Genomic DNA, 115,343 nt, shown 5'->3' with positions numbered 1-115,343 from the left:
TTGGTATGGCAAACTGCAAGAAGTGAAAGACGACTGCAACAACAGTAACAATACTTTGCTGTATGGGTCTAACTTTAGTATTGGCGTAAACCTGTTCTTTAAGCTCAATCAAACTTTGGCCAAACTGATGAACAATTATCCCGCTTATGAGGTACAGGTAGAAGAGATTCACCACACCCAGAAGTTAGATGCACCAAGTGGTACGGCAATTACGCTAGCCGAAGGCATTGTAGATAACCTGGAAAGAAAACAGGAGTGGTTAAACGAGGTAGTAGGAACAGATGTAGAATTGTTTCCGAAAGCTGAACAATTATTGATAGAATCGCACAGGATAGAAAATATTCCGGGCACGCATACGGTAATTTACAGCAGTGAAGTCGATGAAATCGAAATCAAGCACACGGCTCATAATAGAGCTGGTTTTGCATTAGGCGCAGTTGTGGCCGCAGAATGGTTGAAAGATAAAAAGGGATTTTTCAACATTACTGATATTTTTGAGTAGAAAAATAGTTTTTAGTTAACTGTTGGCAATTTGTAGTTGACCAGTTAATACAATTAAACGATTAACACGAAGAGCTACTTAAAAGGAAATAAATCTGTGAAATCACGCAATCTGTGAAATCACACCTAAGGAAATACAGATAACAGGTAACCGATTAAATTGATCGCAAACCAAAATTAAGATATATGAATTACAAATTCTGGCAGAAGAAAAAGGATGCCCCAAGAAAGAAAAAAACCAAAACCCGCGAATGGGTAGATGCGATTGTTTTTGCAGTAGTAGCCGCAACCATCATCCGTGTATTTTTTATAGAAGCGTATACCATTCCATCGGGTTCAATGGAGAGGTCTTTATTGATTGGAGATTTTCTTTTTGTAAGCAAGGTGAATTATGGTGCACGTATCCCGATGACACCAGTGGCCTTTCCTTTTGCCCACCATACTATGCCTTTAACTACATCAACCAAAGCGTATTGGGATGGTGTACAGTGGAAATATCACCGTTTGCCAGGTTTATCCAAAATTAAAAGAAATGATGTAGTGGTATTCAACTTCCCTGAAGGCGATACGGTTGCTGTTGAAAATCAGGCAGATAGTTATTACAATCTCGTTCGTACCATGGGCCGCGAACAGGTGAGAAGTACCTATACCATTATTGACAGACCAGTAGATAAGCGCGAAAACTTTATTAAACGCTGTATTGGTATTCCGGGTGATGTGATTTCGATGAGCAATGGCATTGCCAGCGTAAATGCTAAACCTGAGCCTTTAAAAAATACCGGTATGATGCCTTACCGTATCGTATTTAAGACCATGGATTTTAACTACGCCGCGCTTGATGAGTTTAACCTAAACCTGGGCAATACACCAGCGGAAGCTGCGAATACTTATGTAGTTGATGCCTCACCGGAAATCGCCGATAAGCTGAAAACTTTTGATTTTGTAAAATCGGTAACCCTAAGTCCTGATGCACCCGGTGCTGTTCAGGGAGGTGTTTTCCCTAACGATCCGAACCGTGTTTGGAACAGGGATAATTTTGGCCCGGTTAAAATCCCGTCGAAAGGATGGACGGTTAAAATCGATAGCAATACCATGCCGCTTTATTATAGGGCCATCAGAACTTACGAAGGAAACAAAGTAGAACAAAAAGCTGGTGTTTGGTACATTAACGATCAAGTAGCCACTACCTATACTTTTAAAATGGACTATTACTGGATGATGGGTGATAACCGCCACAATTCAGCCGATTCGCGGTACTGGGGTTTTGTACCGGAAGACCATATTGTAGGCAAAGCCTTATTTGTTTGGATGAGCTGGGACAGTACAGCATCTTTCTTGCATAAAATAAGATGGAGCAGATTGTTTATGGGGATTCACTAGTAAAGATATAATTCTTTTAAAAGGGCGGATAATCGAAGATTATTCGCCCTTTTTTGTCTGATCATGCCATCAATTTAAATGAATGTTTGCTGTAATGGTATTTTTATTTTATTATAAAGATTATATTTCTTTTTAAAATAATTAGAAACTTTAAATTTTATAGTTATATTTATTTATGCTTAAGTCTTGATTTTCTACTACTTATGAATCATGGCGAAAGATAACTAGTCAAATTTCTAACCAAAGTCTATCCATTATGAAAAACAAAATGTTAATGTTTTCAGCAATAACGTTATTGCTGGTTTCGTGCAAAAGGCATGAAAATGTAGAGAGCGAAAAGATATCGCTTTCTAAAAATGCAACTTTAGCGCTGGCCACTACGCCGGCCGCAGCACCTAATACTTTCAAGGTATTCGATCAAATTCTATTTTATGATGGTTACGCCGCAACTGTAACTACCCCTGTGCCGGCAGGAATAATAAGGGTTTCGAATGCCAAGTACGTCAAAAAGTTAACGGCTACCGATCTTTCCAAGCTTTCTAACAGTTTAGATATTAAAGTAAGTATTACACCTTATTGCGATAATTATGATCGGATCGGATTTGTAGGCTTAAGTTTTATTCCTAAAAATACGGCTTTTAGCGAGAGTATTGGGAAGCATATCGAAGTGGGGCGTTTTATTACGCCATTTATGGATAAGAACAAAACACCAAGTCTGGTACCCTATCTTTTTAGTACAGATAATGTTGCTAATCTTTTACGTGATGGAAATTGGCGCTCTACTTATGATATTTATGTGGTATTTAGTGTATTTGGTGTTCCCTACACTGCAAATACTGAAATAGCTGGCTGTAGTGGCCATAATGAAACAGCGTATGGTACAGTCGAATTTATCAACAAATCTGGTGGAACGGATCCTGCAACTGTAGTACAAATGGTACCCATAGCAAACAATAAACAATTGGATAATTATACAGCAAGCAATACCGATCAGATTGGTACTTCCAAAAAAACCTATACTGTTAATTTAACCTCGGCAATCACAGATGCCAAATTATACCTCATTACTTCTGCGCATGGAGCCAACAGCGGTGGGGAAGAATATAACCGGAGAGATCACAATATCTATTTTGATAATGTGCTAAAACTGACCTATAAACCGGGTGGAAAATCATGCGAACCATACCGACAATATAATACACAGGCTAATTTCATATATGGCGCTTTTCCTAGAAGTACTGCTGACTGGGCTGCATCAAGCAATTGGTGTCCGGGAGATGCCATTCCGACACGTGTTATTAATCTTGGTAACCTGGCCGCTGGTAACCATAGTTTTAGAATTGATGTTCCAACTGCAGTATTTAATCAGAAACAAGGTAATATTTTGCATTCGGTTTATGTACAGGGACGTTAATAAGTTTGTTTAGATAAAGTCTAAATTTTTATTGTAATATTCAGCGCGGGAACAAACCCCGCATATAAGTGCTTAATGTGGCAACTATGCACACATAATACGTCTAGAAGTCAATTAATATAATTAATAGTTTTTAAAAAAGGCTTGCTTAAAGCAAGCCTTTTTTATGCTAAAATCACCTTTTTAAAAAAATTAATAAGTTTTGTAATTTTTTAATTTTTTTTAGTAAGTTTGTTATGTCATCCATTAGTAAAAAACTTTCAAGAAATCATTTGGCTTTTTGTGTGCTAAAATTCGATCCTAACTAAATCGAATGTCACAAGAGATAAAGTTTTATGCGAGCTGGTAAGACAAATACCTGATTATTTATAACCATTTATCCAACTAACCAGTGCCAGTGCAAATTGTGAGAAAATCTACCACCTTTCTGAATATTTAATTTGATGTTCGAAGCTATTTTTTGCTTTCAACAAAAATCGAATATGTAAAGTAAACACAGTATCTAAACTGATATTGATGTTTGGAAGAAAGTGCGATTTGAATCGATACCCTTTTTATTAAGCCGAGCCTATTACCCATACTTCTTTTTTAATGAAAGAGGTAACAAAGTTATTCTTGTTGATACATTAAAGCCTCGTAAATGAGGGTTTTGTACTTTGCTATATGTCTGATTTTAACTAAATAATTGCCTATGATATAAAACAATTCATCAATAAACCACATGTAAAAAAACAAACAAACTAATCAAAAAAAGAATATGCAAAAAAAAATACTAACTAATTGGCTAATGCTAAGGCCTACGTGTACCTGGCGAATAGCTTTTTTATTATTTATAGCTTTAAACTATCTAAATTTAGATTTAGCCGCCTTTGAACTAAATAGTTTTCAAGTACCTATAAAAGGTGTTGTGTTAGATTCTAAAGGATTGCCAATCCCAGGGACAACAATTTCAGTAAAAGGTAAAAAACCAATTGCTTCAACTAATGCGCAAGGCGCATTTAACATAAATGTAGAAGAAAGTGAGGTTTTAATTTTTTCATCCATTGGTTTTAAAACTAAAGAAGTAAGAATTTCCGGACAACAATCATGGAGAATTATATTGGAGGAAGATTTCTCGCAATTAGAGGAGGTAGTATCTGTAGGGTATGGTACTCAAAGTAAACGGCTTAACGCAACTTCCACCTCATCTGTTAAAGTCGAACTATTACAAAACAGGCCTAGCGGTTCTATAGAGTCTTTATTGCAGGGAGTCGTTCCAGGTTTATTGGTTCAGAATAACAGTGGCACACCAGGTGGTCGAAGCAATATTCAGATTAGAGGAATTTCCAATTTTGCATTATCTGCCAATTCGAATGTAGTAAGCACGCCACTATTTATTATAGACGGTGTTCCTCAAGATCAGGATGCGTTTAACCCTTCAAACCCACGTCAGTCTATCACAAGTGTTTTAGCGGGTATAAATCCTTATGACTTAGAAAGTGTAGATGTTTTAAAAGATGCATCTGCAACAGCAATTTATGGTTCGAGGGGAGCAAATGGTGTAATTGTTATTACAACAAAAAGAGGCAAAATAGGTAAACCGATTGTGTCTTTAAATACGCAATTTGGAGGTTCTTATTATCCTGAATTGCGTAAAACGTTAGGTGGAAAGGCTGAACGCGACTTTAAGATTAGTTTATATAATTTATATAGAGGTTCCAAAGTTGGTGGTGGATACTCAGATATGCCTATTGAATTAAGCGATAGTTTAAATACCTACTATAATAATAATACCGATTGGCAAAAGCTTTATTTTAAAGATGCCACCTTAGGTAGTGTAAATTTAAGTGTTAGTGGTGCAAACGATAATAGTAGTTACAGAATAGGTGCCGGCTATTATAACGAGAGTGGAACAGTAATTGGTTCAGGGTTTAAAAGCTATTCTTTAACATATAATGGTATTTTTAATCCTACAACAGCACTAACTATTACTGGTCGGGTAAATTTATCGCAAACAGATGCAAGTTTAAAACGTGGTGAAACTTTTGGTTCGGCAGTAGTTGGAAACAATTTTTCGAGTTCTTTCAGGCCTGGTCCATCAAGCGAATATAATTATGCTTTTATAGAAGCTTACCGTAAGGGAGTAAATATTAATTTAACAAGAAAAGTAATTGCAACATTAGAAGGTAGTTATGATGTTACCAAGTTTTTAAATATTACTTCCCGGGGATCTGCTACTTATACATTTAATCGAAGTAGATCATTTAATCCATCGGTAACTAACACTGATGGGAAATCTTCAGCATCTTATTCTTCGGGAGAGGTATTAGACTTGCTAAATGAAAATTTTGTAAGGTTACACCACAAATTTGCTAATGCTCATACTTTTGATTTTGTTGTAGGAAATTCGATAAATGTAAACAAGAATGATGATATATATGGTTTTGGCTATGGTGGGCCAAGCGATGTTCAGCAGGTTATTCAAGGTTATCCACAGGCTAACATCACATTAGTTACCAACAGTATTACCTATGGCTTGCTTTCTTATTATGGTAGGCTATCCTATGATTACAAACAAAAATATATCTTCCAAGGGTCGCTAAGGGCAGATGCTTCATCGAAATTTGGAAAGGATAACCAATGGGGGAATTTTGGATCGCTTTCTGCTGCCTGGGTATTTACTGAGGAAGGATTTTTCAAAAAGAACATTGGCGATTGGTTTTCGTTTGGTAAGCTGAGGGCAAGTTATGGCAAGGCTGGAGAGCAATACCAAGATAATTATTTGGCACTAGGAGCTTACAATAGTGGGCCTATACGAAATAGTGATGGTAGCTATACTACAACAAATAACACTTATAATGGTGTGCCATTGTTAGCACCTAATTACGATGGGGGTAATGGACTACCTATTCCAAATTTGACATGGCAAGTAAGTACTGATTATGGTGCTGCATTAGAAACTCAATTTTTTAAAGGCCGTCTTAGTACTTTATTCGAATATTATCATAAAACAAAAAATGGATTTCTATTTGAAGATCCACTGGCATCAACAAGTGGATATTCAAAACGATTTATCAATAGCGGTGCCGTAAGGAATACAGGTATTGAAGCAACCATTACTGCCTATATTACCCGGCCAGAGAGTAAATTCCAGTATAATTTTACTTATATGGCCGCAACAAATAAAAATATATTAACTAAGTTGCCTGACTTTGGTAGAAGTATTACCCGAACAGGTTTTACAGCAGGGAATCCATATTTAGAGGTAGGAAAACCGTTAAATGGATTTTATCTGTTAAAATATCTAGGCGTTTTTGCTAGTGATGGCGATGTTCCTATTAACCCCTATACCGGTGCCAGATTGAAGCCATTTGGATTGGGCTTTGCTTCACAAGAACCTTATCGCGCTGGTGATATTTATTTGTACGATGCTAATGGTGATTACATCATTCAAACTAGAGGGGATGCCGACAAAGTTTATATGGGTGATCCCAACCCTAAATTTTACGGAAGTTTTTCACATACTTTTGGATATAAATTTAGAAACAATTCTAATATATCGTTATCCATGCAATTCAATTATTCGGTAGGTAATAAGGTGTATAATCAAGTGTTATTAGATCGTTTAAAATCAGTTAGTTGGACAGCAAGTAATAACTTGAATTATCCTGGTGGACAAAGTAATTTATTAGATGTATCTGATTTAGATTATTGGACCCCAACAAATACTGATGCTAAATACCCACTTTTAAATCCGTGGCGCTATTATGCAGAATCTAGCTATGATTTTGTTGGAAATTACGACAGTAATACCTCGTTGTTTTTAGAAAATGGAAATTTTTTAAGACTAAATAATATAACCGTTGGTTATGATTTTTCCCCAACCTTATTACAGAAATTAAAGATTAGAAGATTACGGGTTTATGCCGGGCTTGATAATGTATTTCTGTTAACAAATTATTCTGGTGTGGATCCGGAAAATGTAAATAGTTACGGATATGATCAGGGTAACGGCTATCCCATTGCTAAAAAATATAATTTGGGTTTTAATTTTGAATTTTAAAACATATGAAAAATATAATCTTTCTTAAAAGAAAATCAACGTTATTTATAATATTGTGCATTTGTATTACATTTTCTTGTAAAAAGGTACTAAATCCTGATGTAATACAATTACCAACTTCAGAAAATGCATTCTCAAGCGGTGCCGATATTGATAAAGGTATAGCTGCGGCATATGGTTTTTTACGCATAGCCGTGCCGGATAAAGTCTTTTTATTTAACGATGTTAGAGCAAATACATTTGCCAGTTATAGTGATAATGTAAATGTAGCTGTAGAAACACCTATACCACGTAATACCCAAACTTCTTTACTAGCAAATGGTGGAGGGGATTGGCGCTCTTTTTACAAAGTGATTTCACAATGTAATTTGATTTTAGAAAAAATACCAACGATTGCTAATTACGATGCTGAAACTAAAAAAAGGCATTTAGGCGAGGCAAGCTTTATAAGGGCTCTTTCTTATTTTTATTTAGTTCGTTTTTGGGGAGATGTGCCTATCAATTTAAAAAGCATCGATATTGATATAATAAAAAGAAATCCTCAAACAGAGGTATTACAGCTTATAAATAAGGATTTAGATATAGCCATAGCTAATTTAAAACCATTTTATAATGCTGGCGATAGGGCCGTAAGGGCTACAAAAGGGGCGGCATGGGCTATTAAGGCACATGTAAAAGCATGGCAACAAGATTACTCATCTTGCGAAAAACTTTGCGATAGCGTGATTACCAACGGACAATACACCATGGTAAAAGATACCACCAATTTGATAAGTATTTTTATAGGTAAAACAAGCGAAGGGATTTTTGAACTAAATAACGATGCTTCATTAAAAGAGGTACAAATGAATCGGATTTACTACAGAACTATGCACCTGCCATACTATAATAATGGTGGTATAGGTGCTCAGGTTTTACTGTTTCCACCTCCGGATATGCGTAGTCAAATGTTCCCGAAGGGCGTAAGAGATGCCAGGCTGAGAACTTGGTTTGTGGCAAATACTTTTGGTTATACGAGTACAAACTATCCTTATCTTGGTAAGTATAGAACGCTACAGGCCAGTGGAGATACCACTTCAAAAAATATTAATGAGTCTAACGTTATAATTACTCGTTTACCAGATATCATGTTATTAAGAGCAGAAGCCTTAGCGAGTAGCCAACTCAATAGAACTCCAGAGGCAATAACATTGCTCAACAAAGTAAGAGAAAGGGCCTATGCTCCGCTCTACTTAGGTGGGGGTAGTATTCAAGATACAATTTTATTAGAACGAAGAAAAGAACTATTAGGTGAGGGACAAATATTTTTTGATTTGGTGCGTACTCGAAAACTAGATAAATATAGTCGTATAACTGATGCAAATTGGTATGCGAGGGGAGCGTGGCTATTGCCTATAGATCAGAGTATTATTGCTAAAAGCAATTTTGTTATTACGCAGAACAGTTTTTGGCAGTAAACCTAATATTTTAAACTACTAAATAGCAGAAAATGAAAAATATAGCTTTTAAAATAAGTCTTAGTATTATTATTGTCAGTTTGATGATAACTGCATGTAAAAAGCATGATTATTTTGTGGATGGAGGACTTTCAGGTCAATCAGCAGCAGAGAAAAATATGACTGTTTATGATTTTTTGGCAAGTCGTCCAACACATGATTTTGATTCCCTTATAAAAATTATCAACCTCACCAATTCTAAAGCATTGGTTAATCAATCAAATATCACCTTTTATGCATGCCCGAATTCAGCTGTAATTAAATTTCAAAATAGATTTAACCCAGATGATCGGCAAAAAGTAAGGCCACTCAATAAAATAGGGATTGATACACTTCAAAAATTATTGAATAGGTTTATAGTAACCGGCAAAAGAATCTCATTAGAGGAAGCTGTATTTGATGGTAACAAATATTATAAGGATAATCAAGGGGATAGTCTTTTGATTAATGGGATAAGTGGGCTCGCAAGTCCTGGGAGTCAAGTCCGGATAGATGCTGACAGAATGGAATATCAGCATCGTAAAATTCCAAAAATTGATACTGCTAATTTTGTATCGAGGATACAAACACATAATTTGATCACGGTAAATGGTACTATTCATGTACTGGAGCCTGGTGCAAATTTTGCGGCAGGCTTTAAAACAAAATACATTAGATAGTTTGATAAATGGAAACTAATATGAAAAAAATATATTTAGTGCTCTTAACAGCAATTATTTTTTGCGCAAATAGTGCTTGTAAAAAAAGTGATGAGGACGGTGATAAAAGTGGCTATTTAAGCACGGCTATAAAATATCCTAATCCTGTGGTTTCGGTAGTAACGGGTAGGGGGCTATATATCTCGCCAGCTTTATCCACTGATGAATCTACAAAGCCGCTTGAATGTAGTATTGATGCTATACGCGATACATTAGGGAATGTACTTACAAATTTAATGAATTACAAAGTAGATACATATTTTTGGAAAGGAACGCCAACGGGTTTGGAAACAGAACTATCTCAAATAGATGCCATTAGAACTAAAGTAAATAGACCTGCAATAGATATGAATCCTGTGAATGGGCAATTACTCATTTATGGCGAAGCAACCAATGTTGCTGTATTTCCCAAAGGAACCTATATTATTGATGTCAAAATTAAGAACAGATCTGGGGAGCAGGTTTTTAAAAATGCATTAAGAGTTAATACTACTCCTGCTGGGCCATATTCTTATCAATTTGCAGGTGTTGATGGTATTGATGGCCTAGATGTAACGTTTACAAAAGTGCAGTCGGCCGGCAATAAATTAATTATTAGAACGCTAAGAAAAGATGGTACAGCAATAGACCCAAAAACGCTATTGGGATATGATTATGGCACCGCCGCAAACCCTAATTTAAAGGATTGGCATAATTTGGGCTTACAGAAAACTACAAAATATACCGAGTTTCCTGATAGATTAGAGATAGAGGTAGCTGGAATGCCAATTCCTGTTATTGGTGGTCTTCCAGCTGGACAGGGCATTCCTAGCTGGGGGCAGCGTATAGATATGTATAATAACAGTAGCGCTATTGGAAAATATTTTAACTATTGGTTTGATTTTGCAATATTCGAACCTGGTACATGGGAAATAGTGGTTAAGTTAAAATACCAATAATGTTCTTATGTTGGTATTTGTAAAGAAGGACGTCTCTATAGTCACTTTTTTATATTCGAATAAATCGAATGCTGACTGACATAGGTTTAGAGTGTAAAAACGGCAATTTTCAGATCGAAAATTGTCGTTTTTTTTAAATTGTAACTGCAGATTATTATTAAAATCAATCTGTAATCAAAAAAAATGCATTTAAAATCGACTGACTGATTACCACATATTATTTGAGTTTTTGGATTTCTTTTTAAAAATTTTAAAAAGATTGCATTTCTTTTATTTTTTTTATAAATTTATATAAACCAAATCCCAAATGTCAGCAACTATTAAGAAAGCACAGAGATTACGAGCCGACATCATTAAGCTGCTTTATTATAAAAAAAAGTCATCGCTCACTGATTTAAGCAAACGCACTAAAAAAAGCTTGCCGTTGATTACCTCAACTGTTAATGGATTAATCGAAGATGGCTTAATTATCGAGCAAGGGCTTGCCCCGTCTACCGGTGGCCGCCGGCCTTTAATTTTTTTATTAAACCCCAATTACAAAAGGTATATCGTAGCGGTAGCCATGGATCAGTTAACTACCCGGTTAACCATATACGACTTATCCAATCATCAGGTTTTACCAACCCAGGTGATCGATCTGGATATGGCCGAAAATAAAAGTGCCGATACTTTGATCGCATTCATCGAAGATTGTATTAAAAAATCAGACATCAATAAAACGCATTTATTGGGCATTGGCATTGGGATGCCTGGCTTTGTGAATGCGGAAAAGGGCATGAACTATTCTTTTTTGCAGGTTGAAGAAGAAATAAGTCTGCAAGATTATCTCTCTAAAAAGTTAAGTCTACCTGTTTATATCGATAACGATTCGAGTTTGATCGCCCTGGCTGAATTAAATTTTGGCGAAGCCAGAAATTTAAAGGATGTACTTGTAGTTAATATAGGCTGGGGTACAGGATTGGGGATGATTGTTAACGGAAAATTATACCGGGGCAGTAGCGGTTATGCTGGCGAATTTAGTCATATACCCTTATCTAATTCGAATGCCTTGTGCTCCTGCGGTAAGCGGGGCTGTCTGGAAGTAGAAACCTCTCTTTTGGTAATGGTGCAAAAAGCAGAAGCAGCGGTGAAAAATGGTGAAGAAACCAGTTTGAAAACCCTTTTTAAAGATAAAAGTAAAAGCCATGCTGATCATTTTTTAGATGCCGTCATCAAACAAGATCCCGTGTCTATTTCTATTTTAGCTGATGCTGCATTCCAGATTGGAAAAGGCCTTGCTACTTTGATTCACATCATGAATCCTGAACGGATCGTATTAAGTGGCCGTGGTGCTAAAGCGGGTAAAATGCTGCTTCCGCCAATACAACAGGCCATTAATGAATTTTGTATTCCCAGGATTGCTGAACAAACTGAAATCAAGTTTTCTACCCTAACGGATGAGGCTGAATTATTGGCTGCAGCAAGTTTGATGGTAGAAAACAGCTTATTCGAATAACGAAACTTAATAATAAATTATAAAATAAATTTTAACCAATACAAGCAATATATGAGGAAATAAAGAACAGCTATTGAACCACGTAATGAACCACCTTTAACTAATCTAAACCTAAACAATTATGAAAAAAATGTACTTAAAGTGCTTAAGTGTGTTTTTGTTGAGTTTTTTAACAATAACAGCTTTTGCACAAAAAACCATTACCGGTACGGTAGTGGAAGCATCTGGTCCTCTGCCAGGTGTAAGTGTCTCCATTAAAGGCACAACCAAAGCCACTCAAACGGATGGGAGTGGTAAATTCTCTATTTCAGCAGCCGATGGAGATATCCTTGTTTTTAAGTCTATTGGTTATACTTCGAAAGAAATCACTGTAGGATCATCTACAGTTGTAAATGTTAAATTAGAATCATCTGCCAACAGTTTGGAAGAAGTTCAGGTTACCACCGCATTCGGTATTAAGAAAGAAAAAAGAGCGCTAGGCTACTCTACACAAGAAGTGTCTGGAAAAGACTTAACGATAGGGCAGGCACCTACTATAGCGCAGGGCTTAATGGGCAAGGTAGCTGGTTTACAGATTTCACAATCAGGCGGCGGGGTAGAAGGAGGTTCATCAAGGATTGTAGTCCGTGGGAATACCTCATTAACCGGTGATAACAGGGCATTAATCATCGTAGATGGTGTTGCGATTAATAACGACCCAGCCAATGTGAACGGAAATAATACTTCATCTGTTGCAGGCAATACAGGCGCCGATGTTTCATCAAATAATGACTGGGGTACCGGTATGAACTTTATCAATCAGGATGATATTGAGAGTATTACCGTTTTAAAAGGCCCTGCTGCAGCAGCACTATACGGTGCAAGAGGAGGAAATGGCGTTATTTTAATTACAAGGAAGAAAGGCAGTAACCGTCCTGGGCTTGGCATTGATTACAATTACTCTTATCGACATACAGATCCTTACGAGCTACAAAATTTTCAAAATGAATATGGCCAGGGAGGAGTTGCCTCTATGTTAACGGCGGATAACAGCAAAATGTTCCCGGTTAATGGTGCTGGCCAACGTTATCAGATCGGAAATAATTACACTTCGGCGGGAGAATATTTAAGTAACTCTTTCGGTACGGTTCCTTATCCAAATGGTAAAGCAACTGATGCCTATTTCAGTTATCCCGGTAGTCAATCCTGGGGGCCGAGATTTGATAATTTACCAATATTGAACTATGACGGGGTTTTGAGACCTTATTCGGCTCAACCAGATAACTGGAAAGCATTTTTTCCTGATGGTTCTGTAGTAAGCCATAATGTTGCTGTTTCCGGAGGAAATGATAATGCTACGGGGCGTATCTCCTATACCCGAAATGACACTAAAGCCAACATTTTAAATAGCAATATCCAATCGAACGTTTTTAACTTAGGCTCTACACTTAAGGTTTCTAAAAAATTAAGTGCAGAGGTTACGGCAAGCTATGTGAACTTCACGCGTTTAAATGCCCCTGCTGTTGGTTCGGGCTACTTAGGTGGGGTAATTTATTCTATGCCAAGAGATTATAATCCTTATGTAGATTTTGATAATACTTATGGACCTAATAATTCGCGTAAGGATGTACTTACTCCAAGTAATTTCCCTGCAGGTTCACCTGCCTATCCTTACAGTGGAGGTTATTTAGGTAACCAATATTGGAATATTAACAACAATAACACGCTTTTTAATCGGAACGGGCTTACCGGCGGAATGAAGGTAATGGCTGATTTAACCGATTTTTTAAATGTAACGGCACAAGGTGGAGTAGATAACTCGAATGATGTAACGACTGTAAAAAACTATCCAACAGATGTTTTAGGGCAGGCAAATGGGGCTTATAAGTTGGCACAAGCCAAAAATTTATCAACTAACTTGCAGGCTTTTGCCCGTTTACACAAAGATAATCTTTTCGGCAAAGAGATTAATGCGAGCTTAACGGCTGGGGTAGAAAGCTATTATCGCAACGACTATGTTTCGAGTAACAGAACTGAGGGAAGCCTTGTAAAGCCATTTGTTTTTGCCTTAAATAATGGTTCAAACCCAGTTCCACAGCCAGAGGAAACAAAATATGCGAAAAAAATAAACTCAGCATATAGTTTTTTAAACCTTTCTTATAAGAATTATCTGTTTTTAGAGGCTACAGCGCGTAACGATTGGTCGAGTACATTGGCAAATGGTTCAAATTCCTATTTCTACCCAGCCACTAATTTAAGTTATGTATTTACCGATGGGATCAAAGGTTTACAAAGCAGTTTACCATGGCTGAGTTTTGGAAAGTTGAAACTCTCTTATGCAGAAACAGGATCAGATACTGATCCATACTCTATTTTTAATTTATTGGATGTAACCACAAACAATGGCCAGCAAGCACAAAGCTTACCTGGTACATTGAAATTCGAGGGTGTAAAGCCACAAAAAAGCAGATCGTTTGAAGCTGGTATCAATTTAGGTTTATTTAAAAACAGGTTAAATATAGATTTAACAGGTTATACCATGAAAAGCTTTAACCAGATTTTGGATAACCCATTAGCCTTATCATCAGGCTTTAATAATGTTAAAATTAATACGGGTTCGTTGGGTAATACTGGTTTTGAATTCATTATAAGCGGCTCGCCAATAAAAACGCAAGATTTTAGCTGGGATGTATCTATAAGCGGAGCGCATGCCAGAACAAAAGTACTAGCGCTACAGGATGGAATTGAAACCTTAACATTAGGTACTTTTTTTGGAGGTAACGGCATTTCACAGCGTGTTAAAGTTGGCGATTATTATGGTACCTTATACGGAAGGGATTTTACCTACTACAATGGAGAAAAGATAGTAATGCGTGCTGAAGGAACTGATGGACTGCCATTGCAATATACTGTTAATGGCAAAACCTATTATGCAGGTACGCAGTGGGTAAAAACAGCCAATGAGGTGCCAATTGGTAATTCCCAACCAATATTAACAGGTGGTATTACCAACACCTTTAAGTACAAGGCATTTTCATTATACATATTGGCTGATGCAAAAATTGGTGGAGATACATTTTTTGGCTCTTATGCCGCAGGTATGGGCAGCGGAAACTTAGTAGAAACCCTAAAGGAACGTGACGGTGGGGGTTTACCTTTGGTTTATCCTGACGGAACTACTTCGAATAGCGGGGTTAATTTCGGAGGTGTGTTTGTTACCCGAGATGCTCAAGGCAACGTTACAAGTGCTACTCCAAACAACGATGTCGTAAATTATCAATGGTACTACCAGGGTACTTTTTCTGCCTGGAACCACCTTGGGGCACCTCGCTCGGCATCTGTATTTAAAAACTCCTGGATGAAACTTAGGGAAGTGGCTTTAACCTACCAGGTTCCGGCTACATTACTCCAAAAAACAAAGTTTATTCAAAATCTGTCGCTTTCGTTGGTTGGACGAGATCTGTTTTACATCTTTACTACCATACCTAAAGGCTTAAATCCAGAAGGGGTAAATGGTATCGGTAACATGCAAGGTATAGAATATGGATCTCTGCCAAAAACAAGATCATTTGGTTTTACTATACGGTCTTCATTTTAATCACTTAAAGCATTTAATGATATGAAAATTCAACATAAAGTAATCCATACTATACTTGGCCTGTCGCTAATCTTTGGTGTGGTATCATGTAAAAAAGGTTTCGAAGAATTAAATAAACCCTATAAAGATGCAACCGTTTCTACGGCAACACCTGCAGGTTTCTTTAATAATCTGGCCAAGCGTGCAACAGACGAGGATTATACGATCTATGCCGGGTTGTTTATGCCGATTACCAATCAGCAAGGCGTTCAGAATAAAAACTTGCCGTACATTAATTATATTACTACTTTTTGGAGTAATTATTACCAAGACCTGGCAGATTATAAACAACTATTAAAGCTTGTAAGTGCATCTCCAAACCCAGGTATTTACAATGATGTAAAGTACATGGCTACTATTCTGATCAGCCAAAAAACTTTATCAATGTTAGATCGTTATGGTGATATACCCTACAGTCAGGCGGCTATTGCTACAGAAGGTTCGGCAAACTATCAACCGAAATATGATAAAGAAGAAAGTGTTTATAATAGTGTATTAGATGATCTAAAAGCTGCTGTTGAAGGTGTTGGTGGTCCAAACCAAAGCTCAATCGGTACGTATGAGTCTTTTTTAGCCAACGATTTTGTTGCCTGGAAAAAGTTTGGAAACGCCTTAAGGTTGCGTTATGCTGTTCGTTTAAGCAAAACCAATTTGCAAACAAAGGCTAAAGCTACCATTGCAGAGATTTTAGGAAACCCATCTATTTACCCTCTGCCTAATGATCAGGATCTTACCGCTTTATACAAAAGTAATTTTGGCAGTTTTCCTTTAGTAGTGATACCAAATTCTCCAGATTATGGCGATCGCTATTGGTATGCATTTCGGGAGCTCTCTGTTTCAAACATCAGGATGAGTTCGAATGTGTTTGCTAAAATGTCGTCTACCAATGCTGATAATGGTTCCGGCTTTTTTGACCCGCGTTACAAAGTATGGTTTATGCCAAACAACGCAGGTAAATGGGTACCTCAACCACAAAATGGATCTATACAAGATGGCGGTACACCTTACCCGAATGAATCTACCAATAGCCCAAAGGCTCCAGGTACCGATCCTGGTAATAAATTTGCTGTATTTAATTATTACCTCGTTCGTGATTTTCAGAGTTTCCCTTATGTTATTATTTCCGAAGCAGATGTACATTTCTTAAAGGCCGAAATTTATAATCAGGGTATAGGTGTTGGTGCGGATCAGGCATTGGCCGAAACAGAATACAATGCCGGAATGAAAGCTTCTGTTAACTTTTGGTACACTACTGTTAACAGTAATACGACCGCATTATGGCCCACGGCTGCAAAACCGGGTCCAATTACCCAGGCACAGATTGATGTTTTTACCAGTAATCCTGCTGTTAAATTTACAACTGGTGATGTGGCCGGGAATTATCGGAAAATCATTACTCAATCGTGGCTGGCAAGTATGTTTAATGCAGTAGAAACCTGGTGTACAGTGCGTCGTACCGGAGTAACACCTAAAGATGCCACTTATACTCCTGTTACCTATAATAGGCTACCTTATCCTGACGATGAGAAAACCAACAATCTTTCTAATTTGAATGCCATTGGTGGTAATGTAGATGCCAATGTTCAGATTGCCAAAAAGGTGTATTGGATGCCATAATTTATGATCAATCCCAGCATATGAATGCTGGGATTCTTAATTACTTAAAATGAATAAGAAGTACTTTACATCACTTTTTTTGTTTTTATGCTTTTCAGCTGTAGCCTTCGCCCAGCAAAACGACATCATGCCCCAATCGGAGATTTACGAATCGCCTAAAGATGATGCCGTTAAAAAGAAACTCGATACCTGGCAGGATAAAAAATTCGGCATGATCATCCATTGGGGGCTTTATGCTGTTCCCGGGATTATCGAATCCTGGTCGATCTGCTCGGAAGACTGGATCGAAAGAGACAGTACCGTCAAATACGAAGATTATAAAAAATGGTACTGGGGTTTTAGCGAAAAATTTAATCCTACAAAGTTCAATCCTGAGCAATGGGCAAAGGCAGGTAAGGATGCTGGGATGAAATACCTGGTGTTTACTACCAAACATCATGATGGTTTTGCCATGTTCGATACCAAACAATCTGATTTTAGCATTGCTAAAGGTCCTTTTTCTACCAATGCTAAAAAAGACGTTGCCAAATATGTTTTCGATGCTTTCCGTAAGGAAAACTTTATGATCGGTGCTTATTTTTCTAAACCCGACTGGCATTCGCAATACTATTGGTGGGACAAATATGCCACAGCGAACAGGAATAACAATTACGACATCAGAAAGAACCCATGGCGCTGGAATATGTTTAAAAGTTATACCCAGAACCAGATTGGTGAGCTGATGAACAATTATGGAAGCATCGATATTTTATGGTTAGATGGTGGCTGGGTCCGTCCACGGGCCAGTGTAAACCAGGAAGTGCTTTCGTGGGGAATGCCAATTCCAGAATGGAGTCAGGATATTGATATGCCTAAAATTGCCGCTGATGCCAGGAAAGCACAGCCGGGTTTAATTGTGGTGGATAGAACAGTGCATGGTCAGTTCGAAAACTACCAAACGCCTGAGCAGAAGATCCCCGAAAAACAATTGGATTACCCCTGGGAAAGCTGTATGACCTTAGGTGGAGCCTGGGGTTTTGTGGCCAACGACCGTTATAAATCTGCTGCTGAAGTGGTACATAAATTAGTAGAAATTGTGGCCAAAGGTGGAAGTTTGCTTTTGGGTGTTGGTCCTAAAGCAGATGGAACTTTACCTGATGAGGTAGTTGCTAAACTGGAAGATATTGGTAAATGGACGAGTAAAAATGGCACTGCTATCTATGAAACAAGAATTACCAAAAACTACCATGACGGGCAAAACTGGTTTACCCAGAGCAAGGATGGGAAGACGATTTACGGGATCACTTTACTCGGCGATGGCCCTGTTAAAGAAATTTCATGGGAAGGAAGTATCCCTAAAAAAGGAACATCAATTACCATTTTAAGTACAAACCAAAAGGTAAAATGGACCTTAAAAGAGGGTAAGGTACATTTCAATCTTCCTAAAACTGAAGAGAAAATAGCATTGACTTTTTCTTTTACACCTGAAAGCAATTAACAATGCTAAAACTGATTAAATACCTATACTTATTACCTGCACTATTTGTCTCTTGCGGTCTTTATGCGCAAGTTAAAAAAGGGCCGGTTTTACCTTATAAAAATTCAAAATTAAGCATCGGTTTAAGGGTAAAAGACCTGATTTCGAGAATGACACCAGAAGAAAAATTCTGGCAGTTGTTCATGATTCCCGGTGATGTTACCGAAGCAAATAAGAATCAATTTAAGCAGGGGATTTTTGGTTTACAGGTGAGTGCCGCCGCACAAGGCAGTGGCAATGCACAGCAGATGTTAAGCTACAATACTTCCGAAGACGGACTTTCACTGGCTAGAAAGATCAATAAAATTCAAAAATATTTCGTTGAAGAAACCCGTCTGGGGATTCCCATGATTGCCTTTGATGAAGCTTTACACGGCCTGGTTCGAGAAGGGGCTACCGCATTTCCACAATCCATCGGTTTGGCTGCAAGTTTCGATACCACTCTGGTGGCCAAAGTAGGTACAGCTATTGCTGCTGAGGCCCGCGCACGTGGCCTGCGGGACCTTTTGGCTCCAGTGATCAATATGGCTACCGATGTAAGGTGGGGCAGGGTAGAGGAAACCTATGGCGAAGATCCTTATTTAACAACCGTGATGGGCCATGCTTTTATGAATGCCATAGAAAGGCAAAACATCATTGTTACCCCAAAACATTTTGTGGCCAATGTAGGCGATGGCGGAAGGGATAGCTATCCAATCGAACTGGATAAACATTATTTGGAAGAAATCCACTTTCCAGCTTTTAAAGATGGGGTTAAAAATGTCGGTATACGCTCATTAATGACTTCCTATAATAGTGTTTTTGGCACACCAGCTACCTCAAACAAATGGTTGCTTACCACGAAGCTAAAAACAGAATGGGGATTTAAAGGGTTTACCATTTCTGATGCCGGTGCAGTGGGTGGCGCCAACGTATTACACTTTACGGCTAAAGACTACAAAGATGCCACCGCGCAATCTATTAATGCTGGTTTGGATGTGATTTTTCAGGTGGATTATAACCATTACAAACTTTTTCTGCCAGCATTTTTGGATGGCAGCATTCCAAAATCAAGAATTGATGATGCACTTGCGAGAGTGTTGCGGGCTAAATTTGAACTTGGCTTGTTTGAGCACCCTTATGTAGATGAAAGTGTTGCCGAAAAGATGTTAACTGATCAAACTAACCATCAACTGGCTAAAGAAGCTGCATTAAAGTCCTTTGTGCTGCTTAAAAATGATAATAATACGCTTCCATTAAAAAACACAAAACGGATTCTACTTCTCGGTGAAGATGCAATTGAAGGCCGGTTGGGTGGTTATAGTGGCACTGGAAACAATAAGATCAATATATTGGAAGGCTTAAAAAATGCGGTATCCAATGAAATGGAGATTAGTTATTTAAAAGGCAGCAGCAGGGAGCTTCATACCTACATTCCAATAGATAGTCAGTTTCTTTCTACAAATCAAAAATCAGGCTTAGCTGGAACATACTATAAAGGACTTAACTTCTCGGGCAAACCGATAAAGGAAGTAAATGATAAAACTGTCAATTTTAGCTGGACTTTGTACCCGCCAGATGAACAGCTCCAGTTGGATGACTATTCGCTAAGGTGGGAAGGAAATATTAAGGTGCCACAAAATGTTGATGTTAATATCGGATTGGAAGGTAATGATGGTTACCGATTATATCTGGATAATCAGTTGATTATTGATCATTGGGATAAAAGATCTTTCAGTACCAAAACAGTTCCATTTCATTTTGAAAAAAATAAAGATTATGCCATTAAGGTCGAATTCTTCGAATCTAAAGGCAATGGCAAAATCAAACTGATCTGGGATTATGCTACCAAGCCAACAACCGAAATAGCTGATGCCGTAAAAGCGGCTAAAAATAATGATGTGGTCGTGTTCGTTGCGGGCATAAAAGAAGGGGAGTTTTTAGACAGGGCAATGTTAAACTTACCCGGTAATCAAGAATTATTACTCGAAGAACTTTCAAAAATAGGCAAACCGGTTGTAGTGGTATTAACCGGAGGGAGCGCCATTAATATGCAGCCGTGGTTAAATAAAGTGAGTGCGGTTTTAAACGTGTGGTACCCGGGCGAAGCAGGCGGCAGTGCCATTGCAGATGTATTGCTCGGAAAGGTAAATCCATCAGGAAAACTTCCTATTACTTATCCTATTGATGAGTCACAACTACCCCTGGTTTACAACCATAAACCTACAGGTAGGGGCGATGATTATAATAATCTAAGTGGCGAACCGCTTTTCCCTTTTGGTTATGGATTAAGTTATACCAGTTTCTCTTATGAAAATTTAAAGTTTAGCCGCAAAAGCATCGCTAAAAATGAAACAGCTACAGTAAGCTTCACGCTTAAAAATGCTGGACATGATAATGGTGAGGAAGTGGTACAGTTGTACATGAGGCCATTATTGAGCAAGCTGGCACAGCCTGTTCTTGCCTTAAGGGCTTTCCAAAGAGTAAATCTAAAAGCAGGCGAAACTAAAGTAATTTCTTTCAAGGTAGATAAAGAGCTACTTCAAACACTCAATATCAATAATGTATGGGAAGTTGTTCCCGGAGAATATCGGATCATGATCGGCTCATCAAGTAAAGCACTTTATTTAAAAGATAACTTAACCGTTAAACCTTAAAAAGACACCCCCTATGGTTGGGTATAAACCATATCAAGTAATAGTTGCCGTAGATTCTGGTTAAATCTGCGGCTTTTTTATAAACTAGATTTTTTGCCACGCCCGCCTTGCCATTCGGGCAGGGCAACATAGAAAGCACGGAATTTCTATGGGTGTCATCCTAAGGGATAATTTTTTCATAAAAATCAACATGATTGACGTATAAATTATTTTTTTTTGTCCTGCTGCTCCGTCTTGCCTCGGCTCGCCGCCGCCGAAGGGCTCTTTCTTTTTGGCATCAAAAAGAAACAAAAAATGCCGGCTGAAAATTTTTCTTTGGAAGCCAGTAGAGTGGCTTGGTCTGTGGGGTCCGAAAAATTTGTTAGGCCGGGTCTTAGTTGAACGTGGATGAGGTGCTATGGCCTAGCTGGGAGGAAATGCAAATACCTTTAAGTTTCTCATTAATAAATAATTAAAAAATAACATCAATGGTAGCGTAGTCGAAGGATCTTTAAGATAAAAATAGAATTGCTGCACCCAACTCTGTGATCTTCGTGCCTATATCTCAATGCGCTCTGTGGTTATATAAATCGACAATAGTCTATCAACCATTGAACCATTAACTAAGACCGGCTATCTCTAACTTTACAGCCAGTTCATTCAGGTCCTTCACCACTACATCAATGATCGGAATCCCACTAATTTTTCTTTCCTGCTCAAATTTGTGCTCAGGTTCCCCTGGAATGATGACCTTTTTGTCAGGATCTATTGTTTTTGCACTTTTAAAGCGTTCTACCCAATTATCTAAATGGCTTTTGAAGTCTTCCGCCGGTCTGAAGCCATCTACGCGCATAGCGCCTAAAAAATGGCCTAATCCTTCGCCAACCGGATTTGCCGAGGGTTCTAAGAAGGCCACAAAAGGAGGTACCCAGGGGCCATAATTTGCGCCCGATAATACCGCTGATAAAATATCAACCGTTGCACTCAAACCATAACCTTTATGACTGCCGTGATCTTTATCGCTACCCAAAGGTAAAAGCGAGCCGCCATTTTTTAATTCGTTGGGATCAGTAGAGTTTTCCCCATTTTTATCCTGAACCCAGCCATCAGGAATACTTTTGTTGGCACGTTGGGCAATTTCTAATTTTCCGTTCGCTGCGGCTGCGGTGGCCATGTCTACAATTACAGGTGGATATTTTCCTGCCGGGAAAGCATAACACATCGGGTTGGTACCCAGTAAACGTTCGTTGGCATAGGTAGGGGCAACCAGCGGACTTGCATTCGTCATACTGATGCCGATCATATCTTTTTCTACCGCCATCAAGGCATGATAACCTGCAATACCGAAATGGTTGGAGTTTTTAACCGATACCCATCCGCTACCATATTTTTCTGCTTTTTCGATGGCCACTTTCATCGCAAAAGGGGCCACCACCAAACCTAAACCTGCATCACCGTCTACGGTTGCAGTAGTTGGTGTTTCGTGCACAATTTTAATATCAGGCGTTGCATTAATTCTTTTCTTTTCCCACAAGCGTACATAACCACTTAAACGGGCAACACCATGCGAATCAATACCACGTAAATCTGAACGGACCAATACATCGGTTGCCAAATCAGCATGCGCATCAGAACAGCCCATTTTTTTAAAAACGCTATAAGTAAAAGTACGAAGGTTGGTTTCGGTAAAGGTGATAAAGTTCATTTTATTGGTATCAGGTTGTAGGTGTTGAGTATTAAGTAGGGAGTATCAAGTAGCGAGTATCAAGTATTAAGTATGGAGTATCAAGTAGCAAGTAGCGAGATTGGGGGCTTGGGGTTATCGACTTCTGACTCCCGACTTCGGACTAACACTACGGTAATAAAACAGTAAAATCGCCGCCCAATGGTTCAAAATTTTCAATACAGGAAGAAAGAAAATCTTCGCCATAATTTACGTACATGGGCGCAATATTCAATATTCTTTCCTGCAGTGTGCCGTTAGGGAAAAGCCTTTTCTTAACATGCTCAATTTGCAGCAATGCCGTTTCGTGTTTGCGTTTTTCTGCGCGGAACAGTTTCTTTTCCAGATTGGCCAATAAATGATTGGTTCTTTGTTTAGCAGTGTCTGTAGAAACGGAAAGCGTTTTATCGATTTTATAGGCATTGAGCTTAATCTGATCGAAAATACTGTTAATCGCTCTTGTTTCGTCAGCCAAACTCAATTGTGCGGTTGTATTCCGCTTTACCCAGATGTTTTTTAATTCTTCAACAGGTAAGAAAATATCTTCTAAAGAAAAACCTAAATGGTATATGTTCTGGGCGCTGCGTTTATCGATCAATATAGCTGAGTTACGCAACAATAAAACCGGGAAATCAACCTTATAGAAATCGAAATTTGCTTTTAATTGCATCCAATAAGCCACTTCTGCACCACCACCTATATAAGCGATGTTGGGTAGAATAACTTCCTGGTACATGGGCCGCATCACTACATTCGGACTAAAACGCTCAGGATGTGATTCTATTTCAGCTTTTAATGTTTCCTCGGTAAAACTGATATCCGTGTGGTTCACGATATATTTTCCTTTTTCGAAGATCAAACGCTCGCGCAGATTATCGATCATATAGAAGAAGTTAATATCGCGTCCGTTTACCTGGGTTTTATAGCCTAAATCCTCGAGGTTTTTTGAACTGTTATCTATATTCTTCGCACTGTTATGCTGAATAATATCTTCGGTAATGATATTCGCGAATTGCTTTTTTAATCGGCTATCGTCTGCGTTTACAATGACCAAACCATACTTTTCGAATAAATTGTTTACCAAAAACCGGGTGGCGTCGGCTAGATTATCGTGTTGCAGATAGGCCTGTTCTACCAGTTTGGCAATCCGTTTTCCATTTTTTGAGATGCCTAAATAACCTTTATATGCGGTTACCGCTGCGGCAACGGTTTTAGTACTCAGTCTGCCGGTTGCCCCATTGGTTTGCTGTATCCAGCTGATGTTTTTTTCATCAACACTTACGTGGTTAATTTCATCAAAATCATGATCCTCCGTAGCCATCCAATAAACCGGAACAAAGTTTTGATCAGGATGGGCCATTTTTAGCTCAATGGCTAGATTAATGGTGGTTACAATTTTATAGATGAAATAAAGCGGACCGGTAAATAAATTCAATTGGTGACCTGTTGTTACAGTAAAGGTATTTGGCAGACCTAAAAGTTCTATGTTTTTGGTAACCGACTTATTGGGTTGTAAATGCTGGTATTGATCTTGTAAAACTTTAACTAGTGTTTCTCTATTCCCTAAGAAATTTCTGTTTTCAATTGCCCTGGCCAAACCCTCCATATCAGGACGGTAACTGTAAAAAGCTTTAAGCTGCTCTTCGTTATTAATATAATCCAAAACCAGTTTTGAAAAAGATCCGGTTTCCTGATACGAGATATATTTTGCCTGCATGATGTGCGAAAGTAATGCAATTTAAGGATAATCGTAAAGTTGTACCACTATTTTACAATTGTTAAATAATTTTTAGCCACGTGCGCCGTACCATCAATGTCATTAAGTTAAGGGTTTTTAACCACAGATGTACACACCTGCCCGACTCGTCAGGCGGGGATAAACACGGATCTTTATATCCCCGCCTGTAAAGGTAGGCATTCCGTGATGCTCCAGTCGAGACGCCCCTCTACTGGAGTCTGTCATTGATAGCTGGTCGAAGGATCTTTAGGCACAAAATAATTAGAGATTGCTTTCTATTGCGCCAACTTTTTCGCGGTATAAATCAATGGGCCCATCTAAAAGCACCGCAATTACGGTTAATTCAGGATCTAACTTATCTTTTGGAACCGGAATGTAAACAATACCTGGTATTTTACTCCAATACAGTTTATTATAGATTTCGTGCGGAAGCATAGTACCTTCGCCCACAATCCTGATTCTGCTGATGTTGTTTTTCAAACCCTTTATCGCAATGGGTCCGGTTGGACTTCCTTCAACAAATAAATAAAGCGTCTGCTTATCAGCTGATAGTGCGGTTTTGCCCTGGTAATGGCCTGCTGGAATTCCACCGGTTGTTTTGTATAAGGCTTCAGCGTTTTTAATCACCCAATTATTCACCGTTTGGTCAAGAGGTTTAATCTTGGCATTAAAATCCAATCCATCAGCCGCTAAATTGCTGTCGTTAAAAATATTGATTCCTTTATCTAAGCTATTGGCCAATTGCTTTAGCTTATCAGCAGCTGAATTTAATTTTTTATGCTCTGTTAAGAGGTCTTTTAACGAAGAGGTCCCGTTTGGACTTTCAATAAGATCAAGAGGTTCATCAAAACTTACCTTTACCACCGTTACATCCTGATCAAAATCAGTTGAAGGAATATTGAACGTATAATCCGAATCATTAACATTGGCAAATTTAACCTGCCCGCCACCCACCAGCTGAATGCTTTTTACTTTTGATTTTATACCTGTTAATGAAATACCTTTTTCAGTTTTGTAATCCAGATAGAGGAATAAGGTTTTTTTGTCTTTGGATAGCGCCGTTTTTCCATTGAAATGTTTTGGAGAGATACCGGTTTGCGTACCATAAATGGCCTCGCTATTTTTTTTGGTCCAACGGCCTAAATCTTTTAAAATCTGAACCTGTTCTGAAGCAATTGTTCCATCGGCTTTTGGTCCGATATCCAATAGCAAATTGCCACCCATACTGATGCAATCAACCAGGGTACGGATAATCATGTTAGATGATTTATAATGGTTGTCGTAAGGTTGATAACCCCACGAATCGTTCATCGTATAACAAAGTTCCCATTCTGGTGAGCCTGGTTTTATTACCGGAACACCTTGCTCGGGCGTATCGTAATCGCCATGGCCGTTTAAGCGTGAGTTGACAATGATATCTTTATTCGTTTTGCGTAAATTTTCTAATATGTTTTTGGCCTGCCACTCTTCTCCACTGTGCTCCCAATCGCCGTCAAACCACAAAAGATCCGGATTGTATTTTGTCGAAAGTTCGTTGAGCTGCCCCTGGAAATAATATTGAAACTTTTTAAAACGGGTAGGATCCTGTTTATAATCGTAGCGTTTCCTGTCGCGCGTAAAACCATCATAATCAGCATAGCTCCAATCGGGTAAAGAAAAATATAAGCCCGTTTTTAAGCCAGATTTTTTAAGTTCAGCAACAAATGGTGTAATCAAATCTTTTTTTGCAGCACTGTTATTTAATGTTGTGGTTGCATTGGGCATTTTGCTGTCCCAGAGCGATACACCATCATGGTGTTTGGTGGTGATTACTGCGTATTTAGCACCGCTTTCTTTAATGAGGTTTACCCATTCATTCGGATTATATTTTGCCGCGGTAAAACCATTAAGCTGTTTCATATAAGCATCATGGTTGATGTAATTGTTGAAAAAAGACCAGGATTCGGAAATACCATTCACCGAATAAATACCCCAATGGATAAAAATACCCAGTTTGGCATCAGCAAACCATTGCATTTTTTGATCTGAAACTTTTTGTTGAGCGTTAAGCCTGCTCACTATAAATAAAGGGAATAAAACAATAAAAAACTTTAAATAACGCATGATTTGTTTAGTATAGCTAAACGTTAAATATAGTATTTTCTAGCTGTTTTTTTAAAGAAAAATTGGATGTGGAGACAGATGTTACCATCTGACTGGAGATTTATTTCTTATGAAAATTTGTAAATAGGTATTACCATTTGGTTGAATGATCATTATAGAAGCAATAAATTAAGAACTTGATTTTCTGCCGGATGGTAACATCCGACAGCACAAAGAGCTGTTTTTTTAAAGAAAAATTGGATGTGGAGACAGATGTTACCATCTGACTGGAGATTTATTTCCTATGAAAATTTGTAAATAGGTATTATCATTTGGTTGAATGATCATTATAGAAGCAATAAATTAAGAACTTGATTTTCTGCCGGATGGTAACATCCAACAGCACAAAGAGCTGTTTTTTTTAAGAAAAATTGGATGTGGAGTCAGATGTTAGCATCTGACTGGAGATTGATTTCTTATGAAAATTTGTAAATAGGTATTATCATTTGGTTGAATGATCATTATAGAAGCAATAAATTAAGAACTTGATTTTCTGCCGGATGGTAACATCCGACAGCACAAAGAGCTGTTTTTTTAAAGAAAAATTGGATGTGGAGTCAGATGTTAGCATCTGACTGGAGATTTATTTCCTATGAAAATTTGTAAATAGGTATTATCATTTGGTTGAATGATCATTATAGAAGCAATAAATTAAGAACTCGATTTTCTGCCGGATGGTAACATCCGGCAGCACAAAGACATGTCAGATGGTAACATCTGACATCACAGGAATACCCTTCGACTATACTCTGGGTGACATCTTTTGGCAGACTTTCTCCCTAATATAATAATACCAATGGTATCTCACCGACGGATAAATTAGCGTGGTCGATGCCAAGAAAAAAAACTTATTGCAAAAAAAAGCCGTCCCGAAAAATCGGGACGGCTGTAATATATTTGGTTTAGTGATTTACCATTTTTTTCTGCGCTCACCACTTCCACCTTCACGGCTTCCGCCTTCTCTGCGTGGACCTCCGGTGTTACCACCTTTGTCGTCACGGCTACGTCCAGAGAAATCTCTGAAACCGCCACCGCCGCTTCCGCCTTCACGTCGTCCGCTACCACCGCCAGATTTTCTGTCGCCGCCGCCACGATAACCGCCGCCGCCACCGCCGCTTCTGCGTTCACCGCCGAAACCACCGCCACCGCTACGTCTTTCGCCGCCACCGCGTCTTTCACCTGCGCCTTCACCACGACCACCGTCTCCGCTTTTCTCGATACGTACCTGACGACCGTTAAACTCAACAGATTTAAAGCCTTCAAAAACTTTGTCAGCTACATCGTCTTCCACTTCAAAGAAAGAGAAAACACCTTTTAAATCGATTTTACCAACACTTTTGCCACCAATTTTACCGTTGTTACAGATAAATGACAACATATCGCCACGGGTAAACTCATCTACCGAACCTAAGTTGATGAACAAACGGGTGTAACCTTCGCTACCACGTCCACGTCCGGCACCTCTTTCGCCTCTGTCTGCACCGCGGTCGTCGCCAACTGCTGCATTTAAATCAGGAGCTTTGGAATAGTAATCCAAGAAACGGTTAAATTCTAACGAAGCAAAACGTTTAATTACATCTTCTTTGGTTAAATCAGCAAATTCGTCCATAATACGGGGAATGTACTGATCAATCTGTTCGTTGTTAACCTCTACATTGTGTACTTTATGTACCAAAGAGAATAATTGTTTTTCACAAACATCAAATCCTGTAGGAAGCTCAGCTTTGGTAAATTGTTTACCAATAATGCGCTCCAGCTGACGGATTTTTCCAACTTCTTTAGAGTTGATGATACAGATAGAGATACCGGTTTTACCAGCACGGCCAGTACGGCCCGAACGGTGGGTATAACTTTCAATTTCGTCAGGTAAAGAATAGTTGATTACGTGAGTTACATTGTTTACATCGATACCACGGGCAGCAACATCAGTAGCAATTAACAACTGCATGTTACGCTCACGGAAACGTTGCATTACTTTATCACGTTGTTGTTGCGATAAATCGCCGTGTAAAGCATCCGCATTATAACCATCTTTAATTAAATGCTCGGCAACATCTTGTGTATCCAATTTGGTTTTACAAAATACTACTGCAAAAATTTCAGGGTTAAAATCTACAATACGTTTTAAGGCTGCGTATTTATCACGTGCACGAACAATATAATATTCGTGTTCGATGTTTACGTTACCGGTATTTTTTGTGCCCATAGTTAATTCTACAGGGTTATCCATATAGTTTTTAGCTATACGGCGAACTTCTGCAGGCATGGTAGCCGAGAATAACCAGGTTTTTTTGTCATCAGGTGTAGTTGATAAAATGTCGTTAATGTCGTCCTGGAAACCCATGTTCAACATTTCGTCAGCTTCATCAAGCACAACATATTTAACTGAAGAAAAATCGATGGCTTTACGGCCAATGATATCCAACATACGGCCGGGCGTGGCCACTACGATCTGAACGCCTTGGCGTATTTCGCGTAGTTGTTGCATAATGTTCGCGCCACCGTAAACGGCAACAACGTGGGCATTAGCAACGTTTTTAGAAAAGTTTTTAAGGTCGTTAGCGATTTGTAAACATAACTCACGGGTAGGGCATAAAATCAATGCCTGTGGTTTGTTAATTTTAAAATCGATTAGTTCTAACAGCGGCAAACCAAATGCGGCTGTTTTTCCTGTTCCTGTTTGGGCCAAACCAACAAAATCATTAGTGCCTTCTAACAGTACAGGAATACTTTGCTCCTGAATAGGTGTTGGAGTTTCAAATCCAAGATCCTTTACGGCATTAACGACGTCATCACTTATCCCCAATAATTGAAATGGGTTTGTCATTCGTCTTTTTATTTTTAATTGAGCCGCAAAGGTAAGGTTAATAATCCGTATTTTACAGATAATCAAGTAAATAGTTTTTTAAGCTAAATATTTGAGAATAAGGTGATAATGGGGAATGTAAAATGGATGAGGGAAAATGTGGGATGGATCAAGTTAAATGGAGGCCGTGATTGCGTTAGAGAAGCGTGTTTTTTATTTGGAAAGCAGTTGCAGTGGTGCTTGGGTCGCATCAGTCCCGTTTTCCGTTTCAATCTTTTTAAACCTTTCAGGTTTTAAAAAGGATTTCCACTCCAACCGGGTTTAGGTGGCCAGAGCAATGCAGCTATTTACGTTTGTTTTTGAATAGCCATTTGGGAAGTTCATCCGTTAAAATTGCGGGTGCGAAAATATCGTTGTGGGCAAGATTATCGAATTCCCAGAACCTGGTTTTGTTTTTAGCGTTTACCTCTTCAAAAAACTGTTTGTCGCTATCAAAAGGATTCTCGGTATCTATATTGCCGTGGATTAACCATATAGGGATGTTCGCCAGTACGTTTACCTGGTCGAATTGCGGTATGCCCGAAATACTGATCCCTGCAGCAAATACATCTGGTTTTAACGCTAATGCATTGATCACCGAAGAAGCACCCATCGAAAAACCGATGAGGTAAATCCTTTTCTCATCAATGTTTAAATTGTTTTTCAAACTGTCGATCAGTTGTAAAGCAGTCGTTAAACAGGATTGCGGTACCGAAGTCAATACATTTCTGCTCCGGTCTAAAACATAATTCGACGAACGTGAAGGGAACTGCGGGGCTAAAACAAAAGCAGGATATTTCGCCTGTATTTCGTCGCTGGCAAATAGTTTTGCCAAAATACCAAGCTGACTGGTATTGTCGTTCCCAACCGCGTTTGATCCATGAAACACGATCACCAATGGAAGTTTCGTTTTGGTGTTATTGGGCTTTAACAATCGGTAAACAATTGCAGTATCGGCTGTGCCCTTGAATGATGCTTTGGTAAAAATATCGGTATTTAAACTTTTAATCTCCGCTATTCTCTGTTTGAGGTAAAGGGAATCTACGCTTTTCGCGACTTTGGTTTTGCCGGAAGTGTTGATGTGCTTGCTACAAGATAAGATCCCACAGAGCAAAACCAAAGCACAGGTATAATAAACAATATGACTTATTTTAACACGCATAGAGCGCAGTAATTTTTTGGTTAAAATTAAAGAATTAGCGCAACCTTTCAGCCGAACGGATCAACCTTTCGTCCTTATTGATGCCGAAAATGCCCAATACTACAAATAAAATGGCCAATGCGGGTAAATATGCCCCAACACCAAAACTTGCACCCTCAACACCCCCTGGTAATTTTTGGGCATATACACTGCACCAAAAGGCGAAACCAATAATTAATATGATCGAAACTATGGCAAAACGTTTCTGAAAGCTACGTTTTCTAAAGTTGAAGATATTTACAAAACAGATCATGGCAATCGCGATATTTGTAATGAGCAATGGAAAAAAAGGCTCTACACTTAAGCTTGATCCACTATTATCTTCAATTTTTTGATGTAAGCCATTCGTGTATATTTCCGATTTTGCACCTTTAATTTCTTTGCTTGCAATTGGCAAAAAGAACATTAGAACTAAAGTTAAAGCTGCTAATAAAAGCCAGATCGATTGTATTCTTTGTATCATGAATGTAAAATATATAGCAACAAATCTAGCCTTTTTTGAGAAAAGAAAGAAAGATTAAAGTTCCCGGATAGGAGTAGGAATGAGTAAGGAACATGAATTGCTATTTTTGATAGGTATTTCCGCCCGAACTCCAAACCCTAAACTCCAAACTCTCTACCCAGCGCTTTGCCCTTTGCGAGCTAAACTGTACTTTTGCATCGCTTTGAGTAAAAAAAGGTATTTCATACAAATCGCTTACGATGGCAGCTTATACCATGGCTGGCAAACCCAACCCAATGCAATAACCGTTCAGGAATTGTTGGATAAGGCGATGTCTGTATTTTTCCGCCAACCGATCGAAACTTTAGGCTGTGGCAGAACCGACGCGGGCGTACATGCTACTGATTTTTATGCCCATTTTGATGTGGAAAACGTGGAAGAGGCTAGGGTGTTAAATGCCATAACCGGTATCAATGCGATGCTACCGTACCAAATTGCAGCGAAACGTATTATACCTGTACATGATGATGCCCACGCCCGCTTTGATGCCACTGCCCGTGCGTACAAATATTACCTGCATTTCGAAAAAGATCCTTTTAAACTTAACCGGTCGTGGTTGGTTAAAGACCGACTCGATGTAGAAGCGATGAATGAGGCCGCAGCGATTTTATTAAATTATACCGATTTTTCGTGTTTTAGCAAGTCGAATACCCAAACTTTTACCAATAATTGTAAGATCACCAAAGCGGTTTTCGAACAGCAGGAAGGCGGATTGGTTTTTACCATTCAGGCCGATCGTTTTTTACGCAATATGGTGCGGGCGATTATGGGTACCCTGGTAGAAATCGGTAAAAAAGAAATAAATTTAGCAGCTTTTAAAGCAATTATAGAAAGTAAAAACCGCAGTAAAGCCGGACAATCGGTACCTGCCTGTGGTTTGTATTTAGTGAAGATAGCATACGATTATATAAAATGATTGAATGATTGAATGAGAGAATGATGAAATTATCCCTAACACTCACTCATTCAAAATTCCCTCATTCTAAATTAAAAACATGGCAGTTACAGGCGACGTATACAACACCGGATTACTGAAACGTATTTTTCAATACGTAAAGCCTTACCGTGCCGTTTTTGTGTGGTCGGTTGTTTTAACCATTCTACTTGCGGCCATTTCTCCCGTACGTCCGTTTTTAATTAAGTATACACTGGATCATTATATTTTAACCGGCAATTATTCTGGATTGGTGAATATGACCATGTTGATGGTTTTTATGTTGATCTTACAGACTTTGATCCAATATAACCACACCCTTTTAACCAATACGCTGGGGCAATCGGTTATCCGCGACCTGCGGATCAATGTTTTTAACCACATTACTAAACTTCGCCTTAAATTCTTCGATAAAACCCCAATCGGACAATTGATTACCAGAACGGTCTCTGACCTGGAAACCATTGCCGATATTTTTTCTGAAGGTTTAATTTCCATGATTGGTGATAGTTTGCAGGTGGTGGTAATTGTGTGTGTGATGTTATATACCGATTGGCAATTGAGTTTGGTGGTACTTTTGCCCATTCCGTTATTGATCATTGCAACAAGGAAATTCCAAAAAGCAATTAAGGTAGCTTTTCAGGAGATCAGAAATGAGGTTTCAAACCTGAATACCTTTTTACAGGAACACATTACGGGGGTATCAATCGTGCAGTATTTTGCCCGGGAGAAACAGGAGTACAGAAAATTTTACGCCATTAACAAGCGTTATCGCGATGCCAATATCCGTTCTAACTGGTATTATTCTATCTTTTTTCCTGTGGTAGAGTTGATCTCGGCCATGTCGTTGGGTTTATTGGTGTGGTATGGTGCCAAAAGCATCCTTTCTAAACCGCTTGATGTAACGCCAGGAACCATCACCCAGTTTATCATGTACCTGGGCATGGTGTTTACACCGATCCGCCAATTGGCCGATAAGTTTAACACCCTGCAGATGGGGATGGTAGGCGCCGAACGTGTATTTAAAGTGTTGGATACTGATGAGGCTACGCCGAATGAGGGTACACAAAAACCCGCCAAATTGGAAGGGAACATCAAATTCGATCAGGTTTGGTTTGCTTATAACGACGAAAACTATGTGCTGAAAGACCTCAGCTTTGAGGTGAAAGCTGGCGAAACCGTAGCATTAGTGGGCGCAACAGGCGCAGGTAAATCTTCTACCATCAATATCCTGAACCGTTTTTATGAAGTGAAAAGGGGAGATATTACCGTAGATGGCATCCATATCGAAGATTTTGATCTGGATTACCTGAGGAGCAATATTGCTACCGTACTTCAGGATGTTTTCCTGTTTTCAGACACTGTTTTAAATAACATCACACTCAACAATCCAGAAATTACCATCGAAGAAGTGGTGAATGCTTCAAAAAAGGTAGGTGCACACGATTTTATCGAGCGTTTGCCTGGTGGTTATCAATATAATGTGATGGAGCGAGGCGCTACACTTTCTGCAGGTCAGGCGCAATTGATTTCATTTATCCGTGCACTGGTACACAATCCGGCAATTCTGGTTTTAGATGAGGCTACCTCATCAGTAGATACCGAAACAGAATTGTTGATCCAAAAAGCTATTGATAATCTAATGGAAGGCCGTACCTCGATTGTAATTGCCCATCGTTTATCAACCATTCAAAAGGCCGATCAGATTATTGTGCTCGATAAAGGCGAGATCAAAGAAAAAGGAACGCACCAGCAACTGTTAAAATTAAACGGCTACTATAAAAAACTTTACGATCTGCAGTTCTCATCGAAGGGGATTGCTAAAGTTTAAAACCCATTTATTCTAAGGATTTTCTTAATTTAACACCTTTCTAAATCCAATAAGAAGATGAAATTATTAAGACTGTTTATCTTGTTTTTACTCTCGGCAATAACACTAAGCCTTTCTGCACAACAGAAAAAATATGTAATGGTGATCCATGGTGGCGCAGGTACGATCCTGAAGAAAAACATGACAGCAGAAAAAGAAGCCGCATATATTGCTGCCCTTACAAAGGCACTCAATGCAGGTTATGCCGAAATTAAAGCAGGTAAATCGAGTTTGGATGCCGTAGAAGCCACTATTCATGTGTTGGAAAATGATCCGCATTTTAATGCCGGTAAGGGAGCTGTTTTTACCCACGATGGCAGAAATGAACTCGATGCTGCGATTATGGATGGTAAAACTTTAATGGCAGGATCTGTTGCCGGGGTTACGACCATTAAAAATCCAATTTCTGCTGCAAGGGCCGTGATGGAAAAATCGGAACATGTAATGATGGTTGGTGCCGGGGCTGATCAGTTTGCTAAAGAGGCCGGATTGGAAATCGTTGATCCTAAATATTTCTGGACAAAAGAACGTTGGGATGGTTTACAAGATGCCATTAAAGAGGATTCTACGAAAGCGGTATTAGACCATGGAAGCAAGAAATCAGAATTGTTCGGTATCAAAAACCACGATTACAAATTTGGTACAGTAGGTTGTGTGGCTTTAGATAAAGCCGGTAACCTGGCAGCAGGTACTTCTACAGGTGGCATGACGAACAAAAAATATGGTAGGGTGGGCGATGCACCAATTATTGGCGCCGGAACCTATTGTAATAATGAAACCGCTGGCATTTCCTGTACCGGCTGGGGCGAATTTTACATCCGCAATGTCGTGGCCAAAACCATCTCCGATTTAATGGAATATAAAGGCTTATCCGTTGCCGAAGCTTCGAAAATTGTATTGGATAAAGTGGGCAAAATGGGTGGCGATGGTGGCCTGATTGCTTTAGATAAAAAAGGCAATGTAGCTTTACCATTCAATACCGAAGGCATGTACCGAGGTACCATTACAGCAGATGGAAAAATTGAAGTAAACATTTATAAATAATGAAGAAACTCCTTTTAAGCTGGCTATTGGTTGGTTTTTCTTAATTATAAGCGCACAAAACAAAGCAGCTAAAGGTAATCTGTTTATTATCGGCGGCGGCAACCGTTCTGATGCCTTGATGAAAGAAATGTTCAATATCGCTGCTTTAGATGCTAAATATGATATAATTATACTCCCAATGGCCAGCGAAATCCCTGATTCGGGTTTTAAAAGCATTGCTGCCCAATCGAAAAAGTTAGACAAAACTTATTCCAGTATAGGACATAGGTACCAAGTTAACCCCATGTTAACCCTTTGCTTACCTATTCTCTACCTATTGCTTACCTATTCGTTACCTATTGCTTACCTGGAAGGTAACCAAAAGGTAAAGCCAGGGTCTGTTTTGGGGCTTGCTTTAGTGAGCCAGAGCCAATGCTGCCCATAAGCAGTCATCCATAGCCATGCTGCTTGCGCTCGTTTGCGCAGCATAAAATTGCGATTCAATCGCTTGGCGTATGAGTATATCCAAAGAAATGATGCTATGTTATTGCCATCTTATTGTCCTATATTTTTATTCAGGAATTTAAACGAAAAGAAAAATTACGCTATCTTTCATTTTTAGACTCTTGCAAATTCATATTCTGCTTTTTTTACGCAATAATTAATGGATATTAATGAAAAATAAACCGCCTATGGTGGGCTGAGCGAGATTGTTATTCCCAACCCGAACTATCGGGTTGATTGAGGACCACTATTGCTTATAGAAGATAATCGTAATGCATTGGGCTTTAAGATTCCAGCCTGCGAGGGAATGACGATTGTATTAGTAAAATTTAATCATCATACATGAAAAAGATATTTTCCAATTTAACCTTCCAGGTTATTGTAGCCATCATCATAGGGATTAGTGTTGGTGCTTACTTTCCTGGTTTTGCACCAACCGCTAAATTAATCAGTCAGGGTTTTATCAACCTGATCAGCATGTTAATTGCCCCAATCATATTCTTTACCATTGTTTTAGGCATCGCACATATGGGCGATATGAAAAAGGTGGGCAGAGTAGGGGGTAAAGCACTCTTGTATTTCGAAATTGTAAGTACCGTAGCCATTGCAATCGGTTTATTGGTGGCCAACATTTTAAAACCAGGTGCCGGAATGGTTGCCAAAGCCGGTGATGCAACCAAGATTACGGGATACGCTGAGCAAGCCAAAGATATGAACTGGGCCGAATTCTTTCTTCACATCATTCCGCATAATGTGATTGCTGCTTTCGCAGAAGGTAATATTTTACAGATTCTACTCTTTGCCATTCTTTTTGGTTATGGCTTAAATAAACTGGGCGGAGAGGGAACTAGCGTTCTACATGCATTTGATAAAATATCCAAAGTGCTTTTCAAAATTATGAAGGTAATTATGCGCCTGGCGCCAATCGGGGCTTTTGGTGGAATGGCATTTAGCATCGGTACCCACGGATTGCAAAGTATAGTGGGCATGGCCAAACTCATGGGCTCGGTTTACCTCACCTGCATCCTGTTTATTTTTATTGTATTAAATGGGATTTGCAGGTACTATAAATTCAGTTTATGGCAATATTTGAAGTACATCCGTCAGGAAATTTTAATTGTATTGGGTACTTCTTCTTCAGAATCTGCACTGCCAAGTATGATGCAGAAAATGGAGGCTATTGGTTGTGATAAATCGGTTGTGGGTTTAGTGATCCCAACAGGTTATTCGTTTAATCTTGATGGAACAGCAATTTATCTGGCCATGTCGGTAATCTTTCTTTGTCAGGTTTTTCATGTCGATTTATCCCTGGGACAGCAGATTACGGTTTTAGGCGTGCTGATGGTTACCTCTAAAGGTGCTGCAGGGGTAACAGGAAGCGGTTTCATTGTTTTGGTTTCTACCTTAACCGCATTAAAAATTATGCCCATCGAACACATTTCGATATTAATCGGTGTAGACCGCTTTATGAGCGAAGCAAGGGCCATCACCAATGTAATCGGTAACGGAGTGGCCACCATCGTAATTGCGAAAAGTGAAAACCAGTTTGATGAAGAGAAATATCAAAATGCTATTCGAATAGAGAAAGTATAGAAAGTTTGGAGTTCTCAGTTTGGAGTTTTCAGTTTTGGGAGCAGAAAGCAAATCCTTAGTTTGGAGTTTAGTGCTCGGAGTTGATCGGGCTATAAACTAAAAACTCCGAACCCTTAACTAATTAATAGGTAAGGATGCCGGCCCATTGGGTAACTCCCAGCTAAAAACTCCGAACTCCCAACTAATTAATGGGTACGGATACCGGCCCACTAGGTGACTCCGAACTAAAAACTCCGAACTCCCAACTAATTAACTATCTTTGTAGCAGAAACATGCACACAGCTTGTTTAATTAACTCATAGCACATTGGCTCAAGAAGAACAAAATAACCGCAAAGAAAAAAGCGAGTTACATCCACGCAACAAACACCGTTCGCGTTACAATTTCAAACAACTTACTGCAACCTCAAAAGAATTGAAACGTTTCGTTTTTAAAAACGAGCATAACGACGATTCTATCGATTTTGCCGATCAAAATGCCGTTAAAGCACTTAACCGAGCATTATTGAAGTATTTTTATAACATTTCACAATGGGATATCCCTGCCGATTTTCTTTGTCCACCTATTCCGGGCAGGGCCGATTACATCCACTATGTTGCCGATCTTTTAGGGTCGAGCAACAAAGGTAAAAGCCCTAAAGGAGCCAACATCAATGTATTGGATATCGGTGTAGGTGCCAACTGTATTTACCCAATCATCGGTCATCAGGAATATGGCTGGAACTTCGTCGGAACAGAGATCGATCCACTTTCGGTAGATTCTGCCAAACGTATTATCGAAGCCAATAAACCTTTACAGGGTGCGGTAGAAATCCGTCAGCAATCTTCAAAAATGGGTATTTTTAGAGGTGTTGTTGGTGGTAAAGAACGTTTCGATGCCGTGGTTTGTAACCCACCGTTCCATGCTTCGTTAAAAGAGGCTGAACAGGGTACCCGTCAGAAATGGCGCAACCTGGGTGGAAATGAAAAAGAGGTAAAACACGTATTAAACTTTGGTGGAAACAAAGCCGAACTTTGGTGCCCGGGTGGCGAACGTGCTTTTGTAGAGCAGATGATTATCCAGAGCGAGCAGATCAAAAACCAGGTATTATGGTTTACCTCTTTGGTATCAAAAAGTGCCAACTTAAAAAGCATTTATAGCGCTTTGGTTAAAGCCAATGCTTTTGAGGTTACCACCGTTCAAATGAGCCAGGGACAAAAAATCAGTCGCTTTGTAGCCTGGACTTTCCATGATGAAGCTGCACAGGCCGAGTGGGCAAAAGGTTGGAAAACTGAACCGAAACCAAAAGTAGATAATCCTAAGGCAGAAGTCAAAAGTCTTTAGTCTAATCAATAATAGTAAAGCAAAGCCGGATTAACGATTAAAGTTAGTCTGGCTTTTTAGGTTAAAAGGGATTTGCAAATCCTTTCGATAAAATCAAAAACTGGGAATATAGAACTGAAAACTGCCAACCGTTAACTGCCAACTGCCAACTGTTAACTGATCTTCGTATCGAAGAGATAGCCAACCAAAGCGGTAATCACCATGGCTACTGTGCCCCAGAAACAAATTCTAATTACAGCTTTAGTCATATTCGAACCTCCAGCTTTTGCGGCAATTGCGCCCGATAATGCCAAAAAGACAATGGCAAAACCATATTGATAAAATACCATCGATTTGATAGGCGCAAGGAAAGCCACTAAAAAGGGCAGGATGCCGCCACTGATAAAAGAAGCACCAGATGCAAAAGCTGCTTGAAACGGTTTGGGTTGGGTAATTTCGTTGATGCCCAGTTCATCTCTTGCATGTGCCACCAAAGCGTCTTTTTCGGTGAGTTTTATGGCTACCTGCATGGCTAAATCCTCATCTAAACCTTGTGCTACATAAATCTTTGCCAGTTCTTTCAGCTCTATTTCAGGCATGGTTTCGAGTTCTATTTTCTCGCGTTCCAAATCTGCTTTTTCAATATCTGCCTGCGAGCTCACCGAAACATATTCGCCGGCTGCCATCGATAATGCACCTGCAACCAAACCCGCCAGTGCCGCCAATACAATCGGACTTCTGGTCTCGCTTGCTGCGGCAATACCGATCACCAAACTCGTAGTTGAAATGATGCCATCGTTGGCACCAAGCACAGCAGCCCTTAGCCAGCCTGTTCTATTGGTATAATGTTGTTCCAGTTCCATGGTTTGGTGTCTGATCTCTATTTTTTGTCAGTCTGAGCGGAGTCGAAGACCCTTATGGCTAATATCCTCATTTCTTTTCGTAAACAATCATAATTGTTAAATCGTTGTCCGCATTTGGCATGATACCATGCGAGCTACCCGGACGGGTTAAAATGGCATCGCCAGGTTTAACTGCAAAAGTTTTTCCATTCATTTGCATGGTTCCTTTTCCGCTCAGTACATAATAAATTTCATCTTCCTTTTGCAAATGATAACCGATGGAAGAGCCTGGTTTTAAAATTCTTTTACGAAAGGCTGTTTTCAGGTTTTTGGCATCAGCAAAAAAGTTAAAACCAATGGTTTTTCCGCCGCCATCATGTGTTCCTGATTCTTCTTTGGCCACTTCAACATCGTTTTGAAGAATGTATTTACTCGTATCGGTACTTTGTGCATTGGCATTTAGAGAAATAAAAGTTGCAGCAAAAACAGTTACGATAGAGATTAATTTCTTGATCATATGAGGTTTAATTATTTGGTTTATATTTTGAGTTTAGTCTTTAGCCTCTAAGGGTAAATTTAAGCGTTTTGCCCGGATGTTGCCTAAGGCTCCCGAACTTTGTTACTAAACCTGATCGCAGTGGTTCCGATTCTTCATCGGAAAGAACGGAGAGCAGGACTGAAGACTTCCAAAAGAACCAGACTGTTCATTTTCTAATCCTAAGCATTAATGTTTTTGATTTGAAAACGGGTGGCTTGTAGTTCCTAGGTCGGGTTCTGCCCTGCCATTCGCTTTATCCCGATGGAAATCGGGATGCTCGCTACTGTCAGGTTTATAACCGAAAAGTCTGCTCCTAATATGGAGCCAAAAATATTTATCTTCTAAACCTAATCCCCGTGCCAACATTAGGCAGTTAATGGAGGTGCAACACTTTTTAGTAGCAGCAACCCTGAATTTGCTGTCATGCTGAGGTACGAAGTATCTATTTCATCGGCTGCAGATGCTTCGTACCTCAGCATGACAGTAGTTATTAAAAAGATTTAATGCACAGCAGGCCTCCAGCTGCCATAAAGCATTTCCTTACATTTTCCTGAAAAAACGGACTAAATAATATGGTTTTAGATTTGAATTCCAGTTCAATAATATTAGCTTTGCACAAAAAAAATATTGATACATGAGCGTTTTAGTAAATAAAGATTCTAAGGTTATCGTTCAGGGTTTTACCGGAAACGAAGGAACTTACCACGCTGAGCAAATGCTGGCCTATGGTACAAACGTAGTTGGTGGTGTAACGCCTGGCAAAGGTGGGCAATTGCATTTAGAAAAGCCTGTTTTTAATACTGTTAAAGATGCCGTTGATGAAACGGGTGCAAATGTATCTATCATTTTTGTACCACCAGCCTTTGCTGCTGATGCAATTATGGAAGCTGCCGAAGGTGGTATTAAAGTTATTGTTTGTATTACTGAAGGTATCCCAACTAAGGATATGATTCAGGTTAAAGAATATATTTCAGACCGCGATGTTACGTTGATCGGTCCTAACTGCCCGGGTGTAATTACTGCTGATGAAGCTAAAATTGGTATCATGCCAGGTTTTATCTTCAAAAAAGGTCATGTAGGTGTGGTTTCTAAATCAGGAACTTTAACTTACGAAGCAGTAGATCAGGTAGTTAAAGCTGGTTTAGGTATTACAACAGCTATCGGTATCGGTGGTGACCCAATTATCGGAACACCAACTGTAGAAGCCGTTAAATTATTAATGAACGATCCTGAAACTCACGGTATCATCATGATCGGTGAAATAGGTGGTGGAATGGAAGCTGAAGCAGCCCGTTGGATCAAAGAACACGGTACTAAACCTGTTGTTGGTTTCATCGCTGGTCAAACTGCGCCTGCTGGACGTAGAATGGGCCACGCTGGCGCTATTGTTGGCGGTGCTGATGATACTGCAGCTGCTAAAATGAAAATCATGCGTGAGTGTGGTATCCGTGTAGTAGAAAGTCCTGCTGAAATCGGTGCTGCAATGGCAGAAGAATTAGCAAAATAAGATTTAAAAATCTCCTTATAGAAAAGCGCTTCGATTAAATTCGGGGCGCTTTTTGTGTTTAATTGTTGCCACGGAAACACGGAAGGCACAGAACCTCTCCCTATCAAAGTCAGTGTTGAGGCTAACTGGTGCTATCCCTCTCCTTGAAGAGAGGGATTTGGGGTTTGGGAATGTAACCTAGCGGGTTATTGATGTGTTGTATTCTTGCATCTGAATCTTTTTTCTTGCTTTCTACAATGATTTGCAATTCTTATTAACCCCAACTCAACTTTTGGGTTAAAAGCACCAACCCTCGTTTCCCTCTCCTCCAGGAGAAGGACTTGCAGAACAGCACATAGCCTCCAAACTTTGTCAGGGTGAGGTTCTGCACCCAAAACTGAAAACTCCCAATTGAAAACTCCCAACTCAACTTTTGGGTTAAAAGCACCTACCCATGTTTCCCTCTCCTCCAGGAGAGGGACTTGCAGAAAAGCACATAGCCTCCAAACTTTGTCAGGGTGAAGTTCTGCACCCAAAACTGAAAACTCCCAACTCAACTTTTGGGTTAAAAGCACCTACCCACGTTTCCCTCTCCTCCAGGAGAGGGACTTGCAGGAAAGCACATAGCCTCCAAACTTTGTCAGGGTGAGGTTCTGCACCCAAAACTGAAAACTCCCTACTGTCAACTCCAAACTCAAAAGGCACATTTATCATTATTCTGTAAATAGAATATGATTCCCCTAAACCAGCGAACCAAAACCTAATCTAAAGCGTATATTGATATATGAAAACGATGTTAAATAAACTATTTTTGATTTCTGCTGTTGTTTTAACCACAGGTCTTTCCGCTTGCGCCCAAAAGCAAGACAAGAAAGAAGTAAAACAACCGAAGGAAACAGAACAAATCATACCAAAGAAGAAAATGAACTGGAATCCATTAACACCCGAAGAAGAAAGAGTAATTGTAAATAAAGGTACAGAATACCCTGGTACAGGTAAATACGAACATACAACAGATAAAGGTACTTATACCTGTAAACGTTGTAATGCAGCCCTATACCGTTCCGAAACCAAGTTTGATGCACATTGCGGATGGCCTGCTTTCGACGACGAAATTAAAGGTGCTGTAAAACGTATTCCTGATGCAGATGGTTCGCGTACAGAAATAGTTTGTGCCAACTGTGGCGCGCATCTTGGTCACGTATTCGTAGGCGAAGGATTTACCAACAAAGACACCCGTCATTGTGTAAATTCGATCTCCATGAATTTTGTGCCAGATCAAAAATAAGGTGGATGTAGGAGGGTTAGGTAGAGGCGTACGGCGACAAGTTGTACGCCTTTTTTAATGCACAAAATCAGGCTGTTTTTCCACAAATTATTGATTATAAACTAAATGCTTATATTTGCAGGCTCGATAAAGAAAATTTAGCCTATGAAGTATCTGCTGTTATTAAGTTTTTGTTTCCTGTTTTTACAAGGTAAAGCACAAAATTCTGAGTCATCAAATGAACCGGATAGTATCAAAAAAACAGTTCTCGCCACTTATTACCACAGAAAATTTGAAGGCCGCCGAACCACCAGCGGCGCCAAATACCGGTCGAAAAAACTAACTGCCGCCCACCGTACCCTGCCATTCGGCACCTTGATTACAGTAACTAATCCCGATAATGGAAAATCAGTAGTGGTGAAGGTAAATGACCGTGGTCCTTTCTCTAAAAGATTGGCTATCGATTTATCCGAACGTGCTGCAAAACAGATCGGTATCTTCCATAAAGGCATAGCTAAGGTTAGCCTGAGTTATACTGTTGAGTAGTACTCTTTTTAGCTCTATTCAGGGCTTATTATACCCCTCAAATTTAAGTTATTAACACTTATTTTGGTTTGCTAAACCCTTGAAAAGAAACGATTAGCTTTTTTTTCGCTTGAAAATGATATTTGGCTGATCGTTTTTCCCCAGCAATCGGACAGGGTGTTAACAACTTTGATTCACAAAAAAGGGCCACCGTATATATATTTGTTATAACAAAGTTCTTTAACTTCTTGCGCTTGAAAACAAATATAAAAGCTTAGTTTTTAGTAATTTATACGTACATCATCCTGATTGCAATTTTAAATTTTCCTAACTAAAAACTCAGTTGTTTGTCAGGTTATAGGGTTAGCACTTTCACAACAGCGTTTTGATAAAAGACATTACAATCATCATATAAAATTGATGGATGCGTGCCTTTGTCGGCTCTGTTAAAAAAATAGAATTAAAAACATCAGCGTATGGAACAGGAATTATTACTACAAGAAAACAAAGACAGATTTGTGCTTTTGCCGATTAAGTATCCGGCAATCTGGGAAATGTATAAAAAGACCGAAGCTAGTTTTTGGACTGCAGAAGAGATTGATCTTTCTGACGACCAGAAACACTGGGACAATTTAAATGATGGCGAAAGGCATTTCATTTCTCACATCCTTGCTTTCTTTTCTGCTAGTGATGGTATCGTGAACGAAAATCTTGCTGTAAACTTCATGAGTGAGGTGCAATTGCCGGAAGCACGTTGTTTTTATGGTTTCCAGATTATGATGGAAAACATCCATGCCGAAACCTACGCCCTGTTAATCGATACCTATATTAAAGATCCTGAAGAAAAAGACCGTTTATTCCATGCCATCGATACTGTTCCTGCAGTAAAAAGAAAAGCAGAATGGGCTTTACGCTGGATCGATAACGGAACTTTTGCCGAACGTTTAGTTGCATTTGCTGCGGTTGAAGGCATTTTCTTCAGCGGAAGTTTCTGCTCTATCTTCTGGTTAAAGAAACGTGGCTTAATGCCAGGATTAACCTTTAGTAATGAGCTGATCTCGAGAGATGAAGGTTCACACTGCGAATTTGCTTGTTTGTTATACAGCATGTTGAGCAATAAATTAAGTGAAGAAGCGGTTCATGGCATCATCAGCGACGCAGTTGAAATTGAAAAAGAATTTATTACCGAAGCATTGCCAGTTGCCTTAATTGGTATGAATGCAAAGTTAATGAGTCAGTATATCGAATTTGTGGCCGATAGATGGTTACAGGAATTGGGGTACAAAAAAATCTACAATGCAACCAATCCATTCGATTTTATGGAAATGATTTCATTGCAAGGTAAAACCAATTTCTTCGAGAAACGTGTAGGCGATTATCAAAAAAGCGGTGTATTAACCTCTGCTGATAATAATAAACAAGCGTTTTCTTTAGACGAAGACTTCTAGGCAGAATTTTGAATTAGTGAATGATGGAATGAGTGAATGCTCTTTTATCAGTCGAAAAAATAAATAATTACAACGAATAGAGCTAGGGCGATGGGCGGATTAACATTCTCTCATTCAAAACTCACTCATTCGACCTTAATAAAACTTAAATCTCATAAAATATGTTCGTACTAAAAAGAGATGGCCGCAAAGAGGCGGTGCAATTTGACAAAATCACAGCCCGTATTCAAAAGCTGTGCTATAGTTTAAATTCAGACCTGGTAGATCCAATCGATGTAGCCAAAAAGGTGATCGAGGGTTTATATGATGGTGTAACTACGTCTGAGTTGGATAACCTTGCTGCAGAAACAGCCGCATCGTTAACTACAAAACACCCTGATTACGCTTTGCTGGCATCGCGTATTGCGGTTTCCAACTTGCACAAAAATACCATCAAGTCATTTTCAGGTACGATGAAGATGTTGCATGAGTATTTTGATCCCAAAGCACAAAAAGCAGCACCACTTATTGCTGATGATGTAATGGAAATCATCAATAAAAATTCTGATATTTTAGATAGTTCTATCATTTACGACCGCGATTTCGGTTTCGATTATTTCGGTTTCAAAACATTAGAAAAATCTTACCTTTTAAAAGTTGACGGCCAGATTGTAGAACGCCCGCAACACTTGTTTATGCGTGTTTCTGTTGGTATCCACAAAGAAGATATCGAGAGTGCAATCAAAACCTATAACTTAATGAGCGAGCGTTGGTTTACACATGCTACACCAACTTTGTTCAATGCGGCTACACCAAAACCTCAAATGTCATCATGTTTCTTGTTAACCATGCAGGATGACAGTATTGAAGGTATTTACGATACGTTAAAGCAAACTGCTAAAATTTCGCAAAGTGCCGGCGGTATTGGTTTAAGTATCCACAATATCCGTGCAACGGGTTCATATATCGGTGGTACAAACGGTACAAGTAACGGTATCATTCCAATGTTACGTGTATTTAACGATACAGCCCGTTATGTAGATCAGGGTGGGGGTAAACGTAAAGGTGCCTTTGCTATTTATTTAGAGCCTTGGCATGCTGATGTTTTCGAGTTCTTAGACCTACGTAAAAACCATGGTAAAGAAGAAATGCGTGCGCGTGATTTATTCTATGCCCTTTGGATCAACGATTTGTTTATGCAACGTGTTAAAGATAATGGCGAATGGACATTATTCTGCCCGCACGAAGCACCAGGTTTAGCAGATTGTTTTGGTGCCGAGTTCGAAGCGCTGTATACTAAATACGAAGCCGAAGGCCGTGGTCGTAAAACCATCAAAGCACAAGAACTTTGGTTTGCCATTTTAGATTCGCAAATTGAAACCGGTACACCATATATGTTGTTTAAAGATGCAGCGAACAGCAAATCTAATCAACAGAACTTAGGTACCATTAAGAGTTCTAACCTGTGTACCGAGATTATCGAGTATACTTCTAAAGATGAGGTTGCAGTTTGTAACTTAGCTTCATTGGCATTACCTCGTTTCGTTATCAACGGTGCTTTCGATCACCAGAAATTATATGATGTAACGTATCAGGCTACTTTAAACCTGAACAAAATCATCGATCATAACTTTTATCCGGTTCAAGAGGCCGAAAATTCAAACATGCGTCACCGTCCGGTTGGTTTAGGTGTACAAGGTTTGGCCGATGCCTTTATCTTAATGCGTTTACCTTTCGAAAGTGATGAGGCTAAACGTTTAAATAAAGATATTTTCGAAACGATCTATTTTGCTTCAATGACTGCTTCGCACGATTTGGCTGTGAAAAATGGTCCTTACCAAACCTTTAAAGGTTCACCGTTATCAAAAGGTAAATTCCAGTTCGATTTATGGAATGTTACACCAGATAGTGGCCGTTGGGACTGGAATGCATTGCGTAAAAAAGTAGTTAAAGATGGTGTGTACAACTCATTATTGGTTGCGCCAATGCCAACAGCATCTACTTCTCAAATTTTGGGCAACAACGAGTGTTTCGAGCCATATACTTCTAACATTTACACCCGTCGTGTATTGAGTGGAGAGTTTGTAGTGGTAAACAAACATTTATTGAAAGATTTAGTTGCATTAGGTTTGTGGAACAACGATATGAAAAACCAGATCATATTGGCTAATGGTTCTGTTCAGGCAATTGATTCGATCCCAGATTATATTAAAGAATTGTACAAAACAGTTTGGGAGATTAAAATGCGTAATATCATCGATATGGCTGCCGATCGTGGTGCCTATATCTGCCAATCGCAATCGCTAAACTTGTTCATCAATGCACCAAATACATCAAAATTAACTTCAATGCACTTCTATGCATGGGAGAAAGGTTTGAAAACCGGTATGTATTACTTACGTACTCAGGCAGCATCTCAAGCCGTTAAATTTACGGTAGAAAACCAGGGTGGTAAAGCCATTGAAGCGGTTATCCCTGCTGAAATGACACAAGATCAGGTTGCAGAAGAAATCGTTGACGGACCAGTTTGTTCAATGGAAGAAGGCTGTATCAGCTGTTCAGGATAAACCCCTAAATCCCCTAAAGGGGACTTTCAAAATCTAATCATATCGTAAGGTTTTGGGCAAACGCTCAAAACCTTATTTTTTGTTTATACTTTTGTATTAGTTCAATAGTTCATTAGTCACTGGTTCATTGGTTTGCCAAATGCCATAGAAATTTCACTAATGACTAATGAACCAATGACTAATGAAACTTTAAAATGCCGTCACAAATCCATAGCGCCAAACACGAAATCATTCCTTGCGAGCGATGTAATGGTGCTATTGAATGCAAGGCAAATTCTTACACCAAATGCCAATGCAGCGTGGTGCAACTCAGCATTAACGAAGTACAATACATCTCCGAACTATACGATGGCTGCCTTTGCGCCAAATGCCTGTTTGAGTTACAGCAGGAATACCGTGAAGAGATTGGCGTATAAAACTTTGTGATCTTCGTGCCTTTGTGGTTAAAATTACTTGGAAATCAATAGTGATAAACCAAAATCTATTAACGATAAGTTGTCCAGCCGATACCCAACAAACCCCTATGTTTTTCGATATAAAAATAGTTGCCTTTTCGAAAGCGATAATATACCTGCTCTGTAACCGTCAGTTTTGTTGATTTAAATTTTTCCTGCAGTAAAAAATCCTCGTTGTTCATATTGTTTGCAGGTGTGATGTAGAAATAATATTCATAACCTCCGGATTCCTCATTAGTTGAAGAAGGAAAATCATGTTTATATGCATTTGTAATCCAATATTTTTTTACGGCTGGCTTCGCAAAATCAAAAGTATAGTTAATTGCAAAGAGAAAGGGCAAAAGATAAAAACACATGGTAGATAAGAGACTGTTTTTGTAGTGTAAAACATCTGGCCAAAATTTAACCAGAGCAAAAAAGATGGCACAAGGAATTGAAAGTAGAATAGCTATAACCGGAAATGGATAATTATAAATGATTAATATATGTGTAAACAAAATCAGGTATAATATAGGCGTAATAACTGTAACTGCTAAACCAAAATTGTTTTTCATTAGCTTATTTGTTAATCTGTACCAAAAATATCTAGCTATGGGTAGGCAGAAAATAATGGTGATAGCGCATTTGAATGCTAGCGAAAATGGGCCGATAAACAAGAGGAAAAAACATAAACCCAAACGGGTATATATAGAAAATAAATAATCAGTAATGGGCGCTAAATAATCTTCTCTAATATTCATAAATAATTTTAAGATTATTTGTAAGTAATTCTATTGATACCTAAAAGGCCGCTCTGTATTTCTCTAAAAACATAATTTCCTGTTTTTAACCTGTTATACACTTTCGATTGTACCTTATAACGGTTGAATGCAATCTCATCTTGCAACAGAAAATAATACCTAAAGTGTGTTGAATCGATTCTTATCGTATCAATTACTTTTTTCTTGTCAAATATTTTATAAGTTTTCTTTTTCAGGGTTACAAATTTGTTGAGGTAAAAATAATTGCGATTATCTTCTACTTCTTGAGTAACATCTATCCACTTGGCAGGCGAAATATCTTTATCAGCATTTACTAAATGCAGGTAATAATCTATGTCTTTTCCTATTCCTCCTTCTTCTGTGGTATAAGTAGCATTTGTAATCTCCGACTTATCAATTACATAATATCTATCAACAATCGGTTTAGAAAAATCGAATGCGTAGTTAATAACAAGCAAAAATGGTAGGAGATAGAAACAAAGGGTAGTTAAAAAATGTATCCGGTTATCAGGGTAACGGTGCTCCGAAATAACGAAGACATAATAAACCATCAGGGGTAAAAATAATATGAATAATCCGAACAACAGGGGGAAATCATAAATATGCAATATGTGAAAAATCACGAAAACATATAATATTGGAAAAATGCACAGCGTAAACGTATTCGAACCATCTGGCATATCGGTTTTGGTAACCGAATGAAAAGTATACCTCAAAATTGGGATACAGAATATAATAACAGCCAGGTATTTAAATTCGACTGAAAGCGGGTTGCTAAAAGCCAGATAAATACATAAGGCAATACGCGTATAAATAGAGAAAATAACCAGTATGATCAGTTTTCCAAAAGGTTTTATAAAGTCGTACGTAAAATCTTCAACAAAGCCCATGTCTGATAATCCTTTTAATAAATGTAATAATATCTCTAATATATTGTATTGTTTTCATCCGCATAAAATATTTTAAGGCGATCCTCAGTCTCCCATTTGAGACCTTGGTATTAAAACCTATTAATTTGGTGTACTCCAATTCGGTCAATTGTATAGGTCTAAAAAAGGACACATTTTTCTTATTAATTGTAATTTATACAATTAAAATTTCTGCAGTTATCTGTTTAAACCTAAATGGTTAGTTTTTGTGCTTTATAAGCTTTCAGTTAGCTTATTCATCAAAATGTCATCTGCAGTTGGTATTCTGCAATTGATCGATCTCAGGTCATCTTTAGCGCCTTAAAATCAATAAAAAATAGTTTAAAAATAAGTGTTAAAAGTGGTAACAAAGCACATCATTTGATATCTATATCGTGCTTGATAAATGGTTTATCAGGTTAAAAAAATAGAAAAATATATAACATTATGGAAGCGCTCATTTCTAATTACTGGTGGGTTTTAGTGGCACTGTTGTGCATCATTTTATACAAATATATTTTACGTTTCTTATTCGGGATGGTGATCGTGCCCGAAGATAGAATCGGGTTGATTACCAAAAAATTCGTGCTCTTTGGTTCAGACAGAGAGTTGCCCGACGGGCGCATTATTGCTGTAAAAGGCGAAGCGGGTTTCCAGGGAAAAACATTGGCGCCGGGACTGTATTTCGGGATGTGGTTTTGGCAGTACAGTGTAACCATGGAACAGTTTACCATCATTCCGGAGGGTAAAATCGGACTGATTATGGCCAAAGATGGTTCGGAAATCCCAACGGGGAATATCCTCGGACAAAGGGTAGAATCCGATAATTTTCAGGATGCCGTGAAGTTTCTCGACAATGGCGGTCAGCGGGGACGGCAAACCTCTTATATTACATCAGGTTCCTATCGTATCAATACGATGTTGTTCCAGGTTTCGGTTACCGATATGATCCGGATTCAGGAAAGCATGGTGGGCATTGTGACCACCTTGGATGGTTTACCAATTGAAGCCAACCAGATCGCGGGTAAACTGGTAGAAGGTCACAATAATTTCCAGAATTTCGATGCCTTTATCAAACAAGGCGGTAACCGTGGTTTGCAGCCGCAGGTAATTTTGGCGGGTTCTTATAACCTTAATCCATGGGCCATTCAATTGGAAGAAATCCCAATGACCGAAATTGCAATCGGTTATGTAGGCGTGGTAATCTCCTTTATTGGAACAGAAGGAAATGACTTAACAGGTGCCGACTTTAAACACGGTAATATTGTTGGTAAAGGTTCGAAAGGTGTTTGGCTTGAACCGCTTGGCCCGGGTAAATATCCGATCAACAAGTATATCATGAAGGTGGAGCTGGTGCCAACCACCAACCTCGTGTTAAACTGGGCATCGGCACGGAGTGAAGCGCACAATCTGGACAAAAACCTATCTACGATTACGGTACGTTCTAAAGATGGTTTCCCATTTAATTTAGATGTGGCGCAGATTATCCACGTACCCACAACCGAGGCACCGAAAGTAATTGCGCGTTTCGGGAACATGGTGAACCTGGTTTCGCAGGTTTTAGAGCCTACCATCGGTAACTATTTCCGTAACTCGGCACAAGGTAGCGATGTGATTGCTTTCTTGAGTACCCGTAAGGAGCGTCAGGAATCAGCAAAAGAACATATCCGTAAAGTGCTTGATGAATATAACGTTAATGCGGTTGATACGCTGATTGGTGACATTGTTCCACCAGAATCGTTAATGAAAACCTTAACCGACCGTAAAATAGCGGAAGAACAAAAGGTAACTTACGAAACTCAAAAACAGGCGCAAGAAACGCGTCAGGGGATGGAGAAAGAAACCGCAATTGCCGATATGCAGAAAGATATTGTGAAAGCACAACAGAGTGTGGAGATTGCCGAACGTACTGCAAGTGCTACCGTAAAAAAATCGGAAGGTGATGCAGCTGGTGTGAAATTAGCAGTTGGTGCAGAGGCTGAGGCCACAAAAATGCGGGCACATGCTGAAGCAGAATCTACTAAAGCAAGGGCACAGGCCGATTCGGAAGCCATAAAATTAAGGGCATCGGCAGAAGCTGAGCAGATTTCGTTAACGGGTGCGGCTGAAGCAGGTAAGATTTTAGCAGTAGGTAAATCAACTGCCGAAGCTTACGAACTTGCTGTTAAGGCTTTGGGTGGCGAAAACTTTACCCGTTACAAAATTACCGAAGAGTTATCGAAAGGAAACGTGAAACTGATCCCTGACGTATTGATTGGTGGCAGTAGCGGCAATCATGGCGGTTCGGCCATGGACGGACTGTTGGGCTTGAAACTGATGGAACTGATGGATCCGCAGGCACGTAAAGAAGTAGTGGCCGTTGCCGAAATTGTAGAAACAAAACCAAAACCTAAAAAGGATAATATCAATCCTTAACCGGTTTTAAACCAGAATGGCTTCTTGATTTTTCAGGAAGCCATTTTTTTTAGAATCCCGGATCGATAGCAGTATTCTCTGTTGATACGATAATTTCATCTCCCTGTACTTCAGTTAACAGCTGCTCAATATTTGCGTAATCTTTAATTACTTTTACCGTAATTAATGCCAAGGGTAAACCGATAACATTTCCTATCATGCTGGCAATAGTGCCATTTGTTAATGAATCGATACTGTCACTATTCAGTGTTGTACGGAAAACGACTTGACCAATGATATTACTGGTAATCCAAAGGCCCCACCACCAGCCTAAATATGAAGTTGTAACCGCATTAGCCTGATTTGTTTCTTCAAATAAGATTTCATTGGTTTTGGTATACATTTCTTTCATTATCTGATACGGTTTATATAAACAGATAAAAGGTATAAACCAGCTTAATGCAACCCAATTGTCAGAACTCGAAAGATAGTCGGTTTTTAGATGGAGATTAAAGTATGCCCTTCTAAACCACCTGATAAAGGTAATGCAAGAGATTAGATATGCACCAAAGTATAATATCGCAATCAACCGCTCTCTAAGGTCATTGACGCTAATCTCGCTATTTGAAACAGCGCTTCCTGACGAAAAGCTTTTTAAAAGATCATATTGGAGATAACTTGAGAAAAATGAGACAATTTCTAATGCTAAAACTATCCAGATCATTAATATGGCAGTTTTAGCCCTTTTTTCGTTGGGTCTGATGAGATTCATATTGAGGTTAATTTTTTATAATAATACAAAATCCTTATCTACATTCCGCTTTTCTTAAAAAACAATTACATAATTATGCCGTTCTACTTTTAAACAAAATAGTAACTTTGCAGCCTAATTTTGAATGAATGAATTTTTGAATGAGTGAATGTCGTTTACATAGACAATAACATTCTCTCAGTTAATCATTCTCTCATTCTCTCATTTCAAAAAACATGAAGAAAGTAAAAGTTGGCTTAGTGCAAATGAGTTGTACTAAAGATAAACAGGAAAATTTAGATAAAGCGATTGCAAAAGTAAGAGAAGCGGCGGCAAAAGGCGCACAGATTGTGTGTTTGCAAGAGCTTTTTACTTCTTTGTATTTCTGTGATGTTGAGGATTACGACAATTTCGACTTAGCAGAAGCTATTCCAGGCCCGTCTACAGATGCTTTGCAAGTGGTAGCTAAAGAACTGGGTGTGGTCATCATCGCTTCTTTATTTGAAAAACGTGCGGAAGGTTTGTACCACAATACTACTGCTGTTTTAGATGCTGATGGTTCATATTTAGGTAAATACCGCAAAATGCATATTCCTGATGATCCTGCTTTTTACGAAAAATTTTACTTCACGCCTGGTGATTTAGGTTACAAAGTTTTCCAAACCAAGTTTGCTAAAATTGGTATCCTGATCTGTTGGGATCAATGGTATCCGGAAGCTTCGCGTATTACCGCATTAATGGGTGCCGATATCATGTTCTATCCAACCGCAATTGGTTGGGCTACCGATCAGGATGAAGAAACCAATCAGGATCAATACAATGCCTGGCAAACCATTCAACGTTCGCATGCAGTTGCAAACGGTGTTCCGGTAGTGAGTGTAAACCGTGTAGGTTTTGAGCAGGATGGCGCCATGAAATTTTGGGGTGGAAGTTTCGCCACAAACGGACAAGGCAAAATACTTTATTTGGGTTCTCACGATCAGGAAGAAACTGAAGTGGTTGAGCTGGATTTATCAGAATCTGATTTCTTCCGTAAACACTGGCCTTTTTTGAGAGATAGAAGAATTGATTCTTACCAGCCGATTACGAAAAGATATATTGACGGGGATTAGAAAAGTCGGGGGTCGGGAGACCGAAGACGGAGGCCAAAGAGCATACCGGGCAAGATGGCCAATCTCAAATTCATGAATAAGTCGGTAAACGTAGGTTATAGGTTTGATTGCATTATAATAAATTGTAATTTTTTAGTATATTTCTAATAAACTATAACTTTAGACCTCTGACTTTTGAACTTAATTATGGCATTCAAATTTGAAAAACTTAAGGTTTGGCAAAAAGCTTTAGACTTAGCTGATGAAATCGATAAAATGACAAGAACTTTTCCAAAAGAAGAGGTATATGTTTTAACATCTCAAGCGAAACGTGCTGCCGATTCGGTTTCAATGAATATTGCTGAAGGAAGTACGGGTCAAAGTAATCCTGAATTTAAGAAATTTTTGGGATATGCCTTGAGATCAGATATAGAGGTGGTGAATTGTTTGCATCTTGCTGTAAGAAGAGGATATATAACAGAAGAAATATTTCAGAAACATTATCAATCTTGTGAAGAGATTTTAGTTATGATTTCGGCTTTAATTAAATCGTTAAATTAAATAGGATGTCAGGAGACAAGAGTTCAAGATATTGAGTGATTTATTAAGAATACACTAAATCATCCGACTTCGGACGCCTGACTTTCTGACTTAAAATAATACACTAAATCATCCGACTTCGGACACCCGACTTCCGGACTTAAAAATTATGTCAAACTTTCCTCCAAGAAACGATTTAAATATTAATCAATTCGATTATTCGCCAAAGCAGCAAGGTTATGCTTTCCCTGCAGAATGGGCTAAACATGAGGCAACCTGGTTAAGCTGGCCACACAAAGAGGGGAGCTGGCCCGGAAAAATCGAAACCATTTACAAACCATACTGCCAGTTTATCAAAGCTGTTGCTGAAGGTGAGAAAGTACGCATCAATGTTAAAGATGAAGAAATGAAAGCTTTTGCTGTTTCTGAATTAACAAAGGTAGATGCTAATTTAACCCAGATCGAATTTTATTTTAATGAAACCAATGATGCATGGTGCCGCGACCATGGTCCTGCATTTTTGCTGAAAGGCAATGAAAAGGCAGTGGTAGATTGGGGATACAATGCATGGGGTGGTAAATATCCGCCATTTGACCTGGACGATGTAGTTCCGGCAAAAATTGCCAAGCATTTTGATCTCCCTTTATTTACACCAGATATTGTGATGGAAGGTGGTTCGGTAGAGTTTAATGGCGCTGGTACGGTTTTAACCACCACTGCTTGTTTGTTAAACGAGAACCGTAACCCACATTTAACTAAAGAACAGATCGAAAAATATTTATTGGAATATTATGGTCAGGAGCAGGTATTGTGGTTGGGCGATGGTATTGTTGGCGATGATACGGATGGCCATATTGATGATATTACCCGTTTTGTAAATGAAGACACAGTTTTAACGGTTGTAGAAAGTAATCCTCTGGATGAGAACTATGTACTGTTACAAGAAAATCTGGAAGCTTTAAAAGCAATGAAACTGAAAGATGGCAGGCCATTGAATATTGTGGAGTTGCCTATGCCTTCGCCGGTTATTCATGAAGATACCCGTTTACCGGCATCCTATGCCAACTTTTATATCGCTAATGCGGCGGTAATTGTGCCTATTTTTGGTGATGTAAACGATGAAAAAGCACTCGAAATTATTCAAGGCTGTTTCCCTGATCGGAAAGTGATCGGTATCAATTCAGTTGATATTATCTGGGGATTGGGAAGTTTCCATTGTTTGAGCCAGCAGGAACCCACCCCCTAGCCCCCTGAAGGGGGAACACCTATTGTGTTAAACAATTCACAATTAATATTAACTTTACCACAATTAAATTTTTTATACATTATATAAAAGTCCCCTTTAGGGGATTTAGGGGTTATGAAATTATTAGAAGGAAAAACAGCATTAATTACAGGTGCATCGAAAGGAATCGGCCGTAAAATAGCTGAAAAATTTGCTGAGCAAGGCGCTAATGTAGCTTTTACATATTTATCATCAGTAGAAAAAGGCGAAGCCTTAGAGCAGGAATTACAAAGCTTTGGAACAAAAGTTAAAGGTTACCGTTCGGATGCTTCTAAGTTTGCCGAAGCGGAACAATTGATCAACGATATCGTTGCCGAGTTCGGTACGATTGATATCGTGGTAAACAATGCTGGTATTACCAAAGATGGTTTGTTGATGCGAATGAGCGAAGAAAACTGGGATGATGTAATCAACATTAATTTAAAATCGATCTTCAACGTAACCAAAGCGGCTTCTAAAGTGATGATGAAAGCCCGTAAAGGTGTTTTTATCAATATGGGTTCCATTGTTGGTACAACAGGTAACGCCGGACAAGCAAATTATGCTGCGTCTAAAGCGGGCATCATCGGTTTTACCAAATCAATCGCCAAGGAATTAGGTTCGAGAAATATCCGTGCCAACGTTGTAGCGCCAGGTTTTATCCGCACCGAAATGACAGATATCCTTGATCCGAAAGTTGTTGAAGGCTGGGAAAAAGATATTCCATTAAAACGTGCCGGCGAAACAGAAGATATTGCCAATGTTTGCGTGTTCTTGGCATCAGATATGAGTGCTTACGTAACCGGACAAACTTTGTCTGTTTGCGGTGGAATGCTGTAAAAAAGATCAAGGGTTTAAAGGTTTAGGGTAGAAGGTTCTTTTCTAAAGCCATAGAAATATTAAGAAGTCAAGTTTTTTAAAACTTGACTTCTTTTGTTACTTCACAACATATTTTCCTTTTACCTCACCAACATTAGCAGGCATTTTAGTCTTCTCAAAAGTTAAATAACCTGTTTGTAAAGATTTCCAAAAGTTTGCCTGCGCTGGGAATTGAGTACTATATTTTTTCATATTTCCATCGGTCATTTTGAAAGGATAGAGGTTAACAGGAATCCTTTCCTGACCCGCATTTCTGGCCTCAACCCCTAAAACATACACTTCTTTAATTTTTTCATCTGTTAGAGGAATGCAACCTACGGTTACACAATTGCCATGGATATAAATGTCGCTTCCGGGTTTTCTATCCTTTCCCGTTCTGGCATAATCTACTGCATTTGGATAGTTTACGCCAAGTGACAAATGAAAATTGCTCATCGGGTTAAAAACGTTTATGTAATAAAAGCCCTCGGGCGTTTGCCCGTCACCTTCAAATACTTTAGGGCCAATAGTGCCGGAGTGTGCGCAGAAATCGTATGTTCTAAACAACGAATAGGTTTTTGCTGAATTGTTCTTTAACCAGATTTCGAGCTTTCCTTCGGTTTTATAAGCATTGATCACCATCGAAAACTGATCGCCATAACCACCGGCAAGCACGAACTTTTTCAATGTTTCCCATTTTTCGTTATAAGCCTTTTCTACTCTTTCAAATTTAATTTGCGTGGCTTTAAAATTATTTTGGGCATTCACCATAAGGCTTAAAGACAGTAGAAACGTTAAACAGATTAATTTCATAAAGATTGATTTGGTTAAAAATAACGAATTTATAGTTTTTACCGCAAAGATCGCTGAGATTTCCTTTATCAAAGCGCTAAGGTCGCTGAGTCTAAGTATTTAGATACTGGGTGACGTCTTTGCGGTGCTTTGCGTAAATTCTTTGTGTGCTTTGCGGTTAATAATCTTGAAAATTTCCCTAAAATTACCATCTTTATGAATTATGGCTGGTTTTTTTTCGGGTACTTCTATTTTGTTTTTTCTGGGTTGCTTGGCCTTGGGCGTTTTATATGCCTGGTTGCTGTATCGGGGCAACAAAAATTTAGATCAAAAACTTCAGTATGGCTTAACGGCATTACGGATTATCGTAATAACAACGATCGCCTGGTTAATATTTGCACCGCTCATTAAAACACTAAATTATACCTTAGATAAACCTGTAATTATTATTGGACAAGATAATTCTTTGTCTGTTGGTCAGGTTAAAGCTACTGGTTTCGACCAAAAATTATATGAACAGAATCTTAAAATCTTACAAGATAAACTATCAGATAAGTATGAGGTAAAAACACTCCATTTTGGCGATCGGGTTGCTGATGGTTTTGACTTTAAAAATCAGGGTAAATTAACAGATGCTTCAGCTTTTTTTCAGAAAGTGAAGGATGAATATACCAATAGAAATGTTGGTGCCATTATTTTAGCAACGGATGGTATTTTTAATCATGGTGGAAATCCGCTATACAGCGTAAATCAGATTAATGCACCAGTTTACACCATTGCCTTGGGCGATAGTATCCCCAAACGCGATGTATTGATTTCAAATGTGAACTACAATAACATTGTGTATCTGGATGATGATTTTACTATAGAAGTTCAGGTTCAGGCTTTTCAAAGTGATGGCGAGAATACTGTTTTAACGGTCAGCCAAAACGGTGCAAAGGTTGAGCAACAAAATATAGCCATTAGCGGAAATTCTTTTGTTAAAACTATTCCGGTTAAAATTCATGCAGGTAAAATCGGTGTCCAGAAATATACTGTTCAGCTCGGGGTTTTAAAAAATGAGATCACTACCCGAAATAACACACAGACTTTTTATGTGGAAGTGATTGATGGCAGGCAGAAAGTATTGTTGGCTGCAGTGGCACCACATCCCGATTTAGGGGTGTTAAAGGAGGCTATTTCGCTCAATAAACATTATGAAGCTAAACTTGTTCTTGCAGATGATTTGAATGCAACAGACCCCTCTAAATTCGATTTAATCATATTGTATCAATTACCAGATGTCCAAAATATCTCGGCTACCTTTTTAAAGAAGTTAACAGGTTTAAAAAAGCCAATCTGGTATATTTTAGGCGCTCAGAGTAATGTAAATGCTTTTAACCAGATTCAAAGTCAGGTTAATTTAGGTTCTGCAAATGGTTCCATTCAAGAAGTATATGCCGATTTTGCCAATGGTTTTACCAGTTTCAATCTTAGTGAAGAAAATAAAAAACAGTTTTCATCTTTCGATCCATTACTCAGTCCATTTGGTAGGTTAACCGTAAATGCAGGCGCAACACCTGTTTTTAATCAACGTATAGGTAAAATAAGTACACAACAGCCATTGTTGTTCTTTTCCAATACAAATGGCTTAAAGACGGGTTATTTGATGGGAGAGGGACTCTGGCGCTGGAAACTCTCAGAAGCTGAAAATGAAAGCAATCAATCCGTTTTAAATGATCTGATTTCTAAAACCGTGCAATACTTATCTGTTAAAGATGATAAGCGCCGGTTTAAAGTATTTACATCAAAATCTGCATACGACGAAAATGAATCGATCCAGTTTAATAGCACACTTTATAACGATAGTTATCAGCCCGTAAATGAATCTGAAGTTAATCTTCAGGTTAAAAATGAAGCTGGGAAAGTATTCAACTATATTTTCTCGAAAACCGAAAATTCTTATCAGTTAGACGCAGGAACCATGCCTGCAGGGAATTATTCTTATCTCGCCAACACCGAACTGGGCGGGAAGAAATTCACAGCCTCAGGCAGTTTTTATGTGAATGCACTAATTGCAGAATTCCAGCAAACAACAGCCAATCATCAACTTTTAAATACCATGTCTAAACAAAGTAATGGTAAATTGTTTATGCCTGAAAATCTGCTCAAAATAGCTGATGAGATTGCCAGGAACGAAAATATTAAAACGATCAGTTATGAAGACCGCAAGTACGACGAACTGATTAGTATGAAATGGCTCTTTGGTTTAATCTTGATTTTACTCGGTACAGAGTGGTTTTTAAGGAAAAGGAACGGGGAACTTTAAGTTTTTAGGTTTGATGTGTAGTCAGATGTTACCATCTGACTGTGAGAAAAATGTAAGATTTATTGTAAGAATGATGATCCGTTATTTAAGTAACTTTTTAATTGTCAGATGGTAACATCTGACACCACGAAAAAACTAACTTAATGCCATTCATCCCTGTAAACAAACTTTGGCATATGCCATTCAAAACGGATAGAAAGTAGTCTAAGCGCCAATCCAACTATCGCAGCGGTAATAGTAGCCAGCATCTCGCTTCCATGAAAATGCTCTATTCCGATATAAACAGCTCCCGTAACAATCGCTGCACTGGCATAAATCTCTTTTCTAAAAAGAAACGGAACTTCGTTACAGAGCACATCACGAAGTACACCGCCTGCACAACCGGTAATCATTCCGCTGAACAATACAATCAAATAAGGCAAATGGATTTCTTGCGCAACCTGACAGCCAATAATGGTGAAAACGACCAATCCAAGCGCATCGAGGTAGAGAAAGAGTTTTTTAAGTTTAGTCATTACTGAAGCTATAAATGCGGCCAATAAAGCTGCTACCGCAGTAATCACTAAATATTCAGGGTGTTCTACCCAGCTCATCGGGTAATGCCCGAATAATACATTTCTAACCGTGCCACCACCCAGGGCTGTAACCCAGGCAATAATGCAAACACCAACCCAATCCATATCACGTCTGCCTGCAGAAAGCGCCGCAGTCATGGCTTCAGCGGTAATGGCGATAATGTAGAGGATGTGGAGCATGGCGTAAGTTGAAACGTTACAGGTTGTAAAGTGGGAAGCTTAGTTCGATTACATAATCGGTTAACTGATTAAACAATTGTGTTATGGTTTTTATTGTTGAAATTGTTAGGACGACTCCGAACTCCTAACCCAAAACTCCCAACTAATCTTTCTTCTCTTCCTGAATAATTACAAAAACATCTTCATTGTCTTTTTTCATGAAGTATTTTTCGCGGGCGAATTTTTCAGCCGTATTTAGATTGGTATTCAGTTCGTTTAAATCTTTTTTAACCTGCGCGGTTTCCTTCTCGAAATATTCCTTTTCCTCCTGCAATTTATTCGCCTGACTGCGGTATTCGTATTGCGACATCATATCGTTTTTGTCGAAAAATAGCATCCACATCGCAAAAGCGACAGTAGCAAGGAAATATTTGTTGCGGAAAAGATCTATTAAACGTTTCATATATTGATATGAGATTTTAGATGTGAGATTTGAGAAAACCCAAATCCAACAAACAAATATAGGATTAAAATAAAAACATCCGAAGATTTAAAATCTCCGGATGTTTTGCAAATAAGTTTTTCAACTTGTTAACACCCCAAACCCCTAAAGGGGCTTTTCGGCATTATCCTTATTCCCCTTTAGGGGATTTAGGAGCTTATTTTTTAGCGTATTTGAATTTCGAACCGATGAAACGTGCGTTTTCACCTAATTCTTCTTCAATACGTAATAATTGATTGTATTTTGCAATTCTGTCTGAACGTGATGCAGAACCCGTTTTAATCTGTCCACAGTTTAATGCAACAGCTAAATCAGCAATGGTAACATCTTCAGTTTCGCCAGAACGGTGACTCATTACCGAAGTATAACCACTGTTTTGTGCTAAAGTTACTGCATTGATGGTTTCAGTTAAAGAACCGATCTGGTTCACTTTTACCAGGATAGAGTTAGCTGTATCTTCGTCGATACCACGTTGTAAACGCGTAACGTTGGTTACAAATAAATCATCACCAACCAATTGAACATGGTCACCGATTTTATCAGTTAAACTTTTCCAGCCTGTCCAGTCGTTTTCATCCATACCATCTTCAATAGAGATAATTGGATATTTTGCAGAAAGATCGGCTAAATATTGTGCCTGCTCTTCGCTAGAACGAATTACACCAGTAGCACCTTCAAATTTAGTATAGTCGTATTTACCATCTTTGTAAAACTCAGATGAAGCACAGTCTAAAGCTAAACAGATTTGAGAACCTGGTTTGTAACCAGCGGTTTCAATTGCCTTTAATACCGTTTCAATAGCATCTTCGGTACCATCAAAAGTTGGTGCAAAACCACCTTCATCACCTACTGCAGTAGATAAACCTCTGTCGTGAAGAATTTTTTTCAAGCTATGGAAAACTTCAGTTCCCCAACGTAAAGCTTCAGAGAATGAAGGTGCGCCAACTGGCATAATCATAAATTCCTGAAAAGCGATCGGCGCATCAGAGTGAGAACCACCATTAATGATGTTCATCATCGGAATAGGTAAAGTATTTGCATTAACACCACCAATGTAGCGGTATAATGGTTGACCAATTTCGTCAGCAGCAGCTTTAGCAACAGCCAAAGAAACACCTAAAATGGCGTTAGCACCTAGGTTACCTTTGTTTTCGGTACCATCCAGGTCGATCATTAATTTATCGATTGCATTTTGTTCAAAAACATCAACACCTCTTAATGCATCAGCAATTTTAGTATTTACATTTTCTACAGCTTTTAAAACACCTTTGCCTAAATATGTAGATTTATCACCATCACGTAATTCAACAGCCTCATATTGTCCAGTAGATGCACCGCTTGGTACAGCTGCACGGCCAAAAGCGCCTGCCTCTGTTACTACTTCTACTTCTACTGTTGGATTGCCTCTCGAATCGAGAATTTGTCTGGCATGGACATTAACGATTATGCTCATTTTTATTTGATTTTTATTGATTTTTTAACCTGCTTAGTGTATAAAGTACAATTACTAAGCGCAACACCAAAGTTAATATATTTTTTAAATAAATAAAGCCTTTTAAGGCTTAATGTTACGATAGTTGTTTGAGTTAACGGATCGTTAATTTTAACTTAATATTGATTGGTAAACCTGTGTGTTGTATGAGATCTTCAGAAGCTTAGTTACATTATTAATCTTTTGAAAAGCAATTTCAGTCATAAATCGGTTTAGGCTGGTCCCGCTTTTTATTCCTTCCGACTATACGTCGGGATCCATTCCATCCGATAACTATCGGATCGGGTTTAAATTGCAAGGTTTGTAGTGCTTAGGCAAGTACTGTCATACATGTTGCCTAAAATAGTAGAAAAGAGGCCGTCCTCTCGATCCGATAGCTATCGAATCGGACGGCCCATACAGGCGGGGAGAGATCTATGAATAAATATTCTACCCATAGATTTCTCCACTACGGTCTAAATGACGATTTATTATTTTTTAGCTTCAGCCAAAAGTTCAGAATTTAAGCGTACATATTCATCAACTTTTTGTGCTTTAGCAGCATCAATACCTTGTTGTGCTGTAACTGCTGCACCAGCCTTATCGCCCATTTTTAACTGGATGCGCCCTTTCCATAATTTAAACCAGGGTGCTTTTGGGTCTGATTTTTCTGCTTCCGTCATCCATTCTAAAGCTGTTTTTAAATCTTTCCCATTTTGATAATAATACAATGCAGCATTAAAATAAGGTTTCTTTTCGCCTTTCATCGCCTCTGCAATATTGGCCATTACCTTTTCGTCGATAGAGGTGGTGATATTGATCGTATAGGTGCTATTTTCCCACATCATATTTAACTGTGCAGAAGTTTCGCTAACAGCAGAAAATTGCATGGTTAAGGTTTCTACCTTTTCCTTTAAAGCTGTCGTTTTTACTTTTACGCGAAGTACATCGTCACTTTCTTTATATTCGTAAGCTCCCCATTGATCGGCAATTTTGTTAAAAATAACCGTCCATTCATTTTTGCCCGGGATACTAAAGAGGCCATATTCGCCTGCAGGTAAATCTTTACCTTCAATTTTAACTGCATCGGTAAATTTAATGCGGGTAGCTGCATTTGCTCCATTGCGCCAAACTGTGCCTAGTGGCTCCATGCCACCAAAAATTTTACGGCCCTTTACATTCGGACGGGAATAGGTTAAAGTTATTTTACCCAATCCAAAATCCTGGATAATGGTTTGTCCACTACTGGGTTGCGGGAATTTAGCTCCCTGGGCATTTGCGAAACTTGCCGCGCCTAAAAGTGCGATAAACAGCACCACAGATTTGATCAATAATTTCATTATTTTGTTGTTTTTGGTTTATACGAATTTACAATAAGCTTTGAGTTTAAGAAAATGTTTTAATTCAGCTCTTAGCCTAGCTGATGTTTCCTGAAGCCAAAAATCAGTTCATTAAAGTATTCACCATTTTTAAAAATCGTGTCTTTTAATTCCGCTTCGAAAACAAAACCTGCTTTTTTTAAAACCTGTTGCGAGGCCAGGTTGGTATGAGCAGTACGGGCAAAAATCCGCTCGATATCAAAAGTTTCGAAACCATATTTCAACATCTCTTTTACGGCGAGAGGAACAATACCCTTACCCCAAAAATCCTCAGCAATCCAATAGCCTATTTCTGCACTTTTGCTATAAATATCAGCCAATTGGTGTACGCCTATTGATCCGATTACTTCATCGTTTAGTACAATGGCCTTAATTTGTAGTGGATCATGACTTAAAGCCAATTGAATAAATGCCTCGCCATCTTTTTTCTCATATGGGAATGGGAACTTATTGGTTAAGTATTTCGAAATGTTGAAATTGTTGGCATTTTTTACCAAATTATCTATATCGCTGGGTTGATAAGGGCGTAAAATTAACTGCATGGTGTACGATTTTATCAAGATGAACTAGATCTGTAACTTTTCATTAAAACCAAAGTCAGAATTAAAATGCTTTTATGTTGCACTTCAGTCAATTTGAAAAATCTTATTTCGGTTATCTTGTTTTAAAGATAGATAATATTAAAATTCCCGAAGGTATTTTCTGGATAAAAGGAAGTAATGGTATCGGAAAGAGTACGCTGTTAAAATCAATCGCAGGGATATTATCTTTTCAGGGGGATATTGCAATAGGCAAAGTTTATCTAAAAAGCCATGGTGTTGCGTACCGAAAGCTGGTCAATTTTGCGGAGGCAGAGCCACTATTCCCTGAATTTTTAACCGGATCAGAGATGATCGATCTTTTTGCCAAAGCAAAGGGAGCAGTTCGGGGTCAGGAAGAAGATTTGATTACCGGAATGGGGATGAAACCTTACATTCATAATCCATTGGGTTCGTATTCCAGCGGTATGCTCAAAAAATTGTCGTTGGTACTGGCTTTTTTAGGGCAACCTAAGCTGATCCTATTGGATGAACCATTAAATACGATTGATGTAGAATCTTTAGAAGTGTTGTACCGTTGGATCAATGCCAAATACCAAAATGAAAAAGTTAGTTTTCTACTGTCCTCACATCAGCCACTGGATGAAGTAAAATTACCTGGACTAAAACAGATCAATATCGGGGATAAACAGATCATGATAAATTTTTAATGTTTACTACTTCAAACACGGCTTTAAAGAAAATATTTGTAGATGGATTTTACCGGATCCATGCGGGTATGCTGGTGTTTCTCTTCGTGATATTGATTAGTTACTGTTTATTTATCAATACTTTAGGTACAGTGCGGCCAGATCAAATTGATTTCTGGCAGTTTTTCTTTACCGTTAGTTTAGTGAGTAATCCACTTATCTTGACATTTTATCTTCTAGGCAGTTCGTTATATGCCTATAAAAGTTTAAAATATGTTTTAAATCAGCTCGCTTTGCCCCAGCAGCAATTTCTGTATTATAGTTTCAGCTCTTCAGCCAAAAAGCAACAGTTTTTAGCCTGGTGCGCAGTGCAGACTTATATATTTATTCCTGTTTTATGCTATACGTTGTATGCCACGGCCATAGGCCTGGTATTCGGTTTCTATGTGATTTCGATCGGGATTTTGCTTTTTCAGGTTCTGCTGATTGTGGCCAGTGCCTATATCTGCCTAAGAGAAAATAATCGTTTAATGCAAGCTAATCAACCGGGTTGGTTGATCAGGATCAGCAAAAAATGGAGTAAACCTGTTTTTTTATTGTTTAGCTTTCAGGTTTTCAATCATTCGAAATTGGCTTATCTGCTCACTAAATTACTGTCGTGGGTATTGATGTCGAGTGTATTTTTGGATTTTGCTGATCTTGAAGATAATTCGAGACTGCTGATGCTGATTACTTCCTGTATCGTTGTTGCACACGTAGTGCTCATGTATCAGGAAAAGATTTTTAACGATCGGTATTTATCTTTTCTTCCGAATTTTCCATTTACCAAAGGCAGGGTCTTTTTTAGCTTTTGTTTAAACTATGTCGTTTTACTGCTGCCTGAAGTTTGTTGGATGTTGAGTCGTTTTGGTGTTTTACCAGCAATTGGATTAATTGCATTTGCTTTTTCGGCAATTTTGTTATTTAGAAGCCTGCTCCTGTTGAATGCAATACAGATTAAAGGTTTTTTGATCAGGGTTTTTTGTTTGTTTTTCCTTTTTTATGTATTGATTATGTTCGGATTAGGTTTAATGCTTATTCCGTTAAATATTGTTGCAGCGTGGATTTTGTTCAGACGCAATTATTTAAATAACAATATTTTGTGTTGATGTTTTTTCAGATTATGTAAGTCTGAAATGTGAATTTTTGTGCAAAAAAAAAAGTCTAGATTATATATCAATTAATGCCAAGTCACTAATTCTTTCGAAATGCTTTTTGTTAATTGTAGCAATTTTTATTTTTCTAGATAGTGCAGTAGCTCCTATAAAAATATCTGGAATTTCAATCAAACTGTTTTTTCTCTTCAGTTGTTTTGTGATTCGATTGCAATGTCATTTGCTGGTTTATCAAAAGGAAGAATTGTTACACGTCCAAAGAAATCTTTCCAAAAATCAATTTCTTCAGCTTTTGCACCAATCATGATTTCATATTCAGTAATAATTGACACAGCAAACAGGTTGTAAATTTTGGTCAATTTATAAAAGGCGCTTTTTTACTTAAACTTTTTTCGATAAAAATCAATTAAAATAGAAGAATCCAAGCAGATTATTTCACTCTCCATGAATTGAAATTTTTTCTATCCTTTTAATGCTGCTTATATTGTTCTTCACTCATAGTTGGAGCAATAAGTAAGAAACTTTGAAAATCTGATAAATCATTTGATGCTTTATGCTCAATAAATTCATCATTTAAAACTGATTTTAATTGTTTGATTTTTGCAGCCGGAAGTTTTTTTATTGCTGCTAACAATTGCTCATAGCCTATGTCGATTGTTATTTCCATATATCAAAAATACAAAATTTAAAAAATCAAAGCAAATCTATATGTTGCTCTACTTCAGTTCATCTAAAACGCTAAACAACTTCTTGTTAATTCCACTTCCGCTATAATTATTGATATTGATTACCACCACATATTTATTTCCTGCAGCATTGGTATGGTAACCGGCAAATGCCGAAACATCATTTATCGTACCGCTTTTAATTTTCATACCATTGTATTCAGGCAGGGCTTTATAATAATCAGGAAACCAATTCTCTTTCTGGATTTGGAAAAGCACATTCGCCATTGCTGATGTGGTTATTCTATCGCCTGGAGAAAGTCCGCTACCATCGATAATATTCAGTGCTGTTCTATCTATGCCTTTATCGGCCCAGAAATTGATTTCGGTTTCGGCACCTTTGCCCGTTGTACCTGCTTTACCTGATTTTACAGCGATTGTTTTTAGAAGTGATTCGCCATAGAGATTAATGCTTTTCTTTAAAAACCAGTAGGTGATTTCACTTAAATTAGGTGAACTAATTGTGCTTATTTTTTGTGTAACCGATGGGATCACCTGGTTGTTTAAAGTCATTAACCGGGCAGTAGTTGCTTGTTGTGAAGTAGTAATGCCTAATCTTTTCAAGGTGTCTTGCAAGCGATAGGCACAATCGAAAGCGGGGTCGGGGAGGGCGACTGAAATGCCTGATTTACTAATACCCATGCCCCAGCTTCCGCGGATATATGCAGTATTGCTGTATGGCGGCAAGAAAGCATAGGCACGATCTCCGGATCCAGCGCTGCCCGTTTTTAATTCATTCACAATTTGGACATAAGGGGTCGCAGGTACTGTTTTTACAATTTTCACGTCATCGGCAGTACTACTTCCAGGCCTTAAATGGATATCGAATTGGTTTTCTCTCCAGGCTAATCCGGAAGTCCCGGCACCGTAATAATTGCCGATATCTTGCCAAACCCAGCCTTCTGGTGTGGTTTGCGTACCGAAAATACGGTCGTCGCCAATCACTGTGCCTTCTATTTTTTTTATCCCTGCCGATTTTATAGCAGTAACCCATTGTGTTAAAACAGTATTTTCTTTGTTTTGATAACGCCAGGAGCCCAGGGTCGGGTCACCACTGCCAATAATGATCAGATTACCTTTTAATGTACCATCTGCTGTAATCGTTCCGGTATAGGCCAATGTGGTCTGGAACTGAAAATCCTTCCCTAAAATACTGAAAGCCGTAGCTGCCGTAATGGTTTTTAATGTTGAAGCGGTAGCTAAACCGATCTGTTCGTTTTTGGCGAACAATGTTTTACCCGTATTGGCATCCAAAACACAAAGTGAGGCAATGGCATGTTTAGCCTGTTCATCATTTAATAAACTGTTGAACGCTTTTTTCAGATTTTGGATTCTGTTTTGGGCAATTGCAGAGGTTGCTAAGCAAAAGAATAGAAATAGTAATTTGAAAAATTTCATTTTTTTATTGGCAAAGATGTGTTAGATCAGAAAGCTGGTATAATTTGATTTGTTTATCACGTATGTTTCATTGGTGCTGTATGCATCTAAAAAAGTTGATGGAAATCTTACTTTTTTGTTTTCATTCCATTTAATTTCTATCGCATTTATTTTTCCATCAATTTCTTCTATTAAATCAATTTCCTGTTGTTGAAAGCTACGCCAAAAATAATATTTCGCATGTTTTCTTTTGTTATTACTGGCCTTTATATATTCTGAAACGATATAGTTTTCGAAAAGCTGACCAGCATCCTGTCTTAACCCAAGCATACTAAAATTTTCGATTACCGCATTGCGGATTCCGGTATCGTAAAAGTATATTTTTTTGCTCTTCTTTATTTCGTTCCGGAGATTGCTACTATAAGCGCCTAACCTAAATACGACAAAACATTGCTCTAATAGGTCGATATAACGCTCAACGGTTAGTTTATCTGCTTCAATCATTTGTCCAAGCTCGGTATATGATACTTCATTGCCAATCTGTAGAGCTAATGCCTGTACTAATTTTTCGAGTTGTAACGGTTTCCGGATACCGGTAAGCGATAAAATGTCTTTAAAAAGATAACTGTTGGTTAAGTTTAATAATAGTTCTTTTTCTTCTCCAGGATAGTTGATTGCATCAGGGTAGGTGCCATAAATCAATCTTTTTTCTAATGCTTGTTCCTCAATAAGCAGATTCGTGTCATCAACAAGTTCTGCAACTGAAAAGGGAAAGAGGTGATATTCGAATTTTCTTCCGGTTAACGATTCTTTTATACCAGCAGCCAGATCCAGTGATGAAGAACCTGTAACTAAAAGCTGTACGTCGGTAAAATTATCTACTATCAACTTTAATGTCAAACCGATATTTGTAACGCGTTGCGCTTCGTCGATAAAAATAAATTTATTTGAGCCGACAATTGATTTTAACCGTTCAATGCTGATGTCTGTTAATGTAGTTCGAACATTGGCTTCATCACAGTTCAGAAAAACAAAAGGTAGCCCTGTTTTATTTACCAATTGCTTTAGCATAGTGGTTTTACCTACCTGCCTTGCACCGGTAACAATAATCGCTTTTTGCTTAAAAAACTTCGATTCGATATGCGTTTGCAAACTTCTAATGATCATTTCATGATATCGTTGTCCGATAACAAATATAATGAAATTTAATGTGTAATCTCTTTTTTATATATAATTTAGTGATTACAATCTCTTTTTTATATGTAATTTAGTGATTACAATCTCCGTTTTATATGATTTGGTTTAAATTGAGCTTATCCGTTAAATAGTTTATTGCGTTTGATTTCTTTCCCTTGTCTCAGTTTTACAGCATGATAGATGGTGGGAACATCATTCGTCCATTTTTTTAGCGTAAAAACAATGGCGAGTATCTCCAGCCGGGTTAACAGACCCAGCCAAAAGCAAATTTCAAACAGGACTACCGATTCGCAGTGCACCATGATTTCGACCAATGTGGCAAATATGCTTAATGTCCAGATTTTAGCCCCGATAGAATGCGTGGCAATTTCCTTTTTAAATTTTAGATAACTGAATACGTATGTGGAAGCCTCAAAAATACCAAGGACAATTAATTTTATGAGATTGGCTTTGAAAAAATCAGGACACTGGATATAGGTAGCAATAGCTACTGAAATGAAAAACACCTGGTCAATACCGGAATCTAAACGCCTTAACTTTTCAGAAGATATGTTGAGTTTACGGGCGATTATCCCATCAAAAACATCAGTTAATAAACCGATCGATAATAATGTGATGGCTATAAAAGAATAATGATTGGCATGGAAAACACTTAACAGGATGATTCCAAAACCGATAAGCAGTCTGGAGTATATCAAGGCAATTGGAATATGTTTCATGGTGGAGAGCGGGCATAAAAAAAGTCCCCCGATTTTTACACCGGGGGACTCTTCTTGAGTTTATGATTAAACCAATTCTTTTTGAATCAGGTATTCGGCAATTTGTACGGCATTGGTTGCAGCGCCTTTGCGTAAATTATCGGCAACAATCCAAAGGTTTAGCGCTTTAGGAGCCGATTCGTCCCTACGGATACGGCCTACAAAAACTTCATCTTTTTCATGCGCATCTTTCGGCATTGGGTATTTTAAATTTGCAACATCATCAACAACGATTATACCTGGCGATTTTTCTAAAATACTGCGTACCTCAGCTAAATCGAAATCATTTTCAAATTCGATGTTTACCGATTCTGAATGACCGCCCATTACCGGAATACGAACTGTTGTAGCGGTAACTTTAATGCTATCATCGCTCATGATTTTGTTCGTTTCCTTAACCATTTTCATTTCTTCTTTTGTGTATCCGTTTTCTAAGAAAACATCAATATGAGGAAGTACGTTTAAATCTATTTCGTATGGATAAGCTTTCGGACCATCAATGCCCTTGCGCTCATTCATTAACTGTTCAACCGCTTTAACACCTGTACCGGTAACCGATTGATAAGTAGAAACCACAACACGTTTGATTTTGTATTTATCGTGCAACGGTTTTAATACCACCACCATCTGAATTGTAGAACAGTTTGGGTTGGCAATGATTTTGTTATCGATGGAAAGCTCGTGTGCATTCACTTCTGGTACAATTAATTTAATTGCAGGGTCCATTCTCCATGCAGAAGAGTTATCGATAACGGTTGTTCCAGCTTCTTTAAAACGTGGTGCGTGTTCCAATGAAGTATTTCCACCAGCAGAAAACAAAGCAATATCTGGTTTCATGCTAATTGCAGTATCCATGCTAACAATTGGGAACTTCTTACCCTTAAAAGTAATTTCCTTACCAACACTCTTTTCTGATGCTACGGGAATCAACTCTGTTAAAGGGAAATTTCTTTCCTCCAATACTTTTAACATGACAGTGCCTACCAATCCGGTGGCACCTACTACTGCTACTTTCATTTTAAATTTTAATTAAATATTAAACATTTGATAAGCCCAAATATGCTAAAAATTAAGCTTATATCCCCATTATCACCGATTAAATTTGCTTTTAATATTTTAAATCTTAGTTTTTCGATAGAAAATAAAATTTAAAAATTAACCGTTAATTCGATTTAGTCGACCAGATATACACTCGTGAGAAATTAGTTGATTGTTTTTTTGAAAGCAGGTTCCTGTGCATATCGGTTACGAAAGTCCTGCCATCCGCTTTATCCCGATGGAAAAATCGGGATGTCCGCTTATGTCAGGTTTAAATAACCTACTTCAGCCGTCATAACGTAAAAAAATCTTTTTAGTGTGTTAGTTCCGCGTTAGGGATTGTAAGGGTTCAGTGCCGATTTTTTCGGCACCGGAGCGAAGCGGAGCCCTGAAAAGCCCGACCCTTGCGTAGCTTGGGAAACGCCCAAATTAATTTACAATTTTGGGTGATAACCTCTTTTTTTAAAGACCCCGCAGGTTTTATTCAGTATTATTGTTGTTTTAAAGGCCTCATTGAGGGGTGCGCCGTTTTAAAACCTGCGGGGATAAGAAATTTAAATCAAACTTGCTTTGATATAATCGCAACTAGTTTTAATCGAACCGATTGGATCAGGCTGATAATTATTTTCGTGCTCTACAAAGAAATGTTGCATGCCTGAAAGTTTAGCCTGGGCAAAAATGGTTTTAAAATCGATAGATCCTTTACCAACTTCTGTATTTAACTCAGGTTTGGCTTTATCCATATCTTTTACATGCCACATCGGGAAACGGCCAGGATATTTTTTAAATAAAGCTAAAGGATCGTTACCAGAACGAACAACCCAATATAAGTCCATTTCAAAATTGACCAGGTTTTTATCTGTTTCGCTTAGATATACATCGTAGCCAGTAGTATCGCCTAATTTTTTGAATTCGAAATCGTGGTTGTGATAAGCGAATTTTAAACCAGCTGCTTTTGCAATTTCGGCCACTTTGTTAAAATCGCCTGCGGTTTTTTTGAAACCATCTGCGCCTTTGCTCATATCTACATGTGCACCAGCAATGGTAAAATATTTACCGCCAATGGCTGCTGAAGATTCGATATCTGCTTTTAATTTATCGGTTTTTCCTGTTCTAACAAAATCATCCATACCGTAGTGGCCGCTTGGTGCTTTTAAGCCATTGCTATCTAATAGGGATTTAAATTCTTTAGGTGTTAAGCCCCAAAATTTTCCTTCAGAAAAACCATAGGTTTCCACTTCTTTATATCCTGCCTGTGCTACTTTTTCGATAATACCTTTTACATCTTTTGGCAATTCATCACGCAAAGTATATAATTGTAAACCAACATTTTTACTTGCTTTATCAAAGGCAAATGATGGAATTAACAATGCCGCTCCGGCAGCTAATCCTGCCTGTTTTAAGAATGTTCTTCTTGAATTCATCATTTAAAATTTAAATAATTTCTTTTTTAATATATGCGCAGCTCGCTGCAACAGATTCCATTGGGTTTGGTTTGTAATTGGTTTCGTGCTCTACAAAGAAATGTTTCATGCCCGAAAGTTTTGCATCGGCAAAAATGGGTTTGAAATTGATAGAACCTGTTCCTACTTCAGCATTTAATGCAGGATCTGTTTTGTCCATATCTTTAACATGCCACATGGTAAAACGACCTGGGTTTTCTTTGAACAATTTAATCGGATCGTTTCCTGAACGTACTACCCAATATAAATCAAGTTCAAAATCAACAAGATTTTTGTCGGTTTCTTTTAATAAAATTTCATAACCAGTTGTATCGCCCTGTTTCTCGAATTCGAAATTGTGGTTATGATAAGCCAGTCTGATACCAGCCTCTTTGGCCAATTTTCCGGCTTCGTTTATTTTAACCGCAATTTTTTTATAATCATCGGCATTTTTTCTAATGCTTTCGTCTAACCATGGAATCGTTACATATTCGCTTCCCAATACTTTTGCAGCCGCGATAGCAGCCTTTAGTTCTTCCGTATTTCCATCGGTTAAATAGCTCCCTAATCCATAATGGCCACTTGGTGCTGTTAATCCGTTATCATCAAGCAGTTTTTTAAATTCAGCAGGAGTTAAGCCCCAAAATTGATCTTTTATCGAGAAACCATAGGTTTCAACTTCCTTAAATCCGGCTTTTGCTACTTTGGCTATTGTTCCTTTTACATCTTTAGGAAGTTCATCCCTTAAAGAATATAATTGCAGGCCAACTGATTTTTTATCGGTAGCCATGCAAGCAAATGATGGCACCAAAAGTGCTGCGGCTGCAGCCATACTACTGTTTAGTATAAAACTTCTTCTTGATAACATAGGTATATATTTTTAGATGTCGCAAATGGAAACGGCCTTTTTTAAGGAGGCTATTTTATCGGCGTTTTTAGGTATAAATTCTTGAGCAACGAAACCTTTAAAGCCAGTTTCGGCAATAGCTTTCATGATTGCTGGATAATATAACTCCTGCGTATCATCGATTTCGTTTCTTCCCGGAACACCTGCAGTGTGGTAATGTGCAATGTATTGATGATATTCCCTGATATTTCTGATTACATCACCTTCGTCAATCTGCATGTGATAAATGTCGTAAAGCAGTTTGAAATTTTCGGATCCTAAACGTTTACAAAGCTCAGCGCCCCAGGAGGTTCTGTCGCATTGATAATCTTTGTGGTTAATTTTACTGTTCAGTAACTCCATTACCAGCACTACATTGTGCTTTTCGGCCAGGGGCATTAACTGTTTTAATCCTTTAACACAGTTGTTCCAACCTGTTTCGTCATCCTTACCACGGCGGCTTCCACTAAAGCAAATTAAGTATTTGTAACCAGCTTCGGCAACAAGGGGAATCATTGCCGTATAATTCTGAATTAATTTTTCGTGGAATTTTTCGTCATTAAAACCATCTGTTAAATTAATTTCAGCACCGTTACACATGGTCGATTCTAAACCATGTTTTTTTAGGGTAGGCCAATCTGTTGGTCCAACCAGATCGATGCCTTTAATACCGATCTTTTTGGCTTCAATGCAAAGTGCTTCTACATCAAAACTGCTAAAACACCAGCGGCAAACGGCATGGTTAATATTCCCTTTTAGCCTTAATGGCTGATCTGATTCTGGTTTATCCATGGCTAATGCTGAAAAACTGGAAGAAACACCAATCGCAGCGGTTCCTGCGATGATGTTCTTTAAAGCATTTCTTCTGTTTAGATTCGAGGCCATTTTAAACAGTTTTAGCTTCTATCTCAGCCTTGGTTTTATCGTTGAAGAGCACAGCAAACAATAAGAAAACTGCTGCTGCAATTCCTGCCGGGATAATCCAAACCATTTTCCAATCGGTTACATCACCAGTTTTATACATATCGGTAATTAATCCCGCTACCTTAAAACCGATCAGCATACCAACGCCATAAGTTGCAAGGGTAATGATACCTTGCGCAGCACTTTTAAATTTTTCTCCTGCTTTCGAGTTGGTGTAAATCTGGCCCGAAACGAAGAAGAAATCGTAGCAAACACCGTGAAGTGCAATTCCAATAATCAACATAAAGCTTAAACTGCCGGCGTTACCATAAGCAAAAAGTACATAACGTACAGCCCATGCCAACATACCTACAATGATCGTTTTCTTGAAGCCGTATTTAGAAAAGAATACAGGAATGGCAAGTAAAAATAAGGCTTCAGAAACCTGTCCGATTGCCATTTTACCTGTTGGATTAGAAACTTTGATATCTGCTAAGAAAAGACCTGCATTTTGGTAATAGAAGGCTAGAGGAATACAGATTAAGATCGATGAGATAAAGAAAACAGCAAAATTTTTGTCTTTTAGTAATTTTAAAGCATCTAATCCTAAAATGTCTCTCAATTTTATTTTTTCGTCTTTAGCCACTTTAGGAGGGGTTGCAGGTAAGGTAAAGCTAAATAAGCCCAATACCAATGATGCAATACCAGCCATTAAGAATGTGCTTTTTAACAAACCAGCCTGAATTCCTTCTGGAGAATCCCAGTGGAAAGCAAAACTGATTAATAAACCAGCGATGATCCATCCGATGGTGCCAAATACCCTGATGTTTGCAAATTCTTTTTCCGCATCTTTCATTTGATTAAAAGACACTGAATTAACCAATGCTAGGGTTGGCATGAATAAAATCATGTAACCTAAAACGTAAGGGTAAAATACACTCACATCTGGTGCACTATACATCTGGTACATTAAAATAGCACCAATGATGTGTAAAACACCTAAAATTCTTTCAGCGTTAAAATATCTGTCGGCGATAAGACCGATTATAAATGGAGCAATGATTGCGCCCCAGGATTGGGTTGAAAATACAGAACCAATTTCGGAATTGGTTGCCTTTAGGTTATTGTTTAAAAAAGCCCCTAAAGTAACAAACCAGGCGCCCCAGATAAAAAATTCCAGGAACATCATGGCAGAGAGTTTAAAGCGAGTAGTGCTATTCATTTGGTTTATATAAGGTTATTTAAGGTATACGGTTAAAGGTATAGGGTATAAGGTTAATGGGAAAGCGGGTAAACTTTATGCTTTCCCGCTCTCTAACTCAAATATCTGGTTAAAGCGAATGAAAGGAAACCTTCAACCTTATTCCTTCCGCCTTCAACCTTATTTACAGTTCTTTAATAGAGATGTTTTTGTACCAAACTTCATCGCCGTGATCTTGTAAGGCAATTTTACCAGTTTTAAAAGTTCCCCAGTTTTCCCATGTTGCAAACTTGCTGCCTGCAACAATTGTTTTCCAGTTCTCATCCCAAAGCGTAGTTTTTACAACTTCCACTCCGTTTAAAATTAAAGTTAATTTACCTTTTTTACTAATAATTTCAGCTTTATTCCATTCGCCAACAGCTTTAACGGGCTCTGATGAACTTTTTACAAGGTCGTATAAGTCACCTGCACGGTGTTTAGTGATTTTTCCATCAGGGTGACCGTCGTTATCGATTACCTGCATTTCTAAACCTGTAGAGTAGGTAGCATGGTATTTTGGTTCTTCGTGCACATAAAAAATCAATCCACTATTCGCTTTTGGAGCCACCTTCCACTCATATTTTAAATGGAAATCGCCATATTCTTTGTCGGTAACTAAATCACCACCACCGTCTTCACCTTTTTTAGCTAAATCCAGGTGTAATGCACCATCCTGAACTTGCCAGCCACTACCAACAGTAGTTTTGTTGTAAGTATGCCAACCGGTTGTTGTTTTACCATCGAACAATGGTTTAAAGCCTTTTTGCGCTTTTGATATTTGTGTTACTGCAAGTAAGATACAGGCAGAAAGAAAGATTTTTTTCATTTTTTTAAGTTTAAACCTCGCAGGTTTAATTCGGGGTTTTTAATGTTTTCAAAGGCCTCATTGAGGACTTCGTCGTTTAAAAACCTGCGAGGTTTGTGGATGTATTAAAGAGTTAAATTGTTCCAGCCTTTGCGGTATTCGCGTTTTACAAACTGGTTTGCTTCATCAAAATTGGTTACTTTCATATTGTCGTTATCCCAAAGCATTTTAGTGTACCTGCCTGGATAAGTAGTTTTGCCGTTTACTGTTTTTTGGATATCGAAACTTCTGATTGCCAGGTTGGCCATCAATAAAGCTTCGGTTAATGGACCAGCAATTTCGAAAGGAGAGCTCACTTCTTGTTTACCGTAACCAGCAATTGCAGCTTCTACCCATTGTTTATAGTGTCCGTTTGCACCATCAGGTACACGGGCATATTTAGGTGCTACTTTAATGTCTTTATTTCTACTTAAAGGCAATAATTTCGGGTTTGCACTATAAGTTTCAGACATCATTTTGCCTTTTGTCCCGATAAATAAGGTACCATTACCGCCATCGCCAAAAGTTTCGTTTGCTTCTAATTCTTCAGGGCGTTCTGGTTGGATACCACCATCCATCCAATGTAAAGTAACATCACCTTTGGTTTTATTCGTTTTAGGGAATTTTAAGGTAACGTGACTTGAAGGAGGACAGCTTTCAGGGAAATAACCGCGTTTAAATTCATCTACATAAACAGAACCTACACTTGCTTCAACTTCTTTGGCATATTTTAAATTTAATACACTAAAAGGAGCTTCGATAAGGTGACAGCCCATGTCGCCAAGGGCACCTGTTCCGTAATCCCACCAGCCGCGCCAGTTAAATGGCACTAATTTGTCTATAAAATCCTTTTCGGGTGCAGTACCCAGCCATAAATTCCAGTCTAATTCTTTAGGGATCTCTGCTTTTGTAGTTGGGCGAGGAATTCCCTGTGGCCAAACTGGTCTATCTGTCCAGGCGTAAACAGTATGTACATCACCAATTAACCCGGCTTCATACCATTCTTTCATTTGGCGTGGACCATCGTTTGATGCTCCTTGATTTCCCATTTGGGTTACCACTTTGTATTTTTTTGCAGCTGCGGTTAGAATACGCGCTTCATAAATATCGTGTGTTAACGGCTTTTGAACATAAACGTGTTTGCCTAACTGCATGGCTGCTAAAGCCTGGATGGCATGGTTATGATCAGGAGTGGAAACAGAGACAGCATCGAAATTTTTATGTTCCTTATCTAACATTTCGCGCCAATCTTTATAGTATTTTGCTTTAGGAAAAGCTTTAACACTATTGGCTGCACGGCGGTCGTCTACATCACATAAAAAAGCAATGTCTGCTTTTCCACTTTTGTAAAACATACTTAAATCACTTTGGCCTTTTCCGCCAACACCAATGCCGGCAACCAATAATCGGTCGCTAGGTGCTAAATAACCTGGTCCGCCTAAAACATGGCGGGGTACGATCATAAATGCCGCGGCTGCGATAGCCGAAGTTTTAATAAAATCACGGCGGTTACTCGTGTTTTTATTTTCTTGCTCTGTTTTCATATCTAGTAAATCGATTTGCTAATTTGGTTAAAATTATTTTTTTAGGGATAAAATGTACTTTACCATCAATTTTGCATCGTCTTTTTTAAGGGTAGCATGAGCAGTCATTGGCATATTGCCCCAAACTCCGGTTCCACCTTTAATAATCTTATCCGCTAACATGTTGATGTTTTTTTCTGTAGCCGGATATTTTTTTGCAATTTCCACGTAAGCAGGGCCGATAATTTTATTGGTCTTGTTGTGGCAGCCTAAACAATCGTTTTTGTTGATCAGTTTCTCGCCTGGATTTGACTGAAATGCAGCATGGTTTGCCATTGTTGCCGTTGCAACCACCGTTTTCTCTCTCGATAAATCAGCCTTTGAAAACGACGCCATAAAAATGACTACAGCGCCTAGAGCTAAAAATGTTTTTTTCATGTCTTGTGTGTTTTTTTAATTGCATTCAAGCTTGCATAAGCGGTAATATTTTATTTGTTGTTGCTTATGCAGGTTTTCATCTTGTGTGTGTTTTGTGTTTTGTTAATCTTGTAATCCTAATATTCTTTTATTGAAAGCGCTATCACTTCCCGATGCGGCAAAATCATCAAATGCTTTATCGGTTACGTTAATGATGTTCTTTTTTATAAATTCAGCACCTTCTCGGGCACCATCTTCCTGGTTTTTGATACAACATTCCCATTCCATAACCGCCCAACCTTTAAAATCATATTGGGCCAATTTACTAAAAATGGTTTTAAAATCAACCTGGCCATCACCAGGCGAACGGTAACGTCCGGCACGGTTTGCCCAACTCTGGTAACCACCAAAAGTGCCTTGTTTGCCTGTAGGGTTAAATTCTGCGTCCTTTACGTGGAAGGCTTTGATGCGTTCGTGGTAAAAATCGATGTATTGAATGTAATCCAATTGTTGCAACACAAAGTGAGAAGGGTCATACAATAAGCATGCCCGAGGGTGATTATTTACCGCGGCGAGGAACATTTCGTAGGTTTCGCCATCAAATAAATCTTCTCCAGGGTGTATTTCATAGCAAACATCAACACCACATTGATCGAATTCGTTTAAGATTGGTGTCCACCGTTTTGCCAATTCTGCAAAACCTTCTTCAACCAATCCGGCAGGGCGTTGCGGCCAGGGGTGGAAATATTGCCACAATAATGAACCGCTAAAAGTAGCATGCGCATTTAAGCCTAAGTTTTGAGAGGCCTTTGCAGCATATTTCATTTGTTGTACGGCCCATTCTGTTCTTGCTTTTGGATTTTTATGTACTTCTTTTGGTGCAAAAGCATCAAAAAGATCGTCGTAAGCAGGGTGCACTGCAACCAACTGACCCTGTAAGTGAGTAGAAAGTTCAGTGATTTCTATACCGTAAGATGCGATTTTTCCTTTCAACTCATCTGCATAAGTTTTGCTTTCTGCAGCTTTTTGAAGGTCGATAAACCTTGCATCCAGGGTTGGCATCTGGATGCCTTTGAAACCTAATCCGGCTGCCCATTTGCAAATATTATCTAAAGAATTGAATGGTGCTTCGTCGCTTATAAATTGTGCTAAAAATACTGCTGGTCCTTTTATCGTTGTCATGCTCGATTGTTATAATTTATAATCTAACCATTTTTGGTCCGATTGACTAGAAGCCACTACATTTTCGATAAATGCCATTCCTCTGATTCCATCATCGGTACCAGGAAAGTCTAACATTTCTACTGTAGGTTGCTCGTTATTCAACTTGGCATCTACCGTTAACGCGAAGTTTTTGTAAATATTTGCAAATGCTTCTAAGTAACCTTCAGGGTGACCTCCAGGCGTACGGGTATTGTGCTGCGCGAAACTGCCCATATAACCGTTTCCTGTTCTATAAATCTGAGCAGGTGCATTTAACCATTTTACAATTAAGGTATTGGGTTCCATCTGGTGCCATTCCATGCCACCTTTTTCGCCATAAACCTTAATTTTTAATGCATTTTCTTCTCCAGCCGCAATCTGCGATGCGATTAGCACCCCATTAGATCCGTTATCGAATTTTAATAATACGTTTCCATCGTCATCAATTGCCCTGCCTGGAACAACAATGCTTAAATCGGCGCATATTTTAGCGATTTTTAAGCCAGAAATATATTCTGCCAAATGTGCTGCGTGTGTGCCAATATCGCCCATGCTACCACTCTTTCCGGTTTTAGCGGGATCGGTACGCCAGGCAGCCTGTGCATTTCCTTCACGTTCTGAAAGGGTACTCAACCAGCCTTGAGGATATTCAACTATAATTTTTCTGATCGCGCCTAAAGCACCTTCGCTTACCATTTGTTTGGCTTGTTTAACCATAGGGTAGCCCGAATAGGTGTGTGTTAAACATAAAGTTAAACCAGTTTCTTCCACTTTAGCTTTCAGTTGTTTTGCTTCGTCTAAGGTTAAAGTAATCGGTTTTTCGATCACCACGTTAAAACCTTTATCCAAAGCCATCATTGCAGGGGCAAAATGGGCAAAGTTTGGCGTAACGATGGTTACAAAATCAATTCTTTCGTCTGCTGGCAGTTCACTTTCTTTGGTCAGCATTTCTTCGTAATTGCTGTAAATCCTGTTATCTGGAAGAAATAACAATTTTCCAGATTCGTATCCAATTTCAGGGTTTACACTTAAAGCTCCGGCAGATAATTCAATAAGGCCATCCATATTGGCAGCCAAACGGTGTACGGCACCGATAAAAGCGTCTTTTCCACCGCCTATCATGCCCATTCTCAATTTTCTTTTCATTTTATAAAGGTGTGAGGTGTAAGGTGAAAGGTTTAGGGTGATTTTCCTATAGCTTAAATCTTGTGCCTCTTGCTCTGTTTTTTAATTTAATTAGGGTTTAAGGTGTGAGGTTTAGGGTTTAAGGTAATTTTCTAGCGCCTTTAGAAAGGTTTAGGGTTCTTAAGCCTTACAACTTCTGCCTTCTACCTTAAAAAGGTTCAGGGTAAAAGGTGTAGGGCTTTTGGGTAATTAAACCTTCTACCTTACGCCTTTTACCTTAAACCTCATACCTTCGCGGCCTCAAACCTTTCTATATGTTCTTTTTCTTTAATTCTTTTACAGCATAATCACAAGCACGGGCAGTTAAAGCCATAAATGTTAGTGATGGATTTTGACAAGCAATTGATGGCATACAAGATCCATCGGTTACGAAAACGTTATTTACTTCGTGCATCTGGTTCCATTTGTTCAACACTGAAGTTTTTGGATCGTTACCCATTCTTGCCGTTCCTTGCTCATGGATGGCCATTCCTGGATAACAGCCGTTATCGAATGTTTTGATGTTTTTCAAGCCTGCTTTTTCTAACATTTCGGCAGCATCATTCATCATATCCACGCGCATTTTTTTCTCGTTCTCTTTGTATTCGCAATCAATTGCCAATACCGGCTGACCCCATTTATCTTTTTTGGTTTTGTCGATATACACTTTGTTTTCGTAATAAGGCAACATCTCTCCGAAACCGCCTAATCCCATGTTCCATTTTCCTGGGGTAGTCATTTTTTGTTTCAGATCTGCACCAAATGATAACTCGGCCACATCACTTTGCCAATTGCTTCTGCTGGCGCCGCCCTGGTAACCGAAACCACGTAAATAATCGCGTTTATCGTTACCAATGTTTTGATATCTTGGTACGTAAATTCCGTTTGCACGGCGGCCATATGTATATTTATCATCAAAGCCCTCAGCTTCTCCATTAGCGCCACAACGGAAATGATGATCCATTAGGTTATGACCTAACTGACCACTTCCATTACCTAATCCATTTGGATGGGCTTCGGATGTTGAGTTTAACAGCACGAATGTTGAACCTAGTGTAGAACCATTAACGAAAACGATTTTTGCATAAAATTCCATTGTTTTGTTGGTCTCCGCATCAATTACCATTACACCTTTTGCTTTTTTGGTGTCTTTATCGTAAATGATATGATTTACGATAGAGTATGGCCTAACCGTTAATCTTTTTGTGGCCATCGCCGCAGGAAGGGTAGAAGACTGTGTACTGAAATATGCACCAAACGGACAACCGCGGCTGCATAAATTTCTGTACTGGCAATTGCCACGTCCTTTATGCGGAACAGTAAGGTTGGCAACACGGCCAATCATGATAATACGTTCTTTTTTATAATGTTCTTCAACGCGGGCCTTTACCGATTTTTCTACAATGTTTAAATCCATTGGGGGTAGAAACTCACCATCGGGGCAGGTAGGCCAGTTTTCTTTTGAACCGCTGATGCCAGCAAATCGCTCAGCATAATCGTACCAGGGAGAAAGTTCGGCGTAACGAATTGGCCAGTCATTTCCATGGCCATCCTTTTTGTTATCCTCAAAGTTATGATCACTAAAACGGTAACTTTGGCGGCCCCACATTAAGGATTTACCACCAACATGGAAACCGCGGTACCAATCGAAACGTTTATCTTCGGTATACGGGCATTCCAAATCGTTTACCCACCATTTTTCGTTTGCTTCCTGGTATGGGTAATCTCTTTTTTGTACCGGGTGGGTACGTTTCTGCTCTTCTGTAAGTTTACCGGCATGTTTAAAATCCCATGGATTTTTCATTGCCGTTTCGTAACCGGTAATGTGCTCGATGTTCATTCCTCTTTCAAGCATCAATACGCGTAAGCCCTTCTCAGTAAGTTCTTTTGCAGCCCAGCCGCCACTAATCCCCGATCCTATCACAATAGCATCGTAAGTATTTTCTGCTTTTAAATTTGTATTTAAATTCATGATGTTTTGTAGTTGTGGTTAGAAATTAGGTTGCCCATGATTTTTGGCCTGGTTTTAATGGTGCGTTACCATCATATCGGCCCGGAATAAGTACATATTCACGTGCTTTGGTACAACCAATTTCTGAAGAATAATAACCAAGTAAGGTTAAATCTCTGGCGGTAATAAAAAAGTAGGCTAAATCTTTGTTTTCTTCGGATTTGCTTTCTTTTTGTGCCAGAGCAATGGCCCTTAAATCGATCATTAGTTTTTTACGGTCGGCTGGAGTTAAGGTGACATAACTTTTCCCGAAATCTTTCATCGATTTAGCCTGAAGATCTTTCAATCCCTGCGCAAATGAGGTTTGCATTGTTGCAGGATAACAATCTTTCATCATCATCGGGATAAATTTCCCTAAGCCTGCAGCTTTGGCACCTGCAGACGATTTGGTAGTTGGTACAATAATATCAGCAAATTCAGCAAAAATCTTTTCATCTTCTAGCGAATAGAGGACGAAGTTTTTTTCGTTTTCGGGGAGCGTAAAACTTTCAAACAAAACGCCCATTGTACTTGCCGAGATTGCTCCTCCCAGCAAAAATGCAACGTTTTTGAGTGCTTCTCTTCTGTGCATCGTTTTTATGATTTTATATATTGGTTACTTATGTGTTGAATTAGTAATATTAGAAAAAATATAATGGAAAGAGTAAATTTTTTGCGGTAAATTATACGTATGCAATGTGATTGTTACTGAGTAGAATTGTTCTAAATAATTGTTATTTTATGGCTCTATTGCTCTTTAAATCACTATTTTTTTGCATTTTTACTTGGTGTAAAAAATACATTTAGTATTAATGAGTATATTCTTTACTAATAAATCCTGAAATGGCATTTTTTTGTGCTTAAAATCTGCCTAAAGTAGATTTTTTTTGATGTAATTGTAGCTTTCAGCTACACTCTCGTAAGGATCTTTTTTAATGATGTCTTGTTCAGTAAAAATGTAATCTACCCCCGCCATTTTTGATGCTGCGAAAATGCTTTTAAAATCAATCCTTCCAGCGCCCACTTCTACAAACACTGCTTTGTCTGTTTTATCCATATCCTTAACATGGAACATTTTATAGCGACCCGGATTTTTCTTGAACATCTCAACCGGATTTAACCCTGCGTTTACTGCCCAGAAGATATCGAGCTCAAAACCGACTAATTTTGCATCAGTTTCTGATAAGAGAATTTCGTAACCTGTAACACCATTTCCCTGGTCTTTAAATTCGAAATTGTGGTTGTGGTAGGCCAATTTTAAACCTGATTTTTGGCAAAGTTCTGCTGCCTGGTTAAATTTTGCAGCCATGCGTTTATAGTCATCCAATGTGCCATTGGTTCTAACATCAGTAGGCAGCGCAGGGATAACGAAATATTTTTGGCCCACAGTTGCTGCAGTTTCAATATGCGATTTTAATACCTTATCGTCGCCGGTAGCTAGAAATTCGGTGAGGTTATAATGACCGCTGGGAGAGGTAAGACCATTTGTTTTTAATAACGCATTGAAATCCTTAGCTTCTAATCCCCAGAATCCCTTTACTTCGTATTTGCCCGGATAGCCGTAATAAGTTTCTACCTGGTTATAACCGATTTTGGCTACCTGTTCGATAGTGGCTTTTACATCGGCGGTTAACTGTTCGCGCAGCGTGAACAGACCGATTCCGATTTTTGAAACTTTAGCAGACTCTGCGAAAACTGTTGTAATTAATGATGGACTTAAAAAAGCCGCTGCACCAGCGAGGCTTACTTTTTGTAAAAATGATCTTCTTGTTGTCATGATGTTTTAAAATTAAAAAACCGGAGCGTAAACTCCGGTTTTGTTTGTTAGAATGAATAAGCCAATGATCCCCAGAAAGTACGTTGAAGTAATGTTCTGCCAATCATCAATGTGCCAGGGGTTACGGCCGAGAAATCTCTGAACTGATCTCCACGAACATCGCCTTCTGTCAACACTTTTGCATTTAACAAGTTGTCTGCCCAAAATCTTATTGAAACCTTTTTAGTGAAATTATACCCGGCTCCAGCTTTCATTACCACATAAGCAGGTAGTTTATAGCTATCGCTAGGCGAAGTGAAACGGCTACCCACATAGTTTGCCGCTACATATAAATTGAAGTTTTTGTAATCGTAATTCGCACCAAGCTCAGTATTTAAAACCGGCACACGTTCTGTTCTTTTTCCGGTAAAACTATAGGTACGGTCTCCAAATTCGGCCAATACGGCTGCATTTCCTTTAGTAGAAGCTTCGTAATCGGTGTATTTAGAATCCTGTAAGGTTCCTGTTAAACGTAAACTAAGTGGTTTGGCAATTTTGTAAGAAACCTCGTATTCTGCACTGAAAGTACGGGTTGATCCAAAGGCAACTAAAGCTTGTGTACCTGCTGCTGCTGTTGGAACATTGATCGTTAGCGACACATTTTTAATGGCCGAATAACTTCCTGAGGCAAAAATGGCCAAGTTGTTTTTCGCATATTTAAAACCGACCTCACCTAAATACACAGGGCGTTTTTTAATGTTTGCAGCATTAAAAGCCGCAGCGTTGTAATCGCCAACATTTGGTGCATTATAGGCTTTTGTTGCTCTTGCAAAAATACTCGAGGTGGAGTTGATTTTGTAATTGGCGCCCAATGATGCTGACCAATTGGTTAGGGTTTCATCATAAGGGGTATAACCTAAAATGGTTGCGGTAGCAGCTGCGGTAGTGTTTACTGTTCCGTTTGTATTTAGGGCATAATAGGGTCTGTCGCCTTTTACATTCTGATTGTCGATCCTTGCACCGATATCTAAACGCCATTTCTCTGAAATTTTAATCTCATCTGTTGCATAGGCCGATAATGTTCTGGTATCGCCGATAAAGGTGTTTTTAGTTTGAATTGTTCTTTCTGCTGCTGTTGGCGATTGCAAAATGATGCTTGGATGTTCTTTAAACTCTGAGAATGACCGGAAAGCATAACGTAAATCATCACGGTTATATTGGTGAATGCCTGCACCGATGCCCAAGCTATGGTTTTTAATGGTTTTTTTCAGGTCTAAATAATCTACAATCTGTACATCACTATTGATCTGTCCGTTGGCCGATGAAGTTATTACATAATCACCAGTAACGAAGGGCGCTACAGCACCGCCTGGATAGTAATAAGGTGTTGCGGCAGTTCTTGCTGCAATTCCTGCCGGAACAGTATACGTTGCATTGGTATGGGTATTTTGGTAACGGAAATTGTTCACAATCTGCCAGCCACTATCGGTTAAATAGTTAAACTGAAAACCACCAGACCCTAATTTGGTATGGATACCGTCTGTTAAACTAAAGTTGTGGTTTCCAGTTGCAGGATCGTTATAACTCCACTCGGTTTGCAAGGGTACGATAGATTGTGAAGCCATATCATAATCGCGGTAAGTGGTCGGTTTTCCGGTACCATCGTAAGGGTAATAACTGGTTAATAAAAACTGAACCTTATCATTCAGGTATTTTCCATACACCCGGATAAAACCTTTGTTGTTCTTGAAATTAAAAGTCATGTTACCTTTAATCTGCCCACCTTGATTGGCTGGCTTAAAGCCCTGATCTACTACACCATTATCCGTACGGTAAAAACCACCGATATTGTATTTGATCTGATCGTTGATTTTTCCGCCGGTGTTGGCATCAAAACGGTATAGGCCCTGCGAAAAACCAGTGGTAAATTTTACCTGACCGTATTGTTTATCGGCACCAACATAACTGATGTTGTTTACTACAGCACCTGGTGTATTGGCCTGGATGATTGAGGCATTACCACCTCTAACAGCCTCAATATTCTGGATGGTTAAATCCGTTTTATAATATTGATCTACCGACGGGTTGGTGTTAAAACCCGTTGGCAAAAGTGGTAAACCATCTTCCTGGATACCCAGAAAAATATAACCGCCCTGCTGTGGAAAGCCCCTTACCCAAACATTGCCCGGACCATCGCCACCTGTACTCTCTACGGTTAAACCTGGTATGGCTTTTAATAAATCGGTGCTGTTTAATGGCGCCCTGTTGGTAATGTCTTTATTGCTTACCGAAGTAAGTGCTACACTACTTTCTAATTTTTTCTTCGGGTTACCACCGGTTACCATCACACTTTCTAATTGAAGGTTATCTTCTGATAGGCTAATGGTTAAATTTTCATCGGCATTGCCTGCTGATAAGTTTACTTCTTTTGAAATGAAACCTACATACCTCACCACGAGTACGCGACTGTCGACGGTAAGGCCTTTTAAGGCGAAAGCACCATTCTCATCGGTGGTGGTTCCGATTGATTTACCTTTAACGGTAACTGAAACCCCAGGAATGACATTTCCTTTGCTGTCGGTTACTTTTCCGGTAACAATGCCTTCGAAAGCTTTTAACAGCTCTAAGTTGTTATTGGCGGGAATAGAATAGAGCAGAATCTGATCTTTAACTATCCTATATCCCACGTCATAACGTTTTAGCGAATTCTCAAGAAAGTATTTAAGCTTTTGGTTCACCACATTAATGGAAACTTTGCGGTCGGAGTTTATTAATTGTGGACTGTAAACAAACTTAACATTGGCTAGGTGTTCTGTTTTTTCGATAATGGTTTTAATATCTGTTTGATCGGCTTTGATCGAAATTGGTTTATTCAGAAAATCCTGGGCGTCGACATTTTTAGCGAATGCACCGCAGGTAAAAATTATTATTGCAAGTATTTGGTAAATCGAAACTCTCATTGCATATATCGCCAGCGAAATAAGTTGATTTTTTTTCATAAATTTGGTTATTGTTCATTAAATGATTGGATTTATTGGACATAGGAATACCATGAATACAATTCTTTGTATTTAACTCGCCGGCAATGCCCCACATTGTCGGCTTTGTTTTTTAGAAAAATATTATGGAAAATGGAGCCGCGGTTACGGACTGTTGGTGTTGTGGTTCTTCTTCATCGTTTTTTATATTTGGTTAGTTTTTATTGGAAACCACAATACTGGTTCCCTGGATGTAATATTTGCTTGATATGCTACCGCAGATTAGGTCGAGCTGCTCATATAACCCTTTTTTACTCAGGTCTCCGGTAAAGGTGTAGTTCGAAATCTGCTCATTATCAGATTTTATCTCTATCCCATAAGCCTCAGATAAGGTTTTGAAAATTTCTTTAACGCTTTCCTCTTTGAAATAATAACTTAAGCTTGTTGGTACATGGTAGGCCTCAGCTAAAGGAATAGGTTTACTTACTAAGGTTTTCTTTAAATTATGATCTGCAAAAATGCCCTTCTGGTTCGGTGTAAGTAAAATCGGTTTGGCCAATTTTTCTTTAGAGGGGGTAAATAGTGAACTATTCTCATTTTCCTGAACCTGAACTTTTCCTGTTCTTACCGCAACCTGTGCCGGCATTTGATCGGTTGATGATTTTACCCAGAAGCTGGTTCCTAAAACACGAACAACGAGTTTTTGATTATATACATAAAACGGTCTTTTAGGATTTTTGCTCACTGAGAAAAATGCACTCCCCTTTAAATAAACCATTCTTTTATTGGCGGCAAACACTTTTGGATAAATTATATTGGCCTGCGGTTTAAGTGTTACCGTACTTTCATCGCTAAGCGCGATAACAATAGGGCGATCAGTATCATTGGTTTTGCTCACTAAGGCTAAATTTCCATTTTCATCAATAAAAGATTGTTCAGCATGGTTATATCGCATTAAATAAAAGCCAGCTAAAAAAAATGCAACCATAATGGATGCTGCGATGGCAAACTTTGGCCAAAGTTTTTTAACTTTTGAAGTTTGCGTTGGTTTACGCTCAATATTATTGATGTTTAGCCAAATATTTGTCTGCATTTCTTCAAGCGCAGTTGAAGACAAATCTTTGAAATTCCTATTGTTTAGATTATGATACCATTTATCTACCCAAAGCTTTTCGGCTTCAGTACAATTTCCGTTTTCGTAACGGCTGAGTAAATCGTAAAATGATTTCTGGTTCATAAAAAAGAATATTTGGCTTTATACTATACAAGTAACACAGTTGAGGTGAAACCCTAAAGGTAGGAGAAGAAAAAAGCGGAATAATCTGTAACTCCTTGATAATCAGTTATAAAAAGATATAAAAATTTTTAATATATTCTTTAATCCTTTTAATTGAGCGGGTGATGTGGTATTCTACAGCCTTTTCGGAGATGTTTAAACCGGTAGAAATATCTTTTGTAGATTGGTGTTGGTAGCGGCTTAACCTAAAAACTTCCTGTGTTTTTTCTGGTAGTGAGTTAATGCCTTCTTCGATGATGGATGATAAATCGTGAAGATCGACGAGGTTTGCGGTGTCCTGATGGTTTTCTGAATAGGTGAGTGTTTGGTACGCCATGTATTTATTTTCCATCACCATACTTCTGATATGATTGATCACGCTTAATTTTAAGGCACCGAATAAATAGGCTTGTAAATTATTGATCTGTGCTTCCTGCCGTTTTTCCCAGAGGGAGATAAAGATATTCTGTACCAGCTCTTCGGCAATGATCTTGTCGCCTGTTTTTTTGTAGGCCGCCAATAACAGCTCTTTACTGTAGGTAAAATATATTTTTTCGTAAACCTGCTTATCGCCCTGTTTTAGGCGGTTAAGTAAATCAGAAGATTTTTCAGGCTCAAAAGGAATCATTTATTTGGCTGTTCGGTATAACAATGATAGTAAATGTATAAAATTAATGTTGAAATGTTTGAAGGCAGTTAACAGTTTGCGATTTACAGTTAACAGTTAGCAATTCACAGATAACCAGTTTAAACAATTAACCCAGTTCAGTTAACAGTTAGCAATTCTCAGTTAGCCAATTTATACAATTAACCAGTTAGCCCAATTCAGTTAACAGTTAGCAATTCACAGTTAACCAGTTTAAACAATTAACCAGTTAACCACTTCTTAAGTATAAATATTTTATCGCGTTTTATCTCATTTTTTTACCTTTGCTCAACCTCATAAAAAATATGCAAGAAAAAATTGTTGTTTTGGGCTCTAACGGGCAGATTGGTACCGAGCTGGTAACCATGTTACGCAAAATATATGGAGATGACCATGTAGTAGCTTGCGATATCCGCAGACCGGATTACGACATCAAGAACTCTGCGCCTTTTGAATTTGTGAATGTGCTCGACAAAGAAATGATTAAGGGTATTTTTCATAAATATAAACCCACGCAGGTATATCTTTTGGCCGCTTTATTATCGGCTACTGGAGAGCAAAACCCGAAACTGGCCTGGGATTTAAATATGAACGGTTTGCTAAATGTTTTAGATTTGGCTTTAGAATATAAAACGGCAAAAGTATATTGGCCAAGTTCTATTGCTGTATTTGGGCCTAACTCGCCAAAAGATCATACTTCACAATATTGTGTAATGGACCCGAATACGGTTTATGGGATCAGTAAACTGGCAGGAGAGCGTTGGTGTGAATATTACAATCAAAAATACGGATTGGATGTGCGCAGTATCCGCTATCCTGGATTAATCAGCTGGAAAGCGGCCCCTGGTGGTGGAACAACAGATTATGCCATCCACATTTTCCACGATGCGTTGAAAAAAGGCAGTTATCAGAGTTTCTTAAATGCAGAAACAGAATTGCCGATGATGTATATGGATGATGCGATCCGTGGAACCATCGAGCTGATGGATGCGCCTGCAGATCAGATTTCGGTACGCAGCAGTTATAATTTTGGTGGCGTAAGTTTTACACCTGAGGTTTTGGCAGCAGAAATCAGAAAACATATTCCAGATTTTACATTAACTTACGGCGCCAATGATCCACGTCAGCAGATTGCAAACAGCTGGCCACGTTCTATCGACGATAGTTATGCCGTGAAAGATTGGGGCTGGAAACCAGAGTTCGATTTATCGAAACTGACAATTGACATGTTAAATAATTTAAAAAAATAATATAAAGGTAGAGGGTTGAAATGTTGAAGGCCTAAGGTCTCATATCTCAAATCCTATACCTCAACACTACAAAATGGGAAGAGCATTCGAATTTAGAAAAGAGAGAAAATTTAAGCGTTGGGCCAAAATGGCGGTTCAGTTTACGCGTATTGGTAAAGATATTGTAATGGCGGTAAAGGAATCTGGACCTCATCCGGAAACCAATTCGCGTTTACGTACGGCAATGCAAAATGCAAAGGCCGTAAATATGCCAAAAGATAGAGTAGAAGCGGCTATCAAACGTGCATCGGATAAATCGATGGCCAATTACGAAGAAATTGTGTATGAAGGTTATGCACCTCACGGAGTTGCGGTTTTAATTGAAACAGCTACAGATAATACCAACCGTACCGTAGCAAACGTACGCAGTTATTTTAACAAAACTGATGGATCTTTGGGTAAAACCGGATCTTTAGATTTCGTTTTTAACCGCAAATCTATTTTCCGTTTTGCAGCTACCGAAGGTTTGGACCTTGAAGAATTGGAATTCGAATTAATCGATGCCGGTTTAGAAGAATTATACGTAGAGGCCGATGAAGAAGGAAACGATATTGTTGTGGCCCAGGGTGCTTTCGAAAACTTTGGTTCTTTACAAAAAGCATTGGAAGAAAAAGGCATTGAGTTAAAAAGCTCAAAATTAGAGCGTATTGCTTTATCTCATCATGAGGTTACAGAAGAGCAGGCTGCCGATGTATTGAAATTGATCGATAAATTAGAGGAAGATGATGATGTGCAGGCGGTTTACCATAATATGGCGGAGTAATATCAATTAGAATATTTTACAAGAGCCTGAAGATTTTTTCTTCAGGCTTTTTTTTTTGAAGAGCAAAACCTGTGCATTTCGGGTACAGCAGTCCCGCCATCATTTCAAGTCCTCTCCAGATGAAGAATCTGGATCCGGGCTTTCCATTTTGTCGGGTCTAGGTTAATAGGTTAACCCAGGTAAATTAAACCTGACAGGAGCGGGCACGAGCTCCGATTTTTTCAATCGGGGTGAGTAAAGCGGATGGCAGGGCTTTTGGAACCGATACAAGCCGGACCCTGCTTTTCTAATTCTTTTGGTTCTGATCGTTTAGACCTCGCAGGTTTTTAAACGGCGCAGCCCTCAATGAGACCATTAAAAACAATACTACACTACGAACTAAACCTGCGAGGTGATACACTATTTCTTATGCGAAAACAACCAGCTTAACAACTCTGGTTCTGCAAACGCATTGTCCCAGCTATTATGGTATGCATTAGGGTAGAGGGTAAATTTTACTTCATCTCCTACGGTTTTTAAACGTTCGGCAATGGCGATCGAAAATACAGGATCAACCACATCATCTTTTGCCCCATGAAAAATCCAAAGGGGGATTTTCTGGTATTTTTTAATATTGTTGGTGTTATCGCCACCACAGATGGCAATGGCCGCTGCAATTTTACGGTGTTCTCTCCTTAACAGTTCGTAGGTACCCATTCCGCCCATAGATAAACCACCCACATAAACCTGCTCTTTATTTACATAAGGTTTTTTAAGGAAATCTTTAAGCATTCCTTGTAAAGCATGCATAATTTTGGTGGGCTTGCCCCCTTCAACAAAACTTATTTTTCTTTTGCCATTGGCATCTTTATCGAAATTGGCATTTGCCCAAAAATCGGTAGGTGGACATTGAGGAAAAACTACAATGGCAGGAAAATTTTTGCGTACATCGTTCTTTAAAAACAATTTTCCACCATGCAACAATTGATTGCCATTGTCAAGCCCTCTTTCGCCAACACCGTGTAGAAAGATGATCAAGGGATATTTTTGGTCGGGATTAAAATTCTCGGGAAACAGAATCCTATAATAAATAGAATCCTTCCCTTTGATAAAGCTTCCCTTGTCGTATTTTTTTAAGTCCTGAGCGTTTAAAAAGAGTACAGAAAAAAGAATGCAGATAGTTAGAATAATCTTTTTCATCTGTTTGTTTGTTTTAATGGTGCTGAAGCCGTTATGATTGTTATTTCTATGTGAGTTTTGATAGATCATAACGGTTTCATTCAACAAAAATAGAAAACCCTGGCTACTTTACAATAGCACAGGGTTTATAACCAAACCTAATTGTCTTTATTTCAGCGTAAAAGAAGCTTCTTTTACATCGCGCGAATTGGTACCGATAAATACTTTAAAATCGCCAGGTTCTGCTACCAATTTTAAATCAGAATTGTAAAACTTAAGGTCGTTCTCTGAAATATTAAAAGTGATCGTTTTACTCTCTCCTGCTTTTAAACTCACTTTTTGGAAACCTTTTAATTCTTTAACCGGACGGGTAATGCTACCCACAAGATCCTGGATGTATAACTGAACCACCTCTTTGCCCTCATATTTACCTGTATTGCTTAACGTTACCGATGCGGTGATGGATTTTCCTTTAGTCAAACTATTTGAACTTAGCTTAATATCACTGTAGTTAAATGTGGTATAACTCAAACCGAAACCGAATGGATATAAAGGATCGTTGCTTACATCTAAATAATTAGAACGGAATTTTTCGAACCATTTACCATTTGCCAATGGCCGACCGGTATTTTTATGTGCATAATACAACGGCACCTGACCTACGTTTTGAGGGAAGGTTGTACTCAATTTACCTGAGGGATTAACATCACCAAAAAGTACATCGGCAATGGCACTGCCTGCTTCGCTGCCTGGGAACCAAACGTTTAAGATGGCAGGGATATTTTCCTGTTCCCAGTTTAATGCCAGCGGACGGCCTGTAAACAATACCAAAACCACTGGCTTGCCTGTTTTAGCCAATGCCTTTAACAGGTTTTTTTGTGTTTCTGGAATCTGAATGTCGGTTACACTACTGCTTTCGCCTGTAAATTCAGAACCTTCGCCAATAGTGGCTACAATTACGTCCGATTTTTTAGCCACCTCTAAGGCTTCTTTAATCATTTCAGCTTCAGTTCGCGGATCGCGTTTATAAGTAGGGTTGTGGATGTTTACATAACGGTGTTCCATTGTAGAATCGGCAAGGAAATTGGCACCACGAGCGGTTAATATTTTTGCATCATTACCCAAAGCATTTTTTAAACCTTGAAGTACGGTTACCGATTTGTCGAAAAGGGCAGCAACACTCCATGTACCGTACATATTGGCTGTATTATCAGCCAGTGGACCGATTAAACCAATCGTGCCCGATTTTTTTAGTGGCAGTAAATTATTGTTGTTTTTTAATAAAACAAAGCTTTCTCCCGCAACTTCTCGTGCCACCTGGCGGTTAGCCGGACTAAAAACTTCTTTTTCTGCTCTTTCAGTATTGCAGAATTTATAAGGATCAGTAAATAAACCCAGTTTGTATTTAGCCTGAAGTACAAGACGACAAGCCCTATCTATTTGTGCCAGGCCAACTTTTTTCTCTGCCAATGATTTTTTTAGCGTACCTAAAAAGCCTTCACCAACCATATCCATATCGATACCAGCATTTAAAGCCAGGGCAGAAACGGTTTGTAAATCGCCCATTCCGTGTGCAATCATTTCAGGGATACCGGTATAATCAGTCACCACAAAACCTTTAAAACCCCATTGGTTACGCAAAACATCGGTCATTAACCATTTACTTCCTGTAGCCGGAATGCCATCAACCTCGTTAAAAGAAGCCATAATACTGGCAGCACCGGCATCAACAGCTGCTTTGTATGGTGGAAAATATTCGTTGTACATGCGCACCTTGCTCATATCAGTGGTGTTGTAATCTCTACCAGCTTCGGCAGCACCATAAAGTGCATAGTGTTTTACACAGGCTAAAATTTCGTTGTTGGCCTGGAGTTTACCCTGATAACCTTTTACCATCGCTGCTGCAATCTGCGAACCTAGGTAAGCATCTTCGCCACTTCCTTCAGAAATGCGGCCCCAACGTGGGTCTCTTGAAATATCAACCATAGGAGAAAAGGTCCAGTTGATGCCACTAGCACTGGCCTCTATTGCGGCAATTCTTGCCGATTTTTGTACAGTTGCCATATCCCATATACAGCTTACGCCTAAAGGAATTGGAAACACAGTATTATAGCCATGAATCACATCCATCCCAAAAAGTAAAGGAATTTTCATCCGGCTATTTTCAACAGCGATCTTCTGAACCGCCTTGATTTTATCAACGCCTTTGATATTAAATAAACCACCAACTTGCCCGTCTTTAATCTTTTTGGATATGTCGCTGCTATTGGCCTGTCCGGTAGTGATGTCGCCAGAACTTGGCAGGTTCAGCTGACCGATTTTTTCATCAACAGTCATCTTCGCCATCAGGTTATTGATGAAAGTATTCATCTTTGCATCTGCTGCCGAAACAGGTCTTTTGGTCTGTGCTGATCCGTTCAGCACAAACAGGGTTAAAAAAACAACCAGGATATTCGCTCTCTTCATTATTATGTGTGTTTACTCTTTATTAATCAATTTTATTTGTTATCGTTAAAAACGATCGGTTATTTTCACGCTTGTTATAATAGAGCGTGAGCTGTGTTTTATTACTCAACTTTCTTTACCTCTGTTTTTATAGATACACCATTCTCATTTATCGCTTCAATAGCAAAATAATAAGCTTTTTGGCTGTCCATTGCCTTGAACCAATATTCATTAAAATCGTGGATCATGATACAGTTATATAACTTATCTGGTGCCGTGCCATAATAAAGGTTATAGGCAAAAGCATTATCTACAGGTTCCCATTTGATGTAGGCACTGCGTTTATCTTTTTCTGTCCTCAATACAATGAGGTTTTTAACTTTTGTAGGTTTTTCTCCATTGCCATTCCCGAAAACACGCAGACCGCTAATGGCAAATTTTCCGGTAGGCATATGGATGTTGACCATTTTGATAAACCTTGTTTTCACTGGTTTTTGAAGTTCGATGTAATCATGCGGAACATCGGTTTTGTTCTGGCTTTTATCGACAAGTGTTGTCCATTTTTTGCCGTTGGTTGAGGACAGGATTTTATATTGGTGAAAAATGCCCGTTTGTTTGCCGATAAATTCAGCATCCTGATCAGCATAATTGATCTGTATGGCATTAACAGTTGCCAGGCTACCCAGATCGGTCTGAATCCATTCGCCATTGTTGGCTGTTTTTGCGCTCCAATAGGTTTTGATGCTTTCGTCGACAGCATTATTGGCATTAAAACTTCCTAAGGTAGAAGACACCGTTACTGGCTTTTTATAGTTAATGAGCATCCAACCCGGGCCAGCAGGAGCACTTTCTTTTCTTTCAGAAGGTAAATAAAGCGGGTAATCGCCAAACGCGGTGTTGGTCCACATCACATCGTCTTTATCAAAACCGGTTGGCCAAATGCCCATTCTACGTTCCCAGGTATTTTTTACACAGATGATGCTGGTAGAAATGTGCCAATAATTTTTACTATTGTCCTGAAATGTTGCGCCATGGCCTGCACCTCGCGAAAATCCCCCGCCTTTATAACTCAAAGGATCAGATTGTGGCGTGGATGGGCTATCATAAAATAAAGGTTTGTTTCCCACCACCACACCATCAGAATAGCCACTGAATTCGGTTCCGGGGGCGCCGTACTGAAAATAATATTTGCCGTTATGTTTCGTCATCCAGGCACCTTCGGCAAAAGGATCGAGAAAAGTATCATCCATATATTCGCCAAAACGTTGCCAACCATATCTCCAGCTTTGAAGCAGGTACATTGGCGTACGGGTTCCTTTAGGTTGAAAAGTTTTGCGGTCTAACTCTACACCATACATTGGGTAGTTGTTGCTGCTTCCGTTGTACATGTAAAATTTGCCATCGTCGTCGGTAAAAAATGAAGGATCCCAACCACCAATTTCCAAAGAATCGACCAATGGAAACCATTTGTTCCCTTTAGGGTCGGTACTGCCCCACAAAGTGAAGTTTTTGGTATAGGTACTGCCAAAAACTACCATGGTATCGCCAACAATGCCAACACCTGGCGCGCAAAGCTCATCTTTGGTTTTATTCCATGGGCGAAGAAACTTTCTTTCGTGAAATTTCCAGTTTAACATATCGGCACTATGCCAATAGCCCCATTGGTTGGTGCTGAAAAGATAAAAGTCTCCTTTATAATTTACAATTACCGGATCGGCCGTGGCGCGATGTTTCCCCCATTCGGTAAATGATTCGAACGGTGTGTAACCATAATCGATATTGATCGGGTTACAATAGGTTTTTTGTTGAGCAGATACCGGATAAGTACTGCAGAACAATAATGAAATTAAAAATATTTTGAATAAATGTTTAGCCATTATTCTTTATGAATTAATTAAAGATGTTTATTCTGGCGCAACTAGAGCATCCTATCGACATTCCGCTAACGCTGAGTCCGGTAACGTGTGATTGATGTTCCCAGTAAACCCACATATCATGTGCGCCGCCTGTTGAGGTTAATTTTACAGTGTAAACATCTCCACTTTCGGGTACTTGTCCGATAACTGTTCCGGTTGGAGAATTTGGTGGAACAAAGAAAGAATAAACACCTCCACTGGTATTGTTTTCTAACCTTACATACACGCCATCGCTAGTTGAGTTGGTGGCCGTAACATTTATATTAGTGAATTTTGTTATTGCGGCTTTATATTTAGCATGGGATATGGCAGTAAAACTTGAATTTAGGATTATACATCCGATCATTGCTGTTAATATTAAAATGATTCTTTTCATGGTTCTGTAGATCTAATTTGAAGTTTATAATGGCTAAACACTTAAATACAACTTAATCTTATGGCTTAAACTGGAAATCTAATTTTGTTAATCCAGCTTGTACATCTTTGTTGCCCATAAATAACTTCCAGAGCAAACCAGAACGGTAATTCTCAATCATCACCACCATAGGGCCCTGGTCTATGCCTAAATATCTTTTGGGATACCAATTGTCGGTTTCAGAAAAGGCATCATAAAAACCATATTTGCCCCAAACTTTATCTCCAAGGTTTTCATAAAGGTGTCTGATTACTTTCATTGATTCTTTTGGCGTGTAAGGGATAGAAGATATGGCGGCAGTAGGGGAGATTACGCCAAAATCTTCCTGAAGGCTATGGGCGGCATAACCTTTTACAGAGTAGCTTGCAGTTAAACCCCAGCTATTTTCGCCATAACCTTTAAATTTTTTTGGATTGGCTACACAGTAATCGTGTATGGCCAATGTTTGGTTAACATTATTTTCCCAATAATCTGCATAGCGGTCTTTTAGCCCTTTGGGGTTTAAACCTAAATATGAATAATGTGCCCAAAATAGAGGACCTACAGAATTTTTTGCGCCTTGATAGTCTAATGGAATATGATATCCATATAAATCGAAATTCGCCTTAATTGCTCCACTTCTTGCCCAGCCTTCATGATAAACTTGAGCAGGTACACTGTGGGTAGGGGATGAGGCCGCCATAACATACATAATTAAACATTCGTTATAACCTTTTACCGGGAAGTTCATTTCCCATTGGTACTCGGGCGACCAATGCCAATACAATACATTTTGTCCGTTACGGAACCAGTTGAAATCAATTCCCTTCCAAAGCTCATCTGCTTTTTTTGCCAGCGCTTTTTCTTCTTCAGTTCCGTTTTTATAATATTCGTTGATACAGATTAAGGCCTGTGCAACAAATGAAGTCTCTACAAGGTCTCCACCATTATCTTTTTGTCCGAAAGGACGTACTTTGGCGGTTTCGCCATTGATCCAGTGCGGCCATGCGCCATGGAAACGATCTGCTCTGGATAGAAAATCCAATATTTTATTTAATCTTTCTAAACCTTCTTTTTTGGTTACATAATTTCTGTCGATACCACTTAAAATAGCCATCAAACCAAAACCTGTTGCCCCTGTAGCCACCGTGTTTTGATCATTTTCCGGATACACATTATCCACATGAAAACGTTCCCTGCCTGCCCCTGATGTTGGTTCGGCTCCATCCCAGAAATATTGGAAAGTTTGCTTTTGAACCAGATCTAATAATTCGATATCGGAAAGGTTTTTTTTGATCGAGAGATCGGGATTATACGCTGTATTTCTACTTTTTGTACAAGCTATTAGTAGAAGTGTACAAAATGAGGCTATCAGTAAATTTGCAGTTTTCTTTGAGATTATTTTCAACATAGGAGTAGATGAAAGAAAAGGTTGCCAGCATTAACTGGCAACCTTTATCAAAAAAGTATAAATTAGTAACCAGGGTTTTGTTTCAATAATCCCCCACTTAATTCGATCTCGTTCTGAGGAATAGGCCAAACTTCATTTTTGTTAGCTTTCCAGCCCTTAACACCAAAAATAGCTAAACCTCTTCCCTGACGGATAACGTCGAAATAGCGATCGTTTTCCATTGCAAGTTCCACCTGTCTTTCTTTCCATATTGCGGTGCGTAAAGCGGTTTTATCGGTGGTTGTAACATCTGGAAGAATGTTGTTATTTGCACCTCTGGCACGTTTACGAACCCTGTTTAATGAAGTTAATGCTTGTGACGCGTTTCCTTGCTCATTTGCGGCTTCTGCATTCATTAACAGAATATCCGCAAATCTTAATACTCTGAAATTCTGTTGGGCACCTTCATTAAATCCAGATACACGCAATGCAAAAGGCACGTACGATTTTTGGTTGTACCTTTCGTTGGGTACAGTTGTAGGAATCAAATCGCCTTGTGGCGTGGTTTCACCTTTAAACAAAATGGTTGCGTCTCTTCGTGGATCTCCTGTTTCAAAAGCATTTGCCAATGCTTCTGAAGGTGTATTAAAGCCCCAACCCATTATTCCAGCTACACCTTGAACCTGGCTGTACTGTGAATTGGATGCGTCGCCATTTCCTGGAACCAATTCTGCTTGTACCTCAAACAAAGATTCGATGTTATTTTCATTCTGTGTTCTAAAGCCTTTTTCGAAATCAGGAAATAAGTCATAACCCATGGTCATTACCTGATTGGTTAGTGAAAGTACATCAGCCCATTTGTTTTGGTACATGGCAACTTTAGCATGTAATCCAATCGCTGCACCCTTAGTTGCCCTGCCTAAATCTGCAGCACCATAAGATTGAGGTAAAACTGCTGCAGCCTCATTTAGATCTTTTTCTATTTGGGCATAAACAGTAGCTTTATCTGATTGTGGAAGATTATATTCGCTGTTATCTTTAGGTACGTGTAATCTTAATACCACGTTGCCATAGGCACGAACCAATCTGAAATAGGAATATGCCCTAATAAATTTAGCTTCTGCCAGATACCTGTTTCTCAGGGTCTCATCCATGGAAATATTCGGGATATTATCAAGAACTTGATTACTAAGATTGATATTCTGGTACTGGCCCGTCCAAAAATCTTGTAATGACCCATGCGTAGCAGTTACCGTAAATTGATCATAAAGATTAAAGAAGGTAGCATCAGTAGGGGTACTTCCCTTATCCGCTTCATCAGAACCAGTACTTTCGATAACAATTGTATTAAAAGCAACATTATTCCAGCTTCGTAAGTTGGCATAAATAGCATTTACACCTTTTAACGCATCTTCAGGAGTTTTCCAAAAGGTTACTGATGGTTGCTGAGCCTGAGGCGGAACATTTAGAAAATCTTTTTTGCAGGATGCAGTAAAAAGTACTGCACTAAATGCAGCTGCAGCAAAAAATGATTGTGTATTTATATATTTTTTCATTTTAAATCAATTAGAAAGTTACGTTAACTCCAAAGTTATAGGTAGCAAACAAAGGATATACATTGGTATCAATACCGGCATTGGTTGGCGTTCCACCTACCTCTGGACTAAATCCTTTGTATCCAAAAATGTTAACTGCATTTTGTGCGTTTAAGAATACCCTTAATCGTTGCATTTTCCATTTATTAACAATTGCTGTAGGCAAGCTATAACCAAGCTGGATATTTCTTAATCTGACATAATCACCTTTTTCTACATAAAAGGAGTTTGGCGCATTGTTAAGCCCGCCAGCTAAATCTGCTGAAGGGTAGGTGTTAGAAGTACCCGGACCAGTCCAACGGTGATCGAAAAAATCCTTAGTATAGTTTTCGTTACCAAATCTACTGCTCAGGTTTGCATTAAACACATCTACATCAGCTACGCCCTGAATATCTAAAGTTAAATCGAAGTTTTTGTAAGCGAAGTTGGTATTTAAACCATAGGTGAATTTAGGATTTGGATTACCAAGAACAACCCTGTCTCTTAAATCAATAGTCCCATCTCCATTGATGTCTGCATATTTAAAATCGCCCTTTTTAAATCCAGGCCATGCAGCAGCTTCTGCATCTGTTTGGAATATGCCAGCAACCTGATAACCATAAAATTCTCCAATAGGTCTGTTATTAACAGTTCTTGTTGAAAGATAACCGCTGGTTAAGCCTGCACCACCTTTGTAAATAGGATTGGCACCTGAGGTAACATTCAATACTTTGTTGATGTTAATTCCCAGGTTTCCACTTACCGAATAGGTTAAACCACCAGATGTTTTATCAGCCCAGGTAGCTAAAAACTCGAAACCACGGTTCTGGATATCTGCCTGATTTGCAATAAGCGAGCTGTTTGCTGTTCCTAGGCTTCCTAAAACCGGGATATCAAATATTGCTTGTTCTGTTTTTCTGTTATAATAATCGAGTTCAACACTTAACCTGTTTTTTAAGAAGCCCATCTCTAAACCGATGTCGGTTCCTGCACTTCTTTCCCAAAATAAAGTTGGTGGAACAATGCTTCTAATGCTCGCACCTGTGTAAGGAATACCTCCAAAAATTGCGATTAATGCCGCAGACTGATCTACAGTTTGGGTTGACGGATTAAATGGAACCCCGGCATTACCTACTTTACCCCAGCTTCCTCTTAATTTTAAGTTACTGAAGATATTTTGGTTTTTCATAAATTCTTCGTTACTAATTACCCAGCCTGCTCCGATTGAAGGAAAATTGCCCCAAACATTGTCAGATCCGAAGAACTGTGAAGCACCGTCTCTTCTGATGGAAGCATTTAATAGGTACTTATTTTTGTAACCATAATTTACTCTGGCAAAATAAGAGGTAAATGTGCTTAACTCCCCTTTATCAATAATACTTCTGCTTGCAGCATCACCTAAAGCCAGGTACAAATCTCCTTCTGAAGTATAAGGTACATTTTGTGCATCAGCGTTTATCGTATACATTTTGTTTCGCTGAGCCGTTTGACCTGCCAAAAATGTTAAACTATGATCGTTCCATTTTTTATCAAAAGTTAAGGTATTTTCAACAAGCCAGTTTCTATTCTCAATACGATCTATATCAAGTTTACTTATTGTACTTAGCTGAGTATTGGTAGCCTTATATTGTGGTACGTAGCCCCTAACTTCTTCCTGTCCGAAATCTCCTCCAATACTCGTTTTGAAGGTGAAATTCTTAAGGAATTTTAATTCGGCATATACGTTACCATTAATTTTATATTTGGTTGTATTTTGATTAAAGAAATCTAATGTCGCCTGAGGGTTCATATTGCTTCCATTTCCGAGGTTAAAAGCATTAGGATCACCATAGCTGCCATCTGGGTTAAAAACAGGTACAACTGGTGACGCAGCATACATGGCCCTGAAGATTGTTGATGGAGCATCTTTTGATTTACTGTACGTTCCTGCAACGTTGTAACCAATTTTTAGAGGTTCAAAAATCTGGAAATCGTTAGCCAACCTTACTGTATAACGTTTGTAGTTATTGTTTTTTACAATTCCATCCTGATCAAGGTAACCTAAAGAGAAATTATAAGTTGATTTTTCTGAGCCTCCACTTATAGATAACTGGTGATTATTGACCATGGCAGTTCTAAGCACCTGATCATACCAATCGGTTCCGGTACCTAAATTGGTGTTTGCAAATAAAGGTGTAGCAGGTGGGGTTTGAAGACTGTATGCTTCATTTACCGCAGTTGCATATTCACTTGCATTTGCCATTTCTACTTGATTGGTTACTTTTTGAACACCAACAGAACCATTGTAGTTGATTACCGCATTTCCTTTTTTACCTTTAACAGTAGTTACTAAAACAACACCGTTAGCCGCGCGGATACCATAAATTGATTGCGATGATGCATCTTTTAAGATACTGATATTGGCAATGTCTGCTGGGTTCAGGAAATTAATGTCATCGTACCATACACCATCCACAACGTATAATGGTCCGGTTTTTCCATAAATAGTGCTTGTGCCACGGATCGTGATTTGAGGTGACGAACCAGGTGTACCATTATTGGTTATAGATACACCAGCAACTTTTCCTTGCAGTGCACTTACTGGATTAACAGATGCTTGCTTAGAGATGTCTTCGCCCTTTACGGTTCCAACCGATCCTGTAACATCAATTTTTCTTTGCGTACCGTAACCAACCACCACAACCTGCTCTAATTGTTGTGTTGATGAAGCTAATGATACATTAATAGTAGTTTGATTGTTTACAGCCTGCTCAAGTGCTGTATAGCCTACAAAGTTAAATACTAGTGTGGCATTGGCCGGCGCGCTAAGGGAGTAGTTGCCGTTCACATCTGTTTGTGTGCCAGTTTGTGTGCCTTTAATTAAAATAGATACGCCTGGTAAAGGAGTTTTATCTCCTCCATCAATTACCTTACCTTTTACGGTAATGTTTTGCGCTAATGCTACGTTAATTGTTAGCAAACAAAATGCAGCGAGAACAGAAAGTCTTGTAAAGATTCTTTTCATGCTTTATTATAAATTTAGTTTAATTGTTAGTTAAATGTGGGGTTGTTTTTGTTGATGTGCAAGTGTTTTTACCTCAACATTATTACATCAACTTGCCTTCTGGAGTATCTCAAGCATTTAAACCAAATGCGATTTTAGCCTAAAAACGCAATATTTGGGATTTTAACATATTATTAACATATACACAAGTGTATAAACTACACTAAGTATTTTGTGGGGCTTAAAAAGCAGTTATGAGAGGTAATGATGTAGTGCCAATTTTGAAAGGTACCATGAAAAAGCATCAAAAACAGTTTTTTGAGCAAACTTTACTAACATCGTTTTAGGTGATTCGGGGTGTTTGAATTTGAGGCTAGCTGGAATTAAAGCTCCATTAAAAACTCAGTTAAGTTTTTATCATGTGGCACTTCCAGTTTTTTGCGCAGGCGGTATCTGCGGATTTCTACACCCCTTAAGCTGATGTTCAGTAACGACGACATTTCTTTACTGCTCATGTTCATTCTGAGATAAGCGCAGAGTTTTAGATCGTTGGGAACAAGATCAGGATGCTGTGCTTTTAACTTTTTGAAGAAACTCTCGTGTGCCTCATTAAAGCTGTTCTCAAACAAATGCCAGTCGCGTTCATCATTCATTCCATCATTGATTACTTTCTGGATTTTGCGTGTTTGATCCTCCGATAGTTTTTTGCCATTTTCGTCTTTTAGCTTCGTAATTTCATCACTCAGTTTTTGAAGCAATTCATTTTTGTATACCAAAGTCATGGCAGAATTGGCCAGTTCCCTGTTTTTCGAAGCCAGTTCAGCCTGTAATTTCTCCGTTTGCAGTTTAATGATTTGTTTTTCATTAATCTCTGCTTCCTGCCTTAATTTAGCTTCCTGTTCAGTTTGTAAGCGGTCGCTGATTTTTTTACTGTCTCTTCGAAGTTTTCTTTCATAAATTTTCTTGCCCAGAATCAATACCACTACAAATAGGATCGCGTAAAGAATAATAGCCCAGTTACTTAAATACCATGGCCGTAAAATAGTAAATGCATAAATGGTTTCCTCGCTTACAGAACTATCATCTGTTTTTGCCCGCACTTTAAAAACATAGTTTCCAGCGCTTAAATTGGTGAAATCCTTTTGTGTGGCATAAGTCCAGTCAGACCACGTTTTTGAATATCCTTCTAAATAAAACTGGTACTTAATTTTGGCCTGGCGGTAATAAGGAAGGGCATAAGAAATGCGGATATTGTTGCGGCTGTTCTGTATCTCTGTTGCTTCAGCACCATTTCCAGCTTCACTAATAAGCGAAAACTTATCCGTAATATCTTCTACCCGCCTAATTAAAACAGCAGGAAGTTTTTGTTTCTGGCCACTGAGCTGTGCCGTTGGGTTATAGATCACAAAACCATCGTCAACACTGATCAGGTAAATGGAACTGCTGATGCGGCTGATGTTCTCGTAATATTGAACCATCCTGCCGTCTAAAATGCTGAATTGGTTCGAATCTATTTCTACTTTTCCGGGTTCGCTAAAATTTACTAGGGCCGTTTTTCCATGGTTAATGAACCAATACTTTTTCCCACCTGCATTGATGATTTTGTTGGAGGATTGAAATGAACCAAGTTCTTTATTAAGCGCCGCATACTTGGTAAACTTATCACTGAGTTCATCGTAAGTATAAAAACCTGCATCAGAAGAGAAAACAATCTTGTTTTCTAAATTGAAAATATTAATGTTGTAATTGCCAGGTAGGCCATTCTTTTCATCGAAGTATTTGGTGCTGGTTACGCTGGCATAATTTGGACTCAGATTTAGTTTAAACAAACCCTTATAAGCATGTGCCACCCAGATATCTCCCTTGTTATCTTGCTCAACATATCTTGATGGTGCATCGAAGCCTGTAATTTTCGTCGCAAACTTTAACCCTAAACCGGGTGATTCCGTAAAAAGTGAAAGCCCGGTGTATGTACCTTGAATGAGGTAATTCGGGTTAGAGTTTAGTTTTTTAATTGTCCAGCCACCAGCAGATCGTGATAACCATTCGATTTGATCTCCTTTTACCTTAAATGTACCGCTATTATGCCCGCAGATTAATTCATTATCAATAATCGCCAGTTCCCATACTTGCCCTTGCGAATTTGGGATTAACCGGAAATTAAAGGGTAAAAGGTTATCTGGTGACCATTCGCTATAAAATAAACCTTGATTGGTGCCCAGATAAATTTTATTGTTAAAGATGATGCTAGAATAAACGGTACCAAACTGGCCTGTTTTATCAAAATAGAAATATAAAGGCGAATTAAGCTCAATGCGGTCGATCCCATTATCAAGCCCCGTCCAAAGGTTTTGTTCATTATCCGCATATAAACTCAAAACCGTGTTGTTTTGTAAGCCGCTTGATTTGTTGATGCGTTGAACAACCCGTCCGTTTTCATCAATAATGATTAAACCATTGAGGATAGTACCATAAGCAAAATACTTGCCCAATAAACTCACTCCATTATTGAGTTGATAGGTTTTAAGATAGCTATTGGCGGGTGTGTTTAAAGGTGTAAAATCTTTTCCATCATAAGTAAATAATCCGTTTTTGCTGGTACCGATAATAAAGCCGTTGGTTTTATAGGGAAGGATAGAGAGGATGCCTTCTTTGCCCAGTTTTTCACTATTTGGGATATAAACCAATTTGTTCCCAATCAGTTCGAACAAACCTCTCTCCAGCACTTCAATCAGGTATCTGTTATTTACTTTATGCAGGAACAGAAAAGAAGATGGTGATTTTACGACCTCGATTTTATTGTTTTTGTAGATAAAAATCTTGGAAAAGGATTGAAAGATTACCCGGTCGCGGTCTACATAGATTTTCCAAACTTCATCATTGATCTTGATACCTTTTGGTAAAAGGTTAATAAGTGAGTTGTAGGTTAGTTTGTTGTTCTTAATTGCCCAAAAGCCAAATTCGCCAAAACTACCCGTGTAAATCCGCCCTTTATTATCAGTAGCTACTGATCGAACAATCTGCCTGTTGGGCATCTGGTATTTCTGCCAATAGCGCCCGTCGAAAGTTAAAAGCCCTTCGGCATTACCAAAATACATTACACCATCTTTATCCTTTGCAATGCTCCAGTTCTGGTTTCCTGATGAATAAACAGATTTGGGGTAATTTTCTATAAATGGTACTCCTATGCTTTTAATTTCTGAGGCATATGTATTTATAGCAAAGCAGGATAATAGGATGAGGAACCGGAAGTAGTTTAGCATAAAATGGTAATTGGGTAAACCCATTATTACACAAAGTAAATGAAAAATTGTTTAATAAGGTTATTGGTAAAAGGGTTAATAGCTATTAGTTGATGGTTCATGGCCATGAGTTCATGCTAGGTGCCCTTAGCTGATGATTAATGTTTTAACCTATAGAAACTAGTTCTTTTACCAAATACTATCAGCTATTTATTTGAAACAATTAGATATTACAGAGAATTTTTTAGCTTCGAAATCATCTTACAAAGTTGTTCGTATTCAGAATAAAGTCTTTTAAATTCTAGTTCAGTGATGTAATTTCTGGCAAAAGCCATAAACAAACAACTTACAACCTCTAATCCTGATCGGACAGAATAAGTTAAGAATCTAGAAAATTCAGCTTTTGATTGACCCATACATCCCTCGGCAATATTGAGATTTACAGAGTCAGCTGCTTTTTTAATTTGAGTGGCTAAACTGAAAAGTTCTATCCGTGGAAAACTTTTTGCAATAGTGTCTATTTCGTTACTGAGATTTAATGAAATCTGCCAAACTTTTAGTTCTTCAAATTTGAAAGCCATAACGTCGATTTTGAAATAAATATAATTATCTCTCTCAATATTATGACTTCTATTATTTATCATCATATCTTAACTATTTGATGATCATTGAATAGTCTGTGAACTATGGCTATCGACTACCTAACCATTAACTATCAACTAATAGGTAATAATCAAGGTTAGCCCTTCATTGCCACTGGCTGAGGAACCTTTACATAATACCCTGTACCATCATAAGGACGTTTGCGGGGATTAGTGGTACACGCTGTTGAGCAGCAGCCCTGAAGCTGATCGCCACACTCATCGCATTGGGTAATGTGCTCATTACATTCCGGGTTGGCACAGTTGATCATTTTAGGGGTAGTTTTACCACAGTTGTAACAAACCGAAACAATGGTAGGATTGACCTCATTTACATCAACAGCTATACGGTTATCAAAAACATAACATTTGCCTTCAAAATCTTTTCCACCTGCTTCCTTTCCGTATTTGATAATGCCGCCATGCAATTGGTAAACATCGTTAAAACCGTGGTGTAAAAGCAAAGCAGAAGCTTTTTCACACTTAATACCTCCGGTACAATAGGTTAATATTTTCTTGTCTTTATATTGGGCAAGCTGGTTAATCTGTTCAGGGAAATCGCGGAAATTCTCGATATCAAGCGTTACTGCATTTTTAAATTTACCAAGATTGTGTTCGTAATTAGAACGCACATCAAGGATAATAACATCTTCATCATCCTTCATTTTCATGAAATCAACAGGTTCTAAATGTTTGCCTGTTTTTTCGTTCGGATCAATAATGGAAGTATCTCTTAAACCCGAATGCACAATTTCTGATTTATAGCGGCAGTGCATTTTAAGGAAAGAAGGCTCCTCAACATTATCTATTTTGAATTCAGTTTTTGCAAATCTTTCATCTGCATGTATGGCTTTCATATACGCTTCGCAGGCCTCAACAGTTCCGGAAACAGTTCCGTTTAAACCCTCATCGGCAACGATAATGCGGCCAACTAAATCTAACGATTTACAAAATTTAAGGTGATCGGCAGCAAATTGTTCTGCCTCTGCTATGTAACTATAGCAATAGTAAAGTAGTGTTTGATATTTTTTCATAACGCTGTTGATACCGTTGCAAACGGCGTTTAAAGCGGGGCAAAGATAATAAAAAAGGTTGAAGGTAAAAAGGCTGAAGACCTCTACGCCCTACACTCTTCATCCACAACCTTATCATCGATTTTAAAATCTAGTTGTTCCTGCCCTTTCAGGTCTTCTAAAGCCCTCCCTTTTAGGGGAGGGTTGGCAGGGGTTAAAAGCCGTACGATATCCTAAATCCCTGTGTTAATTTGGTCGCACCATCGTAAGCAAAACCATAACTGGCCCTTAGTACCAGGCGCTGGATGCCGAAGTAAAATTCTTTGTAGTTTCTTTTTTCTGGAGAGGACAGATAACCTCCGCCGATAAATTCTTCCAATTTTGCTTTACGCAATAAAGGAACCTTATTCATGAAAAAGCCCGCGAAATTATGCTCTAAATGTGCCTCGAAATATTGTTGGTTGGTACTGAACTGATAAAAATCAAGGTATTGGAATTTTCTTAGGTTTGGCGGGAAAATGGTAGAAATGTTACCCGCGAAATGTTTGAAATCAGGATAATACATTTTTTCATTATTCAGGAATTTACCTGCGCCAACCAAAAATGAAGTGTAACCCCATAATCCCAATCCGATCCTGTCCTGCGAAACCTCAATTTTTACAAAATCGTAATCAACATCACTGTTTAACACGCCATTAAATCCCTTTTTATACAATAACGTCATCTTTGGAAATTTGGATTCGGTGTAAAACTTGCCATCCGGACGGGTAATGTATTTCTGCCGGATAATATAAGTTAAATTTGCAGTTGCGCTAAGCGAGTTGTAGGTTGGAAAAAGTGGTGTTTCTGTTGCGGGGCTAAATGGATTGTTCGAGGTAAATTCCCTGTCTTTTGCATCAATAAACTTGAATGTTGAGCTGTTGCTTAAATTTTTGTTCCTGCTGTAATCTACACTCACACTTCCCTGAAGTCCGCTTGCCAATTCGCGGGTGCTATTGATATTAATAAAACTCTTCTCATAAAACTTGGCAAAGTTTTTTTCATAGAACAAGGAGTTGATGCTATTGCCCAGAGTTGTCATCGAGCCTAGATTGTTCAGGTCGAAAATTCCATTTCCGAATGATGCACCTACACTGGCCCTTTTAAGGGGATTGTAATAATAATTTCCTGTTAAACTTCCGGTAAGTTTTTGGTTGGCAAAACCATACCTCAGTTCAGGTCGGATGGAATAGGATTTTCTGTTCTCGAAATCCTTTCGGTAAGTAACTCCATATTTAATGGCAAAACCTTCCACAGTATTATAAAAAATCGCTTTAAGCACAGGGTCGAAAGACCAATATTCCTTATCGTAGCGATCATTAATGCTGTAGCCCCTGAGGAGTAATTTGCCGATTCCGAACTTATTGTTGTCTTTTTCTAACGAATCGAGATATTTTTTCGATTCCTTTAATTTAGCAATACTATCTTTTTTAACATAATTAAGCCTTTCATCCCCTGTTAAAGGAATAGGCCTGTTATTTTTCCAATAAACCGAGTCTTTCTTGTTCACCATTTCGGTTACTTTCAAAATTTCACCATTGAAAAAGTTTTTAGGAAACTTTGGGTCGATATTATAATTGTTGTAGATACCTACATAATAACCTGCAATTTTAAAGCCCAGTACATTGCCCTCAAATTGAAAATTAATAGCGGTAGGCATGTAAACCTCTTTAACCTTAGTAAACTGTTGACTGATGTTTAAGGTATCAATAAAGTTGATCCCAGCTTTTTTGGTCAGATATACATCGGTGTTGTAAATCCTCCAGCTTTCATCAATAATATAGATAATCCCTCTAAATACCGGGTCGTTTTCGCGGCGCGGGATGACTTCGATTTTATGGATCGTTTCTCCATTTTCCTTGCTTTCGCCAAGTAATTTGTATTTATAATAAAAAAGTGCATTATCAGCAATTGGAGAAATAAACCCCCTGGCACTTAATGTGTTTTCCAATAGGTAATTATCGTAAAAATTGACAATTAAGTCGGATGCTTTATTAAAAGAAAAAGCATTGTTCCTACCTGCAACTTTTGAGGAGATCATTTCTTCATGCACATCATTTGGCCTTCTGAAATTGAACTTACTTTGCGATTCTGACAAATAAATAATGCCTTTTCGGTTGGTATCGAGTTCTAAAACTTTTTGGATATCCTGACCGAAGAACTTTTTAGGTGCACCTCTTAAACGTTGAACGCCCTTGATGTAAACATCGCAGCTAAATGCATTCACTTCATTTAAGTGTATTTTTCTTTGTTTAATTGCTTTACGGATAATGGCATAAGCAGGATCTTCTGCATTGGCCCTGATATTTACGTTTTCTAAAGTATAACTTTCGGAGGTTAATGTTACGTTAAGCAACACATCATCAGTAAGGTTAATGATATGTTCCTGTTGTTTATAACCCACTGCTCTAAAACTTAGGGTGTGTTCTCCGGTTTTTAGCTTTATTGAATACTTCCCATCAACATTTGCAGATGTTCCGTTGGTGGTGTTTTTTAAGTAAACTGATGCAAAAGGAATAGGTTGTCCGCCACTGTCTTTAACAGTGCCGGTAATGGTAAATTGTTGAGCTAAAACAAAATTGGTGAGGCCACAAAAAAATAGGAGCGCGCAGATTCTTATCATAAATTAGATTAGTAAGCTATAAATATCGAATAACTTTTAAGACTATACATATAGGTATGTGTTAAAGTTTGTTAAGTTGAAAAAAAAATATCAAGGCAATAAATTTTACCAAAAATAAGAGCCATCACAACTATTGTCAGATCACTCAAACGTTTGTTCCGTAAATATGTTGTTAAAATTGCCTTTTTAGGTCTGAAAAGACTTTTTTTTATAACTTTGGGCGTAAAATCAACCATATAAAAAGGCCATGTACAAAACATTACAACCTGTTCTTCAAAAAGAACTTGAAGAAATCGAAAACGCTGGATTATTTAAACGCGAAAGGATTATTATTACCCCACAGGGCGCCGACATTAAAGTAAGCGGCGGTGCTGAGGTAGTTAATTTCTGTGCAAATAATTATTTAGGGCTCTCTTCTCATCCAAAAGTGATTGAAGCAGCTAAAAAAGCAATCGACGATCATGGCTATGGAATGTCTTCAGTGCGTTTTATCTGTGGAACACAAGATGTGCACAAAGAATTGGAAGCTAAGATTTCGAAATTTTTAGGTACGGAAGATACCATTTTATATGCTGCCGCATTTGATGCCAATGGTGGTGTGTTCGAACCTTTGTTTAATGCAGAAGATGCCATTATTTCTGATGAACTGAACCACGCGTCGATTATTGATGGTGTGCGTTTGTGTAAAGCACAACGTTTCCGTTATAAAAATGCAGATATGGAAGATCTGGAAAAACAGTTAATAGCGGCTAAAGATTGCAGGCACCGCATTATTGTAACTGATGGTGCTTTCTCTATGGATGGATCAGTTGCTCCATTGGATAAAATTGCAGATCTGGCTGATAAATATGAGGCATTGATCATGATTGATGAATCGCATTGTACCGGTTTTATCGGTAAAAATGGCCGCGGAACACACGAACACTTCAATGTAATGGACCGTATTGATATCATCACGGGTACTTTAGGTAAGGCTTTAGGCGGTGCATCGGGTGGTTTTACTTCGGGTAAAAAAGAAATTGTTGATATGCTTCGTCAGCGTTCGCGCCCTTATTTGTTTTCTAATACTTTGGCACCAGCAATTGCAGGTGCATCTATTGCAGTATTGGATATGTTAAGCGAAACCACTGCGTTAAGAGATAAACTGGAAAGCAATACCAAATATTTCCGTGATAAAATGACCGCTGCTGGTTTTGATATCAAACCTGGTTTCCATCCAATTGTTCCGGTAATGTTATACGATGCCAAAATTGCACAACAATTTGCAGCTAAAATGTTAGAAGAGGGTATTTATGTAATTGGATTCTTTTATCCGGTTGTACCTCAGGGTAAAGCGAGGATCCGTGTGCAGTTGTCGGCCGGTCATGAGCAGCATCACTTAGATAAAGCAATCGCTGCGTTTACCAAAGTAGGTAAAGAATTAGGTGTGATTTAAAACTTGTAGATCTATCATAAACGACAAAAGCCGCTGTATGCGGCTTTTGTCGTTTATGGGTTCATTTTCTTTTATAATGATATTGTAAACAGATTATTTGAACCCATCAACTGTAAAATTATTAGATAATTTGCTGTATATTTGAAGCCATGTTACAGGACAAAATAACACAATATACCGAAAAAATTAATGCTTTCGTAACTGAAAAAGCAGACGAACTTGAGCAATTCCGTATTAAATATTTAGGAAGCAAAGGAGTAATTAAAGAGATTTTCGACGAATTCAAATCTGTTTCTATTGAAGAAAAAAGATCTTTAGGTAAAGTTTTAAACGAATTTAAGCAACTTGCCGAATCAAAATACCTTACCTTAAAAGAATCTACAGAAAGTTCTGAAACAAAAACAGAAAGTTCACAATTGGATTTAAGCCTGCCAGGTGAAGGTTTTGAGATTGGTTCGCGCCATCCCTTAGCCTTGGTGCGCAGAGAAATTGTAGAAATTTTTGCTAAACTTGGTTTTACAGTGGCAGAAGGTCCTGAAATTGAAGACGATTGGCATAATTTCTCGGCATTAAACTTTCCTGAAGAGCATCCTGCAAGAGATATGCAAGATACTTTCTTCATTAAAAAAGGTGGCGAGAAGGGCGATATCGCGCTACGTACACACACTTCATCCGTACAGGTTCGCATGATGGAGCAAGGTCAACCACCGTTTAGGGCCATTATGCCGGGGCGTGTTTACCGTAACGAAGCCATTTCGGCAAGGGCACATTGTTTTTTCCATCAGGTAGAAGGTTTATATGTTGATGAAAATGTTTCCTTTGCAGATTTGAAGCAAACCTTATTTTATTTCGTTCAGGAATTATACGGAGAAGGTACCAAAGTACGTTTCCGCCCGTCATATTTTCCGTTTACTGAGCCATCTGCAGAGATGGATATCTCTTGTACAATCTGCAAGGGTGCAGGCTGCCAGTTTTGTAAATACAGTGGTTGGGTAGAGATTTTAGGCTGTGGTATGGTAGATCCCAATGTTTTGGAAAACTGTGGTATCGATTCGAAAAAATATAGCGGTTTTGCATTTGGAATGGGCATAGAGCGTATCACCAACCTCAAATATGAAATTAAAGATCTGCGTTTGTTCTCTGAGAATGATGCACGTTTCTTAAAGCAATTTAAATCGGCTTTAATTTAATGATGAAGTATTTATACAGCATATTATTTGTTCTGATACTGGCTGCAGGCTGTGGTAAAGATGGTGGTTATATCCCGGATGTGCCGGTAAATTATAATGTTACTATAACCGAGTTTAGCTTAAAAGCAGTAAATAATGTGATGGTAGTGCCAGATAATGGAATTGGTGGATTATTGATCGTAAAAACGCCACTTGGTACTTATGTAGCGTTTGATCGTTGCAGTACCGTAAATCCAGAGAAAATCTGTAAAGTAGCACCTGATGAAAGTGGCGTAACCGCAACTGATCCATGTTCGGGTGCAAAGTTTTCACTACTGGATGGAAGTCCGCAAAAAGCACCTGCTGAAAAAAGCTTAAAAGCATATAATATTTCGCTACAGGGCAATACACTATTACACGTAAGCAATTAAAATGGAAGCTGAAAAAATAAAAGAAACAGTAAAAAAGGCTGCCAAAGAATTATTTAGAAAATACGGTTATCATAAAACCAGTGTGAACGAAATTGCTAAAAAGGCGCGTATAGCCAAAGCAACCATTTACAAATATTTCGAAAGTAAAGAACAGGTTTTGGATAGCATCCTCATGGATTATCTCGACCAAAACCTTCACGAAATCCTCCATAATAAATTAAGCTACGCCTCAGAAGAGGAGCATTTGAAGGCCTTGGTGATGAAAACCAGTCGTTTGTCTTTTACGGCCTGCAATGAGTTTATCGGATGGGATTTTGTACGTGAAAATGCAAACTCTCAGGAGTTCTTAAAACACTTGTCAGATCAGCTTGAAGCATTACTATTAGCAGCTTATCTGCAATTGGATAATTTTAAGAACAATCCTGCCAGAAGAGAAGGTTTGGCCTTTTTGCTTAAGGCGAGTAAAAGCATTGTATTTTCGTTTGCATTTACCTCGGTAAGTGATTCGGATGTGCGTAAGAACTTTGTAAGCTTTCAGAAGGAGATATTGCCGTTTTTAGTGAAAGCAGCACTTTAAAGACCCATTGAACAGTATTAATTAGCCACGGATAAAAAGGATGGGCACACCTGCCCAGCCGTTCAGGCGTGTAGAGAAATCTGTGTTTATCTGTGTAATCTGTGGCTAAAAACCTAATAAATTAAGCTGATTTATTGATTATAATAATCTTTGATCTTAAATTTTTGTACGGTTCTTTTCATTTTGCCGTCAATCAGTTTTTGCGTAATTACAGTAACATTATCTGCAATACTTGAGTCTTCAATTACCGATGAATCTTCGTACAGCACATTTTTAGCACCATATTTATAATTGATGGTTTTGTCGAAACAGCATCCATCTTTCTGGTGGATAGCAATCTGTTTGGTTTTTTTATCAATATCGAACATGCCCAGGTTTTCGCTTGCCAGTTTGGTGAGTTCGCTATTCAACAGAAACTGGTTATCCTTTGATGCTAAATATACATTGTACGATGGACTGGAGTAAGCCCCATTGCTGCCATTTCGGATAGCGATATCCTCAAAGCCATCAAAATTAAAATCTCCGAAAATTAATGGTGTTTGATATTTCCCAAGTTCAAGCCATCCAAGTTTCGCATCCTGTTTTTCCGTTAAGCCAAAATCCAGGTCTTCAGAATGGAAGGTGTCTATTTCTCTGTCTGATACTTTATCATAAATAATAACAGTGGCCTTTCCGCTACAGGCATTACCCTCGCATTTGTCAACAAAAATTTTGGCTTTATATTGGTTGGAGCTGTTATTGGCAAGGAACTTAAACTGTGCTTTCGAAGTATTGGTTATCAATAAAATACCGCAAAAGATGATCAGACTTTTCATGAAATAAATTTTGGTAAAATTACATCAATATCCTTCGACAAAAAGTTAAAAAAGGTTAACGTTTTCTTTCTGTGCTAATTATCTGATGAACTAAAAAATATACCTATCCGATATTAAAATTTTTTGCAAAAAAAAA

89 protein-coding genes (1 of these 89 running past the window's edge) are annotated in these 115,343 nt (G+C 38.6%); 38 read left to right on the top strand and 51 right to left on the bottom strand.

All coding sequences use genetic code 11. The annotated features are described in order from the left end of the window. From dapB to R2S57_RS13255, 12 genes are all read left to right on the top strand, one after another. On the top strand, positions 1-502 hold the 3' portion of the coding sequence (gene dapB / locus R2S57_RS13310; protein WP_316845440.1) for a 4-hydroxy-tetrahydrodipicolinate reductase. It extends 233 nt beyond the left edge of the window; 502 of the gene's 735 nt are visible here — the last part of the coding sequence; the start codon falls outside the window, past its left edge; it ends in the stop codon at positions 500-502. A 185-nt stretch (positions 503-687) separates the two neighbouring features. Continuing rightward, positions 688-1,881 carry a signal peptidase I gene (lepB, locus tag R2S57_RS13305; protein ID WP_316845439.1) on the top strand — a complete coding sequence of 398 codons (1,194 nt, stop codon included), beginning with the start codon at positions 688-690 and terminating at the stop codon, positions 1,879-1,881. A 256-nt stretch (positions 1,882-2,137) separates the two neighbouring features. Continuing rightward, positions 2,138-3,295: a peptide-N-glycosidase F-related protein gene (locus R2S57_RS13300; RefSeq protein ID WP_316845438.1), complete on the top strand. Its 1,158-nt coding sequence runs from the start codon at positions 2,138-2,140 to the stop codon at positions 3,293-3,295. 757 nt (positions 3,296-4,052) lie between these two features. Beyond that, entirely contained in the window at positions 4,053-7,337 is a 3,285-nt protein-coding gene (locus R2S57_RS13295; RefSeq protein WP_316845437.1) for a SusC/RagA family TonB-linked outer membrane protein, read from the top strand. 5 nt (positions 7,338-7,342) lie between these two features. Further along, positions 7,343-8,794: a RagB/SusD family nutrient uptake outer membrane protein gene (locus R2S57_RS13290; protein WP_316845436.1), complete on the top strand. Its 1,452-nt coding sequence runs from the start codon at positions 7,343-7,345 to the stop codon at positions 8,792-8,794. Positions 8,795-8,826: 32 nt separating this feature from the next. After that, positions 8,827-9,492, top strand: coding sequence for a hypothetical protein (locus tag R2S57_RS13285; RefSeq protein ID WP_316845435.1), 666 nt, complete (start codon positions 8,827-8,829; stop codon positions 9,490-9,492). A 20-nt stretch (positions 9,493-9,512) separates the two neighbouring features. Beyond that, complete coding sequence (locus R2S57_RS13280; protein ID WP_316845434.1) at positions 9,513-10,469, top strand: DUF5007 domain-containing protein; 957 nt, start codon at positions 9,513-9,515, stop codon at positions 10,467-10,469. Positions 10,470-10,776: 307 nt separating this feature from the next. Beyond that, entirely contained in the window at positions 10,777-11,964 is a 1,188-nt protein-coding gene (locus R2S57_RS13275; protein ID WP_316845433.1) for an ROK family protein, read from the top strand. Positions 11,965-12,085: 121 nt separating this feature from the next. Next, positions 12,086-15,541, top strand: coding sequence for a SusC/RagA family TonB-linked outer membrane protein (locus tag R2S57_RS13270; protein ID WP_316845432.1), 3,456 nt, complete (start codon positions 12,086-12,088; stop codon positions 15,539-15,541). 21 nt (positions 15,542-15,562) lie between these two features. Then, positions 15,563-17,197, top strand: coding sequence for a SusD/RagB family nutrient-binding outer membrane lipoprotein (locus R2S57_RS13265; RefSeq protein WP_316845431.1), 1,635 nt, complete (start codon positions 15,563-15,565; stop codon positions 17,195-17,197). Positions 17,198-17,246: 49 nt separating this feature from the next. Beyond that, complete coding sequence (locus R2S57_RS13260; protein ID WP_316845430.1) at positions 17,247-18,674, top strand: alpha-L-fucosidase; 1,428 nt, start codon at positions 17,247-17,249, stop codon at positions 18,672-18,674. 2 nt (positions 18,675-18,676) lie between these two features. Continuing rightward, entirely contained in the window at positions 18,677-21,349 is a 2,673-nt protein-coding gene (locus R2S57_RS13255) for a glycoside hydrolase family 3 C-terminal domain-containing protein (RefSeq protein WP_316845429.1), read from the top strand. A 598-nt stretch (positions 21,350-21,947) separates the two neighbouring features. Here the strand turns inward: R2S57_RS13255 and R2S57_RS13250 are convergent. From R2S57_RS13250 to R2S57_RS13225, 6 genes are all read right to left on the bottom strand, one after another. Continuing rightward, positions 21,948-23,033 (bottom strand): Ldh family oxidoreductase, encoded by a 1,086-nt coding sequence (locus R2S57_RS13250; protein WP_316845428.1) that lies wholly within the window; start codon positions 23,031-23,033, stop codon positions 21,948-21,950. Between the two features lie 148 nt (positions 23,034-23,181). After that, the gene (gene bshC, locus R2S57_RS13245; RefSeq protein WP_316845427.1) at positions 23,182-24,768 is read right to left on the bottom strand and encodes a bacillithiol biosynthesis cysteine-adding enzyme BshC; all 1,587 of its coding nucleotides are present in this window, start codon (positions 24,766-24,768) and stop codon (positions 23,182-23,184) included. A gap of 282 nt (positions 24,769-25,050) precedes the next feature. Further along, positions 25,051-26,892 carry an alpha-L-fucosidase gene (locus tag R2S57_RS13240; protein ID WP_316845426.1) on the bottom strand — a complete coding sequence of 614 codons (1,842 nt, stop codon included), beginning with the start codon at positions 26,890-26,892 and terminating at the stop codon, positions 25,051-25,053. Between the two features lie 949 nt (positions 26,893-27,841). Beyond that, the gene (locus R2S57_RS13235) at positions 27,842-29,758 is read right to left on the bottom strand and encodes a DEAD/DEAH box helicase (RefSeq protein WP_316845425.1); all 1,917 of its coding nucleotides are present in this window, start codon (positions 29,756-29,758) and stop codon (positions 27,842-27,844) included. 322 nt (positions 29,759-30,080) lie between these two features. Next, positions 30,081-30,938, bottom strand: coding sequence for an alpha/beta hydrolase-fold protein (locus R2S57_RS13230; RefSeq protein WP_316845424.1), 858 nt, complete (start codon positions 30,936-30,938; stop codon positions 30,081-30,083). 34 nt (positions 30,939-30,972) lie between these two features. Beyond that, positions 30,973-31,440, bottom strand: a complete 468-nt coding sequence (locus R2S57_RS13225) for a DUF4293 domain-containing protein (RefSeq protein WP_316845423.1) — start codon at positions 31,438-31,440, stop codon at positions 30,973-30,975. 202 nt (positions 31,441-31,642) lie between these two features. Between R2S57_RS13225 and truA the strand changes: the two genes are divergently transcribed. The 6 genes from truA to rlmF all read left to right on the top strand — a co-directional run bounded on the left by truA (position 31,643) and on the right by rlmF (position 38,726). Further along, positions 31,643-32,395: a tRNA pseudouridine(38-40) synthase TruA gene (gene truA, locus R2S57_RS13220; RefSeq protein WP_316845422.1), complete on the top strand. Its 753-nt coding sequence runs from the start codon at positions 31,643-31,645 to the stop codon at positions 32,393-32,395. A gap of 79 nt (positions 32,396-32,474) precedes the next feature. After that, on the top strand, positions 32,475-34,244 hold the full coding sequence (locus tag R2S57_RS13215) for an ABC transporter ATP-binding protein (RefSeq protein WP_316845421.1): 1,770 nt from the start codon (positions 32,475-32,477) through the stop codon (positions 34,242-34,244). Positions 34,245-34,301: 57 nt separating this feature from the next. Further along, complete coding sequence (locus R2S57_RS13210; protein ID WP_316845420.1) at positions 34,302-35,327, top strand: isoaspartyl peptidase/L-asparaginase; 1,026 nt, start codon at positions 34,302-34,304, stop codon at positions 35,325-35,327. Positions 35,328-35,454: 127 nt separating this feature from the next. Beyond that, positions 35,455-35,751 (top strand): hypothetical protein, encoded by a 297-nt coding sequence (locus R2S57_RS13205; protein ID WP_316845419.1) that lies wholly within the window; start codon positions 35,455-35,457, stop codon positions 35,749-35,751. Between the two features lie 401 nt (positions 35,752-36,152). After that, positions 36,153-37,403, top strand: coding sequence for a C4-dicarboxylate transporter DctA (dctA, locus tag R2S57_RS13200; RefSeq protein ID WP_316845418.1), 1,251 nt, complete (start codon positions 36,153-36,155; stop codon positions 37,401-37,403). Between the two features lie 306 nt (positions 37,404-37,709). Continuing rightward, positions 37,710-38,726: a 23S rRNA (adenine(1618)-N(6))-methyltransferase RlmF gene (gene rlmF, locus R2S57_RS13195; RefSeq protein WP_316845417.1), complete on the top strand. Its 1,017-nt coding sequence runs from the start codon at positions 37,710-37,712 to the stop codon at positions 38,724-38,726. A 152-nt stretch (positions 38,727-38,878) separates the two neighbouring features. Here the strand turns inward: rlmF and R2S57_RS13190 are convergent, their stop codons facing one another. Further along, entirely contained in the window at positions 38,879-39,568 is a 690-nt protein-coding gene (locus R2S57_RS13190) for a VIT family protein (protein ID WP_316845416.1), read from the bottom strand. 67 nt (positions 39,569-39,635) lie between these two features. Next, positions 39,636-40,064: a cupin domain-containing protein gene (locus R2S57_RS13185; RefSeq protein ID WP_316845415.1), complete on the bottom strand. Its 429-nt coding sequence runs from the start codon at positions 40,062-40,064 to the stop codon at positions 39,636-39,638. Positions 40,065-40,719: 655 nt separating this feature from the next. On the opposite strand from R2S57_RS13185, the gene sucD reads away from it, so the two are divergent. Then, a complete protein-coding gene (sucD, locus tag R2S57_RS13180) occupies positions 40,720-41,592 on the top strand; it encodes a succinate--CoA ligase subunit alpha (RefSeq protein WP_316845414.1) in 873 nt (290 codons plus the stop codon). 185 nt (positions 41,593-41,777) lie between these two features. Here sucD and R2S57_RS13175 read toward each other — a convergent pair whose 3' ends face one another. Continuing rightward, the gene (locus R2S57_RS13175; RefSeq protein WP_316845413.1) at positions 41,778-42,128 is read right to left on the bottom strand and encodes a hypothetical protein; all 351 of its coding nucleotides are present in this window, start codon (positions 42,126-42,128) and stop codon (positions 41,778-41,780) included. Positions 42,129-42,355: 227 nt separating this feature from the next. Between R2S57_RS13175 and R2S57_RS13170 the strand changes: the two genes are divergently transcribed. The 5 genes from R2S57_RS13170 to R2S57_RS13150 all read left to right on the top strand — a co-directional run bounded on the left by R2S57_RS13170 (position 42,356) and on the right by R2S57_RS13150 (position 47,773). Next, positions 42,356-42,859: a methionine-R-sulfoxide reductase gene (locus R2S57_RS13170; protein ID WP_316845412.1), complete on the top strand. Its 504-nt coding sequence runs from the start codon at positions 42,356-42,358 to the stop codon at positions 42,857-42,859. Between the two features lie 144 nt (positions 42,860-43,003). Beyond that, a complete protein-coding gene (locus R2S57_RS13165) occupies positions 43,004-43,384 on the top strand; it encodes a septal ring lytic transglycosylase RlpA family protein (RefSeq protein WP_316845411.1) in 381 nt (126 codons plus the stop codon). 455 nt (positions 43,385-43,839) lie between these two features. Further along, positions 43,840-44,811: a ribonucleoside-diphosphate reductase small subunit gene (locus R2S57_RS13160; protein ID WP_316845410.1), complete on the top strand. Its 972-nt coding sequence runs from the start codon at positions 43,840-43,842 to the stop codon at positions 44,809-44,811. A gap of 161 nt (positions 44,812-44,972) precedes the next feature. After that, positions 44,973-47,357, top strand: a complete 2,385-nt coding sequence (locus R2S57_RS13155; protein WP_316845409.1) for a ribonucleoside-diphosphate reductase subunit alpha — start codon at positions 44,973-44,975, stop codon at positions 47,355-47,357. Positions 47,358-47,551: 194 nt separating this feature from the next. Next, on the top strand, positions 47,552-47,773 hold the full coding sequence (locus R2S57_RS13150; RefSeq protein WP_316845408.1) for a cysteine-rich CWC family protein: 222 nt from the start codon (positions 47,552-47,554) through the stop codon (positions 47,771-47,773). A gap of 68 nt (positions 47,774-47,841) precedes the next feature. On the opposite strand, the gene R2S57_RS13145 is transcribed toward R2S57_RS13150, so the two are convergent. Together R2S57_RS13145 and R2S57_RS13140 are read right to left on the bottom strand one after the other, a co-directional pair. Further along, positions 47,842-48,366, bottom strand: coding sequence for a hypothetical protein (locus tag R2S57_RS13145; protein WP_316845407.1), 525 nt, complete (start codon positions 48,364-48,366; stop codon positions 47,842-47,844). Positions 48,367-48,566: 200 nt separating this feature from the next. Beyond that, positions 48,567-49,463: a hypothetical protein gene (locus R2S57_RS13140; RefSeq protein WP_316845406.1), complete on the bottom strand. Its 897-nt coding sequence runs from the start codon at positions 49,461-49,463 to the stop codon at positions 48,567-48,569. Between the two features lie 465 nt (positions 49,464-49,928). On the opposite strand from R2S57_RS13140, the gene R2S57_RS13135 reads away from it, so the two are divergent. Beyond that, positions 49,929-51,896 (top strand): SPFH domain-containing protein, encoded by a 1,968-nt coding sequence (locus R2S57_RS13135; RefSeq protein WP_316845405.1) that lies wholly within the window; start codon positions 49,929-49,931, stop codon positions 51,894-51,896. Between the two features lie 49 nt (positions 51,897-51,945). Here the strand turns inward: R2S57_RS13135 and R2S57_RS13130 are convergent, their stop codons facing one another. After that, complete coding sequence (locus R2S57_RS13130) at positions 51,946-52,647, bottom strand: DUF4328 domain-containing protein (protein ID WP_316845404.1); 702 nt, start codon at positions 52,645-52,647, stop codon at positions 51,946-51,948. Positions 52,648-52,862: 215 nt separating this feature from the next. On the opposite strand from R2S57_RS13130, the gene R2S57_RS13125 reads away from it, so the two are divergent. The 4 genes from R2S57_RS13125 to fabG all read left to right on the top strand — a co-directional run bounded on the left by R2S57_RS13125 (position 52,863) and on the right by fabG (position 56,361). Next, complete coding sequence (locus R2S57_RS13125) at positions 52,863-53,738, top strand: carbon-nitrogen hydrolase (RefSeq protein WP_025145775.1); 876 nt, start codon at positions 52,863-52,865, stop codon at positions 53,736-53,738. Positions 53,739-53,924: 186 nt separating this feature from the next. After that, the gene (locus R2S57_RS13120) at positions 53,925-54,278 is read left to right on the top strand and encodes a four helix bundle protein (protein ID WP_316845403.1); all 354 of its coding nucleotides are present in this window, start codon (positions 53,925-53,927) and stop codon (positions 54,276-54,278) included. Positions 54,279-54,426: 148 nt separating this feature from the next. Further along, positions 54,427-55,503: an agmatine deiminase family protein gene (locus tag R2S57_RS13115; RefSeq protein ID WP_316845402.1), complete on the top strand. Its 1,077-nt coding sequence runs from the start codon at positions 54,427-54,429 to the stop codon at positions 55,501-55,503. 114 nt (positions 55,504-55,617) lie between these two features. Continuing rightward, positions 55,618-56,361, top strand: coding sequence for a 3-oxoacyl-[acyl-carrier-protein] reductase (gene fabG, locus R2S57_RS13110; protein ID WP_057933957.1), 744 nt, complete (start codon positions 55,618-55,620; stop codon positions 56,359-56,361). A gap of 96 nt (positions 56,362-56,457) precedes the next feature. On the opposite strand, the gene R2S57_RS13105 is transcribed toward fabG, so the two are convergent. Then, positions 56,458-57,192 carry a murein L,D-transpeptidase family protein gene (locus tag R2S57_RS13105; protein ID WP_316845401.1) on the bottom strand — a complete coding sequence of 245 codons (735 nt, stop codon included), beginning with the start codon at positions 57,190-57,192 and terminating at the stop codon, positions 56,458-56,460. Between the two features lie 202 nt (positions 57,193-57,394). Here R2S57_RS13105 and R2S57_RS13100 point away from each other — a divergent pair, with 202 nt between their 5' ends. After that, on the top strand, positions 57,395-59,479 hold the full coding sequence (locus R2S57_RS13100; RefSeq protein WP_316845400.1) for a hypothetical protein: 2,085 nt from the start codon (positions 57,395-57,397) through the stop codon (positions 59,477-59,479). 140 nt (positions 59,480-59,619) lie between these two features. Here R2S57_RS13100 and R2S57_RS13095 read toward each other — a convergent pair whose 3' ends face one another. The 5 genes from R2S57_RS13095 to R2S57_RS13075 form a co-directional block, all read right to left on the bottom strand. Next, the gene (locus tag R2S57_RS13095) at positions 59,620-60,234 is read right to left on the bottom strand and encodes a trimeric intracellular cation channel family protein (protein ID WP_316845399.1); all 615 of its coding nucleotides are present in this window, start codon (positions 60,232-60,234) and stop codon (positions 59,620-59,622) included. Between the two features lie 142 nt (positions 60,235-60,376). Continuing rightward, positions 60,377-60,676, bottom strand: a complete 300-nt coding sequence (locus R2S57_RS13090; RefSeq protein ID WP_025145767.1) for an FtsB family cell division protein — start codon at positions 60,674-60,676, stop codon at positions 60,377-60,379. Positions 60,677-60,872: 196 nt separating this feature from the next. Next, entirely contained in the window at positions 60,873-62,168 is a 1,296-nt protein-coding gene (eno, locus tag R2S57_RS13085; protein ID WP_316845398.1) for a phosphopyruvate hydratase, read from the bottom strand. Positions 62,169-62,677: 509 nt separating this feature from the next. Next, on the bottom strand, positions 62,678-63,526 hold the full coding sequence (locus tag R2S57_RS13080) for a DUF2911 domain-containing protein (RefSeq protein ID WP_316845397.1): 849 nt from the start codon (positions 63,524-63,526) through the stop codon (positions 62,678-62,680). A gap of 71 nt (positions 63,527-63,597) precedes the next feature. Next, complete coding sequence (locus R2S57_RS13075) at positions 63,598-64,107, bottom strand: GNAT family N-acetyltransferase (protein ID WP_316845396.1); 510 nt, start codon at positions 64,105-64,107, stop codon at positions 63,598-63,600. Positions 64,108-64,181: 74 nt separating this feature from the next. Here R2S57_RS13075 and R2S57_RS13070 point away from each other — a divergent pair, with 74 nt between their 5' ends. Together R2S57_RS13070 and R2S57_RS13065 are read left to right on the top strand one after the other, a co-directional pair. Next, on the top strand, positions 64,182-64,814 hold the full coding sequence (locus tag R2S57_RS13070) for an ATP-binding cassette domain-containing protein (RefSeq protein WP_316845395.1): 633 nt from the start codon (positions 64,182-64,184) through the stop codon (positions 64,812-64,814). Beyond that, entirely contained in the window at positions 64,814-65,941 is a 1,128-nt protein-coding gene (locus R2S57_RS13065) for a hypothetical protein (protein ID WP_316845394.1), read from the top strand. Before R2S57_RS13070 ends, R2S57_RS13065 begins: the two co-directional genes overlap by 1 nt. Positions 65,942-66,135: 194 nt before the next feature. Here the strand turns inward: R2S57_RS13065 and R2S57_RS13060 are convergent, their stop codons facing one another. The 21 genes from R2S57_RS13060 to R2S57_RS12960 all read right to left on the bottom strand — a co-directional run bounded on the left by R2S57_RS13060 (position 66,136) and on the right by R2S57_RS12960 (position 89,292). Further along, positions 66,136-66,306, bottom strand: a complete 171-nt coding sequence (locus tag R2S57_RS13060; RefSeq protein ID WP_316845393.1) for a hypothetical protein — start codon at positions 66,304-66,306, stop codon at positions 66,136-66,138. A 110-nt stretch (positions 66,307-66,416) separates the two neighbouring features. Beyond that, positions 66,417-66,614 carry a hypothetical protein gene (locus R2S57_RS13055; protein ID WP_316845392.1) on the bottom strand — a complete coding sequence of 66 codons (198 nt, stop codon included), beginning with the start codon at positions 66,612-66,614 and terminating at the stop codon, positions 66,417-66,419. Positions 66,615-66,663: 49 nt separating this feature from the next. Then, positions 66,664-68,070, bottom strand: a complete 1,407-nt coding sequence (gene dacB / locus R2S57_RS13050; protein ID WP_316845391.1) for a D-alanyl-D-alanine carboxypeptidase/D-alanyl-D-alanine-endopeptidase — start codon at positions 68,068-68,070, stop codon at positions 66,664-66,666. A gap of 21 nt (positions 68,071-68,091) precedes the next feature. After that, on the bottom strand, positions 68,092-69,216 hold the full coding sequence (locus tag R2S57_RS13045) for an ATP-binding protein (RefSeq protein WP_316845390.1): 1,125 nt from the start codon (positions 69,214-69,216) through the stop codon (positions 68,092-68,094). Positions 69,217-69,362: 146 nt separating this feature from the next. After that, positions 69,363-69,965 carry a CDP-alcohol phosphatidyltransferase family protein gene (locus tag R2S57_RS13040; protein WP_316845389.1) on the bottom strand — a complete coding sequence of 201 codons (603 nt, stop codon included), beginning with the start codon at positions 69,963-69,965 and terminating at the stop codon, positions 69,363-69,365. Positions 69,966-70,031: 66 nt separating this feature from the next. Beyond that, on the bottom strand, positions 70,032-71,021 hold the full coding sequence (locus R2S57_RS13035; RefSeq protein WP_187591457.1) for an aspartate-semialdehyde dehydrogenase: 990 nt from the start codon (positions 71,019-71,021) through the stop codon (positions 70,032-70,034). A gap of 575 nt (positions 71,022-71,596) precedes the next feature. After that, positions 71,597-72,469, bottom strand: a complete 873-nt coding sequence (locus tag R2S57_RS13030; protein ID WP_316845388.1) for a sugar phosphate isomerase/epimerase — start codon at positions 72,467-72,469, stop codon at positions 71,597-71,599. 7 nt (positions 72,470-72,476) lie between these two features. Continuing rightward, on the bottom strand, positions 72,477-73,352 hold the full coding sequence (locus R2S57_RS13025) for a sugar phosphate isomerase/epimerase (protein ID WP_316845387.1): 876 nt from the start codon (positions 73,350-73,352) through the stop codon (positions 72,477-72,479). A 12-nt stretch (positions 73,353-73,364) separates the two neighbouring features. Continuing rightward, entirely contained in the window at positions 73,365-74,255 is an 891-nt protein-coding gene (locus tag R2S57_RS13020; protein ID WP_316845386.1) for a hydroxypyruvate isomerase family protein, read from the bottom strand. Between the two features lies 1 nt (position 74,256). Next, positions 74,257-75,495 carry a nucleoside permease gene (locus R2S57_RS13015; protein ID WP_316845385.1) on the bottom strand — a complete coding sequence of 413 codons (1,239 nt, stop codon included), beginning with the start codon at positions 75,493-75,495 and terminating at the stop codon, positions 74,257-74,259. 163 nt (positions 75,496-75,658) lie between these two features. Next, positions 75,659-76,339, bottom strand: coding sequence for a DUF1080 domain-containing protein (locus tag R2S57_RS13010; RefSeq protein ID WP_316845384.1), 681 nt, complete (start codon positions 76,337-76,339; stop codon positions 75,659-75,661). 104 nt (positions 76,340-76,443) lie between these two features. Beyond that, positions 76,444-77,901, bottom strand: coding sequence for a Gfo/Idh/MocA family oxidoreductase (locus R2S57_RS13005; RefSeq protein WP_316845383.1), 1,458 nt, complete (start codon positions 77,899-77,901; stop codon positions 76,444-76,446). A gap of 33 nt (positions 77,902-77,934) precedes the next feature. Next, the gene (locus R2S57_RS13000) at positions 77,935-78,318 is read right to left on the bottom strand and encodes a c-type cytochrome (RefSeq protein ID WP_316845382.1); all 384 of its coding nucleotides are present in this window, start codon (positions 78,316-78,318) and stop codon (positions 77,935-77,937) included. A gap of 102 nt (positions 78,319-78,420) precedes the next feature. Then, entirely contained in the window at positions 78,421-79,479 is a 1,059-nt protein-coding gene (locus tag R2S57_RS12995; protein WP_316845381.1) for a sugar phosphate isomerase/epimerase, read from the bottom strand. A 9-nt stretch (positions 79,480-79,488) separates the two neighbouring features. Then, on the bottom strand, positions 79,489-80,646 hold the full coding sequence (locus R2S57_RS12990; protein ID WP_316845380.1) for a Gfo/Idh/MocA family oxidoreductase: 1,158 nt from the start codon (positions 80,644-80,646) through the stop codon (positions 79,489-79,491). 289 nt (positions 80,647-80,935) lie between these two features. Further along, positions 80,936-82,636 (bottom strand): GMC oxidoreductase, encoded by a 1,701-nt coding sequence (locus R2S57_RS12985; RefSeq protein ID WP_193420626.1) that lies wholly within the window; start codon positions 82,634-82,636, stop codon positions 80,936-80,938. Between the two features lie 25 nt (positions 82,637-82,661). Further along, positions 82,662-83,246, bottom strand: a complete 585-nt coding sequence (locus R2S57_RS12980) for a gluconate 2-dehydrogenase subunit 3 family protein (RefSeq protein WP_316845379.1) — start codon at positions 83,244-83,246, stop codon at positions 82,662-82,664. A gap of 279 nt (positions 83,247-83,525) precedes the next feature. Next, positions 83,526-84,431: a TIM barrel protein gene (locus R2S57_RS12975; protein ID WP_316845378.1), complete on the bottom strand. Its 906-nt coding sequence runs from the start codon at positions 84,429-84,431 to the stop codon at positions 83,526-83,528. A gap of 47 nt (positions 84,432-84,478) precedes the next feature. Continuing rightward, positions 84,479-87,409: a TonB-dependent receptor gene (locus tag R2S57_RS12970; protein ID WP_316845377.1), complete on the bottom strand. Its 2,931-nt coding sequence runs from the start codon at positions 87,407-87,409 to the stop codon at positions 84,479-84,481. Positions 87,410-87,602: 193 nt separating this feature from the next. Beyond that, entirely contained in the window at positions 87,603-88,625 is a 1,023-nt protein-coding gene (locus R2S57_RS12965; RefSeq protein WP_316845376.1) for a FecR family protein, read from the bottom strand. A 106-nt stretch (positions 88,626-88,731) separates the two neighbouring features. Continuing rightward, positions 88,732-89,292 carry a sigma-70 family RNA polymerase sigma factor gene (locus tag R2S57_RS12960; protein ID WP_316845375.1) on the bottom strand — a complete coding sequence of 187 codons (561 nt, stop codon included), beginning with the start codon at positions 89,290-89,292 and terminating at the stop codon, positions 88,732-88,734. Between the two features lie 323 nt (positions 89,293-89,615). Between R2S57_RS12960 and R2S57_RS12955 the strand changes: the two genes are divergently transcribed. After that, positions 89,616-90,560 (top strand): NAD-dependent epimerase/dehydratase family protein, encoded by a 945-nt coding sequence (locus R2S57_RS12955; protein WP_316845374.1) that lies wholly within the window; start codon positions 89,616-89,618, stop codon positions 90,558-90,560. Between the two features lie 73 nt (positions 90,561-90,633). Next, positions 90,634-91,362 carry a YebC/PmpR family DNA-binding transcriptional regulator gene (locus R2S57_RS12950; RefSeq protein WP_316845373.1) on the top strand — a complete coding sequence of 243 codons (729 nt, stop codon included), beginning with the start codon at positions 90,634-90,636 and terminating at the stop codon, positions 91,360-91,362. 399 nt (positions 91,363-91,761) lie between these two features. On the opposite strand, the gene R2S57_RS12945 is transcribed toward R2S57_RS12950, so the two are convergent. The 11 genes from R2S57_RS12945 to R2S57_RS12895 all read right to left on the bottom strand — a co-directional run bounded on the left by R2S57_RS12945 (position 91,762) and on the right by R2S57_RS12895 (position 110,780). After that, positions 91,762-92,541: a dienelactone hydrolase family protein gene (locus tag R2S57_RS12945; protein WP_316845372.1), complete on the bottom strand. Its 780-nt coding sequence runs from the start codon at positions 92,539-92,541 to the stop codon at positions 91,762-91,764. Between the two features lie 147 nt (positions 92,542-92,688). Beyond that, positions 92,689-94,986, bottom strand: coding sequence for a beta-glucosidase BglX (gene bglX / locus R2S57_RS12940; RefSeq protein ID WP_316845371.1), 2,298 nt, complete (start codon positions 94,984-94,986; stop codon positions 92,689-92,691). Positions 94,987-95,087: 101 nt separating this feature from the next. After that, complete coding sequence (locus R2S57_RS12935; protein ID WP_316845370.1) at positions 95,088-96,842, bottom strand: discoidin domain-containing protein; 1,755 nt, start codon at positions 96,840-96,842, stop codon at positions 95,088-95,090. 13 nt (positions 96,843-96,855) lie between these two features. Then, complete coding sequence (locus R2S57_RS12930) at positions 96,856-97,257, bottom strand: hypothetical protein (protein ID WP_316845369.1); 402 nt, start codon at positions 97,255-97,257, stop codon at positions 96,856-96,858. A gap of 58 nt (positions 97,258-97,315) precedes the next feature. Further along, positions 97,316-98,686, bottom strand: coding sequence for a glucoamylase family protein (locus R2S57_RS12925; RefSeq protein WP_316845368.1), 1,371 nt, complete (start codon positions 98,684-98,686; stop codon positions 97,316-97,318). A gap of 62 nt (positions 98,687-98,748) precedes the next feature. Continuing rightward, positions 98,749-100,221: a RagB/SusD family nutrient uptake outer membrane protein gene (locus tag R2S57_RS12920; RefSeq protein WP_316845367.1), complete on the bottom strand. Its 1,473-nt coding sequence runs from the start codon at positions 100,219-100,221 to the stop codon at positions 98,749-98,751. 10 nt (positions 100,222-100,231) lie between these two features. Further along, positions 100,232-103,243: a TonB-dependent receptor gene (locus R2S57_RS12915; protein ID WP_316845366.1), complete on the bottom strand. Its 3,012-nt coding sequence runs from the start codon at positions 103,241-103,243 to the stop codon at positions 100,232-100,234. Between the two features lie 362 nt (positions 103,244-103,605). Then, positions 103,606-106,485 carry a triple tyrosine motif-containing protein gene (locus tag R2S57_RS12910; protein ID WP_316845365.1) on the bottom strand — a complete coding sequence of 960 codons (2,880 nt, stop codon included), beginning with the start codon at positions 106,483-106,485 and terminating at the stop codon, positions 103,606-103,608. A 209-nt stretch (positions 106,486-106,694) separates the two neighbouring features. Continuing rightward, a complete protein-coding gene (locus R2S57_RS12905; protein WP_316845364.1) occupies positions 106,695-107,111 on the bottom strand; it encodes a four helix bundle protein in 417 nt (138 codons plus the stop codon). Between the two features lie 92 nt (positions 107,112-107,203). Next, positions 107,204-108,139: a rhodanese-related sulfurtransferase gene (locus R2S57_RS12900; protein WP_316845363.1), complete on the bottom strand. Its 936-nt coding sequence runs from the start codon at positions 108,137-108,139 to the stop codon at positions 107,204-107,206. A gap of 193 nt (positions 108,140-108,332) precedes the next feature. Further along, positions 108,333-110,780 (bottom strand): DUF5686 and carboxypeptidase regulatory-like domain-containing protein, encoded by a 2,448-nt coding sequence (locus R2S57_RS12895; RefSeq protein WP_316845362.1) that lies wholly within the window; start codon positions 110,778-110,780, stop codon positions 108,333-108,335. Between the two features lie 247 nt (positions 110,781-111,027). Here R2S57_RS12895 and kbl point away from each other — a divergent pair, with 247 nt between their 5' ends. The 4 genes from kbl (at position 111,028) to R2S57_RS12875 (ending at position 114,392) form a co-directional block, all read left to right on the top strand. Continuing rightward, entirely contained in the window at positions 111,028-112,215 is a 1,188-nt protein-coding gene (kbl, locus tag R2S57_RS12890; protein ID WP_316845361.1) for a glycine C-acetyltransferase, read from the top strand. Between the two features lie 149 nt (positions 112,216-112,364). Then, positions 112,365-113,405 carry a phenylalanine--tRNA ligase subunit alpha gene (gene pheS / locus R2S57_RS12885; protein WP_316845360.1) on the top strand — a complete coding sequence of 347 codons (1,041 nt, stop codon included), beginning with the start codon at positions 112,365-112,367 and terminating at the stop codon, positions 113,403-113,405. Next, complete coding sequence (locus R2S57_RS12880; protein WP_316845359.1) at positions 113,405-113,815, top strand: hypothetical protein; 411 nt, start codon at positions 113,405-113,407, stop codon at positions 113,813-113,815. Before pheS ends, R2S57_RS12880 begins: the two co-directional genes overlap by 1 nt. A 1-nt stretch (position 113,816) precedes the next feature. Then, positions 113,817-114,392 (top strand): TetR/AcrR family transcriptional regulator, encoded by a 576-nt coding sequence (locus R2S57_RS12875; protein WP_029274048.1) that lies wholly within the window; start codon positions 113,817-113,819, stop codon positions 114,390-114,392. Between the two features lie 131 nt (positions 114,393-114,523). On the opposite strand, the gene R2S57_RS12870 is transcribed toward R2S57_RS12875, so the two are convergent. Continuing rightward, positions 114,524-115,207 (bottom strand): XAC2610-related protein, encoded by a 684-nt coding sequence (locus R2S57_RS12870; RefSeq protein WP_316845358.1) that lies wholly within the window; start codon positions 115,205-115,207, stop codon positions 114,524-114,526. Positions 115,208-115,343: the final 136 nt, after the last annotated feature.

Origin of the sequence: Pedobacter psychrodurus (genome assembly GCF_032678585.1) — a bacterium.
Lineage (GTDB): Bacteria > Bacteroidota > Bacteroidia > Sphingobacteriales > Sphingobacteriaceae > Pedobacter > Pedobacter psychrodurus_A.
The sequence above is the reverse complement of the archived record's forward strand: the minus strand, read 5'-3'. Positions and strand labels throughout refer to the sequence as shown.

Coding starts and splice junctions, on each gene's coding strand:
- R2S57_RS13155 (WP_316845409.1), top strand. CDS start 44,973: ATGTTCGTACTAAAAAGAGATGGCCGCAAAGAGGCGGTGCAATTTGAC.
- R2S57_RS13125 (WP_025145775.1), top strand. CDS start 52,863: ATGAAGAAAGTAAAAGTTGGCTTAGTGCAAATGAGTTGTACTAAAGAT.
- R2S57_RS13120 (WP_316845403.1), top strand. CDS start 53,925: ATGGCATTCAAATTTGAAAAACTTAAGGTTTGGCAAAAAGCTTTAGAC.
- bshC (WP_316845427.1), bottom strand. CDS start 24,768: ATGCAGGCAAAATATATCTCGTATCAGGAAACCGGATCTTTTTCAAAA.
- R2S57_RS13250 (WP_316845428.1), bottom strand. CDS start 23,033: ATGAACTTTATCACCTTTACCGAAACCAACCTTCGTACTTTTACTTAT.
- R2S57_RS13005 (WP_316845383.1), bottom strand. CDS start 77,901: ATGAAAACAGAGCAAGAAAATAAAAACACGAGTAACCGCCGTGATTTT.
- R2S57_RS13240 (WP_316845426.1), bottom strand. CDS start 26,892: ATGCGTTATTTAAAGTTTTTTATTGTTTTATTCCCTTTATTTATAGTG.
- R2S57_RS13105 (WP_316845401.1), bottom strand. CDS start 57,192: ATGAAATTAATCTGTTTAACGTTTCTACTGTCTTTAAGCCTTATGGTG.
- R2S57_RS12985 (WP_193420626.1), bottom strand. CDS start 82,636: ATGAATTTAAATACAAATTTAAAAGCAGAAAATACTTACGATGCTATT.
- R2S57_RS13145 (WP_316845407.1), bottom strand. CDS start 48,366: ATGAAAAACAATTTTGGTTTAGCAGTTACAGTTATTACGCCTATATTA.
- R2S57_RS13295 (WP_316845437.1), top strand. CDS start 4,053: ATGCAAAAAAAAATACTAACTAATTGGCTAATGCTAAGGCCTACGTGT.
- R2S57_RS12990 (WP_316845380.1), bottom strand. CDS start 80,646: ATGAAAAGAAAATTGAGAATGGGCATGATAGGCGGTGGAAAAGACGCT.
- R2S57_RS12945 (WP_316845372.1), bottom strand. CDS start 92,541: ATGAAAAAGATTATTCTAACTATCTGCATTCTTTTTTCTGTACTCTTT.
- R2S57_RS13235 (WP_316845425.1), bottom strand. CDS start 29,758: ATGACAAACCCATTTCAATTATTGGGGATAAGTGATGACGTCGTTAAT.
- R2S57_RS13230 (WP_316845424.1), bottom strand. CDS start 30,938: ATGCGTGTTAAAATAAGTCATATTGTTTATTATACCTGTGCTTTGGTT.
- R2S57_RS12935 (WP_316845370.1), bottom strand. CDS start 96,842: ATGGCTAAACATTTATTCAAAATATTTTTAATTTCATTATTGTTCTGC.
- R2S57_RS12970 (WP_316845377.1), bottom strand. CDS start 87,409: ATGAAAAAAAATCAACTTATTTCGCTGGCGATATATGCAATGAGAGTT.
- R2S57_RS13100 (WP_316845400.1), top strand. CDS start 57,395: ATGGCTGGTTTTTTTTCGGGTACTTCTATTTTGTTTTTTCTGGGTTGC.
- R2S57_RS13090 (WP_025145767.1), bottom strand. CDS start 60,676: ATGAAACGTTTAATAGATCTTTTCCGCAACAAATATTTCCTTGCTACT.
- R2S57_RS13160 (WP_316845410.1), top strand. CDS start 43,840: ATGGAACAGGAATTATTACTACAAGAAAACAAAGACAGATTTGTGCTT.
- R2S57_RS12980 (WP_316845379.1), bottom strand. CDS start 83,246: ATGCACAGAAGAGAAGCACTCAAAAACGTTGCATTTTTGCTGGGAGGA.
- R2S57_RS13225 (WP_316845423.1), bottom strand. CDS start 31,440: ATGATACAAAGAATACAATCGATCTGGCTTTTATTAGCAGCTTTAACT.
- R2S57_RS12905 (WP_316845364.1), bottom strand. CDS start 107,111: ATGATGATAAATAATAGAAGTCATAATATTGAGAGAGATAATTATATT.
- R2S57_RS12925 (WP_316845368.1), bottom strand. CDS start 98,686: ATGTTGAAAATAATCTCAAAGAAAACTGCAAATTTACTGATAGCCTCA.
- R2S57_RS13290 (WP_316845436.1), top strand. CDS start 7,343: ATGAAAAATATAATCTTTCTTAAAAGAAAATCAACGTTATTTATAATA.
- R2S57_RS13035 (WP_187591457.1), bottom strand. CDS start 71,021: ATGAAAGTAGCAGTAGTAGGTGCCACCGGATTGGTAGGCACTGTCATG.
- R2S57_RS13135 (WP_316845405.1), top strand. CDS start 49,929: ATGGAAGCGCTCATTTCTAATTACTGGTGGGTTTTAGTGGCACTGTTG.
- R2S57_RS12975 (WP_316845378.1), bottom strand. CDS start 84,431: ATGACAACAAGAAGATCATTTTTACAAAAAGTAAGCCTCGCTGGTGCA.
- R2S57_RS13070 (WP_316845395.1), top strand. CDS start 64,182: ATGTTGCACTTCAGTCAATTTGAAAAATCTTATTTCGGTTATCTTGTT.
- R2S57_RS12920 (WP_316845367.1), bottom strand. CDS start 100,221: ATGAAAAAATATATAAATACACAATCATTTTTTGCTGCAGCTGCATTT.
- R2S57_RS13030 (WP_316845388.1), bottom strand. CDS start 72,469: ATGATGAATTCAAGAAGAACATTCTTAAAACAGGCAGGATTAGCTGCC.
- fabG (WP_057933957.1), top strand. CDS start 55,618: ATGAAATTATTAGAAGGAAAAACAGCATTAATTACAGGTGCATCGAAA.
- sucD (WP_316845414.1), top strand. CDS start 40,720: ATGAGCGTTTTAGTAAATAAAGATTCTAAGGTTATCGTTCAGGGTTTT.
- R2S57_RS13095 (WP_316845399.1), bottom strand. CDS start 60,234: ATGCTCCACATCCTCTACATTATCGCCATTACCGCTGAAGCCATGACT.
- R2S57_RS13285 (WP_316845435.1), top strand. CDS start 8,827: ATGAAAAATATAGCTTTTAAAATAAGTCTTAGTATTATTATTGTCAGT.
- R2S57_RS13270 (WP_316845432.1), top strand. CDS start 12,086: ATGAAAAAAATGTACTTAAAGTGCTTAAGTGTGTTTTTGTTGAGTTTT.
- R2S57_RS13045 (WP_316845390.1), bottom strand. CDS start 69,216: ATGATCATTAGAAGTTTGCAAACGCATATCGAATCGAAGTTTTTTAAG.
- R2S57_RS12870 (WP_316845358.1), bottom strand. CDS start 115,207: ATGAAAAGTCTGATCATCTTTTGCGGTATTTTATTGATAACCAATACT.
- R2S57_RS12930 (WP_316845369.1), bottom strand. CDS start 97,257: ATGAAAAGAATCATTTTAATATTAACAGCAATGATCGGATGTATAATC.
- R2S57_RS13260 (WP_316845430.1), top strand. CDS start 17,247: ATGAATAAGAAGTACTTTACATCACTTTTTTTGTTTTTATGCTTTTCA.
- eno (WP_316845398.1), bottom strand. CDS start 62,168: ATGAGCATAATCGTTAATGTCCATGCCAGACAAATTCTCGATTCGAGA.
- R2S57_RS13280 (WP_316845434.1), top strand. CDS start 9,513: ATGAAAAAAATATATTTAGTGCTCTTAACAGCAATTATTTTTTGCGCA.
- R2S57_RS13265 (WP_316845431.1), top strand. CDS start 15,563: ATGAAAATTCAACATAAAGTAATCCATACTATACTTGGCCTGTCGCTA.
- R2S57_RS13020 (WP_316845386.1), bottom strand. CDS start 74,255: ATGGCCTCGAATCTAAACAGAAGAAATGCTTTAAAGAACATCATCGCA.
- lepB (WP_316845439.1), top strand. CDS start 688: ATGAATTACAAATTCTGGCAGAAGAAAAAGGATGCCCCAAGAAAGAAA.
- R2S57_RS13000 (WP_316845382.1), bottom strand. CDS start 78,318: ATGAAAAAAACATTTTTAGCTCTAGGCGCTGTAGTCATTTTTATGGCG.
- R2S57_RS13130 (WP_316845404.1), bottom strand. CDS start 52,647: ATGAATCTCATCAGACCCAACGAAAAAAGGGCTAAAACTGCCATATTA.
- R2S57_RS13040 (WP_316845389.1), bottom strand. CDS start 69,965: ATGAAACATATTCCAATTGCCTTGATATACTCCAGACTGCTTATCGGT.
- R2S57_RS13210 (WP_316845420.1), top strand. CDS start 34,302: ATGAAATTATTAAGACTGTTTATCTTGTTTTTACTCTCGGCAATAACA.
- R2S57_RS13015 (WP_316845385.1), bottom strand. CDS start 75,495: ATGAATAGCACTACTCGCTTTAAACTCTCTGCCATGATGTTCCTGGAA.
- R2S57_RS13190 (WP_316845416.1), bottom strand. CDS start 39,568: ATGGAACTGGAACAACATTATACCAATAGAACAGGCTGGCTAAGGGCT.
- R2S57_RS13165 (WP_316845411.1), top strand. CDS start 43,004: ATGAAGTATCTGCTGTTATTAAGTTTTTGTTTCCTGTTTTTACAAGGT.
- R2S57_RS12910 (WP_316845365.1), bottom strand. CDS start 106,485: ATGCTAAACTACTTCCGGTTCCTCATCCTATTATCCTGCTTTGCTATA.
- R2S57_RS13065 (WP_316845394.1), top strand. CDS start 64,814: ATGTTTACTACTTCAAACACGGCTTTAAAGAAAATATTTGTAGATGGA.
- R2S57_RS12880 (WP_316845359.1), top strand. CDS start 113,405: ATGATGAAGTATTTATACAGCATATTATTTGTTCTGATACTGGCTGCA.
- R2S57_RS12950 (WP_316845373.1), top strand. CDS start 90,634: ATGGGAAGAGCATTCGAATTTAGAAAAGAGAGAAAATTTAAGCGTTGG.
- R2S57_RS13170 (WP_316845412.1), top strand. CDS start 42,356: ATGAAAACGATGTTAAATAAACTATTTTTGATTTCTGCTGTTGTTTTA.
- pheS (WP_316845360.1), top strand. CDS start 112,365: ATGTTACAGGACAAAATAACACAATATACCGAAAAAATTAATGCTTTC.
- bglX (WP_316845371.1), bottom strand. CDS start 94,986: ATGAAGAGAGCGAATATCCTGGTTGTTTTTTTAACCCTGTTTGTGCTG.
- R2S57_RS13255 (WP_316845429.1), top strand. CDS start 18,677: ATGCTAAAACTGATTAAATACCTATACTTATTACCTGCACTATTTGTC.
- R2S57_RS12895 (WP_316845362.1), bottom strand. CDS start 110,780: ATGATAAGAATCTGCGCGCTCCTATTTTTTTGTGGCCTCACCAATTTT.
- R2S57_RS13115 (WP_316845402.1), top strand. CDS start 54,427: ATGTCAAACTTTCCTCCAAGAAACGATTTAAATATTAATCAATTCGAT.
- R2S57_RS13025 (WP_316845387.1), bottom strand. CDS start 73,352: ATGTTATCAAGAAGAAGTTTTATACTAAACAGTAGTATGGCTGCAGCC.
- R2S57_RS12875 (WP_029274048.1), top strand. CDS start 113,817: ATGGAAGCTGAAAAAATAAAAGAAACAGTAAAAAAGGCTGCCAAAGAA.
- R2S57_RS12995 (WP_316845381.1), bottom strand. CDS start 79,479: ATGACAACGATAAAAGGACCAGCAGTATTTTTAGCACAATTTATAAGC.
- R2S57_RS12965 (WP_316845376.1), bottom strand. CDS start 88,625: ATGAACCAGAAATCATTTTACGATTTACTCAGCCGTTACGAAAACGGA.
- R2S57_RS13080 (WP_316845397.1), bottom strand. CDS start 63,526: ATGAAATTATTGATCAAATCTGTGGTGCTGTTTATCGCACTTTTAGGC.
- dctA (WP_316845418.1), top strand. CDS start 36,153: ATGAAAAAGATATTTTCCAATTTAACCTTCCAGGTTATTGTAGCCATC.
- R2S57_RS13075 (WP_316845396.1), bottom strand. CDS start 64,107: ATGCAGTTAATTTTACGCCCTTATCAACCCAGCGATATAGATAATTTG.
- R2S57_RS13205 (WP_316845419.1), top strand. CDS start 35,455: ATGTTCAATATCGCTGCTTTAGATGCTAAATATGATATAATTATACTC.
- R2S57_RS13300 (WP_316845438.1), top strand. CDS start 2,138: ATGAAAAACAAAATGTTAATGTTTTCAGCAATAACGTTATTGCTGGTT.
- R2S57_RS13185 (WP_316845415.1), bottom strand. CDS start 40,064: ATGATCAAGAAATTAATCTCTATCGTAACTGTTTTTGCTGCAACTTTT.
- R2S57_RS13055 (WP_316845392.1), bottom strand. CDS start 66,614: ATGGAAATAACAATCGACATAGGCTATGAGCAATTGTTAGCAGCAATA.
- R2S57_RS12960 (WP_316845375.1), bottom strand. CDS start 89,292: ATGATTCCTTTTGAGCCTGAAAAATCTTCTGATTTACTTAACCGCCTA.
- R2S57_RS12915 (WP_316845366.1), bottom strand. CDS start 103,243: ATGAAAAGAATCTTTACAAGACTTTCTGTTCTCGCTGCATTTTGTTTG.
- R2S57_RS13150 (WP_316845408.1), top strand. CDS start 47,552: ATGCCGTCACAAATCCATAGCGCCAAACACGAAATCATTCCTTGCGAG.
- R2S57_RS13010 (WP_316845384.1), bottom strand. CDS start 76,339: ATGAAAAAAATCTTTCTTTCTGCCTGTATCTTACTTGCAGTAACACAA.
- R2S57_RS13140 (WP_316845406.1), bottom strand. CDS start 49,463: ATGGGCTTTGTTGAAGATTTTACGTACGACTTTATAAAACCTTTTGGA.
- kbl (WP_316845361.1), top strand. CDS start 111,028: ATGTACAAAACATTACAACCTGTTCTTCAAAAAGAACTTGAAGAAATC.
- R2S57_RS12955 (WP_316845374.1), top strand. CDS start 89,616: ATGCAAGAAAAAATTGTTGTTTTGGGCTCTAACGGGCAGATTGGTACC.
- R2S57_RS12900 (WP_316845363.1), bottom strand. CDS start 108,139: ATGAAAAAATATCAAACACTACTTTACTATTGCTATAGTTACATAGCA.
- R2S57_RS13215 (WP_316845421.1), top strand. CDS start 32,475: ATGGCAGTTACAGGCGACGTATACAACACCGGATTACTGAAACGTATT.
- dacB (WP_316845391.1), bottom strand. CDS start 68,070: ATGAAATTTTTCAAATTACTATTTCTATTCTTTTGCTTAGCAACCTCT.
- R2S57_RS13275 (WP_316845433.1), top strand. CDS start 10,777: ATGTCAGCAACTATTAAGAAAGCACAGAGATTACGAGCCGACATCATT.